We start from the raw sequence: 109,978 nt of genomic DNA on the forward strand, positions 1-109,978 counted from the left end.
GGCGAGATTCGGCGGCCGCGCCGCCAGGCCTTCCAGCGCCGACGCACCATCCGTGTAGGTCTCGACGCGATACCCCTCGGACTCGAGGGCGATCGACACCGATGTCAGAATGTTGCGGTCGTCATCGACAAGCGCGATTGTTGCCATTTCAAGCGGCTCCCTCATGAGCTGTCCCTTCTGTCTTAGAGAAGGGGCTTTTGCAGGACAAATTAGGTACAAAATGTGGCACAGGCTCCACCCGCTGTCGCGGACGGCTTGCCGGCGGCCCCATCGGAACCTCTACACGGGTTGGACGAACACTGTGTGCCAATCCTTTGGGCAACCACCGTGATTTTTTGCACATATAAACGATTTAAACAACTTTCAAAATTTTTAAATCGATTAATGATTTGATATCATTCGAGTTTTCTGGTTCTCACCGTCTCAGCCCCTAACGCGGGCTCGCCGGAAACGCGCCGGCAAAGTGCGGCGAATCCAGAAGAAGGGACCCTTGATGTCGGAAGTCGGCAAACGCAATTCTGCTTGCGCGATCGATCGTATCGGCCTGAAAACCACCGGCACGGTGCATTATAATTTTGGTGCGGCCGCCCTTTATGAGGCAGCGATCCGTCGTGGCGAGGCCCGGTTGACCGCCGGCGGCGCGCTGCTTGCCGAGACCGGCCAGCACACTGGCCGCTCGCCCAAGGACAAGTTTGTCGTCCGCGATGGCGCCACCGAGCCCCATGTCTGGTGGGACAACAACAAGGCGATTTCGGCGGGCCAGTTCGAAATGCTGCTCGCCGATTTCCTTGTCCACGCCGCGAATAGCGATCTCTATGTGCAGGACCTCGTCGGCGGCGCCGATGCCGAGCTGAAGCTGCCGACGCGGGTCATCACCGAATTCGCCTGGCACTCGCTGTTCATCCGCAATCTTTTGATCCGCCCGCAGGCCGCCGAGCTTGAGGATTTCGTGCCGGAGATGACGATCATCGACCTGCCGTCCTTCCGCGCCGATCCGGCCCGCCACGGCAGCCGCACCGAAACGGTGATTGCGGTCGATCTCACCCGCAAGATCGTGCTCATCGGCGGCACTTCCTATGCCGGCGAGATGAAGAAATCGGTGTTCACCATGCTCAACTATCTGCTGCCGGAAAAGGGCGTCATGCCGATGCACTGCTCGGCCAATGAGGGCCCGGCCGGCGACGCGGCGATCTTCTTCGGGCTTTCCGGGACGGGCAAGACGACGCTGTCGGCCGATCCGTCACGTACGCTCATCGGCGACGACGAGCACGGCTGGGGACCGCACGGCATCTTCAACTTCGAAGGCGGCTGCTACGCCAAGACGATCCGGCTGTCGGCCGAGGCCGAGCCGGAGATTTTCGCCACCACGCAGCGCTTCGGCACGGTGCTGGAAAATGTCGTGCTCAACGCCGACCGCGTGCCGGACTTCAACGACGGCCGGCTCACCGAAAACACGCGCTGCGCCTATCCGCTGGATTTCATCCCCAATGCCTCGAAGAGCGGACGGGCCAGCCACCCGAAAAACATCATCATGCTGACCGCCGATGCCTTCGGCATCATGCCGCCGATCGCACGGCTGACCCCGGCGCAGGCGATGTATCACTTCCTCTCCGGCTACACCGCCAAGGTGGCCGGCACCGAGAAGGGCGTTACCGAGCCGGAAGCGACCTTCTCGACCTGCTTCGGCGCCCCGTTCATGCCGCGCCACCCCAAGGAATACGGCAATCTGCTGCGCGAGCTGATCGCCCGCCACGGCGCCGATTGCTGGCTGGTCAACACCGGCTGGACCGGCGGCGCCTACGGCACCGGCAAGCGCATGCCGATCAAGGCGACGCGCGCCTTGCTGGCCGCAGCGCTTGACGGTTCGCTGAAGGCGTCCGGTTTCCGCACTGACGCCAATTTCGGCTTCGAGGTGCCGGTTGCTGTGCCTGGCGTCGAGAGCGCCATTCTCGACCCGCGTTCGACCTGGGCCGACAAGGCAGCCTATGACCGGCAGGCAGCGCGATTGGTCGGCATGTTCGCCGTCAACTTCGAGAAATTCGAGAGCCATGTCGATGCCGTCGTGCTCGGCGCAGCACCCCGCCTGCAGGAAGCTGCGGAATAGTCCAGGCATCTTCACCGAAGCATCCTTGAAAGGCGCGGTCTCGATCGGGCCTTTTCTTTTTTGGTCCGCCGCGCCATGACTGCGGCATGCCTATCGACGACATCATCATATCAGACGAAGCCGTAATCCATCCGGGCGACCTGCACGAGGATTTCATCCGCTCGTCGGGTCCCGGCGGCCAGAACGTCAACAAGGTGGCGACCGCCGTCCAATTGCGCTTCGACGCCGCCAATGCAGCTGGCCTGTCCGAACGCGTGCGCGCGCGCACGATCAAGCTCGCCGGCCAGCGCGCCACCAAGGACGGCGTCATCGTCATCGAGGCCGGCCGCTTCCGCACCCAGGAGCAGAACCGGGCCGATGCCCGGGCAAGGCTGACGGCGCTGGTCGCCAAGGCCGCGGAACCGCCGCCGCCGCCGCGCAAGAAGACCAGGCCGTCGAAAGGCTCGGTGGAGCGGCGGCTGCAAAGCAAGGCAGGGCGCGGCACGATCAAAAAGCTGCGCGGCCGGGTAGAGAACGACTAAGGACCGCGCCGACTGCGCATAAAGCGGCCTCCCCTGCCGCAGCCGCAAGGTTTCGCCATTGCCACAGAAAGGGAGGCCGACAACGGTGGCTTTCGGGTCGCCGTTTCTGATTGGCGGTGGCATGGTTTCAGTATCAACCGGAGGCGAAGTCATGCTCGTTCTGCCCAAAGGCGTCCGCCACTTGCCTGGTTATCTGTCCCGCGCGGCGCAGGAAGCGCTGGTCGAAGAGGTGAGGACAATTGTACAGCGGGCGCCGCTGTACGTGCCGGCGATGCCGCGGACCGGCAAGGAGATGAGCGTGCGCATGACCAATTGCGGCACGCTCGGCTGGGTCACCGACAAGGAGCTGGGCTATCGCTACCAGCCAACGCACCCACTCACCGGAGAGCCATGGCCGCCGATCCCGGACGCGCTGCTGCAATTGTGGCGGGAGGTCGCCGCCTATCCGAATCCGCCGGAGGCCTGCCTGGTCAATTTCTATACGCAGGACGCCAAAATGGGTCTGCACCAGGATCGCGACGAAGCCGATTTCTCGGCCCCAGTGGTCTCGGTGTCACTTGGCGACGATTGCCTGTTCCGGGTCGGCCAAGTGACGGGCAGGGGGGCCACACGCGACGGCGGTACCAAATCGTTCCGCCTGAAAAGCGGCGACGTCGTCGTGCTCGGCGGCGAAGGCCGGCTCTGCTTCCACGGCGTCGACCGCATCTATCCGTCGACCTCGGCGCTTCTGAAAAAAGGCGGCAGGATCAATCTCACGCTGCGGCGGGTGACCTTGCCTTGAAGAGGTGAGAGTGCATTCTTGCACTTACTGAACCACTGACCTTGCGAATGAAAAGTCCCTAACGGAATTTAAGGTTTCGGCCGCTAGTCTGCGCCAAAACGTCATCATTCCCGGTGTGGATACCATGCTCGAAATCGAATCCGAAGTGATTTGGCGCTACATTCGAAATGCCGCATGGCGCACGGTTTCGATCGCCCGCTCGGATGCATCGCTCTACCTGTTCATTGGCATCTACACTGCAACGGGGCTGGGGTTTCTGGCTTGGGTCGGCGCGCTCCATCGCACCGCATACCAGACCTACGTGCCGATATGGCTTATGGTTTTCGGTTTCGTGCTGCCGGCGGTATCGCTTCTCCTGGAAACCGGCTGGCTTTTGCATCGATTTGAGCGTCGGCGGAAATTTGCTGCGGGCAAGATGTTCTCAGCCGAGCGGATGGCGGTTCTCTTTTCCGGCATATGTCTGTTGATGGGCATCATGATTTTCCAAAGCACCTTCACCTCGGTCAAGAACGGCATGTCCGTCCTGTGGAAAGGTTTCCCCTATGATCGCGCCTTGGCGGATATCGATGCCTATCTGCATTTCGGCACTGATCCGTGGCGATGGCTCTACGTTATCGGCAAGCATGACTGGGTACGGGAAACCGTCGGATGGAACTACGACATGCTGTGGTTCATCATTTGCTACAGCATGCTGTTTTTCATGGTCACGTCACCACGCACCACGCATCTGAAGAGACGCTATGTGCTGTCCTTCATGGTGGTGTGGGTAGTCGTCGGAAACATCCTGGCCGGGCTGTTCATGTCGGCCGGACCGGCGTTCTACGGCTATGTCACCGGCGATGTGCCACGCTTCGGTGAACAGCTTTCGTTTCTTGCGCAAAGCCCGTCGGCGAGTTCCGCCGCCGTGTACCAGCAGTATCTGTGGACGCTCCAGACCGAGGGTGTGACTGGACTCGCGTCGGGAATATCGGCATTTCCAAGCGTTCATGTCGCCTTGATCACCCTGAATGCGGTGTATACCTGGGAGTACGACCAGCGGTTGGGCGCCATCGCATTTCTGTATGTCGCCTTCATAGTCGCGAGTTCGGTCTATCTTGGTTGGCACTATGCGATCGATGGTTATGCGGCGGTCGCGCTCACGATCGCCCTATGTGCGGCCGTCCGCAAGCTGGTACCCGACGGCGAAATCCTGATGCCAGGCCCGGCCCGGCAATCGGCGGCTGGCGGCAGCCGCCCGGAGGCGGTCGTCACAGTTTCCTGAGCGCCACTTCCTCGACCAGATGATTGGCGCCCTTGCGCAGGATGAGGTCGGCCCGCGCTCGTGTCGGCACGATGTTCTCGCGCAGGTTTTTCAGGTTGATGTTGGCCCACAAGCCTTCCGCAATGGCACGCGCGGCGTCTTCCGAAAGCTGCGAATAGCGGTGGAAGAAGGAGTCCGGATTGCGGAAGGCCGTCTCGCGCAGGCGCATGAAGCGGGCGATGTACCATTGGTGGATCAGCTTTTCGTCGGCGTCGATATAAATGGCGAAATCGAAGAAATCCGACAGGAACGGCACTATCTTGCCGTCCTTCGGCAATTTGCCGGGTTGCAGAACGTTGATGCCTTCGAAGATCAGAATGTCTGGCCGGTCGATGGTGACGAACTCGCCGGGAATGACGTCATAGGTCAAATGCGAATAGACGGGCGCGCGGACATTGCGCTGGGCCGACTTGATGCCCGACAGGAAACGCAGCAGCGCACCGACATCGTAGCTGTCGGGAAAGCCCTTGCGCTCCATCAGATTGTCGCGTCGCAACACCTTGTTGGGCAGCAGGAACCCGTCGGTAGTGATGAGATCGACCTTGGGGCTCGACGGCCAGCGCGCCAGAAGCTCCTTCAGCACGCGCGCCGTGGTCGATTTGCCGACCGCAACCGAACCGGCAATGCCGATGATGAACGGTGTCTTGACCACATCCAGCGCGTTGAAGAAGGCCTGGCGCTGGCGAAACAGCAACTGGCTGGCCTCGACATGCGCCGAAAGCAGCCGCGAGAGCGACAGATAGATGCGCTTGACTTCTTCCAGGTCGACCGGATCGTTCAGTGAGCGCAGACGGTTGATCTCGTCTTCGCCCAGCGTCATCGGCGTGTCGGCGCGGAAGTTCGACCATTGCTCGGCCGAGAAGAAACGATAGGGGGAATATTTCTCGGTCGGAGCGAGCTGGTCCATCGAGTTTCCTGCCCTCTAGAGCATGAGGCCGAAAAGTGTGAAGCGGTTTTCGGGCGACATCATGCTCCCTCTATCAATTTAGAGACGGATTCAGATTTAAGGCCTCGGCCCGAAATCATCCGGCTCTCGCGGTCAGCCTTTCGGCCGGGATGCCTTTTCAGTGACGCCCGAACGGCCGGTGCGGCCCTCAAGCTCCTTCAGCACCTCGCCCAGCGAAACGCCGGCCATGCCAAGCACGACGAGCCAATGATATATGAGATCGGCACTTTCGGAAACGAGGGCTTTCTCGTCGCCCTTGACGGCGGCAATGACGGTCTCGACTGCCTCTTCACCAAGCTTCTGCGCCGCCTTGTCGATGCCTTTGGCGAACAGTTTTGCCGTCCACGAGTCCGGGTCGCCGGAACGGGCGCGTTCGCCAATGATCGTTTCCAGATCGGACAGCGAAAATTCAGCCATGGCGCAGTCTACAGCCTTTGTGGAGTGGATTGAACCGGATAGTCCAGCCGCATCGGCAGCCCGGCCTCGGCCATATGCGCCTTGGCTTCCGTAATCGTGTAAGTGCCGAAATGGAAGATCGAGGCGGCGAGCACGGCGCCGGCATGGCCGTCGCGAATGCCCTCGACCAGATGATCGAGCGTGCCGACGCCGCCCGACGCGATCACCGGCGCGCGCACCGCATCCGCTATCGCGCGGGTCAGCGCAATGTCGTAACCGGCCTTGGTGCCGTCACGGTCCATCGAGGTCAAAAGAATCTCGCCGGCGCCGCGATCGACCATTTTTCGCGCAAACTCGACCGCATCGATGCCGGTCTTTTCACGGCCGCCATGGGTGAAGATCTCCCAGCGGTCGGCTTCATTGGGTGCCGACACCTTCTTGGCGTCGATGGCGACGACAATGCACTGGTTGCCGAACTTGTCGGCGGCTTCCGCGACGAAATCGGGGTTCTTCACCGCCGCAGTGTTGATCGACACCTTGTCGGCGCCGGCCAGCAACAGTTTGCGAATATCGGCCACCTGGCGCACGCCGCCGCCGACGGTCAGCGGCATGAAGCATTGTTCGGCGGTGCGGGCGACGACGTCGAAGATGGTTTCACGGTTGTCGGACGACGCGGTGATATCGAGAAAGCAAAGCTCGTCAGCGCCGGCCGCGTCATAGGCTTTGGCCGCCTCGACCGGATCACCGGCATCGATGAGGTCGACGAAATTGACCCCCTTGACGACGCGGCCGTTCTTGACGTCGAGGCAAGGGATGACTCGGGCCTTCAGCATCAGCCCTTCTCCATCGTCGCCAGCAACTCGCTGAGCAGTTCGCCGACCAGCGGCGGAACCTCGGCCTGCGCATCGAACGCCGGATCGTAGGCGGAAATGGTGATGCCGGAAATCGGCAGCAGGCCGGCCATGCCGCAGACAGCCTGGCGCAGCTGTTTCGGCTCCGGGCCGCCGGGCGTGGTGTAACGGTTGGCCTGCAGCGCCCCGGGGTCGTGCACGTCGAGATCGAGATGCAGGTGCACCCGCTTCGCATCCGGCGCCTTCAGCCTGCCGCACGCCGTGGCCCAGTCCGGGCATTCGGTGCGGATGACCGGCAACGTCTTCAACAGCTCCGTTTCGGCCGGATCGAGATCGCGCGCGTTGACCAGCACGCAGCGCGCCGGATCGATCGGCCTGAAGCCGGGGATGGCCGAGGCCATCGGCTTCCAGCACAGGCCGAGAACCGTGGCCAGCGCCATGCCATCGAGAAAGCCGAAGATGGACGTCTCCGGGGTGTTGAGATCGCCATGCTGGTCGGCCCAGATGATCGCATCGGCATCCTCGCCGGCAACCGCACCGGCCGATGTCAGGCAATTGCCGGCCAGCACGATGGGAAACCGGCCGCGGTCTATGGCGATGCGGACCTCGCCGGAGAGGGCACCGCACACGGCAAAGCCGGTGGCGATCTCGCGCTGCTGTTCGTCGCCAACCCTGCCGATATCGGTGACGACGACGTCATGCCCGGAGAGCCTCAGCGCGTCGACAAGCCCGCCGGCGATAAGTGCATCCGGGCCTCGGCCCATGCCGCCGTGATAGTGGCCACTGTCATAGGATGCCAGGATGATGGAGATTTTCACGGCCGGGTCTCCATCGCCTTGCCCTGCAGCACCGCAAGCGCCTCGGCCGGGTCGATACGCCCGTCATAGAGCGCGCGGCCGGAGATGGCGCCTTCCAGTTTCTTCGCGTCGGGCATGGTCATGCGCACGATGTCGGCGATCGAAGCCAGCCCGCCCGAGGCGATGACCGGGATCGAGACCGCGTCGGCGAGATCGATCGTGGCATCCCAGTTGATGCCGGTCAGAACGCCGTCTCGGTCGATGTCGGTGTAGATGATGGCGGCAACGCCGGCGCCTTCGAATTTCTGCGCCAGTTCGATGACGCCGAGGCTGGAAGCCTCGGCCCAGCCTTCGACCGCCACCTTGCCGCCCTTGGCGTCGATGCCCACGGCGATCTTTCCAGGAAATTCCTTGCAGGCTTCCCGGACCAGGTCGGGATCGCGCACCGCCACCGTGCCGAGGATGACGCGGGCCAGCCCGCGGTCGAGCCAGTCCTCGATCTGCGCCAGCGTGCGGATGCCGCCGCCGAGCTGCACCGGGTTTTTCGTCGCCTTGAGGATGGCGCCGACCGCCGCGCTGTTGACGCTCTGGCCCTTGAAGGCGCCGTTGAGGTCGACGACATGCAGCCATTCAAACCCTTGCTCTTCGAAGGCCTTGGCCTGGGCCGCAGGGTCGTCATTGTAGATGGTCGCGGTCGCCATATCGCCGTGCTTCAGCCGCACGCACTTGCCGTCCTTGAGGTCGATGGCCGGAAACAGGATCACCGTTCAGACCCCCTCCACAATGGCGAAATGCGAGGTCGAATAAGCGCGCCGGAATTTCAGCGCTGCCTGGTATTCGGGAGAATGGAAGCAAGCCAGCGCGACCTCGTAGCTTTCGAACTCGACGATCACATGGCGATTGCCGGATGGCCCTTCCGGGCTTGACGACTGACCGCCTCGCGTCAGGAATTTCGCGCCGTATTTGTCGAACGCCGCTTTGTTGGCGGCGATGTATTTCGGATAGTTTTCCGGATCGGTCACATCGACCATCGCCATCCAGTAGCCCTTCTTGCTCATCTCAAGGCCTCCAGCGCAGGAAGTTGGTGATCAGTGCCAGGCCGAGCGCCTGGCTCTTTTCCGGATGGAATTGCGTGCCGGCAAGGTTACCGCGCGCGACCGCCGCCGTTACCGGGCCGCCATAATCGGCGACGGCCAGCACTTCGTCCGGCCTTGTCGCGTCGAGATGGTAGGAATGAACGAAATAGGCGTGCAGACCCTTAGGCCCGGTCGCAATACCCGAAAACAGCGGGTGCTTGCGCTCCAGATCGATGGTGTTCCAGCCGATTTGCGGGATCTTCAGTGCCGGATCGGCGGGCGTGATCTCCTTGACGTCGCCGGCAATCCAGCCGAAGCCCTTGGTCACGGTCTTTTCCAGGCCGCGCTCCGACATCAGCTGCATGCCGACGCAGATGCCGAGGAACGGCCGCGCCTTGGCGATCGCTACCTCTTCCACCGCTTCCCACATGCCGGCGACGCCGCGCAGGCCCGCCGCGCAATCGGCATAGGCGCCGACGCCGGGCAAAACGATGCGGTCGGCGCTGCGCACACGCTCGGCATCGGCGGTCAGCTCGATGGCAGCCGCAATGCCGGCTTCATGCGCGGCGCGCTCGAAGGCCTTGGTGGCCGAGCGCAGATTGCCCGACCCGTAATCGATGATCGCGACCCGCATCTCAGGCTTTTCCCGGCGTATGGCTCAGGCCCAGCGTCAGCCCGGTCTGCGCCGGCCGGGCCAGGCTGGCGTCCGGCACGATGCGCGGCAGCGGCGCCGGCTCATCGGCAAGCGCCTCGGCGTCCAGTGACTGGCGAATGTCGGCATCGTCAGGATTGTCGGCTTCGACGACGCCCCATTCATGCCAGCCGCCGCGGCGCAGCGCTGCGAGCCGCAACCCTTGGCCTTCCAGCCCGATATAGAGCGACACCAGTAAAGACAGTGCGGAGCCGGCCCAGTCCAGTCCCAGCCATTGGCCGAGCACCGAGATGAGCCCCATGGCGACGAAGGCGAGCGCGGCCTCGATCCAAAGCCGGTGCCAAGCGAGCCACAGCGGCGCCACCAGGAAAGCCAGCCAGGAAAAACCGTCGCGGACAAAAATGGTTGCGTCGGCCGCCTCGGTGCGGCCTGGCGGTTCCATCACGACATAGATGGCCATCAGCCTACCCTTTCAGAGATCCCTTGGTGGAGGGAACCGCTTCCGGCTGGCGCGGGTCGCGCTCCAGTGCGAAACGCAGCGCGCGCGCCACCGCCTTGAAGCAGGTCTCGGCAATATGGTGGTTGTTGGCGCCATAATGGTTGGTGACATGCAGCGTGATGCCGGCATTCTGCGCCAGCGCCTGGAAGAATTCTCGCACCAGTTCGGTGTCGAACGTGCCGATCTTGGGCGACGAGAAGGCGACATTCCAGACCAGAAACGGACGGCCCGACACGTCGATCGCGGCCCGCGTCAGCGTCTCGTCCATGGCAAGGTCGACAGAGGCGTAGCGCATGATGCCGCGCCGCTCGCCCAGCGCCTTGGCCAGCGCCTGGCCGATCGCAATGCCGGTGTCCTCGACCGTGTGGTGGTCGTCAATGTGCAGGTCGCCCTTGGCCTTCACCGTGATGTCGATCAGCGAGTGGCGCGACAGCTGGTCCAGCATGTGGTCGAAGAAGCCGACGCCGCTCGACATGTCGGATTTTCCGGTGCCGTCGACATGGACCGAGACACTGATCTCGGTTTCCTTGGTCTTGCGGCTGACTTCGGCGGAACGGGACGCCATGACCTTGTCCTTGGCTGAGGGGTTCGAAACTCAAGACGGGGTTCCAAGCTGTCATTTGCTTGAAAACGAAAGCCTTCTAGCAGCATGATCCGGCGATTGCCAGTTGCGATGCGGACAGCCACCGGCCATGGCGGACGCCGTTTGCAATCACCCGCCCCATGCATACATATGGCCGATCGAAATCACTCGTACCGCGCGCCAATCGCCTTATCGGGATCGCGCGAATCGGAGCTAAAAATGTCGAATGAACTGAGCATGCACGCCACGACCATCGTGACGGTGCGCAAGGGCAACAAGGTGGTGATCGCCGGCGACGGCCAGGTCAGCCTTGGCCAGACCATCATGAAAGGCAACGCCAAAAAGGTGCGCCGCATCGGCAAAGGCGGCAATGTCATTGCGGGTTTCGCCGGCGCCACGGCGGATGCTTTCACCCTTCTGGAGCGGCTGGAAGCCAAGCTCGAACAATATCCCGACCAGTTGACGCGCGCCTGCGTCGAGCTCGCCAAGGACTGGCGCACCGACCGTTATCTGCGCCGGCTGGAAGCAATGATGCTGGTGGCCGACAAGTCGGTTTCGCTGGCGCTCACCGGCACCGGCGACGTGCTGGAGCCCGAATTCGGCGTCATGGCCATCGGTTCCGGCGGCAACTATGCGCTGGCCGCTGCCCGCGCGCTGATGGACAGCGACAAGGATGCCGAGGAGATCGCCCGCAAGGCGATGCAGATCGCCTCCGACATTTGCGTCTACACCAACAACAACTTCGTTGTCGAAACGCTCGATGCCGGCTAACCCGCCGGTGCTCTATGATTTTCGACCGGTTACCGAAAAAGACCTGCCGATGATCGCCGGCTGGCTGGCCGAGCCGCATGTCGCCGAATGGTGGGACGATCCGGAGACGGAAATCGCCGAAATCCGGGAGCACATTGACTCTATTTCTGTAGAGCCGCTGATCGTCGAGCTCGACGGCAGGCCGATCGCCTATCTGCAGAGCTACGATCCGCATCTGGAAGAGGACCATCCCTATGCCGACCAGCCGTTCGGCACGCTCGGCATCGACCTGTCGATCGGCGTGCCTGACCTGGTTGGCAAAGGTCATGGCTCGGCGATCGTCAGGCAATTCGTCGAGCAACTGTTCGAGGAAGGCGCGCCGCGCGTCATAATCGATCCGCATCCCGGCAATGGCCGTGCCATCCGCGCCTATGAAAAGGCCGGATTCCGCGTCATTGATCGCAGGCACTCTAGATATGGCGACGCCGTGCTGATGGCTGTCGATGGCAAAGAGAGCGACGTGGAAGAAGGGGAATGAGTTGATGGCGACACCGGGCACTGCCAAAAATTACTCGGCCTACGAAGACAGCTGGCGCATGGGGCTTCTGCTCGTGCTCGCTCTGCTCATCTTCCAGGCCGGTGCGCTTTACGGCATGGGCCGCACGCCGATCTGCACCTGCGGTTACGTCAAACTCTGGCACGGTGTGGTGAACAGTTCGGAGAATTCCCAGCATATTTCCGACTGGTACACCTTCTCGCACATCATCCACGGCTTCCTGTTCTACGCCTTGGCCTGGTTCCTGTTCCCGCGCTCGCCAATCGGTCTGCGCCTGGCTTTCGCCGTCGTCATCGAGGGCGGCTGGGAACTCCTGGAAAACAGCCCGTTCATCATCGAGCGCTACCGCGCCGGCACCATTTCGCTGGATTACTATGGCGATAGCATCATCAATTCGGTGTCCGACACGCTGGCCATGGTGCTGGGGTTTGTGATGGCCAGAAAGCTACCTATATGGGTGGTCGTCGGCCTCGCCCTCATCTTCGAACTGGGTGTCGGCTACCTCATCCGGGACAATCTGACGCTCAACGTGATCATGCTGCTGCATCCGTTCGAGTCCATCAAGCAGTGGCAAAGTGGAATTCAGTGATATGACCACCTTCTCTCCCCGTGAAATCGTTTCGGAACTCGACCGCTTCATCATCGGCCAGAAGGACGCCAAGCGCGCCGTGGCCATTGCCTTGCGCAACCGCTGGCGCCGCCAGCAGCTGGAAGGCCAGATGCGCGAAGAGGTGATGCCGAAGAACATCCTGATGATCGGCCCGACCGGCGTCGGCAAGACCGAGATCTCGCGCCGCCTGGCGCGGCTCGCCGGTGCGCCTTTCGTCAAGGTCGAGGCCACCAAGTTCACCGAAGTCGGCTATGTCGGCCGCGATGTCGAGCAGATCATCCGCGACCTGGTCGAGATCGCCATCGGCCTGGTGCGCGAGAAGATGCGCGAGGACGTGAAGGCGCGCGCGCACCTCAATGCCGAGGAGCGCGTGCTGGAAGCCCTGGTCGGCAAGACGGCGAGCCCGGCGACCCGCGATTCCTTCCGCAAGAAGCTGCGCGACGGCGAGCTCGATGACAAGGAGATCGAGATCGAGGTTGCCGACACCGGCACCGGCGGCATGCCCGGCTTCGAGATCCCCGGCATGCCGGGCGCTAATATCGGCGTGCTCAACATCAACGACATGCTGTCGAAGGCGATGGGTGGCAAGAAGACCAAGGCGCGCAAGACGACGGTCAAGGAGTCCTACGCGCTGTTGGTCAACGACGAGTCCGACAAGCTGCTCGACCAGGACGAGGTGGTGCGCCGGGCGCTCGACGCGACCGAAAATGACGGCATCGTCTTCCTCGACGAGATCGACAAGATCGCCTCGCGCGAAGGCGGCATGGGCGCCGGCGTCTCGCGCGAAGGCGTGCAGCGCGACCTGCTGCCGCTGATCGAAGGCACGACGGTGGCGACCAAATACGGACCGTTGAAGACCGACCACATACTGTTCATCGCCTCGGGCGCCTTCCATGTCTCGAAGCCCTCCGACCTGTTGCCGGAATTGCAGGGCCGCCTGCCGATCCGTGTCGAGTTGCGGGCGCTGGAGAAGGACGATTTCATTCGCATCCTAACCGAGACCGAGGCCAGCCTCATCAAGCAGTATATCGCGCTGATGAAGACCGAAGGCGTCGACCTCACCTTCACCGACGATGCCATCGATTCGCTGGCCGGCATCGCTGTCGACCTCAACGCTAGCGTCGAAAACATCGGAGCGAGACGCCTGCAGACGGTGATGGAGCGCGTGCTAGACGAGATCTCCTACGACGCGCCCGACCGCAACGGCACCAGCGTCGCCATCGATGCCGCCTATGTGGAAAAGCATGTCGGCGACCTCTCGCGAAACACAGATTTGTCGCGATTCATCCTTTAAACGAGGGCGCCGGTTCATCCGGCGCCGGCATTAGAGCGCCGCGCGTCCTTTGGACGCGCAAAGGTCGCTCTAACAGTATTGAATCGACGCATCGGACTTTCCAAAAATCGGTTTCGATTTTTGGGCCGATGCTTAGGCAACAGTTTCCGGCAAACATCATCGTGTGTGGCCGGATGGTATCATGCGGCCACCTTTCGTCTTGCCGGCTGCAAGGGCGCTCTCGACTCGACCGGGAGCTTTACCTAGTTTGCGCGGCAATTCTCTAGGCGGCGGCGCATGAAAAAACTGATCCTTGTCATTCTCGGCTTGACGCTGGCGGCGACGCTGTTCGCGGCTGACGCGGCGACATTGGTGCCGGCGGGCAACCGCAATGTCGTGCAGCCTGACATACCGGGCGCCTCCAGCCGCCGCACCCAGGCCACCAACACCACCTTCCAGGCCAAATACCGCAAGGTCTACGCTCTGTTGCAGAACGACGCCGAATTGCGCGCCAAGATCAGGAAGGCGGCTGCCGCTTACGGCATCAACCCCTTGCACATCGTCGGCGCCATCGTCGGCGAGCACACCTACAATGTCGATGCCTACGACCGGCTGCAGACCTACTACGTCAAGGCGATCTCCTACCTCTCCAGCAAGCTGTCCTTCGCCTATGACGGCGAGGACATCACCGATTTCGTGCAGCGGCCGGAATTCAAGAAGTGCACAATGTCGGACAGCTACGACCTGTGGGAATGCCGCGAGCAGGTGTGGAACCGCTCCTTCCGCGGCAAGACCGTCGGCGGCACCAGCTTTCCCAACGACCGCTTCGGCGCCACCTTCTTCCAGCCCTATTATGCCGGCCAGACCTTTGGCCTCGGCCAGCTCAACCCGCTGACCGCGCTGCAGATGAGCGATCTCGTGCACAAGGTGTCGGGGCTGCCCGAACTCGATGTCGGCGATCCCAATGGGGTCTACAAGACCATCATGGATCCGGATCTGACATTGCCCTATGTGGCGGCGACGATCAGAAAATCGATCGACGCCTACAAAAACATTGCCGGCTTTGACATCTCAGGCAATCCGGGGCTGACCGCCACGCTCTACAATGTCGGCAATCCCGAGCAGCGCGCCTATGCGCTGAAGGTTGAAAACGACAGACGTCGCGCAGCGGGTGAGGCGGTCAAACTGCCCGAGGAGAATTATTACGGCTGGCTGGTCAACGACAAGCTGGACGAGCTGAAGGCGCTGTTTTAGCGGGCTTAGCTCAGCCGTCTACCTCCCCCTTGGTGGGGAGGTCGGACCGCAGGTCCGGGTGGGGGCCGGTGCCGCACCCCCGCCCCGCTGCTTCGCAGCGACCCTCCCACAAGGGGAAGGGTAAAACTTACGCTGCCAGCAACGACTTCAGCTTCACATCCGGCGACCCCAACGCCTCCGGCGCCGGCCTAGCCCGCTTGGCGATCAGCATCTCGGCCAGCCTGATGTCGCGCGCCACGGCATTGCCCGTACCGAGGCCGCTCGCCGCCACCAGCCTGCCATCCTCGGCCAGATGAAACAGAATAAAAGCACCGTCGCCGAGATCGCGGCGGACCGTGCTTTTGCCCTCGTCCGAAAGGCCGGCGATCTGCAGCGACAAACCATACTGATCCGACCAGAACCATGGCACCGCGGCATGCGCTTCGCGGGCGCCCAACATGTTCTTCGCGGCCAGCGCACCCTGTTCCTGCGCATTGCGCCAGGCTTCCAGCCGCACCCGCCGGCCAGCATAGACAGCGAGCGGAAACGAGCAGCAATCGCCGGCGGCGAAGATGTCGGGATCGATTGTTTGGAGTTCGCCATTGACGGCGATGCCGTTATCGACGGTCAGGCCCGCTTCCGCGGCAAGCCCGGTCACCGGCACGGCGCCGATGCCGATGACGGTGAGATCGGCGACGATGTCCTGCCCATCGGCGAGCATGATGTGCACCTCAGCGCCGTCGTCGGCGATATCAGCGATGCCCTGACCGGTGAGCACGGTGACGCCTTCGGCCTCATGCGCCTGATGGATGATTTCAGCGATCTCCGCCGGCACGCCACGCATGAGGATGCGCGGCTGCGCCTCAATGACCGTGACGCTGGCCCCGAGCTTGCGCGCCGAAGCGGCGAGCTCCAGGCCGATAAAGCCACCACCAATGATGGCGATGCGGTTTGCCGGGCTGAGGTGGGCGCGAATGGCCAGCGCGTCGGCAAAGGTGCGGAGGTAGACGCAGCGCGACCCCAATCCCGGCATCGGCAGCTTGCGCGGTGTCGAGCCGGTCGCCAGCAGCAGCTTGTCGTAGGGCAGGGCCGAACCGTCCGACAGCCGCACCATATGCGCCGGGCGGTCGATCGCCACCGCTTGAACGGAATGGATATGCCGGATCGATTTCTCGGCCAGAATTTCGTCGCTGGCGATCGTCTTGATCTCGGCCGCGTCGCTCGTCATTGCGTCCTTGGATAGGGGCGGCCGCTCATAGGGCAGATGGGGTTCGTCACCCACCAGCGTCACCGGCCCGTCATAGCCCAGTTCGCGCAGAGCAAGGGCTGCCCGCCCGCCGCACTCGCCGGCGCCAATGATGACCATTCCCGCCTGCATGGTCCTACCCGATCTGGATCAGCACTTTGCCGGCCTCGACCTTTACCGGATAGGTGGCGAGATTGACGCAAACCGGCGCGCCGCGTGCCGCCCCCGTCTTGTAATTGAAGCGGCCATTGTGCTTGGGGCACTCGATGATGTCATCCATCACCAGCCCGTCGGCCAGATGCACCTTTTCGTGCGTGCACAGGCCATCGGTGGCGAAATAATCGTCGTCAGGGCTGCGATAGATGGCGAAGGTGCGGCCGCCATGGTCGAAGCGCATCACATCTTCTTCGTCGATGTCGCCGGCGGCGCAGGCCTCGATCCAGTCGCTCATGTGTTCCTCCCAAAAGCAATTCCAGGAAAAGTGCGTTGCGGTTTTCCGTTCGGAGTTGCGACAAAACAAAAGCTTAATCGCGCGATCATTCCGCCGCGGCGGCGACGGCGTCGTTGTGGAGTTCCTCGCGATAGGGCCGCGCCGTCGGCGGCAGTTCGCGCTTGAGGAAATAGTCCTCGTTGCGCAGCTGGCGCAAAAAGGCCGGGATCATCTCGCGGTAGCCGGCCAGGATCGACGGCGTCGGCGCCGGCAGATCGTGCTTGATCAGCGCATGCAGTTTAGGCAGTGCATGATAGGGCACCATCGGGAACATGTGGTGTTCGACGTGATAGTTCATGTTCCAGTAGATGAAGCGGCTGACCGGGTTCATGTAGACGGTGCGGCTGTTCAGCCGGTGGTCGATGACATTTTCCGCCAGCCCGCCATGCTGCAGCAGGCCAACCATGACATGATGCCAGGCGCCGTAGAGCCGGGGCAGCCCGACCAGCATCAGCGGCAGCCATGAACCGAAATAAAGCGCCAGCGCGATCGTCACGGCATAGATCGCCGTCCAGATGCGGGCGATGCGAATGGCCTTAGGCTGCTCCTGTTCGGGGATAAAAGTCTTTTCCGCCGCGCTGATATTGCCGGCGGCATTGCGCAGCATGTCCGACATCGCATGCCAGGCATCCAGCACGCCGATAAAGCCAAGCGCGACCCGGAACAGATCCGGCGGCCGCATGACGGAGATTTCCGGGTCGCGGCCGACGATGATGGTGTCGGTGTGGTGGCGGGTGTGGCTCCAGCGCCAGGTCACCGGATTGCGCATGATCATGAAGCAGGCGATCTGGTAAACCGCATCGTTCATCCACTGGGTGCGGAAGGCGGTGCCGTGGCCGCATTCGTGCCAGCGTGAGTCGGTGGAGGAGCCGTAGAGCACGCCATAGACGAAGAAGAACGGCACGCACCACCAGCTGCCCCAGAACCAGGCGCCGCCGGCGGCACTCACGATCAGCGCGGCCAGCCAGATCGCGGTGTCGCGGATCGCCGGCCCGTCGGAGCGCTGCATCAGCTCCTTCATCTGCTTGCGCGGAATATCGGTGTGATACCACTCGGCCGCCGCCAGCCCGGTCTCGACGGCGAGCTTGGAATCGCGGCCCATCAGGCTGTAGTCGCGCCGAAACGGTAGTGTGGATAGTGTCGCTTCCATAGGGGCTGCCTCCGTCGGCCACAGCATCCGTCAGGACGGATATGTCCATTACAGGCGCTTGTGTCCGAGCGCAAAATAGCGCCATGCGGTGATAGTCTCAATATCACAAAGATAGTTTCTATCATTTTCCATCAGAACGATGTAAGCAGTTGCAGGCACTCATGCGGGACAGTCATGGCAAAACGGCCAACCATCACCGATCTGGCGCGCATCTCCGGCGTTAGCGTCGCCACTGTCGACAGGGTGCTGAACAACCGGCTGCCGGTGCGCGAGGAAACCGCGCGCCGCGTCTATGAGGCGGCGACCGGCATCGGCTACCACGCCGCCGGGCTGATCAAGCGGCGCATGCGCCAGGAATTGCCGGAATACCGCCTCGGCTTTCTGCTGCTGCGGGGCAATGATGTTTTTTACGGCGATTTCGCGCGGGAGCTAGAAATGGCGGTCTCGCAATCGCAGCGCTTCCGCGGCGTCGCCACCATCGATTTCGCCAACTCGCTAGCCGCCGACGAGATCGCCGCCCAGATGCGCAAGCTGGCAGCGAAATCCAGAGCAATCGCCGTTGTCGGTCCGGACCATCCGACGCTGACGGCGGTCGTGGAGTCGCTGAAAGCGAGGGGGCAACCTGTCTTCTCGCTGCTGTCCGACTTTGCCGCTGGCATCCGTGAGGGATATGTCGGCCTCGACAATCGCAAGGTCGGTCGCACCGCGGCCTGGATGATCGCCAGGGCGGCAAAGAACCCCGGCAAGGTCGCCCTTTTCGTCGGCAGTCATCGCTTCCACGGTCATGAACTGCGCGAGATCGGATTTCGCTCCTTCTTCCGCGAACATGCGCCGGACTTCACGGTGATGGAAACGCTGGTCAATCTGGAAGCCAACCAGGTCACCCACGATGCGATGATCGATCTCCTGGTGCGGTATCCGGATCTTGCCGGCTGCTATGTCGCCGGCGGCGGCATGGAAGGCGCGGTCTCGGCGCTCCGCGCAGCGAAGCCCGCAAACATGCCGGTGGTCGTCTGCAACGAGATCAACGCCGAATCGCGCGCGGCACTCGCCGACAACATCCTGACCATGGTGATCTCGACGCCGCTCGCCGCCTTGTGCCGCGAGCTTGTCGACCTGATGGCGCATTCCATCGAGGCCGGCGCCGCCAACGCGCCGGGCCAGACCTTCCTGCCCTTCGACATCTATCTGCCGGAAAATATCTAACGCGTTGCCGCGCCGACCCGTTCGGCGCGGGCTCTCCGGCGATGATAGAATCTATCAGAGTCTGCCTTCAGACTCGGCCTGGGCCGCTGTCGGCCTTGATTCGACGTGAAATTGCGGCGCGGCGACCGAAAATCCGCTTTCCGACTTAGGAATCGCTCTTGACGTCTCGCGAAAAAATGGAATAAATATTTCATCAGATTGGTATTTTGGTTCTTTCGTTCCGGAACATCTGTTTCAAACTGGGAGCCTGGCGTTCCATCCCTTGGACAAAACGCCATACGGAACAGGAAGGCATCAGGGAGAGATTCCTCGGGCTATCGGGGATTCCGGGTAGATCGGTGCAGCCGGACACCAATGTGGAGGAGAAACACAATGAAGAAACTGATTTTGGGCGTCGCCTTTGCGGCGCTGATGAGTTCGTCCGCTTTTGCCGCCAAGGTCGGCGTGTCGATGGCCAAGTTCGACGACAACTTCCTCACCGTGCTGCGCAACGGCATGATCGAGCAGGCCAAGGGCATGAGCGGCGTGGAACTGCAGGTCGAGGACGCGCAGAACGACGTCGCCAAGCAGCTCGACCAGATCAAGAACTTCGCCGCCTCGGGCGTCGACGCCATTATCGTCAACCCGGTCGACACCTCGGCCACGCAGGCGATGTCGGACGCCGCCGCAGCCGCCAAGATCCCGTTGGTCTATGTCAACCGCCAGCCGGTCAATGTCGACACGCTGCCGGACAACCAGGCCTTCGTCGCGTCGAACGAGGCCGATTCCGGCACGCTCGAGACCAAGGAAGTCTGCCGCCTGTTCACCGAGGCCGGCAAGAAGGAAGCCAATGTCTATGTCATCATGGGCGAGCTTTCCAACCAGGCCGCCGTGCAGCGCACCAAGGACATCGAAGAGGTGATCGCCACGCCGGAGTGCAGCTTCATCAAGATCATCGACAAGCAGACTTCGAACTGGAACCGCGACGAAGCGCAGAACCTGATGACCAACTGGCTGTCGACCGGCAAGCCGTTCGACGGCGTCATCGCCAACAATGACGAAAGCGCCATCGGCGCCATCCAGGCGATGAAGGCCGCCAACATCGACATGAAGACGGTTGTCGTCGGTGGCGTCGACGCCACGCAGGACGCGCTTGCCGCCATGCAAGCGGGCGACCTCGATGCCACCGTGTTCCAGGACGCGGCCGGCCAGGGCGCTGGCGCGCTCGACGCGGCACTGAAGCTCGCCAAGGGCGAGAAGGTCGAGCACAAGGTCTACGTGCCCTTCCAGCTGGTTACGCCGGCCAACATCGACAAGTTCCTGAAGAAGAACTGAGCCGGCAACTCACGCGTAAGCAATTCCAGGAAAAAGTGTGAAGCGGTTTTCCGTCCGGAATTGCGACAAACAAACAAGAGAGCGGCGCAACCGCGCCGCTCCCGTTTCCCCCACCGCCCTGAGGGGCGGAAGGGCAAATGCGGCCTCACGGAGGACAAGGCATGTCACAGACATCTCATGGCGTCGGCGGGGTCAGCTATGACGCGAAGAGGCGGACATGGCCGGCCGAATTCAACGTCTTCCTGGCGCTGGTCATTCTGGTCGTCATCTTCGAAATGATCGGCCGCATCTTTCTTGGCGACAGCTTCCTGTTCAACACGCGCGACAACGTCGCCGGGATCTTCAATGAGGCCCGCCTGCAGATCATCATCCTGCAGGTGTCGATCGTCGGCATCATCGCCATCGGCGTCACGCAGGTGATCATTTGCGGCGGCATCGACTTGTCCTCGGGCTCGATCGTCGGCGCCACCGCCATGATCGCCATGAGTTTTGCCCAGGTGGCGACGGTCAACGGTAACCCCAACCCCAAGGCGATGTTCCTGGCGCAAGGCTGGACCGACCTGCCGGTCATCGTGCCGGTGCTGGTCGCCATCGGCTGCGGTCTGCTCGCCGGTCTCGTCAACGGCTCCTTGATTGCATACACGCGCATTCCGCCGTTCATCGCCACGCTCGGCATGATGGTGACCGCGCGCGGCATTGCCAAATGGTGGTCCAAGGGTCAGCCGATCTCGTTTCCGACCGAAAGTTTCGCTGGTATCGGCAAGGGCCTGATGCCGGTCATCATCTTCCTGTCGCTGGCGGTGCTGTTCCAGCTGATCATGACCTACACACGCTACGGCAAGCACTGCTACGCCATCGGCTCCAACGAAGATGCCGCGCGCATGTCGGGCATCAAGATCGCCAACCACAAGATCCTCGTCTATGTCATTGCCGGCATCCTCGCCGCGCTGGCCGCCGTCGTGCTATCCTCCAAGAACCTGACGGCACAGTCCGGCATGGGCGTCATGTACGAGCTCGACGCCATCGCCATGGCGGTCATCGGCGGCGTCTCTTTGTCGGGCGGCCGCGGCTCGATCGTCGGCACCGTGATCGGCTCACTGATCTTCGGCGTCATCATTTCCGGCTTCACCTTCCTGCGCCTCGACGCCTACTATCAGGAGATGGTCAAGGGCGTGATCATCGTCGGCGCGGTCGTTCTCGACCAATGGCGCCAGCGCATGCGGGCATTGAGGGCTTGACCATGCCAGATATCTCCACGACAGACATCGTCCTGAAGACCGAAAACCTGACCAAACGCTATGGCGGCGTCCATGCGCTGGAAGGCGCGAATTTCGAGCTGCGCAAGGGCGAGCATGTCGCCATCATGGGCGACAATGGCGCCGGCAAATCCACCTTCGTGCGCCAGATCACCGCCGTCGAGCAGCGCACCAGCGGCCAGATCTGGTTCGACGGCAGGGAAGTGAATTTCGCCGGGCCGATCGAAGCGCGCACGGCGGGCATCGAGACCGTGTTCCAGAATCTGGCGCTGGCCGACGATCTCGACGTGCCGTCGAACCTGTTCCTCGGCCGCGAAAAGGTGCTGTTCAATCTCGGGCCGTTCTCGATCCTCGACCGCAAATACATGCGCAAGGCGACCGAGGCGGCGCTGATCCGCACGGCAGTGAAAATCCCCAATCTCTCCAACACCATCCGCCACATGTCGGGCGGCCAGCGCCAGTGCGTTGCCATCGCTAGGACGGCGACCTTCGCCTCCAAGCTGATCATCATGGACGAGCCGACGGCAGCCCTTGGCGTGCAGGAGACCGCGCAGGTCGAAAACATCATCCGCACGCTGAAGGACAATGGCGAACCGCTGATCCTGATCAGCCACAACATGCGCCAGGTGTTCGACCTGTGCGACCGTATCGTCGTCTTCCGGCGCGGCCGCATCGTCGCCAACCTGCGCAAGGAAAACACCGACGGCAACGACATCGTCTCCTACATCACCGGCGCCAAGACCGGGGAGGCGGAACTCGCGGCCTGAACAGGATGGTCATCCTGTTTTCTGGCGTGCTCGAAAAATTATCTTGCCACCTTTCTCAAAAGGAAGGTGGAGACACAACTCTCTCGAACCCATCCCCCTAGAGGAAATACCCCATGACTGTTCGTTTCGCCCTCCTCGGTGCCGGCCGCATCGGCAAGGTCCATGCCCGCGCCGTCGGCTCCAACCCGCAGGCCAGACTGGTGGCCGTTGCCGACGCTTTTGAAAAGGCGGCGACCGAGTTGGCAACCGCCTATGGCGCCGAAGTGCGCACCATCGACGCGATCGAGAAGGCCAAGGACGTCGACGCCGTGGTCATCTGCACGCCGACCGACACCCATGCCGATCTGATCGAGCGTTTCGCCAAGGCCGGCAAGGCGATCTTCTGCGAGAAGCCGATCGACCTCGACGTCAAGCGTGTCGAGAAATGCCTGGCCGTGGTCGACAAGGCCAAGGCGACGCTGATGGTCGGTTTCAACCGCCGCTTCGATCCGCATTTCGCCGCCGTGCGCAAGGCGATCGACGACGGTGCCATCGGCACCGTCGAGATGGTCACCATCACCTCGCGCGATCCCGGTGCGCCGCCGATCGACTATATCAAGCGCTCCGGCGGCATCTTTCGCGACATGACCATCCACGATTTCGACATGGCGCGCTTCCTGCTCGGCGAAGAGGTGGTCGCGGTCAGCGCCCATGCCTCGGTTCTGGTCGACAAGAAGATCGGTGAGGCCGGCGATTTCGATTCGGTCAGCGTCATCCTCGAAACCGCGTCCGGCAAGCAGGCCGTCATCTCCAATTCGCGCCGCGCCACCTATGGCTACGACCAGCGCATCGAGGTGCATGGCTCCAAGGGCATGGTCGCCGCCGAAAACCAGCGGCCGGTGTCGATCGAAGTCGCCAACGAGAAGGGTTACACCCGCCCGCCGCTGCACGATTTCTTCATGACCCGCTATCTCGACGCCTACGCCATCGAGATCGCCGCCTTCATCACTGCTGCAACCTCGGGCAAGAAGGCATCGCCGAGCGGCGCCGACGGCCTCGTGGCGCTGAAGCTGGCCGATGCGGCGCTGAAATCGGCGACATCGGGCAAGACCGTCCGCCTCGACAAGTAAGAACCGAAACCAGGGCACAGGAGCAGAGCGATGAGCACATCAGCCGATCGCAATTCGAACACGCGCGCCATCGTCACCGGCGGCGCGCAAGGCATCGGCTTTGCCGTTGCCGCGGCCTTGGCCGACGAAGGCTGCAAGGCGCTGGCGCTGATCGGCCGTTCGCAGGAGAAGGGCGACAAGGTTGTCGCCCACTTCAAGAAGGCAGGCGTCGATGCGATCTTCATCAGCGCCGACGTCTCGAAAGTGGCGGACTGCAAGCGCGCCGTGGCCACCGCCGTCTCGCATTTCGACACCATCAACGCGCTGGTCAACGCCGCCGCCACGTCCGCGCGTGGTTCACTTGTCGAAACTTCGGAAGAGGTGTTCGACCAGATTTTCCACACCAATGTGCGTGGTCCCTTCTTCCTGATGCAGGGCGTGGTGGCGCATCTGCTGGACAAGAAGGCGCCGGGCTCGATCGTCAACGTGCTCTCTATGTCGGCGCATTGCGGCCAGTCGTTCCTTGCGCCCTATTCCTCGAGCAAGGGCGCGCTGGCGACGCTGACCAAGAACGTCGCCAACGCCTATCGTTTCAACCGCATCCGCTGCAACGCCGTGCTGCCGGGCTGGATGGACACCGAGGGCGAGGACATCGTGCAGAAGAAATGGCACGGTGCCTCCGACGACTGGCTGGCAAAGGCAGAGGCCGGCCAGCCGATGGGCCAACTGGTGAAGCCCGACCAACTGGCGCGGCTGATCAGCTACATGGCCAGCCCGCAATCCGGTGTCATGACCGGCTCGCTGGTTGACTACGACCAGAACGTCGCGGGGACCTCGCCGGAGTAGCCTCAAACCCTGTTGCAGCAACATCGCCATTCCCACATAGTCATGATAGTCATGATAGTCACTAGGGATGCGATGCTAACGTCATCCAAAGGCACCAGCTGGACGGTTGCCGGGGCAAAAGCCCGGCTCTCCGAGGTCATCGAGCGCGCGCAGTCCTCGCCGCAGACGATCACCAAGAACGGCAAACCAAGCGTGGTTGTCGTCTCGGCCGAGGAATGGCAGCGCAAGATCGCACGCAAGGGTACGCTTGCCGAGTTCCTGCTGGACTCGCCGCTGCGCGGCGCCGATCTCGACCTTGAACGTCAGCGCGACGAACCGCGTGACCTGCCGCGGTGAGACTGCTGCTCGACACGAATGTCCTGTCCGAGGTGACGAGGCCAGCGCCTGTCGCACGTGTCCTGGGCTGGCTGGACGAGCTTGATGAGGACCGCTCCTTCATCAGCGTAGTGTCGATCGCCGAGATCCGGCGCGGCGTCTCTCTGATGGATGAGGGCCGCAAACGCGAGGCGCTGGCCGAATGGCTCGCCCGGGACCTGCCCCAGCGCTTCGAACAGCGGGTTTTGCCGGTGGACGATGCGGTTGCCTTGGCCTGGGCGACCTGATGGGTTTGGCAAGCGCCGCGGTAGTGGTCTATCGTCGATGGACGGCCTGATCGCAGCCACTGCGATTGCGCACGAGCTCACCTTGGCAACGCGCAATACGAAAGATTTCGAAGGCTTGGGAATTGAACTTTTCGATCCCTGGACCGCATGAGCCGCTCGGCGTTGTACGCCTTGGCGATTGGCGAAAAGCGCCCGTCACTTCGTCATCCCAGGGTCTCCGCGACGGAGCTTCGCTCCTGCTCCGCCCAGGGATGACGAAATCGCGAGGATTCGGCCCATCCCGAATTGTCTCCGCATACCCCACGTGACAAGCGCCTCGGCATCGACTATATGACGCCTGATGATCAACCTGACCGCCACCTATTGGTACTTTAGCAGCTCGCTGGCGGCGGGAGGATTGCGCTCGATCTGAAGATTGCAGCAACAAGTCCGAACAGCCGCCAGACCTGGCGGCTTTTTTGTATCAGCCGGCAGGTCTCCCTAAAAACAGGAGCAGAAAGCCGTGTTGACCACCACAGACGATCTTCGGGTCAAGGAAATCCGAGAATTGAGCACGCCGGACGAGGTGATGCGGGAGATCCCGCGCACGCTGACGGCAACGCGCACCGTGAGCGCATCACGCAACGCCACCCATGCCATCTTGAACGGCACCGACGACCGGCTGCTTGTCATCGTCGGCCCGTGTTCGATCCACGACCCGGTCGCGGCCGTTGACTATGCCAGCCGGCTAGTGGCGCTGCGCGAGACCCTGTCCGACCGGTTGGAGATCGTCATGCGGGTCTATTTCGAAAAGCCGCGCACGACTGTCGGCTGGAAGGGCCTTATCAACGACCCCGATCTCGACGGCAGCTTCAACATCGACAAGGGGCTGCGGATGGCGCGCAACGTGCTGTCGGCGGTCAACAATCTCGGCCTGCCCTCGGCCACCGAATTTCTCGACATGACGACGCCGCAATACATTGCCGACCTCGTCGCCTGGGGCGCCATCGGCGCGCGCACCACCGAGAGCCAGATCCACCGCGAACTGGCTTCCGGCCTGTCCTGCCCGGTCGGCTTCAAGAACGGCACCGACGGCAATCTCAGGATCGCCGCCGAGGCGGTGAAATCCGCCGCCCAGCCGCATCATTTCATGGCGGTGACCAAGGGCGGACGCAGCGGCATTGCGACTACTACCGGCAATGAGGACTGCCACGTCATCCTGCGCGGCGGCGTTCAGCCGAATTACGATGCGGCGAGCGTCGAGGCGGCCTCGGTCGAACTTGCCCGCATCGGCGTCGCCCCCCGTCTGATGATCGACGTCAGCCACGCCAACTCGAGCAAGAAGCCGGAGAACCAGCCGAAGGTGGCGGCCGATGTCGCCGGTCAGGTCGCGGCGGGCGACGAACGCATCATCGGCCTCATGATCGAGAGCAATCTCGTTGCCGGCCGTCAGGATGTCGTGCCCGGCAAGCCGCTCGTCTATGGCCAGAGCATCACGGATGGCTGCATCGATTGGGCGACCACAGAGACGGTGCTGCACGGCCTCGCCGGCGCCGTAGAATGGCGCCGCTCAGCCCGCCGCGCCATGATGGAGAACCGGCCGGGCGCCGCCTGATACGAGGCGATGCGCGGAAAGGACGCTGCGGCTCCCCTTGCACCCCGGCCACCGGTCTGCTAGATACTGAACCATATGGTTCAGTATGCCGACTTGGACTCCTCGTTCGCCGCGCTCTCGGACGCCACCCGGCGTGGCGTTCTGGAGCAGCTCGGACGCGCAGATGCTTCGATCACCGAGCTTGCCGGAAAGTTCCACATGACCCTCACGGGCATGAAGAAGCACGTCGGCGTCCTGGAGCAGGCGGGGCTCGTCACCACGCAGAAGGTTGGCCGCGTGCGGACCTGCAAGCTCGGCCTGCGCGGACTGGAGGAAGAGGCGGCCTGGATCGAGCGGCACCGCCTGCTCTGGGACGCACGCTTCAACGAGTTGGACAAGGTTGTCGAGGAATTGAAACGGAAGGAGAAAGCCGATGCGCCAAAGAACCGAGAGTGAGCCCACGAACAACCGCACGACGGTCGAACGGACGTCCGAGCGCGAGCTGGTCGTCACGCGAACAGTCAACGGTCCGGCGCGCATCGTGTTCGAGGCGTGGACCAAGCCCGAGCTGTTCAAGCAGTGGTGGGTGCCGAAGTCGATGGGCATGTTCCTGCGTTCCTGCGAGATGGATGCTCGTACAGGAGGCACGTACCGCCTGGTGTTCGGCCACGACGCCTCGGACCTTCACGAATTCTTCGGCAGGTATATCGAAGTGACACCGCACTCACGCCTTGTCTGGACCAATGACGAAGGTGGTGACGGTGGACCCGTCACCACGCTGACCTTCGAGGAAAAGGGTGGCAAGACGCTGCTGGTCATGCACGAACTCTATCCCTCGAAGGAGGCTCTCGACGCGGCCGGTACCGGGGCGGCGGATGCGATGGGCGAGACGTTCGAGCAATTGGACGAGCTTCTCGTCGTCTTGGGCGAGAGCGTGAGGCGGTCATGACGTCAACGGTCTCGCGGGCGGGGTAGCTGCCGCCCTTGACGACGAAAAGACCGGGACAGTGATCCGCAAGCGCCGCGCCGAGGCGAAGAAAGGCGGCGTCATCGCTTGATCGGGATCACGCTGCCCTCAACCCTTCCCATGCCGTAAACACCGAGACCGCAAACAGCAGCAGTCCGGCCGCCCGGCCCGCAAAAGCGGTCGCCCGCGGATTGGCCACCAGCAGATTGCGGCTGCGGCCGGCGGTGATGGCGAGCCCGCCATAGATGGCGGCCTGCGTCAGCATCGTCAGCAAGCCCATGACCGTCGCCTGCATCCAGATCGGGCCGTAATCCGGCTTCAGGAACTGCGGATAGACGGCAAATATGAAGAGATAGGCCTTCGGGTTGATCAGGCAGGTCACCAGTCCCTGGCGAAAGGCCTTCCAGGCCGTACGGCTGCCGGCGGGCCCGTCGTGGCCGACGGTGATGGAACTGCGCATCAGCGAGATGCCGATGAAGGCCATGTAGGCGGCGCCGGCTATCAGCAGCGGCTTGTACAGGATCGGTACGAAATGCATCAGCAGGCCGACGCCGATGGCGCCGTTCAGCGTGTGCACGATGCCGCCGACCATGATGCCACCGGTGGCGGCGAGGCCCCGGTCGCGGCCGCCGGTGAGCGCATTGGCAAGCACGAACAGCATGTCCATCCCGGGTACGATGATGATGCCGGACAGCAGGATAAAGAACAGCCAGAGATTTTCCGCGTAGCTCATGTCAGTTGCCTGTCGCTTCCTGCTGGGGTGCCGTTGAGGAATTTGTTGATTTTCAACCCGATAGGCAGTCCAATAAATCATCCCAACTGACGGGGATGTGTCAGTAGCGTTCATCAGGGAGAGGAAATGCGCAAGGCGTCGCGGCTGTTCGAGATTATCCAGATCCTGCGGCTGGCGCGGCAGCCGGTGACGGCAGCCATGATCGCCGGGCAGCTGGAAGTCACGATGCGTTCGATCTATCGCGACATCGCCGCACTGCAGGCAATGCGCGTGCCGATCGAAGGCGGGCGCGGTATCGGCTACATATTGCGGCCCGGCTTCGACCTGCCGCCGCTGATGTTTTCGATCGAGGAGATGGAAGCGATCGTCCTGTCGCTCGCCCTGCTGGAGCGCACGGGAGACAGCGAACTCAAGCAGGCGGCCAAGCGCGTCAGCGCCAAGATCGCCGGCGCCGTGCCGCCGCCGTTGCGCCAGGCGTTCGACGCCAACGCGCTGCATGTCTGGGGGTTCGCAGCACCGGCAATCGGCACCATCGATCTGGCGCTTGTGCGCCGCGCCATCCGCGACGAGGAAAAGCTCGACCTGTCCTATCGCGACGAAATCGGCCGCGCCTCCGAGCGGCTGATCCGTCCAATCGCGCTGATCTACTATTCAGAAACCGCCAACATCGTCGCCTGGTGCGAATTGCGCCAGGCCATCCGCAATTTCCGCAGCGACCGCATCGCGGATTGCCGGGCGACCGGCCTGCGCTTCAAGGGCGAAGGCGATCGCCTGCGCCAGGTCTGGGTCAGTGGCTGGGAGGCGAACGCTGTCGCTGGCGGCTGAAGCGAGCGGGTTTACCGCACATCCACCCAGCGCTCTTCCTCGAACGACCTCGCCATCGCGTGCACGGTGCGCTCGATCTCCAGCCCTTCGGCAAATTCGATGACCCGTGCCGGCTTGCCGGCAAGCCGCGTCAGCAATTCGTGGCACTCGATGATCTTGAGGTCGTTGAAACCGAGCCCATGGCCCGGCGCCGGGAGGAAGGCGTCGTAAGGCTTGTGGTGCGGCGCCACCAGTATGGTGCGGTAGCCCTGTTCGGTCGGGCGATCGGCGGTGACATAGAGCTGGATTTCGTTCATCCGCTCCTGGTCGAACAGGATCGATCCCTTGGAGCCGAAAATCTGGATGGCGATGCGGCCCTTGCGGCCCCAGGCCGAGCGGTTGACCAGCAGCGTGCCGGCAATGCCGTTTTCCAGATGCATCAAAACGCTGGCGATGTCGTAGGTCTCCACCGCACGGCGGCCGCCGCTGGCCAGCTTGCGGTCGGCATAGGGCTTGGCCATGTCGCAGATGACTTTTGCGACGCGGCCGAACAGTGTCGAGACCAGCGACAGCGGATGCACGGCGAAATCGTCGAGCGCGCCATAGCCGGAAGCAGCCTCGTGCTTCCAGAAGAACAGCGCTTCCGGGTCGGCCATGAAGTCCTCGTCCATCTCGATGCGCAGATGGTTGACCTCGCCGATGATCTTTTCCTCGAGCAGCGCGCCGATGTGGCGGATGGCCGGGCTCTGTATGTAGTTGTAGCCAAGCGCTGCGACCTTGCCGGACTTCTTCGCCGCGGCCGCCATCGCCGCTGCTTCGGCAAAGCTCGGCGCCATCGGCTTCTCGCACCACAGATGCTTGCCGGCTTCGAGAATAGCGATGGCCATCTCCGGATGGAACTGATTGGGCGTGGTCAGCGAGACGATATCGACCTCGGGGTCGTTGACGACGGCACGCCAGTCGCCCGACGCCTTGGCGAAGCCGAACTCACCGGCCTTGCGCTTGGCCAGCTCCTCGTTGACCTCGCCGAGATGGACCAGCTTCGGCTTGGCGACATCGGGAAAGACGGCGCCGACGGCGCTCCACGCAATGGCGTGGCATTTGCCCATGAAACCCGTGCCGATAAGACCAACGCCGACCATTTCTTTCTCCCAATACCTGAAGCGATCGATGGATGAATTAGTCCATTTCTTCTCCGAATGGAATGTCTGCCTCATTTTTTATGGCCTTCTTGCGCAGGCTCGCTATGATGGGGCAGAGAGGACGTCACTTCAGTTAAAGAGAGCATGATGTCGTCCGAAAACCGCTGCACACTTTTCGGCATCATGCTCTAATGCATGTCGCCCAGAAGTGTGCCGCGGTTCTGGGACAACGGCATGCATCAAAACAAAGACTTAAAGCGCATCGCACGAATCCGTTTCACCGCGACGCGCTTTAAGTGAGCTTGGACGGGGCGACGATGGACGAACGGGTACCTCGCGACTTCGAGACGCTGCGCGCCACGATCCTCGATCGCCGTGAAACCTTGCCCAAGCGCATCGCCCAGATCGCCGCCTATGCGCTCGACAATCCCGATGACATCGCCTTCGGCACCGCCGCCAGCATCGCCGCTTCGGCGGGCGTGCAGCCGTCCACCTTGATCCGCTTTGCCCAGCAACTAGGCTTCGACGGCTTCACCAGCCTGCAGCAGGTGTTTCGCGAGCGGCTGCGCGAGCGCAATTCCTCTTATGACGAACGCCTGCAGGCGCTGCGCGCCAAGGCCGATGCGGGTGCTGGACACCGAGCCATCTTCGACGGCTTCGTCGCCGCCGCCAGCACTTCGCTCAACGATATTTCGCGAACGCTCGACGAGGCGCATCTGGAAGACGCGATCTCGCTGCTGGCCAAGGCCGAGACCATCTATGTCCTGGCCAAGCGGCGCTCCTACCCGGTGGCAAGCTATATCGCCTATGCCTTGGGCAAACTGAAGATCCGCAACCAGCTGATCGAATCCGCCGCCGGCCTCAATGCCGAAATGGTCGCCTTCGCCACCCCGGCGGACGCCGTCATCGCCATCAGCTTCTCGCCCTACGCACCGGCCACCATCGAGGAAGCCCGCACCATTTCCGAACAGGGCGTGCCGATCGTCGCCATCACCGACAGTTCGTTTTCGCCACTCGCCCAGTTCGCCAAGGTCTGGTTCGAGGTCGCCGAGGCCGATTTCGCCGGCTTCCGCTCGCTGTCGGCCACCATGGCGCTGGCCATGGCGCTCACCGTCGGCGTCGGCGAGAAGCGGCGCAGCACCGGAAAGAAGCGTAAGGCCTAGGCCGGCGCCCGGCGCTCGAATTCGCAGAGGAATGCTCATTCCATATTGACTATGGATTGGAATTATTATTTCATATTCCCGGCGCCACGCTGCCGCTCGCGCGTGTCCCCCAACTACGTTGCTCAAGACAACAAGACCGACGGGAGGTTCCAATGAGCGAAGCCGTGGACGCCAAACAGGCGACGCTCGATGTCATCACCATCGGTCGCGCTTCCGTCGACCTTTACGGCCAGCAGATCGGCTCGCGGCTGGAGGACATCGGCTCCTTTGCCAAATCGGTCGGCGGCTGCCCGGCCAATATCTCCGTCGGTACGGCCAGGCTCGGCCTGCGCTCGGCGCTGCTCACCCGCGTCGGTGACGAGCAGATGGGCCGCTTCATCCGCGAACAGCTCAGCCGCGAAGGCGTCAATGTCGACGGGCTGAAGACCGACAAGGAACGGCTGACGGCTCTGGTGCTGCTTTCGGTCGAGAGCGAAGGCGTCTCGCCGATGATCTTTTATCGCAGCGACTGCGCCGACATGGCGCTCGCCGAAGAAGACATCGATGAAGCCTTCATCGCCTCGGCCCGCTCGATCGTCGTCACCGGCACGCATTTTTCCCGGCCCAACAGCGACGCCGCCCAGCGCAAGGCGATCCGCATCATCAAGGCCAAGGGCGGCAAGGTGGTGTTCGACATCGACTACCGCCCCAACCTCTGGGGGCTCGCCGGCCATGCCGAAGGTTTTGAGCGCTATGTCAAATCCGACCGCGTCTCGGCCCAGCTGAAGACGGTGCTGCCCGATTGCGATCTCATCGTCGGCACCGAGGAAGAGATCATGATCGCCTCGGGCGCCGACGATTGCCTGAGTGCGTTGAAGACCATCCGCGCGCTGTCCAAGGCGACCATCGTCTTGAAGCGCGGCGCCATGGGTTGCATCGTCTATGACGGGCCGATCAGCGACGATCTGGAAGACGGTGTCGTCGGCAAGGGCTTTCCGATCGAGATCTATAATGTGCTGGGCGCGGGCGATGCCTTCATGTCCGGTTTCCTGCGCGGCTGGCTGGGTGGCGAAGACCACGCGACGGCGGCGACCTGGGCCAATGCCTGCGGCGCCTTCGCCGTGTCGCGGCTGCTCTGCGCGCCGGAATATCCGACCTTCGAGGAATTGCAGTTCTTCCTCAAGAACGGCAGCAAGCACTTAGCGTTGCGCAAGGACGAGGCGATCAACCACATCCATTGGGCGACGACCCGCCGCCGCGATATCCCCTCGATGATGGCGCTCGCCTGCGACCACCGTGTGCAGCTCGAGGACGTCGCGGCAAAGACCGGCGCCGATCCGGCGCGCATCCGCGATTTCAAGGTGCTGGCGGTCAAGGCCGCGGCGAAAGTCGCCGCCGGCCGCGACGGCTATGGCATGCTGATCGACGAGAAGCATGGCCGCGAAGCGATGTTCGAATTCGCCCGCCACCCCTTTGCCTGGCTCGGCCGTCCCGTCGAACTGCCGGGCTCGCGGCCGCTGCGCTTCGAGTTCTCGCAGGACATCGGCTCGCAACTGGTGGAATGGCCGGTCGACCACTGCATCAAATGCCTGTGCTTCTATCACCCCGACGATCCGGCAGCGCTCAAGGAAGAGCAGCAGCAGAAGCTGCGCTCGCTGTTCGAAGCCGCGCGGAAGGTCGGCCGGGAGCTTCTGGTCGAGATCATCGCCGGCAAGCACGGCAAGCTCGATGACACGACGATCCCGCGCGCCCTGGAAGAACTCTATGCGCTTGGCATCAAGCCGGACTGGTGGAAGCTCGAACCGCAGGCGTCGGCCGGCGCCTGGGCCAAGATCGAAGCGGTGATCCTGAAGCATGATCCGTGGTGCCGCGGCGTCGTGCTGCTGGGTCTCGAAGCGCCGCAGGACGAACTGGAAGCGGCCTTTGCCGCCACCGCCAAGGCGCCGATCGTCAAGGGCTTTGCCGTCGGCCGCACCATCTTCGTCCACGCCGCGGAACAATGGCTGGCCGGCAAGATGACGGATGACGAGGCTATCGCCGACATGGCCGCGCGCTTCGAACAGTTGACCGAAGCGTGGCTTGCCGCGCGTGGCCGTAAAGCAGCATAAAGGCGCGGCAAGAGGACTGCGGAGGAAAACACCATGAGCAAGACAATCCGCCTGACGATGGCGCAGGCGCTGACCCGCTTTCTGAGCAAGCAGATGACCGAGATCGACGGCAGAAGAGTGCCCATCTTCGGCGGTGTGTGGGCGATCTTCGGTCACGGCAATGTCGCCGGCATCGGCGAGGCGCTGTACCAGCTGCGCGACGAATTGCCGACCTTCCGCGCCCACAATGAGCAGGCGATGGCGCATGCGGCGATCGCCTATGGCAAGGCCAATTTCCGCCGCCGCTTCATGGCCGCGACCTCTTCGATCGGCCCCGGTGCGCTCAACATGGTGACGGCGGCGGCGCTCGCCCACGTAAACAGGTTGCCCGTCCTGTTTTTGCCGGGCGATGTCTTCGCCAACCGCATCCCCGATCCGGTGCTGCAGCAGGCCGAGGACTTTTCCGACGGCACCGCGACGGTCAATGACTGCTTCCGTCCGGTGTCGCGCTATTTCGACCGCATCACCCGTCCCGAGCAGATCATCCCGGCATTGGCGCGGACCATGCAGGTGCTGACCGATCCCGCGGAATGCGGCCCGGTGACGCTGTCGCTCTGCCAGGACGTGCAGGCCGAGGCCTATGACTATCCCGAGAGCTTTTTCGCCGAGCGTGTCTGGCACCAGCGCCGGCCGCGTCCGGACCGGCATGAATTGGCGGCGGCGGTCACCGCGCTGAAGGGTGCGAAAAAACCGCTGATCATCGCCGGCGGCGGCGTGCTGTATTCGCAGGCTTCGGATGAACTGGCGAAATTCGCCGAGAGCGCCGGCATTCCGGTCTGCGAGACGCAAGGCGGCAAATCCTCGCTGCCCGACACACATCCGGTCAACATGGCGGCAATCGGCGTCACCGGCACGTCCGCGGCCAACCGGCTGGCGGAAGAGGCCGATGTCGTGCTGGCGATCGGCACCCGCCTGCAGGATTTCACCACCGGCTCATGGGCGCTGTTCAAGAATTCCGGCAAGACCATCATCGGACTCAACGTGCAGCCTTTCGATGCCGGCAAGCATCGTGCGCTGCCGCTGGTCGCCGATGCGGCCGAAGGGCTCGCCGAACTCGGTGCTGCGCTGGGGAACTGGAAAGCACCGGCGACATGGACCGACAATGCGACCCAAGGCAAGAAGGCTTGGCAGGCCGAAGCCTCCAAGGTGACGGCGTCGACCAACGCCGCCTTCCCGTCGGACGCGCAGGTGATCGGCGCCGTGCAGCGCGCGCTGGGGTCCGGCGTGACCTTGCTGAACGCGTCGGGCGGCCTGCCGGGCGAGTTGCACAAGCTCTGGCAGGCAGGCGCGCCCGGCTCGTACCATGGCGAATATGGCTTCTCGACCATGGGCTACGAGATTGCCGGCGGGCTCGGCGCCAAGATGGCCAAGCCCGACCAGGAGGTCGTCGTCATGGTCGGGGACGGCTCCTACCTCATGATGAATTCCGAAATCGCCACGTCGGTGATGCTTGGCCTGAAGCTGACCATCGTGGTGCTCGACAACAGGGGTTATGGCTGCATCAACCGGCTGCAGATGGCCACCGGCGGCGCCAACTTCAACAACCTCCTGAAGGACGCGCGCCACGAGATCCTGCCCGACATCGACTTCGCCGCGCATGCGGCCAGCATGGGCGCTATTGCCGAGAAAGTGCCGTCGATCACCGGCCTGGAGACTGCGCTGCAAAAGTCGAAAACCAACGACCGCACCACCGTGCTGGTCATCGACACCGACCCGCTGATTTCCACCGATGCCGGCGGCCATTGGTGGGATGTCGCGGTGCCGGAAGTCTCCGCACGGCCGCAGGTCAACGCAGCCCGCAAGGCCTATGACGAAAAGCGGCAGATGCAGACAGTCGGCGATTGATGTACATGCACCCGCCCCTACCTCCCCTTGTGGAGGTCGGACCGAAGGTCCGGTGGGGGGCTCGCGCCGCACCCCACCCCGCTGCTTCGCACCTCCCCACAAGGGGGAGGGTGAACAAGAAACCGGAGCTAAAACTTGAAAGCCAAACTGGGCATGTCCCCCATTGCGTGGTGGAACGATGATCTTGCCGAACTCAGCGACGACGTCTCGCTGGAAGAGTGCCTGCGCCAGTCGCGCTCTGCCGGCTTCACCGGCATGGAAATGGGCCGGCGTTTCCCAAACGACCCCGAAATCATGCTGCCGATCCTGAAGCAGGCCGACGTGACGCTGTGCGGCGGCTGGTTCTCCGGCACGCTGGTCGATGAGGATATGGGCAAGAACAGGGATCGCATCCAGCCGATGATCGACCTGTTCAAGGCGGTGAATGCGCCTTGCATCGTCTATGGCGAGGTCGGCCGCTCGATCCAGGGTGATCGCTCCAGGCCTCTCGCCACCAAGCCGAAATTGTCGAACGACGAAATGAAGGCCTATGCCAGGCGCCTCACCGAGTTCGGCGAATGGTGCGCAGAGCAAGGCATGCCGCTGTCCTATCACCATCACATGGCGGCGGTGGTCGAGACCGAGCCGGAGCTCGATGCCTTCATGCGCCATTCCGGCGAAGGCATTCCGTTGCTGCTCGATGCAGGGCATCTCGCCTTTGCCGGTGGCGACGTGCTGCGCGCCATCGACAACCACCACAAGCGCATCAGCCATGTCCATGTGAAGGATGTGCGCATGGGCGTGATCGACGGGCTCGACCGCACGAAGCAGTCCTTTCTCGACGCCGTGGCGCTCGGTGCCTTCACGGTGCCTGGCGACGGTTCGCTCGATTTCGGCGCCATCGTGCAGCGCTTCGCCGACCATGGCTATGAAGGCTGGTTCGTCGTCGAGGCCGAGCAGGACCCGAAAAAGAACCCGCCGCTGAAGATGGCCCAAGTGGGTTACAAGGAGCTGATGCGGGTGATGACGGCGGCCGGCTACACGGTGGAAACGCAAGGCTTTCCCAATGCCTGAGGCGATCCGATGAAGGATTACGAGCACCCGTTCTTCCGGCCGCTGTGGCGGCGCGTTGCCGTCGTCGCCGTCTGCGTGATCTGGGCCGGAATAGAACTCGCCTCCGGCACCCCATTCTGGGGCATCATTGCGCTCGGCTTTGCCGCCTACGCCGTCTGGCAGTTCTTCTATCTTTACAAGCCGGTGGAGGAGAGCAAGGCTGCGCCTGATCGACCGAAGACCGGCGAAGCGAAGGCGGACGCCGAACCGAAGGAATGAAGCGGCCGTGGCTCGGAAGGGCTTGCGGGTCGGACACTGGACACCTGGCGTATCGCCTACGTCGGTGATTGGCCGGAACGTTCCTCGCTTCGTCATCCTAGGGTCTTCGCGACGGAGCTTCGCTCCTGCTTCGCCCTAGGATGACGAAGTTGAGAGGCCGACCTCGAAGACTTGCGATAGGAGACAAAACATGTCGAAACTGCTCGTCAAAGCCGACAAGGGCCATGGCCGCGTCGCGCATGTCACGCCCAACAGCGCCGGCTGGACCTATGTCGGCTTCGACCTGCACCGTTTGAAGCCCGGCGAAAACGCCTCGGGTAAGACGGGCGGTCGCGAAGTCTGCCTGGTGTTCGTCACCGGCAAGGGCACGGCCAAGGCCGGCGGCCGGGAACTTGGCCTGCTCGGCGAGCGCATGTCGCCCTTCGAGGGCAAGCCGTGGTCGGTCTATATTCCTGAGGGGTCGGATTGGTCGGTCACCGCCGACACCGATCTCGAGCTCGCGGTCTGCTCGGCGCCGGGCCTGGGCGGCGGCTTGCCCGTTCGCGTCATCGCACCCGACGACCTCGGCCAGGAGACTCGGGGCAAAGGCACCAACACGCGCTACGTCACCAACATATTGCCCGAGGGCAAGCCCGCCGACTCGCTGCTGGTGGTCGAGGTCATCACGCCCGGCGGCCACACATCGAGCTACCCGCCGCACAAGCACGACCAGGACAATCTGCCGGCCGAATCCTATCTTGAGGAAACCTACTACCACCGCCTCAACCCGCCGCAGGGTTTTGCCTTCCAGCGCGTCTACACCGACGCCGACAAGACCGGCGCCCGCGAGCTGGACGAAGCCATGGCGATCGAGGACGGCGATGTTGTGCTGGTGCCCAAGGGCTATCACCCCTGCGCCGCCTGCCACGGCTACGACCTCTATTATCTCAACGTCATGGCCGGGCCGAAGCGGACGTGGAAGTTCCACAACGCGCCCGAGCACGAATGGCTGATGAAGGCCTGATCGGCCTTCGCTTGCGGCGGAAGCTGTCGGTCCAGCAGGAAAAAATCGTCGGCTAAGGACCTGCGGGGTCGATTTGCCTTCGAAAACCCGCATAAGCTTCGTCAATCCGTCATGGAAATCACCTATGGCAGCGGGCTGACGAGGATTTTTTTCGATGCGCTACGCCATTTATTTCACCCCGAGGCAGGACGAACCGCTGGCGCGGATCGCCGCCAACTGGCTGGGTCGCGACCCCTTTGGCGCCGCCACCAGGCCGGTCGAGGCGGTGGGCGAGCTGTCGGCGGCCGAAGTCGCTTTTCACACCGCATCGGCGCGGCGCTACGGCTTTCATGCGACGCTGAAAGCGCCCTTCCGGTTGGCCGCCAACGAAACCGAAAGCTCGCTGCGCGCGGCGCTGGACGCCTTTGCCGAAGCAACGCCGACGGTCACCATCCCGCGCCTGGTCGTCAGCCAGATCGATGGTTTCTTCGCTTTGGTGCCGGAAGGCCCGCTGCCGCCGCTCAACCGTTTCGCCGACGATGTCGTGCTTAGCTTCGACCGTTTTCGCGCGCCGCTCACCGAGGCCGAGATCGAGCGGCGCAGCCCGGATTCGCTGAAGCCGGCCGAGTTCCGCAATCTCTGCCAGTGGGGCTATCCCTATGTGTTTGAGACCTTTCGCTTCCACATGACACTGTCCGGCCGGGCCGGGCCGCAGGAAAGCCAACGTCTGCGCGCGGCAATTGACAGCCTGTTCGCCGATGTGCTGCAGCAGCCGGTGCTGGTGGATGCGCTGACGCTGTTCGTCGAAACCGAACCGGGCGCTCCGTTCATGGTGCTTTCGCATCATGCGCTCGGCCGCCGCGCTGCCCGAAAAACCGCCTGACCGCAATTCGTCCGAGTAACCAGGGACCGCCTGAATGACCGCCGAAACTGTTCTCCACAACGCCCGCATCGTGCTTGCCGACGAGATCGTCGAAGGGTCGCTCGTGCTGCGCGACGGTTTTATCTCCGGCGTCGACGCCGGCACCGGCCACACCGGCGGGAGCATGGGCGGCGAGGACATGGGCGGCGACTACATCATTCCCGGCCTGGTCGAGCTGCACACCGACCATCTCGAAGGCCACTATGCGCCGCGCCCGAAAGTGCGCTGGAACCCGATCGCCGCCGTCCTTGCCCATGACGCGCAGGTGGCCACCGCCGGCATCACCACCGTCCTCGACGCGTTGCGTGTCGGCATGGACGAGGACGCGGATATTACCTCCGACGACATCCGCAAGCTCGCCGGCGCGATCGAGGACAGCGTCGCGAAAGACCGGTTGCGGGCCGACCATTTCCTGCACCTGCGCTGCGAGGTCTCGGCGCCGGATTGCTTGCGGGCTTTCGCCAATTTCGATGGCGACGAGCGGGTCAAGCTGGCCTCGCTGATGGACCATGCGCCGGGACAGCGTCAGTTCGTCAATCTCGAGACCTACGCCCATTACTATCAGCGCAAGCTGAAATTGACCGATCGCGACTTCCAATTGTTCTGCGAAAAGCGGATGTCGGAATCGGCGAAGAATTCGGGACCGAACCGGGTGGCGATATCAGCCGCCTGCAACGAGCGGGGCATTGTGCTGGCGAGCCATGACGACGCCACATCAGGCCATGTCGACGAGGCGATCGAGCAGGGCGTGCGCGTCGCGGAATTCCCGACCACGCTGGAAGCCGCCAAGGCCTCGAAGGATGCCGGGCTCGGCGTACTGATGGGCGCGCCCAACGTCATGCGCGGCTCCTCGCATTCGGGCAATGTCTCGGCCCGCACGCTGGCCGGCGACGGCCTGCTCGACATATTGTCGTCCGACTACATTCCCTTCAGCCTGATCCAGTCGGCCTTCTTCCTCGGCGACGTCGTCGAGGGCATTTCCCTGCCGCAGGCGGTTGCGATGGTGTCGAAGAATCCGGCCGAGGCGATCGGCCTCGACGACCGCGGCGTCATCGAACAGGGCCGCCGCGCCGATCTGGTGCGTGTGCGCGTCGACGACCATGTGCCGGTCGTGCGCACCGTCTGGCGCCAAGGGCGCCGGGTCGCCTGATGGTCTCGGCGTCGATCGAGCGCGAACTCAGCAGCGAGGCCTTTCCGCTCCGCAACGGCGTGTTTGTCGCCGTCGTCGGCCCGAGCGGCGCCGGCAAGGATACGGTAATCGGCTATGCCCGCACCTTGTTTGCCGACGAGACGAGGCTGGAGTTCGTCCGCCGGGTCATCACCAGGCCGAGCGACGCCGCAAGCGAGGATCACGACACGCTGGCCGACGCCGCCTTTGCCGAGGCCCAGGCCGACGGCGCTTTCGCCATTTCCTGGGAGGCGCACGGCCTGCGCTATGGCATCCCGGCCGATGTCGACTGGTCGATAGCCAATGGCCATGTCGCCGTGGCCAATGTCTCGCGCGCAGTCATCCCGGTGCTGCGGGAGCGCTATGCCAATCTGGCTGTCGTCGAGATCACCGCTTCGCCGGAAATCCTCGCCGAGCGTCTCGCCCAGCGCGGCCGCGAATCGCGCGGCGAAGTGCTGGCTCGGCTCGCCCGCAGCGCCAATATCGCTTTGTCCGGCTCCGGCGTCACCTCGATCGACAATGGCGGCCGGCGCGAAGCCGCCGGAGAACGCTTCGTCGAGGTGCTGCGCAAGGCGATGGCCTTCTCGGATATATCCGGCGTGATGTAGCGCTACTCCGCCGCGACAGTCTTCCGGCTGGCATCGAGCATCAGCCGCCTTGCGCGGAACACGCCCCATTGCTGGTCGACCAGCACGCCGATCAGGATCACGCCGCCCATTACCGCGAAGTTGAGCGAGGACGGGATGCCGAGCAGATTGACCAGGTTCTGCAACTCCTGCAGCAGCACGGTGCCCAGGATGACGCCAACCAGCGAGCCTTCGCCGCCGCGCAGCGAGAAGCCGCCGAGAACGGCGGCGGCAATGGCGTAGAGCTCGTAGAACTGGCCGTGGCTGGCCGGCGAGATCGAGCGCGTGTACATGGCGAAATAGATCGCCGACAGCGCCGTCAGAACGCCGCAGATGACATAGGCGGCCATCACGACGCGGCCGGTGCGGATGCCCGAATATTTAGCCGCCTCTTCGTTCTTGCCGATGGCATAGAGGTAGCGTCCGAACACCGAGCGGTGCAGCACCACCCACATGACGATCGAAATGACGATCAGTGCGATGAAGCTGTTGGGCACGCCATAGCTGCGGCCCGCGGTGAGGAATTCGAGCTCGGGAAAATTCTGGCCGAAGGCGAAGCCGGCGGTGCCGTCGGCGGTATAGAAACGGGCGACCCCCCGATAGATCAAAAGGCCGCACAGCGTCACCACGAAGGGCTGCAATTTCAGCCTTGTGATCAGCCAGCCATGCGCCAGCCCGATGATGCCGCCCAGCACCAGGATCAGCGGCAGCGCCACCGGCCATGGCATGTCGCGCACAGCGATGAAATCGATGAACAGCGTGCCGAGCAGCGCCACCAGCGATCCCACCGACAATTCGATGCCGCCGGTGATGATGACGAAGGCCTGGCCGATGGCGAGGATCCCGAACAGGCCGATCAGGTTCGAGGTGTTGGCGAGGTTGATCGGTAAAAGGAAGCGCGGGTTGATGGCGGTCACCACGGCGCCGACCACGAGGATCAGGATCAGCAGGCCGAGATCTTTTTTGCTCATCGTCTTCTCCCCAATGCGCCGGACCGGCAATCGCCTGAAGCCCGCTAGTTTGCCGGCTTGCCGACCGCCAGCAACAGCACGTTTTCCTGGCTGAATTGTTCCTTGTCGAGAATGCCCGAGATCTGGCCCTCATGCATGACGGCGATGCGGTCGGACACGCCGATCACCTCTTCCATGTCGCTGGAGATCATCAGCACGGCGACGCCGGCATCGGCCAAGGCTCGCATCAGCCCGTAAATCTCGGCCTTGGCGCCGATATCGATGCCGCGCGTCGGCTCATCGAGGATCATCACCTTCGGGTTCATCGCCAGCCATTTGCCTAGCACCACCTTCTGCTGGTTGCCGCCCGACAGCGTGCCGGTTCGCGTCTGCACCGACGGCGCCTTGATGCCGAGATTGCTCTTCTGCTTCTCGGCGGTGGCGGTCTCGGCGCTTGCCGACACCAGTCGACGCTTCGCATGCGCCGGCAGGTTGGGCAGCGAGATGTTCTGCGCGATCGACAGGTCAAGCAAAATGCCGGTCAGCTTGCGGTCTTCCGGAACCAGGAAAATGCCATGCGCGACCGCATCGGCCGCCGAACCCAGTACAAGCGGCTTGCCGTCGAGTTCGAGCCCACCGCCAAGCGTGCTGTCGATGCCGAAGAACACCCGCGCCAGTTCGGTGCGGCCGGAGCCGACAAGACCGGCAAGGCCGAGGATTTCACCGCGCCTGATGTCGAGGTCGACCGGCCGGGCAGGGTAGGCGGGGGTGCGGATGGCTTTGGCCGAGAGAGCCGTGGCGCCCGGCGCCCGCGCCGCCTCGGAGGCCTTCTCGCGCTCCTTCAGCATGCGGCCGATCATCAGCTTGACCATCTGGTCGTGGTTGATGGCGCTCTTCGGCAAGGTGCCGGCCAGCATGCCGTCGCGCAGCACCACGACGCGGTCGGCGACGCGCTCGACCTCATGCAGCCGGTGCGAAATGAAGATGACGCTGATGCCATCGGCCTTCAGCGCCTTGATGACGTCGAGCAGCTTGTCGGTTTCGGCAAGCGGCAGGCTCGATGTCGGCTCGTCGAGGATGACCAGCCGGGCCTTGATCGACAGCGCCTTGGCGATCTCGACCATCTGCTGCTGGGCAAGCGACAGCGAGGCAACCGGCGTATCGGCGGAAAAGTTGGCGCCGACACGCTTCAGCAGCGGCGCCACCATTTCGCGCAGCTTGGCGCGGTCGACCAATCTCAGCGGCCCGCCGCGCAACGGCTCGCGGCCGAAGAAGATATTGGCGGCAACATCGAGGTTTTCGAACAGATTGAGTTCCTGGTGGACGAAGGCGATGCCCGACCCCAGGCTGCCTTCGACGGTGAGCCCGTCATGCGCAACGCCGTCGACGGTGATGGCGCCGCTGTCCGGCCTGGTGACGCCGCCGAGGATCTTCATCAAGGTCGACTTGCCGGCGCCGTTTTCGCCGACCAGGCCGATCACCTCGCCCGGCCTGACTTCCATGGAAAAGCCGTCCAGCGCCACCACGCCCGGATAGGTCTTGCGCACGTTCTCGAGGCCGAGGAACGGGGTGGTTGCGACGATGGATGGGTCGGAATAATTCATCACGCCATATTTGATCAGGCTTGCCAGCAGCCGGTGGGCTACAGACTGACGGGCGTTGGCCGGCCCGTCAACACGATCGCCGGCTCAAGGCGAACCCTGAGCCGGCGCAACTGCTCGTGGTCTCAGTTTCCGGACATCGCCTTCAGATTGGCGGCATAGGTGTCGACATCGTCCTTACCGATGATCTTGGTCGGGATGATGATCAGGCCGCCTTCCGGAATGCCTGATTTGTCGCCCTTGAGATAGGCGGCCATCAGCTTCATGCCCTGATAGGCCCATTCGAAGGGCTGCTGCACGACGGTGGCCGCCACGGTGCCTTCCTTGACGCCGCCCAGCGTGATCGGATCGTCATCGAAGCCGACGACGGTGATCGAGCCGAGCTTGCCGGCGTCGCGCAGCGCTTCATAGATGCGCGGCGTGTTGTAGGAATAGAAGCCGACCATGCAGGTGATGTCGGGGCTGGCGACCAGCGCGTCCTCGACATTCTTCTTGGCGCGCGCCTGGTCGATGTCGTCGCCGCGCACGTCCACCAGTTCGATCTTGCTGCCGGCGAGGCCGTCCTTCATGCCCTGGATGCGTTCCTTGGCATTGTCGGCGCCGAGCAGGCCGACGAAGCCGAGGCACTTGCCGCCGTCCGGCATCGCTTTCTTGGCGATCTCGGCCGCCTGCTTGCCGGCGTCGACATTGGACGAGCCGATATAGGCGACGCGCTTGGTCTGCGGGGCATCGGAGTCGGTGGTGAACAGCGCCGTTTCCGACGCGATCTTGTTCAGGCCGTCGGTCGAGGTCTTGGGGTCGACGGCCGAGACCATGATGCCCTTGACGCCGGCGGTCACCAGATCGTCCATCAGCCGCTGCTGGATGGCGACCGAGGACTGCTCGGGATACTTGAGTTCGAGATTGTAGTCGGGCAATTCGGCCTGCGCCTTCTTGACGCCGGCTTCGGCGGCCTTCCAGAAATCGGAAGCGCCGTTGACGACGAAGGCAAGCGTCGGCTTGTCGTCGGCGCGCGCAATGGCTGTCGCGGTCAGGCCAAGCAGCAGGGCTGCGGTGGCCACGGATGCATGTCGTATCAAGGATTTCATGTTCAACCTCCCGTTTTGGCTCAGTCGTCGGACTGAACCGATCTGAATTCACTGACTTGCCGCTCGCGATTTGGACGCCCTCCTCCTCAGGGGTTCCCGGCGCTGAAGAATGGCGTCGTCGGTCGCGATCACGGACTTTAGAGACTCATCCCGTGCTCGTAAATAGTCTGATTTGTCTGACATATCACATGTCCGAGACCAGGCTTGCGGAGGCAAACCCCGCTCGCCATCGGGCCATTCACGTGCACTTCTCGCCGCACGGGGTCCCACCTGACCGGACACGGCGGATTGACGTTACAGCGTCGTTTTGTATTAGTAAACACTATTAGCAGAGGTCTCGCGCGGACACTCGGCGGTGGCCCTAGGTCTAGTTTGCCCGAACAGGTGCAGCACGGCTTCGCGCAAGCAGATGCCTTGCAGTCCTCAAATTTCACGCGGCCCGAAGCGGCATGGCGGCGAACTTCAAAGCTGCTAATAAAGATAAATGCCTTCGACTATTTCCATTGGTCGACGGCGCGACACCATCTTGTCGGTGTGGCAGGCTTGCGACTAGACAGGCTGGGGATTGGGACGCACTGCCATGAGCGAGACGAGGGATCCGGACGACACGGCGAAGCGGCGCAAGGCGCCGGCGAGAGCCGCCAAGGGCGGCCGCGTCACCATGACCGACATCGCCAGGGCAGCCGGTTGCTCGCAGGCGACCGTCTCTTTCGTGCTCAACGATTCGCCCGGCATCCGGCTGTCGCAGCAGACGCGCGAGCGGGTGATCGACGCCGCGCGTGCGCTCGGCTACGCAGCACCCGCCTTCTCGGCGCTGCGCAAACCTGTTGCCGCCTTCGATGGACTTGACGGTGTCATCGGTTTCGCTGTCGACCAGCTGGCGACAAGCCCGGAAGCCGTTGTCGCCATCGAGGGCGCGCGCCAGGCATCGTGGAACGCCGGCAATGTGTTGCTCGTGGCGCAGACCATGGGCGACGCCGTCATGGAGCCGCGCGCCATTGCGGCGCTCACCAGGCGCGGAATCTCGGCGCTGATCTACATGACCATCTTCACCCGCGAGATCACGGCGCCGGATTTCCTCTACGGCCTCGACATACCGGTCATCCTGCTCAACTGCTACACGGCCGATTATGCCTTCCCGGCCGTGGTGCCTTCCGAGATCGCCGGCGGCCAGAACTCGACCCGGCATCTGATCGGCCACGGCCACCGCCGCATCGCCATCATCACCGGCGAGCCGTGGATGCAGGCCGCGCAGGACCGGCTGAAAGGCTACCGCAGGGCGCTCGCCACCGCCGACATCCCGTTCGATCCCGAACTGGTGGTCGAGGGCGACTGGTCGGCGAGCGCCGGCTATGCCGCGACCGTGAAGCTTTTGGCGCTGAAAGAGCGCCCGACCGCCATCTTCTGCCAGAACGACCGCACGGCCATCGGCTGCTACGAAGCGCTGAAGGAGGCAGGCCTGCACATCCCGCAGGACATCTCCGTCGTCGGCTATGACGACGAGGAGATCGCCCGCCATCTGTTCCCGCCGCTGACGACATCGATCCTGCCGCACATGGCGATGGGCCAATGGGCGATCGAACAGCTCGAAGTGCCGCCGCCTGCCGGCCGCGGCCGCTATCCCATCACCAAGCTGGAATGCCCGCTGGTGCAGCGGGAGTCGGTGGCAGCTGTGGCTGGATAAAGTTGAACCAGCCCATCCCGATGCAAATCGGGATGGGTCTGTTTGGTGTTTGCGCCTCAGGGCAGGGTCTATCCGGGAACGTGCCGCGGTTAGAACCGCAAGACGACAAAGGAGCGCCTGCGATAGCAGCGCCGGCGCAACCGGCCATGCCGCCAGAACGTGCGGCAGTGCCGTCTCCAGACATGCCGCCTGTGGTGGCGACGACGGTGCCATCGCCGATGCGATATCTGCTCGACATCGCCCGGGCCTTCGTCGTCATCAAACGAATTGGCATCCTGCTTGTCGAGTTCATCGAGAATGCCGTTACCGACATTGGGAACCCCGGCCACGGCCTTGAGAGGCCGAACCGCGGTAGCAAGCGCCGCGGCCCCCGCAACGCCGAACAATGCTGTCAAGAATGATCGCCGATCCATCAAAACCTCCATCAGCAAGACAAGGCTAACATGACGAGCCTAACACAAAGCAGCTAGAGCGGGTGATACAAAAGGCCAGAGGCGAATCTTCGAGCCGGCCCAAACGGGTGACCGGACGGACGGCAGAGGTCAGATTAAGGCCGCAACCGGGCGGCGCGCTTCCTTCGGCTCGGCGACCAAGCCATGCGGAATGCCGCCGATGAAAGCGCACAGCCTGAGCGGTTCCGCCTTTCCGCGAAACGCTGAACCGCTCGGCAAAGCTCTCTCCCTAAGAATGCCCGCCACCTTGCGGCATTGGGGCTGGCTGAGAGACTGACGCCCCACGGCAGATGCGATGTTGCGGTACTCAGCGCCGCGCCAATATCCGGCAGAGCTCCTTCAGGTCCCGGTCGTAGGTGCCCTTGCCGCTGAGCACGCTGGCGCAGCGTTTTTTCATCTTGGCGATCTGGCCGGCCGACATGGCGCTGATGGCAACCACCGCCGGCCGCGCCGGCACCGCTGGCGTGTTGGGATCCCTGGGGCTGGTGGGCGCGGTCGGTGCGCCTATGCCGACGCCGACCCCGGCCGTCACCCCATTGCCCACCCCGACCCCGGCGCCGACCCCGACACCGCTGCCGACGGTTGCGCCGACGCCGACCCCGACGCCCGTGCCGACCGATACGCCGGCGCCGGCGGTAACGCCGCTGCCAACCGAGGCGCCGACACTGGCGGTGGTGCCGCTGGTGCCTCCGACCGTCGCTCCGGCATTGACGCCCTTGCTGCCGCCGACCGAGACGCCGACGCCAAGCCCGCCGCCACTGCCGCCGACCGAGACGCCCACCCCACCGCTGCCGCCGATGCCCACACTGAGCCCGCCCGCGCCAGCCGGAAAGCACAAAGCCACGGCAACAGCGCCACCGGCCAAGGCCTTTGTTAAACTTTTAAAGAAATCCATAATGACGCTCCCCGTGTTGGTTGCCTGTACGCAGGTTGAACAGCATCCGTTACCAATATGATTACGCGAGTGTAGCGTTTTTAGTTTCTGCGAGAATAGGTAGTATTGGAAATCGTTGTTATGGCTGCTTGCGGCGATCGGAATATATATTTTGGAATTGGCGGAAAAAATCGAGGATTTGCGGTTAGACTCGGAACCTTAGACAGGCAGGACGAGTGCTCGCATGCGGGAATTTACCGGGCGCATGCCTCAGGCCATCTTGCGAAGCCGCTTCCCTAGGCTGCGGTGGAGAATGGACCCTCGAGAATGGGCTCGTACTGGGGAAAGGGGACGATCCAAGAACCCGCGACGATCCACCGGTGTCGGGCGCGTTGAGCGTCACATCGTTCCCCTGCTCGCAGTCGACGGCGTCAGCGCTACCCTTGCGGAAATACCTTCGCCCCGTTTGGCGTTTCTGCCCTTTGGATCGGATGCCGATCGTCCGCTGGCGTTTCGATCTCTTCAACTTACGTCGAGTTTCGCAAATCCACTTTGCATCCCGGCTAACGTTCGAAGGGTTCGCCAAGCGAGGCGACACCGTTCAGCCTGAGCAAGCGGCGGTCCGCCGAGATGACACCGAGCACGACGATCGTAACGAGATAGGGAAGGCTGGAAAGCAGTTGCGATGGCAGGTCCAGACCGGTCGCCTGGGCGGCGAGGCTCATCAGCGAAACCGCGCCGAAGAGGCAGGCACCCAGGAAGATGCGGCCAGCGAGCCACGTACCAAAGACAACGAGTGCGATCGCGATCCAGCCACGTCCGGCAATCATGCCGTCCGCCCAAAGGGGCGTGTACACCGCCGCCGCATAGGCGCCGGCAAAACCCGCCATCATGCCACCAAAAGCTATGGCCGCGACACGGATAGCGATGACCGGATAGCCGATCGCGTGTGCTGCCTTGGGATTCTCGCCGATTGCCCTCACGACAAGGCCGACTCTCGTATAGGCAAACATCGCCCAGATCGCAAACGTCACGGCAAGGGAAAGCCATACGACGACGTCCTGGATAAACAGCCTGCCGACTACCGGGATTTCCGAGAGGCCGGGAAAGGCAAGTTTCGGGAGCCCCTTCACCGTCAAGCTCTCGTAGCTTTTGCCGAACAGCGCCGAAAGGCCTTGGCCGAGAATGCCGATCGCAAGGCCTGTCGCGACCTGGTTTGCCCGGAATCCGAGTGCCAGCACTGCAAAGACGAGGGACAGGACGGCGCTACCGAGGCCGGCGGCAACGAACCCCAGCAGGTGTCCACCGCCGTGGTAGACGACGATGAACGCGAGCACCGCGCCGAGGGCCATCAGGCCCTCTACGCCGAGGTTAAGAACACCGGCGCGCTCGACCACCAACTCGCCGAGTGCGGCAAGGAGAAAGGGGGTTGCCGCTGCGAGCATGCCCGAAATAATGAACTCGACGGCGTTCATGGCTGGCTCAGGTGATGGGGGCGGCGCCACTCGATGCGGTAGCGCACGAAGGCCACAGCGCCGAGATAGGCGAGCAGCAAGCTGCCTTGGAAGACGCGGACGGCGGCGATCGGCAGGTTTGCCGACACCATCGCATTGTCGCCGCCGATATAGAGGACAGCCATGAAGAGCGCGGAAAAGATGATGCCGACTGGATGCAAGCCGCCGAGATAGGCGACAATAATGGCCGCATAACCGTAGCCGGTCGAGATCGAGCGCTGCAACTGGCCGAGCGGACCCGCGACTTCCGCGGCGCCTGCCAGTCCCGCCGCCAAGCCACCGATCAGAAGCGATAGCCAAATCGCACGCCCTTCGCTGAAGCCGGCGTAACCGGCCGCGCGCGGGGCAAGGCCGCCGACCTTGAGCTTATACCCCATGAAGCTTCGCTGCATGAAAACCCAGGCCACCAGCGAGAGCGCAAGTGTGATGAGCAGCGAGACGTTGACTCGGGTACCGGTGATCAGGGTCGGCACCATCGCGTCGTTCTGAAACATGACGGATTGTGGGAAATTGAAGCCGGCCGGGTCCTTCCATGGGCCGAGCAGCAAGTAGTTGAGGACTTGCGCCGCAACGAGGCTCAGCATCAGAGAGACCAGGATCTCGTTCGCATTGAGCCTGACGCGCCAGAAGGCGGTGATAGATGCCCAAAGTGCACCGCCGAGGGCACCGAGAAGCAGCATCAGCGGCCAGATCCACTGCCCGGTCGCCTGCGGAAACCAGACGGGGATCGCCGAGGCGAAAATAGCGCCCAGGATAAACTGGCCCTCCGCGCCGATGTTGAACACTTTTGCGCGGAAACCGATCGCCAGCCCCTGAGCAATGAGGAGAAGAGGCCCCGCCTTCAGCAGCACCTCCGCGAACGATGCCCAGGAGAGGAACGGCTCGAGAAGCATCGCGTACAGGACGGCCGCCGGATCTCGGCCTATCAGCACATAAAGGCCCAGATTGAGGATGATCGCCATGCCAAGCGCGACAGCAGGGGCCAGCATGGCCGCGACGAGCGAGGCATGCTCCCGGCGGACGAGCGCGGGGAGGAACGTCGCGGCCCAAACGCTCATGCAGGAACCTTCTCTGGCGAGGCATGTGCTCCGATCATGTATCTGCCGATGTCTTCGGGGCGCGTGTCCCGCGTGACCAGAGGCGGACTCAGCATTCCATGATGCAGCACCTGGATGAAATCGCAGAGTTCGAAAAGTTCCTCGAGTTCCTCGGAAATTACGAGGATCGCCACTCCCAGGTTGCGCAACGCGATGAGCCGCCTTCTGATGGCGGATGCAGCGCCAATGTCTACACCCCAGGTTGGCTGCGCCACGAAAAGCAGTTTTGGCGACAGCATCATCTCGCGACCGACGATGAATTTCTGCAAGTTGCCGCCGGACAGCGAGCCCGCTTCGGCATCCGGGCCGGAGGCGCGGACGTCGTACCGACGGATGCATTCGCTGGTGAAAGCCGTCGCTCCGGCGCTGTTGATGAGGCCGCGCCTCACGAGATCGAAAGGATGGGCGGTAAGAACGGTGTTGAGCACGAGCGACATTTCAGGGACCGCGCCGCGTCCCAGCCGGTCTTCGGGCACGAAGGCGAAGCCAAATCTCCTGCGCGCGGCCGCATCGAGTGTGCCTACGTCGCGGCCCATCATGTAGATCCGGTCGCGTTGTTCCTTCAGCAGCATCGCTTCGCCCGAGATGAGTGCGGCAAGTTCGCCTTGGCCATTGCCCGATATTCCGGCTATGCCAAGGATCTCGCCTGATCGTACCGTGAGGCTGATGCCGGAGAGCGGCGTGGCAAAGGGGTCGTCCGGCGTGTAGTCCATGCCGATTATTTCCAGCCGCTTCTCCCCCTCGGGCATGGCCAACGCGGGCATCACCTCGGGCATGTCGCGGCCGATCATCATCCGGGCGAGGTCGTGCGCATCATAGTCCCGCGGGTCGACGGTGCCGATAACGCGCCCTCCACGCAAGACCGTCGCCTGGTCACAGATCGTGCGAATTTCCTCCAGTTTGTGCGAGATGAACAGGATGGACACGCCGCGGTCGCGAAGGCGCCTGAGCGTGTCGAACAGCTTCTTCACCGCCTGCGGCGGCAAGACCGAGGTCGGCTCGTCGAGAATGAGCAGCTTCGGGTCCGTCATCAGGCAGCGGATGATCTCCACCCGCTGCCGTTCGCCGACCGAGAGCGCGTGCACATCGGCGAGAGGATCTACTTCAAGGCCAAAATCCTGGCCGAGGCTGCGGATGCGCCCCGCCAGCTCCGCCTTGCCGCCGGGGACGACGAGCTGGATGTTCTCGACGACAGTCAGCGTCTCGAACAGCGAGAAATGCTGAAAGACCATGCCGATGCCCCTGCGCCGTGCCTCAGCCGGCGAGGCAAGGCGCAGAGGCTCTCCGTTCCAGACGACGGTGCCTTCGTCCGGCTGTTCAACGCCATAGATGAGCTTCATCAGCGTCGATTTGCCCGCCCCATTCTCCCCGAGAATCGCATGGATCGATTGGGGCGCCACGTCCAGATCGATGGCTTGGTTGGCCCGGATCTGGCCGTAGCTCTTCGAGATGCCGCGGAGCGACAGAAGGGGCGGGGTCATGACTTACTTCGGCAGTGGTGTGGTGACACCCTTGACGTGCCAGTCCATCGCGACGATCTCGGGATCCGCTATCGTCGCACCGGCGGCGGCGGCTTCGCTGCCGTCGGCCTTGGTGATTGGACCTGTGAAGGGCGAGAAGCTGCCGTCGGCGATCTTCGCCGCCACTTCCTTGATCTTCGTCATCGTGTCGGCTGGGATATCTGAGTTCCAGTCCACGACCTCCACCACCTTTTCGGCGACGCCGAGGAAGGTGTTGGCGCCCTTGAAGGTTCCGGCGAGATGGGCATCCACGGAAGCCTTGAAGAAGGGCGACCAGTCCGTCGCGATGCAGCCGAGATATTTCTTCGGCGCATATTTCTTCATCGACGAATTGAGGTTGAACGCATAGACGCCAGCCTCCTCGCAGGCCGAGATCACGGAGGGTGTGTCCTGCGCGTTCGAGAAGATCACGTCGCAGTTCTGTGCCATCAGCGCCTTGGCGGCTTCCTGTTCCTTGGCCGGGTCGAACCAGGAGTTCACCCAGACGACCGATACCTCGATATCGGGATTTACAGTCTGTGCGCCGAGCGTGAATGCGTTGATCGAGGTGATCAGCTCCGGAATGGCGAAGGCCGAGACGGAGCCGAGCTTGCCGGTCTTGGAAAGAGCCGCGGCGGCTATGCCGAGCAGGTAAGTGCCCTGGAAATACTTCGCCGCGAAGGGCGAGAAATTCGGCGCGGTCTGGAAGCCGGAGGCATGCAGCACGGTGACCCCAGGATCGCGGCGGGCGATCTGTAGTGCACCATTCTGGTAGCCGAATGAGCCGGCGATCAGGAACTTGTTACCGTCGGCGACGGTCTTGTTCATGATCCGGTCGGCGTCCGGCCCTTCGGCGATGTTCTCGATGACGGTGATCTTCACCTTGTCGCCGTACGCGGCCTTGACCGGCTCGAGCCCGGCGGCGAGCGCATGGCCCCAGCCGACATCGCCGACCGGCGACGGGAGCACGAGCGTGATACCGAGCGGCTCGTCGGCTGCAAAGGCGGGACGGCTGCCAAGCGCGCCGGCAAGCCCTGTCGCGGCAAGGCCCTTCATCAGAGTTCTGCGGGTCAGATAGTTCAGCATGTCAGTTCCCCTGTCTTTAAGTTGTTAGAATTCCACCGCGGCAAAAGCAGCTTCCGCGTCCGCAGCAAGCCGGGTCTCGTTCAGCCCGGTAAACGCACCCTTCTCCCAGACGATGCGGCCGTTGATCATGGTCATGTCGGTGGGCATGCCGATGCCGACCTTGGCGATCAGGCTCAATGGATCGTGGCGCGTGCCGACATAATCCATGCGGCGCGTGTCGATCGCGAAGAGGTCGGCGGCCATGCCGGGCGACAGTCGGCCGATGTCATTGCGGCCCAGAAGCGCGGCCCCGCCCGTTGTCGCATAGCCGAGGAAATCGACCGGCGCAGGCACGGGATGAGCGCGCGTCGAGGCCGCCAGGCATTGCAGCATGTAGGCGGAATGGATGCAGTGCATGAGGTTGGAATTGTCGTTCGAGGCAGCACCGTCGCAGCCGAGACCGACGCGCAGGCCAAAGGCGGACATGGCGGGAATATCAGTCACCTCTGCGCCCACCAGATAGACCGGCTCAGGGCAATGCGAGACACCGGTGCCGCTCGCCGCCATCAGCCGCAGTTCGTCATGCGTCAGCTCCCAGCAATGGGCATAGAAAGTGTCTCGGCCGGCAAATCCGAGGTCCTCGAGATAGTCCACCGTACGCATGCCATGGCGGGCCTCGATGATCGGGCTTTCGCCCTCGCCGACATGGGTGTGCATCCGCACCCCGCGATCACGCGCCAGCGAAACCGATTCCACGAAGGTCTCGCGGTAGCAGTTGACCGGCTGGCAGGGAGCGACCGCGACCTGACGCATGCTGAAGGGACCGGTGTCGTGATAAGTGTCGATGAGGCGTGCACAGTCGGCGATGAATTCGTCCGTGGTCTCCAGCATCTCGTCTGGAATGGTCGAGCCTTCCGATTTTGGCAGCGTGTTGCCGCCGCGGCCCGCGTGGAAACGCATGCCGAGAAGGTCGGCCGCTTCGAACTGCCGGTCGATGAGCCGTTTTCCGGCATGGCGTGGAAAATTGTACTGGTGGTCGAAGGCCGTCGTGCAACCGTGCTTTATCAACTCTGCCATCGCCGTGATCGAGGCGTGGTAGAAACAATCCTCGTTGAGCCGGGAGAAGATCGGATAGATCCGGTCGAGCCATTCGATGACCGACAGCTTCGTCCAGTCGAGTTCGGCACGGTTGCGCACAAAGCACTGAAAGAAGTGATGGTGCGTGTTGACGAGGCCGGGATAGACGAACCAGCCGTCGGCATCCTGCACGATAGTACCGGCCGGCAACTCGCTTCTGTGCAGGCCTTCCCCGATTGCCTCGATCTGCGGGCCATTCGTCAGCACATCGACATTGCGCCGGACGCTCGGACCCCTGCCCTCGTCGGTGATGACCGCTGCGCAATTCTTCAGGAGATAGCCGGTCACCTCACGCCTCGTCCGGTATGGGTCGCGGTTCGGGCTTCAACTCGTGCAGCCGGTGGATACCGGGCATTTCGATGAAATTATCGAGGCTGCGGAGCGCTCGCGACCAGAGCCGGATCGTGGGATACGGATCGAGGGAAACGCCGCCGTCGGGCGCGAGCGCGACATAGGGAAAGCAAGCAATGTCGGCAATCGTCGGCCGGTCGGATGCGAGAAACCGGTCGCCACGTATTTTTTGTTCGAAGAGGCCGGCTTCCAGTTCGCGTAGTGCCGCTATGCCATTGGCCTGCAGCGCACCGATGTCACCGGGGCGCAGCAGCATCTCATGCAGGCGCGCGCCGCCGAGGTTGGCGGTCAGCCTGTGCGAGAAGGAAAGCCATTGCTGGATGCGCGCCGTCTCCTCGGGGGCGCCGCTGCCGAGCCAGGCCGGTGCTGCCTTCGCGGCGAGATAGCCAAGCATGGCGGAAGATTCGGTCAGGATCAGGTCGCCGTCTTCAAGGATCGGGATGGAGCCTCCCGGATTAAGCGCCATAAGCTCGGGGCCACGATGCTCGGCGCCGGGATGGAAGTCGACCGGGCGGATTTCGAGCTTCACACCTGACAGCGTCGCCATCAGGCGCACCTTGTAGCAACTTGGGGAGAGGATGTAGTCGTAAAGCTTCATTGTGCCACCAATTGCGCGCCGTAGGTATAATTGTGGCGCTTCAGCCAGCGGCGATAGGCGATCGAGGTCAAGTCGGCGCGCGTCGGGATTTCCATGCCGGGATCGAGCGGCAGAAGACGCGGGATCTGGTTTTCGAGGATCGAGCGGTCCTGCAGGAAAATCGTCTGCTGGAAATGGATGAGGTCGGTCTGTGGCGTCTCGTCATCGAAAAGCGCCATCCACGGCCAGACGTCGCAGAGATCCTCGGCAAGCGGTTGGACGAATAGCGTAATGACATCCCATTCGCCCGGGCGCGGCGGGCAGGTCTTGTAGAGGACTGAGCAGGTCGGGGCCGGCACGCGGTACATGTATTCCGTCGTGATACCGCCGCTCGCGGATTTCGCCGCCTGCGGCTGGTAGAACTTCACCTGGGTCGCCCAGACCTCGTCCTCTTCCTCGCGGATCTCGACCTTGTAGTTTTCGACCTCGGTATGCGGCTCCGAGCCGAGGATGTCGGTATGGACGAAGGGGAAGTGTGCGATGTCGAGGAAGTTCTCGACGGCGCGGAGCGGCGAGCAGCGCACCCGCACCACGCCGACATCGACGAAGCGGCGCCCGGGCTGGTCTGCCTCGGGAATCGGGAAGACCGGTTTATTCGGTTCGCCGAGCGACGACCAGATATGGCCATAGCGCACCGAAACCGGCAGCACGCGCCCGTTTTCGCCTGTCACTTTCGCCGCGCCATTGGCGTCGAGCGCAACCTTGATCGGCTCGCCCATCAGGGTGGTCTCGCGCCCATAGCGGTCGAGCCGGCTGAAAAGCCCGACCGGATACCATTCGTCGCGCATCGCATCGTCGATCATGGCACAGCCCCTTTCGCCTCGATCCCTTCGGCCATGCGCCGAAGGCTCTCGGCGGCTCGCGAGGCGGCGATGCGCCCGGACGCATCGCAATCGGCTGGAACAAGGACGTGGATCAGCGTCTCGCCGGCTTCCTGCGGGATGGGCAGCAGGCGGATTGCCGGCGCGCCGGGCGCCTGCCAGACGCATCCTTCAACGGTGGCCTTCGTACCGGCAGCGACAAAGAGCGCCGAATGTCCGGCACGGGCCGTCAATGAACGGAGCGGCACGTAACCCTCAAAAAGGGGTGGGTTGCCATCAGGCTCTCCATCAGCGACCCAGATGATCCCGCCGGCCTCTTCGACCAACCGGGTCGCAACGCGAATCGTCTCCGGCGGCGTGAGGCTGGGATGGGCAGGAATGCGCAGGCACTGACCGGCCTGCGAATAGGTCCAGCCGTGATAGATGCAGGAGAGCGCCTCGCCGCGCACGAAGCCATGGGAGAGGCGCATGCCGCGATGCGGACAGCGATCGGCCGATGCCGCCAAGCGCCCCGATTGGCTTCGCCAGAGGGCAATGGGACCGGCGGGCGTCCGCGCCGGCATTACCTGTCCTGTTGGCAGATCCTGGGAAAGGGCGACCGGCACCCAGGTGTCCGTCTTGTCGGACAGCATGACCTTACTTTCCGTACTGATACCACTGTTTCCCGACCAGAGAGATGCCGGCGCAAGGAGTTGGCGAACCGCTCGATGCGGCTGACGTATGCATAATTATTTCGCAATTGCAATATTGGTTAAATTAGGTGCAAACGGACGGTAACCACACGCAAAGCTATATGTTTTTTTGCTCGACAGGCGCGCGGTCGATCGTCTCGACCCAGACCTCAATGGGCCCAAGCGAACATCCCATCTCCATCATGTCGATCAGTTCCGCCGCACCGACAATATCGAGTTCGATGCGATCGGTGCTTGCATGAGCGATGTGGTGCGCGAGACCGAGCTTGGCCGCATGGCGCATGATCCAGGGCAGGAAGGACGCGGGTTCGAGGTGGCCGCGAATGGTCATCCGCTCATGCAAGCGGTGTTGACTTTGCTTCATCACGAACGCGCGCCTTGGTGTCACGGTCAGCAGCATAGCGTCTGACTGAACGGGCGGAAGTGGTAATCGACGCGCCAATAACACCGAATATCGACTGATCGCCCGTGCCTAGACCCGGGCACTCATGCATGTCGCCCAGAAGTGCCGCGGTTCTGGGACAACGACATCCATTAAAACAAAGACTTCAAGCGGGTCGCATGGATCCGTTCAGCGTGACGCGCTTAAGGGTTATCTGAGCTATTGTAATACATGGGTAGATTGGCGCACCCGACAGGATTCGAACCTGTGACCTCTGCCTTCGGAGGGCAGCGCTCTATCCAGCTGAGCTACGGGTGCCTTCAGGGAACCTGAAAACGAACCAGCCGATAGGCCGGCCAGCCACGGCTTCTTAGCGGAAGCCGGCGCGGGCTTCAACGGGCAATTGGCGTGGCGATATTTTCGAAGCCACGTCGCGCGGCTCGGCAACTTCGCGTCCGCCTTGCAGCCTCAGCCCGGGACTCACCCCGCCACCTCCACCTTCGCCACCCGCCTGCGCACCCTGCGCGGCGCCCGCTTCGCCTTCTTCGCGCCGGTCAGTTCGTGCATCGCATCCAGCTGCATCTGCTGCATTTCGGCCAGCCGCGTCCATTGGCGCGAGATCAGATAGTCGAGCTTTTCGTGCAAATGGCGCACTTCCAGCTCGGCTTTCAGGTTCACCCGGTAGTCGTTGAACGAGCGCAGGCGGTCCTTGGCCTCCGTCCGTCTCTGGCTCATCATGATGATCGGCGCCTGGATGGCGGCGATACAGGAGAGCAGCAGGTTGAGCAGGATGAAGGGGTAGGGGTCGAAGGCGCTGCTCACGCCCGCGATCAAATTGATGCCGATCCACACCGCAAGCACGCTGCCGAACGAGATCAGGAACCACCAGCTGCCGCCGAAAGCCGCCATGTTGTCGGAGACGCGGTCGGCGAACGAGCGGTGCTCCTCGAACTCCTCTTCCGAGTTTTCCGAAATCGTGTCCTGCCTGGCGATCGATTCGACCACCTGGCGGTCGAGCTCGGAGAATTCGCCATGCTCCTGCTGCAGCAGCTCCTCCATGTAGCGCATGCGGTAGCGGCCGAGCTCCTCCCGGCTGATGCGGGCTCCGCGCGGCAGGTCCGGATGATCGGAGCGGATGCGGTCGGCCAGGCTCGGCCTGAGGTCGTCGATGCGCACCAGGTCACGCTTGCGGAATTTGCGGCCCGATATCGCCGACGGCTTTCGCTTCGGCTTCAGGCGGCCATGCGGTTCGGAGTCCGGCACATCGGGCGCTTCCAGCGCCTCGTCGGCAACCAGCTCGGCGTCATGATCGCCGATGGGCGGCGCCTCGAAATACTCGCCGCCGCTGTCGTTTTCATTGGCGGCCTGTTCGGATGGTTTTGGGCTCATGATGCCGGCTCCTGCTGTCGCGCCCACGATACGCCAAGGCGAGGCGGCATAGCCACCGCCTCGGTGACGATTGCGGGCTTGTGCAAGCGCTTGTGATGCAGGCGCCAAGCCTGCAACGGCGACGCCAGCCTCCACTCCGTCTCGGTTTGCGCTCTACGAGTACCCCCACCCTTAATCCCTCCCACAAGGGGAGGGAGACTTGGTAGGCGCTGATCTCCGCAAACCGTCTAGGTTCGCTGCCAAAAAGGATGGCATGCGGCAGCGTTCCCTCCCCTTTATGGAAGGGCTAGGGTGGGGGTCCTCTTCGGAAGAACCATATGCGATTGCCCTGCATCTTGGGGGGTAGAGGGTGGCTCGGCGAAGCCGGGACGGAGTGGGGGGACGCGATTGCCTGCCCCTCCACGAGAGATCGCGAGCGCGCCCATCGCCTTGGCGCCATGGTCATCGGCTGCTGGCCTCATCCTCGCCCTGTGGCCAACCTGCCGGCGCGCTTATATCCATGGGAGAGCTGCGCCATGATGCGCCTCGCCAAGCCGCCAGGGGCAATGGCCCCACAACAGGGGTCGCCGCCATGTACAAACATATTCTGATCGCCACCGATGGTTCGGAACTCGCCGGCAAGGGCGTTGCCCACGGGCTGACGCTGGCCAACAGCCTTGCGGCCACCGTCACCTTCGTCAATGTCTCCGAGCCGTTCCCAATCCTCGCCTGGGGCGGAGCTGTCGCCGGAGTCGCGGTCGGCGACGAACTGGTCAATTATGAGGAAAATGCCCGCCGCTATGCCGCCGACGTGCTGGACCGGTGCAAGGCCTCGGCCGACGAACTCGGCGTGCCGGCAAAGATCTTGCACGTCGAAAACAAGACGCCCGCCGAGGGCATCCTCGACGTCGCCCGCGCCGAGGCCTGTGACCTGATCGTCATGGCCTCGCATGGCCGCCGGGGTCTCGGCCGCCTGCTGCTAGGCAGCCAGACGGCCGAAGTGCTGTCGCTGACGGAAACGCCTGTGCTGGTGGTGCGGTAGCTGTTTATTGAGTTGGCAAGCCGGGTGGCGCTAGCCCAGGAAGCGACGATGCAGGCGGCGGCAGGCCGGGAAGCGGCGACGCTGCCGGCTGGTCTCCCGCAAACATCAGCCGCGTCTTGGTATCGGCCAGCATCGGCGAAAGACTGCGCTGGATCAGCGCTTCGACATGGTCGTTGCGCTGCCTAGCGCTGTCGGCGCCCATCACCACCACGATCAGATGCCGGCCGTCGGCATTGTAGGACGTGACGATATTGTAACCGGATGCCCTGATATAGCCGGTCTTGATGCCGTCGACGCCGCGCACCCGGCCGAGCATGTCGTTGTGGCCGCGCACCAGCCGGCCGCGGAACATGAAGTCGCTTTCGGAGAAATAGTGGAACTGCTGCGGGAAGCGGGCGCGCAGCGCCATGCCGAGCGTCGCCATGTCGCGCGCCGATGTGTGCTGGCCATCGTCGGGCAGGCCGGAGGCATTGCGGAAGACGGTGCTGCTCATGCCGATCTGGCGCGCCTTGGACGTCATCATGGCGGCGAACTGGTCCTCCGAGCCGCCGAGATATTCGCCCACCGCCACCGCCACGTCATTGGCCGACTTGACCACGATCGCCCGGATCGCCGAATCGACATCGATGCCCTCGCCGCGCTTGAAGCGCAATTTGGTCGGCGGCTGCCGGGCGGCATTGTCGGAGACCGGGATCTGCGTTTCCTTCGAGACGCGGCCGGACTCCAGCGCCTCGAACAGCAGGTACAGCGTCATCATCTTGGTCAGCGACGCCGGATAGCGTTGCGCCCTCGAACTGACTTCGAACAGCGTCTTGCCACTGCCGGCATCGATTACGATGGCGGCATATTTCTCCTGCGGCGCCGGCACCGCCAGCACGCTGTCGGGCGGTGCGGTGGTGCTGCAGCCGGCCACGAAGACGAGCAGCAGGAGGGCTGCGAGAAATTTTTGGACGAGGGAGCGGAAATGGAAGTTTGGCAAGGCAAGTCCGGCGTTGCTGAGAGGGCCGGAACCTAGCCTAACCCATTGTGTTCGTCCATTTGGTTAACGGCGGAGCTGCCGATGACGCTGCCAATCTCCCCCGCAAGGGGGGAGATCAGATGTCGCTTCGGCTTCGCCAATCATCGGCGCTGAAACGGCAACCTCGACATCCGCCCACCCGCCCGAAATCGCCTGCTTCCTGTCCTGTTTTGCCTGCGGGGTCGCGGTGCTGCTATAGAGGCGGCAATTGCTTGGGGGATTTGACAATGACCGGTGACATCGGCGCGGCTGCGCCATCTCTTATCAGGGCTTCGCTCAGCCGCACCGGCAAATGGGCCGGCAGCGTCGCTTTCATCGGCGGCGCGGCTTCCGACATCCTCAATCCGCTGGCGCCGTTCGCCGCCTATATCGCGCTGGTCGCTTCGGTTGCCGCCGCCATCATCGCCATTGCCATCGTTCTGCGGCTGGTGCTGGCCGCCAAAGCGCTGCCGGCGCTGATCTTTGCCACCAGCGCTGCCGCCGTCGCCGGCGGCGTCTATGGCCTGCAGCAGCAGACCAATTCGCAGAACGGTGTGATCGCCGGCCTGGTGCCGGCCATCGCCCAGTTGCAGCAGCAGATGGGCATCGTCTCGGCCAGGGTGGCCAGGATCGAGCAAACGGTAACCGAGACGAAGCTGGCGGTCGACCAGGTCAAGCAATCGACCGACGCGGTGGCGAAGAAGACCGAGGAAATTGCGTCGACCCAGCAGCAGCAGGCTGAGCAGGGCGCGCAGACGCAAAAGTCGGTAGAGGCGGTCAAGCAGACGACCGAAACGCTCGCTGCCGGCCAGCAGAAACAGGCCGAGCAGGCGGATAAGCTTCAGGCGACCACCGAGCAGATCGCCGCCTCGATCGACACCATCGCCAAGGGCTTTGCCGCATTGGCCGCGCAGGGCGGGACGATCGCCGAGCCGAAGCGGCCGGACGAATTCTATCACAATGCCCGCGTCTACGAGCTTTCCGGCGACATGCTGAATGCGCGGCGCTCCTATCTCGCTTTCGCCGGTTTCGACGTCGACGCCGTCGATCCCTACACACGCTTCGCCACCCTGCTGCGCGTGCAGGACGGCAAGGCCGGCGCCCGCGAAGTGTTCGGCGCCCTGGCCGACAAGGCCAAGGCGCTGTCGATCAAGCTGGTCCATATCCTGCAGTTCGATGATGCCCAACGTCTCGACAAGCTCAACGCCTTCATCGCGGCCAATCCGGATTTCGCACCGGCCTATTACCTGCTCGCGCAGGAGTTTTCCGAGGATCGCCTCGGCGTCCAGTCGCTGTCCGACAAGCGCAGCGAGGCCGAGGCGCTGACCAAGTTCGTCTCCTATGAAAAGGAAGGCGGGCTGCTCAAATATTTCGTCGACCAGACGCAGCTCGCCGACTGGCTCGATCGCAGCCGTACCCGCCTGACGGCGCTTGGCGACGTGCTCGACCCGCAGCGCTTTGCCCCGACGCTGACGCCGATGCGCTCCAATGCCGGCTGGACGATCTCCATCTCGCTGCCCGAGGCTGCGACCGGCATTTCCTGGCGCATGGGTGTGTCAGGTCCGTTCACCGACACCGGATTGATGGCGATGAACGACCAGCGCACCGGCAAGCCGATGCCCAATCCGAGCTTCGAATTGCCCGACAGCACCACGGCCACCACCATCGGGGTCAAGTATCTCGATCTCAGGGGCCGCGAGACCGGGCCGTTCAACATAAGTTTCGATCCGGACGCAGCGCTGCAACAGGGCAACAAACAGATCCTCGACCAGTTCTGGACGTCGTGGATCGCCTTCGACGCCAGCGGCAATCATGGCCTGGTCTATTTCTCCCAGATGCTGTCATTCCGCTGCGGCATCAAGGAGGTGCGCTACAGCCTGAACGGCACGGCGCTCGACAAGGAGATCAAGCTGCCGCCTTGCGACAAGAAGGACCCCTACGCCATTCCTTATGACTACCAGCCTTACTTCAAGGTCGCCGACAACGTGACATCGATGGCGGTGCAGGTCACCTACACCGACGGCACCAAGTCGCCGGTGCGCGAGTATAAGCGGCAGTAGGCGCCCACCCTCCCCCATGTGGGGAGGGTCGATCCGCGTAGCGGATCGGGGTGGGGGTCCTTGTAGGGCGCTACCCCCGCCCCGTCGAACAATCTCCGCTTCGCGTCGAGCGCTCGCCGACCCTCCCCACAAGGGGGAGGGTAAAAATCGCCCTGATGCAAAATGCCGGTCGCTGTGCTTGCGCATCCGTCACGGAGCGGGTTTGTTCGCTGCCATCAGAATCAGCAGGTGCGCGGATGGATACGGTCACGATCAAGGCAAAGGGCATTTCGGTCACGCTCGATCTCACTGTCGGCCATATCGCCGACATGACGGTCGACAGCGATGGCCGCCAGCTGAAGCCGCTGCACCGCGCGCCCTGGATCGATGCCGGCGAGACGCTGCCGCCGGACCTGCCTGAAGGCACGGTGCGGCTGTCTGGCGATTTCCTCTGCGCACCGTTTTCGGCCAGCGACATCGAGGCCGCACCGCTGCATGGCTGGCCGGCCAACAGCCCCTGGGATGTCACCGCCAGCGAAGCGACATCCGACGGCTGGCGGGCCGTCTTCCGGTTGCGCCGCACGGTGATGGGCGCGACGGTCGACAAGATCTTCACGCTCCGCAACAGTCATCCCTTCCTCTATCAGGAGCATGTCTTTTCCGGCGGTTCCGGCGCTGTCTCCGCCGCCCACCATCCGATGGCGGCGATGCGCGATGGCGGCCGGCTGGCCTTTTCGCCGAAGCGCTTTGCCGGGACACTGGACGCACCGCTGGAGCCCGATCCGGCCCGCGGCCGCTTCAAGCTTTCCTATCCCGCCCGCTCGACCGATCTGACGCGCTTTCCAGCCACTGGCGGCGGCACGCTCGATCTCACCGACTACCGCATGGAGGATGAGCGCGAGGATTTCATCACCCTGGTCGAAGCCGATCATGACGGTCCGGGCTGGACGGCGCTGGCGCGCCGGGCCGAACAGGATCTGGTGCTGGTGCTGAAGAACCCGGCGGAGCTTCCGGTCACCATGCTGTGGTTCAGCAATGGCGGCCGCGACTACGCGCCGTGGAGCAGCCGCCATCGCGGCGTGCTCGGCATCGAGGACGGCCGCGCCGCCATCGGCCATGCCGCATCGATCGACGACAATTGGCTGAAGCGCGAAGGGGTCGCGACCGCTTTTACCCTCGGCGGCGAAGTCTCCTTCCGCCATGTCATCGGCGCGCTGCCGCAGGCAAACGGCGAGCCGCCGCGCGCTATCGGGACAGCCTCAGGTCACATGCGTCTCACCGGAGCCGATGGTTCGACCCGCGATGTCAGGTTCGACAGCGATTTCCTGCGGATCGGCCAGCCCGGCTGATTTTCGAACGCTGGCCCTGCCCCTCACCTGCCTGCCGGCATCCTCGACACACGGCACATGGAGCTTGTCCGCCGCATCGCCGCGCCAACCAATCTGCTTGGCGCTGCGGCGGACGCATAGGGGGAGAAGTGTTACCCATCTATCGGCTGGACACCGGCAGGGCGACGAGGGGCGGCGCTGACGTGGCGGATGTCGTGAGATTGCCCAAATCGCGGTTTGAAATTTCCTCAAACTGCCGACAAGATGCAAAGCATAACTGGAAGCGCCCAATGTCCGAAATCGCCCATCTCGCCGCCACCATCTTCAAGCGCGCTGGCAAGGCGAAACGCTTCATCGTCGCCATTGCCGGCCCGCCCGGCGCCGGCAAGTCGACGCTCTCGGCCGGCCTGCATGATCTGTTGCCGGAGGGCGCGGCTGAAGTCGTGCCGATGGACGGCTTCCACTATGATGACATCGTGCTCGACCAGCGCGGCCTGCGGTCAAGAAAGGGCGCGCCGGAGACTTTCGACTTCGCCGGCTTCGAGACGCTGTTGAAGCGCATCCGTTCGGGCGAGCCAGACATCGCCATTCCGGTGTTCGACCGCAGCATGGAATTGTCGCGCGCCGCCGCCTCCATCGTTGCCGCCGAGACCAAGTTCATCCTGGTCGAAGGCAATTACCTCCTGCTGGACGAGGAGCCGTGGTCGCGGCTGGCGCCGCTGTTCGACTTCACCATCTTTGTCGATGTGCCGCGTGCCGAACTCGAGCGCCGCCTTCTGGTGCGCTGGCACGAGCATGGCCGCTCCGACGAAGACGCCCGCGCTTGGATCGCTTCCAACGACATGCCCAACATCGATCGCGTGCTCGGCCGTCGCAGGTCCGCCGACCTGGTTGTTGGCGATCCCGCATAGTTCGCTGGACTTCGGAACGGGAACCTTAAGACTTTCAGGTCGTTATCTCTCATCGGCAATCGTGCCGCCGTGAGGGAACCGTCAGATGGCAACCAAGGCAAAAACACCCGCCAAGAGCAAGACCGCTCAACCCAAAGCCAGGCAGGCAAAGGCCACGCAGGCGAAGGCAGGCGCCGGCCCGGCGATCGCCGAGCGGTCCAAGGACGCAAAGCCGGCTTTCGGCAAAGCGGCGCCAAAGAAGGTAGAACCGGTGGCGACGGCAAAGGTGACGGCGAAAACCGCCAAACCCAAGAAGCCGGCAAGCAGCGGCTCGGTGGCCGGCGGCGCGATGCGCACCGTCAAGGCGACCGCCAATGTCGCCGCTGGTGCGGTGGCGGCGACAGCCAGGGGCGCTGCGTCGCTCGCTGCGTCCGTCATCGGCAAGGGCGGCTCGAAAAGCAAGGCCAAGGCGAAATAGACCCGGCTGCTTCGGCTGGCCGAGGTCAATTCCTGGCGGGAATGGTCAGGCCGCGCTGCACCGCGGAGCGCGCCAGCCCGCGCTCCAGCCATGCCGCGACGGTGGGGAAGTCGTCGAAGCCGACGAGTTCGCGCGCCTCGTAGAAGCCGATCAGATTGCGCACCCAGCCCAGCATCGAAATGTCGGCGATGGTATAGTCGTCGTCCATGATCCAGGTTCGACCCTTCAGCCGCGTCTCCAGCACCCCGATCAGCCGCCGCGATTCATTGCGGTAGCGATCCAGCGGCCGCTTGTCGGCGATCTCGCGTCCGGCGAATTTGTTGAAAAACCCGACCTGTCCGAAAATCGGCCCGATCGCCGCCATCTGGAAGAACACCCATTGGATGGTCTCGTAGCGCCGCGCCGGATCGGCAGGGATCAGCTTGCCGGTCTTGTCGGTGAGGTAGAGCAGGATGGCGCCGGATTCGAACAGGCCGAATGGCCTGCCGCCCGGCCCGTCGGGGTCGATGATCGCAGGTATCTTGCCGTTCGGGTTCAGCGACAGGAATTCCGGCGTCCAGCTCTGGTCCTTGCCGATATCCACCAGATGCGCCTCGTAGGGGAGGCCGAGTTCTTCCAGCGCGATCGAGACTTTCACCCCATTCGGCGTCGTCGCGGAATAGAGCTGCAGGCGGTCGGGGTGGCTGGCCGGCCAGCGCTTGGTGATCGGAAAGGCGGACAGGTCGGTCATCGAAAGCTCCGGTCGGGAATTTGGCGCGGTATCGCGCCGTCTGGCGAGTTGCGAAGGATTATCCTCGGCTTCTTTGCCGATCAACCGGTCGAAGGTGCACACACCGTCTTCGCAGTCATTCAGGGCCAGTCGCTCAGGCCAGTCGCTTGCCGTCAGACCGCCTTGAACGCCACCACGGCATTGGTGCCGCCGAAGGCAAAACCGTTGCTGATCGCCGCGCGCACCTTGCGCTCGCGCGCCACATTCGGCGTGATGTCGAGATCGCAGTCGGGGTCGGCCTGCCGGAAATTGGCCGTCGGCGGCACGATGCCTTCGCGGATCGCCATCACGCAGGCGATCATTTCCAGGCCGCCCGAGGCGCCGAGGCAATGGGCATGCATCGACTTGGTCGACGACACCGACAGCTTATAGGCATGGTCGCCGAAGACGCGCTTGATTGCCGCCGTCTCGATCTGGTCGTTGGCCTTGGTGCCGGTGCCGTGGGCGTTGAGATAGTCGACGTCCTCGGGATTGAGCCCGGCGTCCGCCAGGCAGGCGCGCATCGCCGCCGTCGGTCCCTCGACAGTCGGCGCGACGATATCGGAAGCGTCGGCGGAAAGGCCGGCTCCGGCAAATTCGGCCAGAATGGTCGCGCCGCGCGCCATGGCGTGTTCATACGTTTCCAGCACCGCCATTCCAGCACCTTCGCCGAGCGACAGGCCTTGGCGATCGGCCGAGAACGGCCGGCAGGTATCGGGCGCCAGCACCCGCAGGGCCTCCCAGCCCTTCAGGATGCCCCAAAGCAGCGGCGCGTCGGTGCCGCCGGCGACCATGACATCGGCGCGGCCGAGCCGGATCTGGTCGACCGCCGAGGCAAAGGCGTGATTGGACGAGGAGCAGGCCGAAGTGACGCCGAACACCGGCCCGCGCAGGCCGAGATTCATGCTGACATGGCCGGATGCCGCACTCGGCATCACTTTCGGCACGGTGAAGATGCCGGCCCGGTTCTTGCCGTCGACCAGGATGGCGCGATAGTTCTCCTCGATCGCCTCCCAGCCGCAGACGCCGACGCCGACAACCGCGCCCATCCGGTAGGTGGTTGCTTCAGTCGATGTCAGGCCGGCATGCTGCATGGCTTCGCGCGCGGCAATCGTCGCCAAAAGGCTGAAGCGGTCCATCGACACGGTCTGCTTGTGGCTGATGCCATGGTCGGGCAGCGTCTTGATTTCGCAGCCGACCCTGACCTTCAAATCATGCAAACTGGGATTGCTGATTTGACCGATGGCCGATCGGCCGGCCCGCATTTCGTTCCAGATTGCAGGCGCATTGGCGCCGAGCCCGCATATGCCGCCGATGCCGGTAATGACGACGCGCTTTTGCATTCAGCTCAGGCTTTTTTCGCAATCAGCGCGCGAACAGCCTCAACCATATCGCCGACATTCTTGAGATTGCTCCAGGCATCGACCGTGTTCATCTCGATCTCGATGCCGTACTGCTCCTCGAGATCGAAGATGATCTCGGTCAGTTCCAGGGAATGGATGCCAAGCGCGGTCAATTCCGTATTGGTGGTGATCTCTTCGCCACCGGGCTCCGCATGTGCCCTGATCTTGGCGATGATTTCCGTTGCCAGCTCGTCAGCCATTCGATTCCTTCCCCAATTTTATAACGTCGCGGTGCCGATTGGTTGGCGCCCCTGTTGCCTGGACTGAAATCGCCGTCGCCTTCAAAAACCCGCCAGGCGCAGCATGACCGTTCCAAAGAGGCTCCCTCTATAGAAACGGAAACGCTGTCAAGCAACAAGCTATATCAACAAGCACCATATCGACAAAGCGCCGGGAGTGCTTAACGTTAGCGCCGTGGATACGTTGCAGCATGTCTTGATCCCAGCTCTTCCGGCCCAGCGCGCGGCCGGGGCGGCCCGGCTTGCGTGCGGCGTCAGGGATGGACGCACCCGGCTTTTGCGCCTCTATCAGGACGGCTCGGCCAAAATCCGCATGCCGGCCGTTGCGGCCGATCCGCTCGAAGCCGTGCTCATCAACACCGCCGGCGGTCTGACCGGCGGCGATCGGCTCGGCTGGGAAATCGATGTCGGGCCAGGTGCCTCCGCCTCGATAACCACCCAGGCCTGCGAAAAGATCTATCGTGCCGCTAGCGACCGCGCCGAAGTTCGGGTGAAGCTCAGCGTCGGCGCGGGCGGGCGTATCGCCTGGCTGCCCCAGGAAACCATCGTCTTCGACCGCTCGGCCTTTGCCCGCACGCTCGAGGTCGAGCTTGCCGCAGGCGCCGAGGCATTGCTGCTTGAAGCCACCATATTCGGCCGCCTCGCCATGGGCGAAGAGGCCGCGCACGGCCATTTCCACGACCGTTGGCGTGTCCGCCAGGATGGTGCGCTCGTTCATGCCGAGGATTTCCGCATCGGGCCGGCTATCGCGGCGGCACTTGGCCGCCCGGCGGTCGCCGGCGGCGCCATTGCCGCTGCGACGCTGCTGATGGTCTCGCCGCAGGCCGAAGCCTTGCTCGATCCGGCCCGCGACATCGTCGGCGCCGACGGCGATGCCAGCGCCTGGAGCGTCAAAAAATCTGGCAAGCTTCTTGCGAGGCTGTTTGCCGAGGACGGCTATCAGCTGCGCAAGCGGCTGGTTCCGCTCGTCGAACTGCTCAACGGGCGGGCGGGTCTGCCCAAATTATGGTCACTCTGAGCCAAATACAGGCCAAATCCAGGAAAGCGCATGAACCTGACGCCGCGTGAAAAGGACAAGCTGCTCATCGCCATGGCGGCGATCGTGGCGCGCAAGCGGCTGGAACGCGGCGTCAAGCTCAATCACCCCGAAGCGATCGCGCTGATCACCGATTTCGTCGTCGAGGGCGCCCGCGACGGCCGCCCGGTCGCCGAACTGATGGAGGCCGGCGCCCATGTCATCACCCGCGCGCAGGTGATGGAAGGCATCGCCGAGATGATCCACGACGTGCAGGTCGAGGCGACCTTTCCCGACGGCACCAAGCTGGTGACCGTTCACGAACCGATCAGGTGAGGAGAAAACGATGCTGGAGCTGCGACCGAATTGCGAATGCTGCGACAAGGACCTGCCGCCGGAAGCGGCGGACGCGCTGATCTGCACCTTTGAATGCACCTTCTGCGCTGACTGCGCTGAACATGTGCTGGGCGGCGCCTGCCCGAACTGCGGCGGCAATTTTTCCGCACGCCCGATCCGCCCAGTGGAGAAACTGGTGAAATATCCGGCCTCGACCCAACGCGTGCTCAAGGCCGAGGGCTGCGGCCCGCGCAAGGCTGCGTGATTGTTTTCGTGACTTCGAAGGGAAGACCGATGATCTCTGCTTCAACCAAACGCACCACGCTTGCAGCGATCCTGCTGCTGGCGGCGGCGATGCCCGCCTATGCCCATGTCGGCATCGGCACGACCTCGTCCTTCGCGGCGGGCTTCGCGCATCCGCTGTCCGGCCTCGACCATATGACCGTCATGGTAGCCGTCGGCCTGTGGGCGGCGCTCAAGGGCGGCAAGGCAATCTGGGCCTGGCCGCTGGCCTTTGTCGGCGTCATGCTGGTCGGCGGCGCGCTCGGCATGCTCCACGTGCCGGTGCCTTTCGTCGAACCGGGCATCCTTGCCTCCGTCGTCGCGCTTGGCTTGCTGGTGGCGTTGGCGGTCGATCTGCCGGTCTCGGCCGGAGTCGCCATCATCGGCCTGTTCGCGCTGTTCCATGGCCATGCCCACGGCACCGAAGTGCCGGAAAATGCCGGTGGACTTGACTATATGGCCGGCTTTGCCGTTGCCACCGCACTTCTCCATGCCATGGGCATCGCTGCCGGCCTTGGCCTCGGCATGCGCTTTCGCGGGCTTGCCCGCGCCGCTGGCGCCGCTTGTGCTGCAGTCGCCGTCGGCCTGGTCTTCGGCGTTTTGTGAGGCTAACGATGATTCCCGGCGAAATCATCACGGCAAGCGGCGACATCGAGCTCAACAAGGGGCTGCCGACGGTGACGCTGAAGGTGGCCAACAGCGGCGACCGGCCGATCCAGGTCGGCAGCCACTACCATTTCTTCGAGACCAATGAGGGGTTGAAATTCGATCGCGACAAAGCGCGCGGCAGGCGTCTGGACATTGCCGCCGGCACCGCGATGCGCTTCGAACCGGGACAAGAGCGGGACGTCACGCTGGTGCCGTTCGGAGGAAAACGCGAGGTCTACGGTTTTCAGCAGAAGATCATGGGCAGGCTGTGAGATCGACGGGGTCGGGCGCCCTGAGGTCAGTTCGACGGCCTGGCCGCCGCGTAGATGACGATTCTTGCCGAGCCGTCGAATTCCACCGCAAGGACGTCTTCCGTAAGCACGCGCCGCGAATCGATGGCGTTGAACAGCAAGGCGTTGGCGTCGATCTCCTTGCGCAGTTCCGCAATGTCGTCCTGATGCTGTTCGACCTTGCTCTCGACCGCCGGCGGCGGGCCGCCTTCGCTGCGCGCCGCGTCGGTGAGGAAGACGATATCCACAGTATCGAGCTTGGACGTCTTGCGCACGGCGCCGATGTTCTCACGCGTCCGCTCGATCGCGGTGATGATCTTGTTGGTCTGTGGTTCCGTCCGCGCCTCCTCCTGCCGGACATCGGAGCCGACGATCCTGTTGACGGTGTCGGCCCGGTTGACGGCGTCAGCGCTTTCAAGACCTTGCGCGGCTTGCGGGCCGAAAGCTGCGAGAAATGTGCAGGCAGCAAGGCTCTGGAGCCATCTGGTGTCGGCAAAGACAGGCATTGCTCGCTCCTGGTGGACTTTTCTGTGCAACGCCGTTCGGCGCCAAAGGAACGAAACGCCTCCTGTCGGGCGAAGGTTCCCTGTGGGCTGGCGGGCCGGGTGCCGGCCCGCCAAGCGCTTCTTTCAGCTTGCCTTCTTGGTGACAAGGGTCAGCGCGCCATCGGTGGTCATGCTGGCGGCGACCACCTGTGCCGAGGTGAGCCCCTTGGCTTCGAGCGCCGACTTGATCTGCGGCGTCGCGTCGATCGAAGAGCGCAGTTTCTGCAGCCCGGCATCGCCACGCTGGGCGATCACCTGATTGACCTGCGTCTGGGTGGCCTTGGGCAATTCGCTGATATCGACGATGTTGACCTTCTGGATCGCCGGCGCCGCCGGCTGAGCGCTGGGCGCCGCCGGCTTCGGTTGCGGCGTGGGCTGCTGCTGGGCGCCGGCTACGGTTGCGGAGGCCAGCGTGGCGGCGGCTGCAAGAACGATGATTTTGCGCATGTATTTTCCTTTCATCGATTTGGCCAAGGGTTTGGCAAACGGGCGGTTTGGGGTGGCACGGCCACCTCAACGGCCAAATGGGATCAGAAGGTGTCGCCGAGCGGGTCATTGCATGACCATTGGATGGCGACGATGTGGAGTTCGGCTGCGGCCGGACTCTCGTTTGGGGACCATTGACTGATGGCTAGAATTACCCGCGCCGCCTACGCGCAGATGTATGGCCCGGCGGTCGGCGACAGAGTGCGCCTGGCCGATACCGAGCTGTTTATCGAGGTCGAAAAGGACCTCACCGTCCATGGCGAGGAGGTGAAATTCGGCGGCGGCAAGGTCATCCGCGACGGCATGGGCCAGAGCCAGGTGTCGCGCGCCGGCGGCGCGGTCGACACGGTCATCACCAACGCGCTGGTGGTCGATGCCACGGCCGGCATCTTCAAGGCCGATATAGGTCTCAGGGACGGCCGCATCGCGGCGATCGGCAAGGCCGGCAATCCCGACACGCAGGACGGTGTCACCATCATCATCGGCCCCGGTACCGAGATCATCGCCGGCGAGGGCAAGATCCTGACCGCCGGCGGCTTCGACGCGCACATCCACTTCATCTGCCCGCAGCAGATCGACGAAGCGCTGATGTCGGGCATCACCACCATGCTCGGCGGCGGCACCGGCCCGGCGCATGGCACGCTGGCCACCACCTGCACACCGGGACCCTGGCACATGGCGCGCATGATCCAGTCCTTCGACGCTTTCCCGATGAACATCGGCCTGTCCGGCAAGGGCAATGCCTCGCTGCCGGCGGCGCTCGAGGAAATGGTGCTGGGCGGCGCCTGCTCGCTGAAGCTGCACGAGGACTGGGGCACGACGCCGGCGGCCATCGACTGCTGCCTGTCGGTTGCCGACGATTACGACGTGCAGGTGATGATCCACACCGACACGCTGAACGAATCCGGCTTCGTCGAGAACACCGTCGCCGCCATCAAGGGCCGCACCATCCACGCCTTCCACACCGAGGGTGCCGGCGGCGGCCATGCGCCTGACATCATCAAGGTTTGCGGCCTGCCCAACGTCATCCCGTCCTCGACCAACCCGACCCGGCCCTACACCGTCAACACGCTGGCCGAGCATCTCGACATGCTGATGGTCTGCCATCATCTGTCGCCGTCGATCCCCGAAGACATCGCCTTTGCCGAAAGCCGCATCCGCAAGGAGACCATCGCGGCGGAAGACATTCTGCATGACATCGGCGCCTTCTCGATCATCTCGTCGGACTCGCAGGCAATGGGCCGCGTCGGCGAGGTGGCGATCCGCACCTGGCAGACCGCCGACAAGATGAAGCGCCAGCGCGGGTCATTGCCGCAGGAGACCGGCAACAACGACAATTTCCGCGTCCGCCGCTACATCGCCAAATACACCATCAACCCGGCAATCGCGCATGGCCTGTCCAGGGACATCGGTTCGATCGCGGTCGGCAAGCGCGCCGATCTGGTGCTGTGGAACCCAGCCTTCTTCGGCGTCAAACCGGACATGGTGCTGATCGGCGGCATGATAGCCGCAGCCCCGATGGGCGACCCAAACGCCTCTATCCCGACTCCGCAGCCGATGCACTACCGCCCGATGTTCGGCGCCTATGGCAAGGCCAGGACCAACTCGTCGGTGACCTTCGTTTCGAAGGCGGCGCTGGAGTCCGGCCTGCATGGCAGGCTCGGCGTCGACAAGCAGTTCGTGGCGGTGGAAAATACCCGCGGCGGCATCGGCAAGCACTCGATGATCCTCAACGACGCCACGCCGCATATCGAGGTCGATCCCGAAACCTATGAGGTTCGCGCCGATGGCGAACTCTTGACTTGCGAGCCGGCAACCGTGCTGCCGATGGCGCAGCGGTATTTCCTGTTTTGAGGCGAGGGGCGATTTGATCGACCCGGCAAATTCCATTGCGAGCCGGTCGGTCCCACCGCAATATGCGGCTCAAAGAAACCGCGTAGCAGGTCATGGTCACCGAAATAGCCTCCGCCCACGACATCTTCCCGCATATCCGCATCGTCATGGGCATGGTGATCGGACTTGGCGTCGCTCGCCTGCTGTCGGGGGTGGCGCGAATCGTCCAGCATCCCGGCCAGTACAGGCTCTATCCCGTGCACCTCGGCTGGGTCGCCTCCATGCTGTTGCTGCTGGTGCATTTCTGGTGGTGGGAGTTCGGCCTCTACACCATAGAGGTCTGGACTTTCGGCAAGTACCTGTTCCTGATCTTCTACGCCATCACGCTGTTCCTGCTGTGCGCGCTGCTGTTTCCGGATTCGATGCTCGACTACACCAGCTACGAGGATTTCTTCTATTCACGCCGTGGCTGGTTCTTCGGCCTGCTGGCGACGACCTATCTGCTCGACGTCGTCGACACGCTGCTGAAGGGTCCCGAGCATTTCGCCCGCTACGGCAATGAATATCTGTTCCGAACGCCGGTTTTCGTGGTGTTGTGCATCGCCGCCATACTGGTGCGTGACCGCCGCTTCCACATCGCATTCGTCGCCGGCACGCTGATCTATCAGATATCGTTCATCCTGCGGCTCTTCGACACCATCGTCTGAACAGTGGCTATGGTTTAGGGTCGCAGGAAAGAGGGTTCAACCATGTACAAGGCCATCGGATCGCGTGGATCCCGCGTCAGCCGCGTTCTGTGGATGCTCGAGGAACTCGGGCAGCCCTATGAATTCGTCGAGGTCAAATTGCGTTCGCCCGAAGCCTATGCGCTCAACCCGTCGGGCAAGGTGCCGATCCTGATCGATGGCGAACTGACGGTGACTGATTCGGCGGCAATCTGCGTCTATCTCGCCGACAAGCACGCCGACAAAGGCATGGGCGCCAATCCAGGTGTGGCCGGACGCGCCGAAATGGATTCCTGGATGCATTTTGCCCAGTCCGAGTTCGAAGCGCCGCTGTGGAACAAGCTGCGCCACCGCTTCCTGTTGCCGAAGGACGTGCGGGTCGATGTCGGCCCCGCCGCCGCCTACGATTTCGCCTCGGAGGCCAAGGCGCTCGACGGCCGGCTGGGGGATCGGGAGTTTGCGCTGGGCGACCGGTTTTCCGCCGTCGACGTGCTGTTGGGCGACATGGGCGGCTGGGCCCGCGCCGGAAAATTTCCGATCGAATCCGAGCGCGTCAACGCGTATTTCGACCGCGTCCTGGCGCGGCCTGCCCGTGCGAGAGCCCAGGCTAACGGTGGAGCCATGCGATGAAACTCAACCTGAACACCGACTTCACCAAGTTCCCCCGGGCCGTCTCGGTGGTGCCTGCCGGCACTGCCGGAACTACGCCGCCATCCGGCCGTGCCGTCCTGCCCCATGACGAGCGTCATTTGCGCCGCCGCGCCATTGAGCTTGCCGACGGCAGCAAGGTGCTGGTCGATCTGCCCGAGCCCGTGACCTTGAACGATGGCGACCGGCTGGTGCTGGAGGATGGCGGCCAGGTCGAGATCACCGCGGCACCCGAAGAGGTCTATGATATCCGCGCCCGCGATGCGGTGCATCTGACGGAGCTTGCCTGGCATATCGGCAACCGCCATCTGGCGGCAGCGATCGAGCCCGGCCGCATCCTGATCCTGCGCGACCATGTCATCAAGGCTATGCTGGAAGGGCTGGGCGCCACGGTCCGCGAAGTCTCCGAACCGTTCAAGCCGGTGCGCGGCGCCTATTCCGCCCAAGGTGCGCATGGTCACGATCATGGCCATGCGCATGCGCACGCCGAAGCGCATTCCCATGATGGACGTTCCCACGCACACAGCGAGTCGCATTCGCACAGCCATTCCCATGACGGGCACCATCACGATCATGACTGACCAGCCATCCGGCATCGCTTTGCTGCGGCTCATGGCGTGGCTGTCGCCGGCCTTTCCGGTCGGCGGCTTTGCCTACAGCCATGGCCTCGAACGCGCCGGGCAAGACGGGCTGGTTGCCGATACCGCCAGCCTCGCCTTCTGGCTGGAGACGCTGGTCGAGATGGGCTCGGGCTGGAACGACGCCGTGCTCTTCACGGAAGCCTGGCGCCGCGCCCGCGACGGCGGCGATCTCCATGAAATTGCCGATCTCGCCGAAGCGCTGGCCGGCTCGCGTGAGCGTCACACCGAAACCATGCTGCAAGGCGCCGCCTTCCTGAAAGCGGCAGCGGCTTGGGCGAATCCGGTGTTGGGCCGCCTGCCGGCCGAATGCGCCTACTGTGTCGCCGTCGGCGCCGTTGCCGGCGGCAACGGCATCGCGCTTCAGGACGCGATGTCGGCCTTCCTGCAGGCCTTCTTCTCCAACCTCGTTCAGGCGGCGATCCGACTCGGAATCGTCGGCCAGACGGACGCCATGGCCTTGCTCGCCGGCTTCGAGCCGTTGGCGCTGTCGACGGCCGCGCGCGCCGCCGGCTCGACATTGGACGATCTCGGCGGCTGCGCCTTCATCTCCGACATCATGGCGATGAAGCACGAGACGCAGTATTCCAGGCTGTTCCGCTCATGATCGTCCTCGCCTTCGCCCTCTCGGCCGTCCTGCTGCTGATCACCGCGCTGCATGTCTATTGGGGCCTTGGCGGCATCTGGCCGGGCAGGGACGGCGTCTCCTGCGCCCACGCCGTCGTCGGATTTCGCGGCGTCGACGAGATGCCGACGCCGTTTGCCTGTTTCGCCGTTGCCGCGTGCCTGTGCCTGGCGACACTGTGGCCGCTGGCGCTGACCGGGGTCTTCGCCACCCCCTTTCCAAGGGAAGGCCTTGCCGCCACAGCGCTGCTCATAGGGCTGGTCTTTCTCGGCCGCGGCATTGCCGGCTTCACGCCGTGGTGGCGCCGTCTGGCGCCGGAACAGCCTTTTGCGCGGCTCGATATCAGCTTCTATTCGCCGCTCTGCCTGTTGATCGGGCTCAGCTTCGCCATCCTCGCCATCACGGAGTTTTTCGGCATGACGGATTTTTCGCTATGACTCAGGCCAACGGTCCCCTGCGCATCGGCATCGGCGGTCCCGTCGGCTCCGGCAAGACGACGCTAACCGAAAAGCTCTGCAAGGCGCTGCGCGACGATTTCTCCATCGCCGTCGTCACCAACGACATCTACACCAAGGAAGACGCCATGATGCTGGCTCGCCTGCAGGCGCTGCCTGAGGACCGCATCGTCGGCGTGGAGACCGGCGGCTGCCCGCACACCGCCATCCGTGAGGACGCCTCGATCAATTTGCAGGCGATCGCCGGGCTGAACAAAAAGTTTCCCGATCTCGACATCGTCTTCATCGAATCCGGCGGCGACAACCTCGCCGCCACCTTCTCGCCGGATCTTGCGGATCTGACCCTCTATGTCATCTCGGTCTGCCAGGGCGAGGAAATCCCCAGGAAGGGCGGGCCGGCGATCACCCGCTCCGATTTCCTCGTCATCAACAAGAGCGATCTGGCGCCCTATGTGAACGTCAACCTCGATGTCATGGAGAGCGACGCCGCCCGCATGCGCGGCAAGCGCCCGTTCGGCTTCACCGACCTGTCGCGCGGCAAGGGCCTGCAGGAAGTCATCGACTTCATCGTCGAGCATGGCGGGCTGCAGTCGGCTCGCTCGGCCGCCTGACCCAGTATTTACCGGTTGCTGGTCGGCTCTTCGCGCGGCATTCTCTCGAAAACGGAGGTTTCAGATGAGCATCGCCCGCCTGCAGAAGGAAACGCTGACCAACCTGCCCTATTATGAGGAGCGCGTCGATCTTGCCGCTGCCTTCCGCTGGACGGCGCGGCTCAATATGCATGAGGCGGTGGCCAATCACTTCTCGCTGTCGGTCGATGAGGACGGCACCAAATTCCTGATGAACCCCAACCAGGTGCATTTCTCGCGCATCAAGGCGAGCGACCTTTTGCTGATCGACGCCAACGATCCCGACACGCTGACCGGCCCGAATGCGCCTGACCCGACCGCATGGGGCCTGCACGGCGCCATCCATCGCAACGTGCCGCATGCGCGCTGCGCCATGCATGTGCATTCCATCCACGCCACCGTGCTGGCATCGCTGGCCGACTCGACCCTGCCGCCGATCGATCAGAACTCGGCCATGTTCTTCAACCGCCACGTCGTCGATGCCCATTATGGCGGGCTGGCGTTCGAGGAAGAAGGTGAGCGCTGCTCGCAACTGCTCATTGACCCGAAAGTCAAAGTGATGGTGATGGGCAATCACGGCGTCATGGTCATCGGCGACACCGTCGCCGACGCCTTCAACCGCATGTTCTATTTCGAGCGCGCCGCCGAAACCTACATCAAGGCGCTGTGGACCGGCCGGCCGCTGCGCACGCTCTCCGACGCCATTGCCGAAAAGGCCGCCAGCGAGATGGACGACTATCCCGGCCAGGCGGAGCGTCATCTCGCCGAACTGAAGGCGATCCTCGACGAGGAGGAGCCGGTGTACCGGAGCTAAGCGACCATCCGTGCTTCTCCCGTTTACGCTACGCACTCACCTTCTGTGATTTGTTATGACTGATCGGCGTAAGGTTGATTGCCAGGTGGTTCCCCCAATCCGTCGCTGCTTCGCAGCGCCACCTTTCCCCCTCCGGAGGGAAAGGAAGGGAGCCTTTCTGGACGAGCGTTTGACGGCAAAAAGCTTGGCGCCTTTCCTCTACCCCGTCGATCGGGGGGTCCGAAGGACGGGCGAGACCCGTGGCTCGCCCCGGCAGGGTGGCTCGGCGAAGCCGAGACGGGGGTCGACCAGCGCAACATTAGACAATGCATGGCCAAGCTGAAGGGAGGATGAGGGGCAGCGCCGACGTTCATAGGCTCACTCAGAGTCCCAACTGAGCCCGCAACTCTTCCGCACTGTTGATCACGACAGCGCCCTTCGGTCCTGCCATCGGCGCTTCCGGCCAGAAGATCGTCCGCATCCCCGCGGCCAGGCCTGATGTGGCGCCGGTAACGCTGTCGTCGACGGCCACCGCGTCTGAAGGATCGACGCCGGCCAGCCACGCGGCGCGCAGGAACGGTTCGGGATGCGGCTTGCCTTCGCGCACGTCGTTTCGGCTGATCGTGCGCATGCCGGGATAGATCAGGCCGACGGCGCTCAGATTTGCATCGACGATCACCCGGTCGGAATTGGACACCACCGCCTGCTGCACGCCGAGCGCGCGCAATTCGTTGAACACTTCGATCGCGCCGGGGCGCGGCTTCAGCGTCTCGGCCATCGGCATGTAGTGATCGTATTTGCGCACGATCCAGTCGTCGAAGGGCAGGTCGAGGCCGAACTCGCTGCGCAGCATCTCGTAGACCGGTGCGGCGGCGACGCCCAGCACCCGCTCATGCAGGTCGGCCGGCGGCGTGATACCGACGCTGCGCAGCGCCGCCACCAAGGCCGCCTCATGCAGCGGCTCGCTGTCGACCAGCGTGCCGTCCATATCCCAGAAAACCGCTTTCGGCGTCATGCGAGGCTCCTTTTCCGATCCCCTTAAAGCGTTTGTATCAGGAGATAAACCGCCGAGCCCGTCCGCTGGCGATTTTCGCTTGGTTGGTTGCCGCGCGGCGGCCGGATCGAAGCAGCAAGCAATTGCCCTGCCGATAGACAATTGCGCGCCGACACATTCCCTGCAAGACTATGACGCTTCGCCCAAGGGCGCGCAAAGGGGCAGGGCTGGAGGCACATTTTGAATTCGCGGCAAGATGGCGGCAGCAGCAGGCTGGACGAGGCAGCGCGCGCCGGCTGGCTTTACTATGTTGCCGGCAACACCCAGGACCAGATCGCCGCCACGCTCGGCATTTCCCGGCAGACGGCGCAGCGGCTGGTGTCGCTGGCGGTGTCGGAGGGGCTGATCAAGGTGCGGGTCGACCACCCGATCGCCAATTGCCTTGATCTCGCAGCTAGACTGAAGTCACGCTTCGCGCTCGACCTCGTCGAAGTGGTGCCGAGCGATCCAACCTCATCCTCGACCACGATCGGCATTGCCGAGGCGGCTGCGGCCGAGATCGAGCGGCGGCTGCGGTCACCGACGCCCATCGTCTTGGCCATCGGCACCGGCCGCACGCTGAAGGCGGCGATCGAGCAATTGCCGCCGATGGAATGCTCGCAGCACAAGGTTGTGTCCTTGACCGGCAACATCTCGCCCGACGGTTCGGCCGCCTTCTACAACGTCATCTTCACCATGGCCGACCGGGTCAAGGCGCGCTCGTTCCCGATGCCGCTGCCGGTCATCGCCTCGTCGCCGGAAGAGCGCGAGATGCTGCTTGCCCAGCCGATGATCCAACCGACGCTGGCGCTGGCCGCGGAAGCCGACGTGACCTTTGTCGGCATCGGCGATCTCGGCCCGAAGGCGCCGCTCTACGAGGACGGTTTTATCTCGGAAAGCGAGTTGAAGGCGTTGCAAAAGGCTGGCGGCGTCGCCGAGATCGTCGGCTGGGTGTTCGATCGGGAAGGCCGCATGATCGAGGGCATCACCAACGACCGGGTATCGTCGGCAGCCTTGCCGTCACGCGAAAAGTCGCTGGTCATTGCGCTCGCCATGGGCGAGCGTAAGTTGCCGGGCATCCTGGCCGCTGTGAACCGCCGGCTGGTCAATGGCCTCATCACCGACGAGCGGACCGCCACGGCTTTGCTCGACGGTTCCTGATAGATTAAGCGGCCCATCGATAAAATCCAACACGTTTATTTGCAGCGCCCGGACGGGTCGTTGCCGTCGAGAAAACCCATGTCGCGCTGCAAATGCGGCGACAGCTCCCGGACGTCGACGTAGCCGCGCCGGCGGTGCACAAGCAGGGAAAATTCATGCACCAGCAGGGAAAACCAGCTCTGCGCCGGGGTCGAATGGAGCTTTTGCTGTACCGTGGTCATGATCTTCAGCCTCCGCTATGCTTGAACTTGATTGATCGTTGACACCAGATATCGGCCTGATTGCCTCTTGCCGCCAATCAAACGTCGATCACGACCCATAAGGAGGGCTTATGCCCGATCTCAAGGCACCACAGCTCGCCCAGTTGCCGCCGCTGCAGGCCATCAGGGTGTTCGAAGCCGTCGCGCGGCATCTCTCCTTCACCAAGGCCGCGCAGGAACTCGGCATGACGCAGGCCGCCGCCAGCTACCAGATCAAGCTTCTGGAAGAGCGCATCGGTTCGCCGCTGTTCCTGCGCCAGCCGCGCCAGATCGTGCTGACCGAACCCGGCCAGCGCCTGGCGCCCGCCGTCAGCGAGGCGTTCAGCCTGCTCTCAAGCGCCTATTCCGCCGCGCGTGGGGGCGCCGATGGTGTGCTGTGCGTCTCGACGCTGCTGACCTTTGCCTCGAACTGGCTGGCGCAGCACCTCGGCTCCTTCCAGGTCGCGCATCCGTCGCTGGCGGTGCGCGTCGATACCTCGAACAGGGTGATCGATTTTGCCCGCGAGGACATGGACATCGCTATCCGCTCCGGCAGCGGCAAGTGGCCTGGAGTGGAGACCCATCTTTTGTTCAAGGCCGATTTCACCCCGGTGCTGAGCCCGGCACTCGCTGCCACCATAGGTGGCGTCCACGAACCCGCCGACCTGTTCAAGCTGCCCATTCTCGATCCCGGCGACATCTGGTGGCGGGAATGGTTCGCCCTTGCCGGCGTCCCGGCGGACGAACTTGCCAGGCGCACCGGCACCAGCATGGGCGCGCAGGCCTATGAGGCGAACGCGGCCATCGCCGGCCATGGTGTGGCAATCCTGACCACCGCATTGTTCAAGACCGAGCTCGCCGCCGGCCGCCTGATCCAGCCCTTCGACCTGGTCGGCGACGACGGCCACGCCTATTGGCTGGTCTACCCGACGGCGCGTCGCAACGTGCCGAAGATAAAAGCCTTCCGGGACTGGATCCTGGCCGAGATCGCCTGCGCCTGAGGGCGAGCGATTCGCGGATTGATTTCCGAGATGCAAAGCGAGCCATGGATCCGCGACGAATGCTCGCTTTCGCGGACAAACAGCTGCGATCGGGCCACCCGGTTAACCAAGCTTGACAAAAACGCTGTCGATATCACTCGCCCGGCATAGGCTTGTGCTTGTGACGACCCAATTGAGCAGGATCAATCGTCTGCAGATTGAAACAGGGTCGATCAGCCGGCTGATGAAAGTCTATCGAGTCCAAGAAATCGAAAACAACACCGTGCGCACGACGCAGGTGATCGAAGCATTTACGCCGTTTCAAGCTGCCGTGAAGGCAATCGGCCGGGAAGTTAGGCTGCGCAAGGACGAGCCCAGCTGGATCCAGGTGACGGAAGTGCTGACCAGAGCCAAGCAAACACGCGACGGCAGGGTTTTCGAATATTCCGTCGGAAGCTACCCGTCCCACGGCTGACGGGCTGGGCCCTATCGCTCCCTTGGCGCCATGATTGGGTTGCGATGGGTCGGCATCAACCCGCTCTCACATCCCCGTGCAAACAGCTTCCCAAATCCATTCAATATCCTCTACGCGCGCAACGTCGCGCACCTGCCCCGTGTGCTGCGCTGCAGCATCGAATCCGGCTTGACATAATTAACGCCAAGTGAGTAATTGCCCATTACCAAGGCAAATGCTCATCTTGGTTCATGGGAGGAATTTGATGAAACTGCGCACGCTCACTTTGGGCCTGTTGTCGGCCAGCGCCTTCGCTTTCGCCGCGCATGCCGAATCCATCACCATCGCCACCGTCAACAATGGCGACATGGTCCGCATGCAGAAGCTGACCGACGACTTCACCAAGGCTAACCCCGACGTCACGCTCAACTGGGTCACGCTCGAAGAGAACGTGCTGCGCGAGCGCGTCACCACCGACATTGCCACCAAGGGCGGCCAGTATGACGTTATGACCATCGGCACCTACGAGGTTCCGATCTGGGCCAAGCAGAACTGGCTGTTGCCGCTCGACAAGCTCGGCGACGACTATGACGCCAAGGACATCATCCCGGCCATCGCCGGCGGCCTGTCGGTCGACGGCAAGCTCTATGCCGCGCCCTTCTACGGCGAAAGCTCCTTCGTCATGTACCGCAAGGACTTGATCGAGAAGGCCGGGCTGAAGATGCCCGACGCCCCGACCTGGGACTTCATCAAGCAGGCCGCCGACAAGATGACCGACCGCGCCAATGGCGTGAACGGCGTTTGCCTGCGCGGCAAGGCCGGCTGGGGCGAGAACATGGCCTTCCTCACCGCCATGTCGAACTCCTTCGGCGCCCGCTGGTTCGACGAGAACTGGAAGCCGCAATTCGACCAGCCGGAATGGAAGAACACGCTGCAGTTCTATGTCGACCTGATGAAGGCCGACGGTCCCGAGGGCGCCTCGTCCAACGGCTTCAACGAAAACCTGGCGCTGTTCCAGCAGGGCAAGTGCGGCATGTGGATCGACGCCACCGTCGCCGCCTCCTTCGTCTCCGACCCGAAGAACTCGACCGTCGCGGACAAGGTCGGCTACGCACTGGCCCCCGACAATGGTCTGGGCAAGCGCGGCAACTGGCTGTGGGCCTGGTCGCTGGCCATCCCGGCCGGCACGCAGAAGGGAGACGCCGCACAGAAGTTCGTCTCCTGGGCGACCAGCAAGCACTACGCAGAACTGGTTGCTTCGAAGGAAGGCTGGGCCAACGTTCCTCCGGGCACGCGCTCCTCGCTCTACGCCAATGCCGAGTATCAGAAGGCGGCTCCGTTCGCCAAGATGACGCTGGACTCGATCAATGCCGCCGACCCGACGCATCCGACCGTCAAGCCGGTGCCCTATGTCGGTGTGCAGTTCGTCGCCATTCCTGAGTTCCAGGGCCTCGGCACAACCGTTGGCCAGCTGTTCTCGGCGGCGCTCGCCGGCCAGACCAGCGTAGACGACGCGCTCAAGCAGGCGCAGGACGCCGCCACCGCGACCATGACCGAAGGCGGTTATATCAAGTAAGGCTCCTCCCGGTGCCGAATGCCGGCCGCCTCCTTGGCCGGCAACGGCCGCCCGAATCCCAGTTCGGGCGGGCCCTTTCACACACCTGAAAATTTGGCTGACCTTGAAGGGTGACCGTCATGGCTACTCAGCAGACCCGTTCGCTTGCCCGCTTTATGTTGGCGCCATCCGTGGTGCTGCTGTTCGTCTGGATGATCGTGCCGCTGGCACTCACGATCTGGTTCTCCTTCCAGCAGTACAATCCGCTCAATCCGATCCGCGACGGGTTTGTCTGGTTCTCGAATTACTCGCTGTTCTATTCCAACCCGGCATTCCTGCAGTCGATCCTCAACACGCTGGTCCTGGTGGGCAGCGTGCTGCTGATCACCGTCATCGGCGGCATCATGCTGGCGCTGTTGATCGATCAGCCGATGTGGGGACAGGGGATCGTCCGCATCCTCGTCATCTCTCCGTTCTTCGTCATGCCGCCGGTGGCTGCACTTGTCTGGAAGAACATGATCATGCACCCGCAATACGGCGTCTTTGCCGACATTGCGCGCTTCTTCGGGGCTCAACCGATCGACTGGTTCGGGCAGCATCCGATGCTTGCCATCATCATCATCGTCGCCTGGCAATGGCTGCCCTTCGCAACGCTGATCCTGCTGACCGCATTGCAGTCGCTCGACGGCGAGCAGAAGGAAGCCGCCGAGATGGACGGCGCCGGCTTCGTCAGCCGCTTCATCTATCTGACGCTGCCGCACATGTCGCGCGCCATCACCGTCGTCATCCTGATCCAGACCATCTTCCTGCTGTCGGTCTATGCCGAAATCCTGGTCACCACCAATGGCGGACCCGGCTATGCCTCCACCAACCTGCCCTTCCTCGTCTACCAGAAGGCATTGCTGGAGTTCAAAATCGGCCAGGCATCGGCCGGCGGTGTCATCGCCGTCATTCTCGCCAACATCGTCGCCTTCTTCGCCATGCGCGCGGTCGGCAAGAACCTGGACAAGTAAGGGAGGATACGATGGCACGTGCAGTCACCACCCAACACAAGGTCATTGCGACAGGCGCCGCCTGGATCGTCGCGCTGCTGATCTTCTTCCCGATCCTCTACACGATCATCACCTCGTTCAAGTCGGAGCAGGAGGCCATCCAGGGCTTCGCGCTGATCCCGTCGGGGACGTTCGAGAGCTATACCGAGGTCCAGGCGCAGAGCGGCTACTTCAAGTTCTTCTTCAACTCGGTGCTGCTCTCGGTCGGCTCGACCATCCTGGCCCTGATAGTCGCGGTTCCGGCCGCCTGGTCGATGGCCTTCTCGCCGGGCAAGTGGACCAAGGACATCCTGATGTGGATGCTCTCGACCAAGATGATGCCGGCGGTTGCCGTGCTGTTCCCGATCTACCTCATCTTCCGCGATGCCGGACTGCTCGACAGCCGCATCGGCCTGATGATCATGCTGATGCTGATCAACCTGCCGATCGTGATCTGGATGCTCTACACCTACTTCCGCGAAATCCCCGGCGAAATCCTGGAGGCGGCACGCATGGACGGCGCCACCTTGTGGGGCGAGATCGTCTATGTGCTGACCCCCATGGCCGTGCCGGGCATCGCATCGACCATGCTGCTCAACATCATCCTGGCGTGGAACGAAGCGTTCTGGACCATCCGCCTGACCACCACCGAGGCAGCGCCGCTGACGGCCTTCATCAGTTCGTTCTCGAGCCCGCAAGGCCTGTTCTGGGCCAAGCTTTCGGCGGCCTCGACGCTGGCCATCGCCCCCATCCTGATCATGGGCTGGTTCAGCCAGAAGCAGCTGGTGCGCGGCCTGACATTCGGCGCGGTAAAATAACGGACGTTGCCTGAAGCAATCCGGCCAAATAACCCCTCGGGGAGGAAACCATGGGAAACATCACGCTCAAGAACGTCTCCAAGCATTTCGGATCGACGGTCATCATTCCAGGCCTCGACCTGGTCATCGAGAATGGCGAGTTCGTCGTCTTCGTCGGGCCGTCGGGTTGCGGCAAGTCCACGCTGCTGCGCCTCATCGCCGGGCTCGAGGACACCAGCGGGGGCACCATCAACATCGATGGCCGTGACGTCACCGGCGAGGCGCCGGCCAAGCGCAAGCTGGCCATGGTATTCCAGTCCTATGCGCTCTATCCGCATATGACGGTGGCCAAGAACATCGGCTTCCCGCTGAAGATGGCGGGCGAGGATGTGGCGACGATCGACAAGAAGGTGAAGGACGCAGCCCGGGTCCTCAACCTCACCAACTATCTCGAACGCCGGCCCGGCCAGCTCTCCGGCGGCCAGCGGCAACGCGTCGCCATCGGCCGCGCCATCGTGCGCCAGCCCTCGGCATTCCTGTTCGACGAGCCGCTGTCCAACCTCGATGCCGCACTGCGCGGCACCATGCGGCTCGAAATCAGCGAGCTGCACCATCAGCTCAAGACGACGATGGTCTACGTCACCCACGACCAGATCGAAGCCATGACCATGGCCGACAAGATCGTCGTGCTCAACGCCGGCAACATCGAACAGGTCGGCTCGCCGATGGAACTCTACAAGTCGCCGAAGAACCTGTTTGTCGCCGGCTTCATCGGTTCGCCGAAAATGAACCTGATCGAAGGTGCGCCGGCGGCCAAATACAACGCCAAGACCATCGGCATTCGTCCTGAGCATATGGGGATATCGACCACAGCGGGTGACTGGAAAGCCCTTGTCGGCGTCGCCGAGCATCTGGGCTCCGACACCTTCCTGCATGTCCAGGCCGACGGCGTCGGTCCGCTGACGGTACGCGCCGATGGCGAACTGGCAGTACGCCACGGCGACACCATCTATTTGACGCCCGACAAGGTCCGCATGCATCGCTTCGGCCCCGACGGAAAGGCGCTGACGCAGTGAGACTGAAAGGCAAATCGGCGCTGATCACCGGATCCGCGCGCGGCATCGGCAGGGCTTTTGCCGAAGCCTATACGCGCGAGGGTGCCACGGTGGCCATTGCCGATATCAATCTGGCGGCTGCCGAAAAGACGGCCGCCGAGATTGGCGCCAACTCCTATCCGGTCAGGCTCGACGTCAGCGACCTTGCTTCGATCCATGCGGCGGTCAAGGCGGTCGAAACAAAGACCGGCGGCCTCGACATACTGATCAACAACGCTGCCTTGTTCGACCTGGCGCCGATCGTCGAGATCACCAAAGCAAGCTACGACAAATTGTTCTCCGTCAACGTCGCCGGCACCTTGTTCATGCTGCAGGCAGCGGCGCGTTCGATGATCGCAAGGGGCAAGGGCGGCAAGATCATCAACATCGCCAGCCAGGCAGGACGCCGCGGCGAGCCGCTGGTCGCCGTCTATTGCGCCACCAAGGCCGCGGTGATTTCGCTGACCCAGTCCGCCGGGCTCGATCTGATCAAGCACCGCATCAACGTCAATGGCATCGCGCCCGGCGTCGTCGACAGCGATATGTGGGATGAGGTCGATGCGCTGTTCGCCAAATATGAGAACCGGCCGAAGGGCGAGAAGAAGCGGCTGGTCGGCGAGGGCGTGCCCTATGGCCGCATGGGCAAGCCGGAGGACCTGACCGGCATGGCGGTGTTCCTGGCCAGCGACGACGCCGAATACATCGTCGCCCAGACCTACAATGTCGATGGCGGCCAATGGATGAGTTGATGGGCCGGGATCACGAAGGCCGCAGCCCGGCCAAAAGGTAGAAAAATGACCGTGAAACTCTCCTCCTCGATCCTCTCGGAACTCCCAGCCAAGGTCGCCGGTCCGAAATACGACCGCGCTGCGCTCAAACCCGGTATCGTGCATTTCGGCGTCGGCAATTTCCATCGCTCGCATCAGGCGGTCTATCTCGACGATCTCTTCAACGCAGGGATCGGTCATGACTGGGCTCTGGTCGGCGCCGGGGTCTTCGAGGGCGAAAAGCTCGGCCGTTCCAAGCTGCAGGAGCAGGACTGGCTGACGACAGTGGTCGAGCAGGATTCCGATCATATGAGCGCCCGCGTCACCGGCGTCATGATCGACTTCCTGACGCCCGGCGATGCGGATGCGATCATCGACCAGCTCGCCGATCCGGCGATCAAGATCGTCTCGCTGACCATCACCGAAGGCGGGTATTTCATCGATCCGGCCTCGGGCAAGTTCAACCCGACCCATCCTGATATCGTCGCCGACGCACAGGCCGGCACGACGCCGAAGACGGTGTTCGGCCTCATCCTGGCCGGGCTGATGCGCCGCCGCGCCGACGGCATCGTGCCGTTCACCGTCATGTCCTGCGACAACATCCCTCACAACGGCCATGTCACCTCGGATGGCGTCATCGGCCTCGCCCGCCTGATCGATGAGGATCTGGCAAACTGGGTCAGCGACAATGTCGCCTTTCCCAACGGCATGGTCGACCGCATCACCCCGGCCACCTCGGATCGCGAGCGCGGCATTCTCGCCTCGGAGTTCGGCCTCGAGGACAACTGGCCGGTGTTCTGCGAGCCGTTCAAGCAATGGGTGCTGGAAGACCGTTTCACCGACGGCCGCCCGCCGCTGGAAAAGGTCGGTGTGCAATTCGTGAGGGATGTCGCGCCCTATGAGCTGATGAAGATCCGCATCCTCAATGGCGGTCATGCCACGATCGCTTATCCCGCAGGGTTGATGGACATCCATTTCGTCCATGAGGCGATGCAGGAGCAGCTGGTGCGCGGCTTCCTCGCCAAGCTCGAGCATGACGAGATCATCCCGACCGTGCCGCCGGTGCCGGACACCGTGCTGGAGGATTATTATCAGCTCATCGAGCACCGCTTTTCCAACCCCAAGATCGGCGACACCATCCGCCGGCTTTGCCTCGACGGTTCCAACCGGCAGCCGAAATTCATCATCCCGACCATTGCCGACCGGCTGAAGGCCGGCAAAGGCGTCGCGGGTCTGGCGCTCGAGTCGGCGCTGTGGTGCCGCTACTGTTTCGGCACCACAGACAGCGGCGCGGTCATCGAGGCCAACGACCCGAGCTGGGACCGGCTGCAGGCAAGCGCGAAGGCGGCGAAGGACAAGCCCGGTGCCTGGCTTGCGATGGAGGATATATATGGCCACGTCGGCCGCTCGGCGCCGTTCGCCGAGGCCTTTGCCCATGCGCTCAACGTCTTGTGGGCGAATGGCACGCGCGCGACGCTGACGCGCTACATCTCCGGCAAGCTCTGACGCCAGCCGCAATGACGCCCGAACTGGTCATCTTCGACTGTGACGGCGTGCTGGTCGACAGCGAGGCGCTGTCGGTTTCGGCTCTGCTCGGCATGATCTCTGCCGCCGGGGGCTCGGTCAGCGAAGATACCGCCTACGAGCATTTCCTAGGCAAGAGCATGAAGAGCGTGCGCGAGATACTTCTTCGCGATTTCACCATCGACATCACCGACGTGCATCTTACCGACATGCGCGTCGAACTGATGCGCAAATTCCGCGAGGAGCTGAAGCCGATTCCCGGCATCAGCGACATCCTGCCGAGGCTGGGCGTGCCCTGCTGCGTCGCTTCCTCCGGCACGCTCGACCGCATTCGCTATGCGCTCGACGTTACCGGCCTGCTCGGCCTGCTCGAGCCCCATCTGTTCAGCGCTGCCATGGTCGCGCGCGGCAAGCCGGCGCCGGATCTTTTTCTCCATGCCGCCGCCGCCATGGGCGCGCATCCCGGTAATTGCATCGTAATCGAGGACAGCCCTGCCGGCATCGCGGCGGCGCGTGCGGCCGGCATGCGCGTCTTTGCTTTCACCGGCGGTTCGCACGCCGGCAACCCGGCCTTGAAAGCGCGGCTTGCGTCGAGTGAACCGGACTTTATATTCGCGGACATGCTGCAATTGCCCGATCTGATTGCAGGCTAGAGCATGATGCCGAAAAGTGTGAAGCGGTTTTCGGACGGCATCATGCTCTACTTCTTTGATTTAGAGACGGATTCAGATTTCAGGTCGAACAGACCTGAAATCATCCGGCTCTAGGAAGCGAGAGTAAAAGCATCTTGACGAAAAGCTTCGTTTGCGCGGTCGATGTCGGCACCGGGAGCGCCCGTGCGGGCATTCTCGACATGTCAGGCACCTTGCTCGGCCGCGCCGAGCATCCGATCGTCATGAACCAGCCGAAGGCCGATCACGCCGAGCACAATTCGCAGGATATCTGGTCGGCTGTGTGCATTGCCGTCCGTGCCGCGCGCGAAAAGGCCGGTGTGTTAGCCGACGATATTGTCGGCATGTCGTTCGACGCCACCTGCTCGCTGGTGGTGCTGGACAGGAATGCCGGCCAGCTCAGCGTCTCGGTGACGGGCGAACGGCGCTGGGACACCATCGTCTGGCTCGACCATCGCGCCATCGCCGAGGCGGATGAATGCACCGATAGCGGCCACGCCGTACTCGACTATATCGGTGGCGTCATGTCGCCGGAAATGGCGACGCCGAAGCTGATGTGGCTGAAGCGCAATCTGCCGGGAACTTGGCATGAAGCCGGCTACCTGTTCGACCTCACCGATTTCCTGACCTGGAAGGCGACCGGGTCGCTGGCGCGCTCGCAATGCACGCTGACCGCCAAATGGACCTATCTGGCGCATGAGGACACCGGCTGGCGCCGTGACTTCTTCGACAGGGTCGGGCTTGGCGATCTGTTCGAACACGGCAACCTGCCGGAGAAGGCAAGTGCTGTCGGCGCCGACATCGGCACGCTCACCCCTGAGGCGGCGGCGGAGTTGGGCTTGAGCGAAAACTGTCGGGTCGGCGCCGGCGTCATCGATGCCTATGCCGGCGCGCTTGGCGTGCTCGGCGGCTTTGCTGGCGACGAGCAGAATATCGGCCGCCATCTGGCATTGATCGCCGGCACCTCGTCCTGCGTCATGGCGATGTCGCCCGACCCGCAGCCTTTCGCCGGCGTCTGGGGTCCATACTATGGCGCCGCACTGCCAAAGCTCTGGCTGTCGGAAGGCGGCCAGTCGGCTACCGGGGCTTTGCTCGACCACATCATCCGCTGGCATGGCGCCGGCGGCGAGCCGGATGCGGCCATGCATGCCAAGATCGCCAGGCGCGTCGCTGAACTGCGCAGCACCGAAGGCGACAAGCTGGCGGCGAGGTTGCATGTACTGCCGGATTTCCACGGCAACCGCTCGCCGCTTGCCGACCCGCATGCCGTCGGCGTGGTCAGCGGGCTGACGCTGGATTCCTCCTTCGACAGTCTGTGCAAGCTGTATTGGCGCACCGCCGTCGGCATCGCACTCGGCGTGCGCCATGTGCTGGAGGCGCTGAACGAGAACGGCTATCTCATCGACACGCTGCATGTCACCGGCGGCCACACCAAGAACCCGTTGCTGATGGAGCTTTATGCCGACGCGACCGGCTGCGCGGTGATCGAGCCGCTGGCCGACGAAGCCGTTCTGCTCGGCACCGGCATGGTCGCCGCCACCGCGGCCGGTCTGTTCCCGGACCTGAATGCCGCTTGCGTCGCCATGCAGCAAGGCGGCAGGGCGCGCACCTCGAACCCGGCCGCGTCAGGCCGCTTCGACCGCGACTACAAGATTTTCCTCGAAATGCACCGCCAGCGGCAGGAGCTCGACGCGATCGGCTAGAGCAATTCCAGGAAAGTGTGAAACGGTTTTCCGTCCGGAATTGCGTACCAAATCTAGGCCTCCTCTCGCCGGCGCAAGGATGCGCCGGTCGCCGCGTCGAACAGATGCACGCTCTCCTCCTCGAATGTGTAGCGCACAGGCGCGCGCAACGCCGGGCATTCGCGGGCCGATACCAATGCGCCGACCTCCTTGCCGCCGCAGGCGAACGTCACCAGCGCGTCATTGCCGTGGAACTCGATGAGGTCGGCGGTGCCTTGCAGAAGATTGATGCTCTGAGCGCCGGCGGTCTTCAGGTCCGGCGGTCGGATTCCAAGCACGGCGAGCTGGACGCCGCGCAGATCGAAGCCCGAGCCTTCTATGAAGAAGGTCGAGCCGCCGCCTGTCAGCGTCCAGCGTTCGTCCTTCCGCCCGACGGCCACGTCGATGAAATTCATGTTCGGCGTACCGATGAAGCCGGCGACGAACAGATTGCCCGGCTGGCGATAGATCTCGGCCGGCGAGCCGATCTGTTCGATGACGCCATCCCTGAGCAGCACGATCCGGTCGGCCAGCGTCATCGCTTCGAGCTGGTCGTGGGTGACATAGACGGTAGTGGTCTTCAGCGACTGGTGCAGGCGGGCGATTTCGACCCGCATATGGTTGCGAAGTTTGGCGTCGAGATTCGACAGCGGCTCGTCGAACAGGAACACTTTCGGCGTCTTGATCATGGCGCGCGCAATCGCCACGCGCTGCTGCTGTCCGCCGGAAAGCTCGGTCGGTTTGCGGGCGAGATAAGGCTCGAGGCCCAGCGTCTCTGCCACCGCTTGGACCCGCTTCTTTATCTCGGCCGCCGAAACCTTCTGCCGCTTGAGTCCGAAGGCGATGTTGTCGAAGATCGTCATATGCGGGTAGAGCGCATAGTTCTGGAACACCATGGCGATGCCGCGCTCGCCGGGCTCGAGATCGTTGACCACTCTGCCGCCGATCGACACTTCGCCGCCGCTGATATCCTCCAGCCCGGCCAGCATCCTGAGCAAGGTCGACTTGCCGCAGCCGGATGGGCCTAGGAACACGACGAACTCATGCTCCTCGATCGAGAGATTGAGATCGCGGATGACGGTGGTAGCCCCATACGCCTTGTCGACATGGGAGCAAACGATCGCGGACATGGTCAGCCCTTCTCGCCGGTAAGCAGGATTTGCAGCTTGACGTCTTGCGGCTTGCCTTGCGCCGCCCGCTCGAAGGCCTTGATGCTGTCGGAGAAATCATAAGTGCCGGTGATCAGCGGCTTGAGGTCGACCTTCCCCGAGGCGATCAGCTGCAGCGCGCGGTCGAAGATGTTGGCGTAACGGAACACCGTCTCGATGCGCACTTCCTTGGAGATCGCCGCCGGAACGTTGAGGCTGACCGGTTCGACCGGCAGTCCGACCAGCACCACCGCGCCGCCCGGCCGCACGACATCGAACAGGTCGGCGAATGCCTTCGGGCTGCCGCTCGCCTCGAACACGATATCCGCGCCCCAATTGTCGGTCGCGGCGGAGACTGCGTCGACCAGCGATTGCTCACCTATATTGACCGGCACGATGCCGGGATATTGTGCGGCAATCTCGAGCTTGGGTGCGGAAAAATCGGAGATCAGCACCTTCGAGCAGCCGCCGGCCAGCGCCGCCAGCGCGATCATGATGCCGATCGGGCCGCAGCCGACGACGACGGCGACGTCGCCAGGCACGATGCGGGCGCGGCTCGCCGCCTGCATGCCGATAGCAAAGGGTTCGACCATCGCGCCTTCGGCGAAGGTGACATTGTCCGGCAGTCTGTAGGTGAAGGCGGCCGGGTGCACGGCATAGGGCGCCAGCACGCCATGCACAGGCGGCGTCGCCCAGAAGGAGACGTCAGGGTCGACATTGTAGATGCCGAGCCTGGTCGCGCGCGACGACAGGTTCGGCACGCCCGGCTCCATGCAGACGCGGTCGCCGACCTTCAGCGTGCCGACATTGGCGCCGATCTCGACGATCGTTCCCGCGGCTTCGTGGCCGAGCACCATCGGGGCCCGCACGACATAGCTGCCGATCGCGCCATGGGTGTAATAGTGCACGTCGCTGCCGCAGACGCCGACCGTGTGGATGGCGATCTTGACATCGCCCGGTCCGACGTCGAGCGGCAGCGCGATCTCGCGCAGCGACAGTTCGCCTTTTTTCTCAAGCACCAGTGCCCGCATAGGTAAGTCCTCGCATCAAGTCTTTTTTTGCCGGAAAACGGAATTCAGGAAGCCGCTGAGCACGCCGAGGAACAGCAGCGGCGGTAGCGACAACAGCACGACCGAGGCGTTGAGGATTCCCCACGGCACGTTCATGCCTTGCTGTGAAAGTTCGGAAGCGACGATCGGCAATGTCTTGGCGTTGGAACTGGACAGCATCAGCGCGATCAGGAATTCGTTCCACACCAGCACGAAGCTGAAGGCGACGGCGCCGATCAGCGAGCGCGCCGCTACCGGCAGCGCAATGCGCCAGAACACCGAGTAAGCGCCGTAGCCGTCGACGAAAGCGGCTTCCTCGATTTCCTTCGGCACGGCCTGGAAGGCGGGAATGGCGAGCCACATGATCACCGAGATGGTGAGCAGCGAATAGGTGACGATCAGCGCCGGCAAGGTGTCGTAGAGCCCGATCTGCAGCCAGATCACCATCAGCGGAATGGCGACTGCCACCGGGGGCAGGAAGCGCAGCGACAACACGAAGAACTGGATGTCGCCAGCGAAGCGATTGGGATAGCGCGCCACCGCATAGGCTGCCGGAAGGCCGAGCATGACGCCGATCAGCACGGCGACGCCGCAGGAAATGACCGAGTTGTAGAGACCGGTCATGACGCTGTCGCGGCCGATGATGTAGCTGATATTGTCGAAGGTCGGGGTAAACACCAGGCGCGGCACGCGGGTGATGATGTCGACATTGTTCTTCAGCGAATTGACCGCCGTCCAGGCGAGCGGAAACACCGCCATGAAGCCGGCGAAGGCCAGGATGATCTTGCCGATGAGGCGGCCCGGTCTCATGCGATACGGCCTCATGCCTGCACCCGCTTCCACAGCATGGTGAAGGTGATGACAGTCGCGATCATCATCAGCACCGCCATGGCCGAGGCATAGGACACCTTGCCGGATTCGATGAAGCCTTGCGAGAAGGCGTACATGTCGAGCGTCTCGGTCGCCACGCCCGGCCCGCCGCGCGTCATCACATAAATCAGGTCGAAGGAGCGCAGCGATTCGATCATCTTTACGAACATCAGGCTGATCAGCGGCGCCTTCAGCATAGGCAAGGTCACATAGGCATGGATCTGCCAGCGTTTGGCGTGGTCGAGCCGCGCCGCTTCGATCGGCTGCGGCGGCAAGGTCTCCAGAAGCTTCAGCACGATGACCGCGAAGAACAGTCCCCACTGCCAGACATCGACCGAGGCGACGGCAAACAGGGCCGTCGACGGCTTCGACAGCGGGTCGAAGATCAGCCCGCCGGTGATCAGCCTGTAGGGATAGGTGGCGATGCCGTAGAGCGGATGATAGGCAAACTTCCACACGAAGGCCGCCGAGACACGCGGCAACAGCACCGGGATGATGAACAGCAGGCAGTAGATGTTGCGCAGCCGCGGCGACGCTACTTCGAACATCAGCACGCCGAGCCCGATCGCCACCATCATCGTCGCCACCACGGTGACGATTTCCCACTTCACCGAAACCCAGACCGCGTTGAGGAAACGCCGGTCGGCGAACAGGTCGATGAAGTTCGACAGCCAGACCCAGGAATAGTCCGACGAGCTCAGCTCGCGGTTCTGCAGCGCAATGACGACGGCGTAGAGCGTCGGCACCATCGACAGCACCAGAAGAATGGCGAGCGTCGGAACCAGAAACGTCACGGGCAGGGAAGAGCGTCGGCGCATTGCCTATCCTCGGGCTGTGCCTTTTTGGAGAGACCCGCGGCGCACAGGTCCCGGCATCCGGTCGAATGCCGTGGACCGCGCGCCGCGGGCGGGAGGATTACTTCTTCTTCACCAGCTCGTTGGCGTAGGCCTCGAGTTCGTCGAGGCCGCCCTTGACGTCGGTGCGCGTGCCGGTGACCAGCTCTTCCAGGATGATGCCCCAGCGGTCGCCGAGATCCGGCCAGCGCGGATCCTGCCAGAAGTTCACCGCCGTCACCTTGCCGGTATCGGCAAGCGCCTGGCCGAGATCGGCGCCATAGATGTCGGCGAACTCCTTGCTGGACAGCACGCTGGTGCGGTTGAGCTCGCCGAATTGGTGCGCGTCGAGCCGGCGCTTCTCGTTCTCCTTCGACGTCGCCCAGGCGATGAACAGGCCGGCGCATTGCTTCGCGGCGTCATCGGCATTGGCCTTGGCGGCGATGGCGAGGCCGTGGCCGTAGCCGCCGCCGGTCAGTGGCGAGGGCGGCGGCAGGAAGCCGATCTTGCCGACCACTTGCGAGGTCTTCGGGTCGACCGCCATGCCCGACAGCGGCGTCGATTCGACCAAGATGGCAACCTGGCCCGACAGGAAGGCGCCGGTCGATTCATCCCAGCTGCCGGTCTGCGTGCCGGGCGCTGAATCCTTGAACAGTTTAAGATAGGTCTCGGTCGCTTTGACCGCGGCCTCGGAGTTGAAAGCCGGCTTGTCACCGTCGAACCATTTTCCGCCATAGGCCTTGAAGAACGGCATCCAGCGCCAGACATTGGCGCCCGAGCCACGCGCGCCGCGCAGCGCGATGCCGTACATGCCCTTGTCGGGATCGGTCAGCTTCGGCACGTCGGCGATCAACTCGTCCAGCGTCTTCGGCGGCTGGATGCCGGCGGCTTCCAGAATGTCCTTGCGGTAGACCATAAGGTCGCCGCCGCCGGTCAGCGGCGCGAACCACACCTTGCCGTCATAGGTGGCGACCTTCTGCCGGCCCGGGTCGAAATCGGCGTAGTCGTAGTCAGCCGGGTAATAGTCGGTGAGCGGCACGATCCATTTCGACGAGGCGAACAGCGCGACATTGGCTTCGTCGACATAGTAGACGTTGTAGTTGCCGACCGTGGACGCATCGGCGCGCGACTTTGCCCGGCGGTCGTTCTCGTTGAGATAGTCGATCTGGAAGCTGGCGCCGGCCAGTTTCTGGAACTCGTCCTTGGACGCCTCCAGCAGCGTCAGCCCGTCACGCGGTTGCGCCAGCACCTTGACCGGTGCCGAGCAGACCGGCGCCGCCAGCGCCATGGTCGAGAGGGTCGTGGTAAGCATGAAAGCTGCGCTTATGCTCGCAGCGAGCCGAATTGGTTTCATTGATTTTCTCCTCCAGGAACAGTCGCAGGAAGCGGAAGTCTTCGGTTGCGCGATCCTCGCCATCGCCCGAGCGACAAGCCACCCATCGCCAAAATGAGGAGTTGCTAAAGGCCGCGCTAGAAGCCCCGTTGCAGCAGACCTGTACTTTTATGCATTGTGCGCTGCAAAATCCGGCTCGCCTGCACGGCCTCTGTCACATGAGTACCGATGGAGTGAGGAAGGCCGGTTTTCAGGCGCGCATCGTCATCCGCTGCTTCGACAGCTTGCGGTAGGATGACGGCGTCATCCGGTGCTTGCGCAGGAAGGCGCGGTTGAAGTTGGAGATGTTCATGTAGCCGACCTGGAAGCAGATGTCGGTGATCGGAATATCGGTGTCCGCCAGCAGCTTGCAGGCTTGCCAGAGCCGGAGCTTGGCGATGTGGTCGCTGAAACTGTTGCCGGTGTTTTTCTGGAAGAAGCGCGAAAACGTGCTTTCGCTCATCCCCGCCAGCTCCGCCGCCTCCGGCAGCTTCAGGTCCTCGGCGAAGTGCTGGAAGAGATAGGTCAGCGTGCGCTGGATGATGTCCAGCGAGGTTGCGTCGAGCGCGGGTGAGAAATCCGGCGAGGACAAAAGCTCGTATTCGTCTGTCCTGGCCAGCAGATCGACCAGTTCGAGGAAGAGGCAAAACCGGACGAGCCCGTGCACGGTGCCCATCCTTTCCATCAGCGCAGCGCCGTCGAGCGCGGCGCGGCCATGGAAGACGATGCCGCGCAGCGATCGCTCCAGGAACGGTTCTAGTTCGCGCAGCTCCGGCAGCAGTCCCGCCGAGCCGCGCAGCCGCTGCGGATCGAATTGCAGCACGATGTCGCGTCCTTCGATCAGCTCGCCGGGTTGCACCGATGTCACCCAGTCATGCGGCAGCCCGCCGCCGACGATGCTCAGGTAGCCCGGCCCGAATTCGCCGATGTGATCGCCGACCAGCGCGACCCCGGAAGACTTCCTCAGGAGATGGATCTCGTATTCCGGATGAAAATTCCAGACATTGCGCTCCCAGGGATAGTCGTCGAGCCGCCACAGGAAACTGTCGCTCGCCTCGGTGACGATGTGCTCGAAAGCGGGCACCGTGCGAGGGATCGCGGCCGTGTTCTTTCTGCGCCTGAATGCCATCGTCTGCTCTCCGGGGCGTATGAGGAAGCGACTGGTTTCGGGTAATCCGTAGCAGTCTGTCGCCCGCAAGTGAACGATGTCTGCCTCAGCGATTTCAACGCCGGCTCTCGATGATCTCGATGAAGCGGGCGAACAGCCCGGCCTGGGATTTGATGCCGAGTTTGCGGTGGATGTTGCGGCGATGAACCTTCACCGTTCCCGGCACGATGCGCATGGCTCTCGCGATCGACTCGGTGGAATGCCCCTGCAGCACCAGATCGACGACATGCTTTTCGCGCGGGGTCAGCGACAGGCTTTCCCAAATGTGGGCGCGGTCGAACTCGTTGACGGCGGCGATCGTCTCGCCCTGCTCCGCTTCGTCCTGCTCCTCGGCCGCAAGTGCGGGCCAGCGCAACCGGGCGAAGTTGATGACCGCCGGCGCCATGTCGCGCAGCAGCCTGGCATCGGCGGTGCCGAAGGGACCCGAGGCGTGCAATCGCATCAGCGACAGCACCAGCGCATCCTTGCCGGGCAGCGGCACGAAGAAGCCGACCTCCTCGGCGAGCCTTGTCTGACTGTAGTAGGTGCGAAAATACTCGCTGGCATAGAAGCGGTCGGGCGCCAGTTCGCGCATGCGCCAGAACCCCTCCTTGCGCTCCACCGCCGCGTGATGAAACGGGTCGAGCAGGTAAGGCCCTTCCTGATAAAGCGTGACGAAGACATGGCTCTCGTCAGGCGAGAAGGTTTCGAACAGCAACGGCGGCCGCGAAGCGCCGCGGTAACCGAAGATCACGCAGTGGTCGAAGCCGACATGCTGGCTCAACCAGCCGACCATTGCCTTGCCGAACAGGTCGCCGCTCGTCTCCCGTGTCGCCGCGACAAGGGCTGCGAGCCGGCTGTATTCGTCGCTGCGGGACGCACTCAATCTATACCCCCTTAAACGAGAAAATAGATCAGATATACCACCAGCGAGGTATATACTAGGCGCCATTGGCTCTGGTAGCGTCCTGGAATAGCCCTGTTGCTGGAGCCAGCACTTTGACCGCAGTGCCCGACATCGAGTTTCGCGGCGTCACCAAGCGCTATGGCGCTGTGACCGCCGTCAGCGGCATCGATCTCGCTGTGCCGCCCTCCGCCTTTGTCGCCCTTCTCGGACCGTCCGGCTGCGGCAAGACCACATGCCTGCGCATGATCGGCGGCTTCGAGCAGCCGAGCGAAGGCCAGGTGTTCATCCGTGGCCGGGACATGGCCGGAACGCCGCCCTATCGTCGGCCGGTCAACATGGTGTTCCAGCAATACGCGCTGTTTCCGCATCTCGATGTCGAAGCCAATGTGTCCTACGGGCTGCGCCAGGCACGGCCGCGCCTGTCGTCGCAGGAAATCGGCCGGCGCGCCGGCGAGGCGCTCGAAATGGTGCGGCTCGCCGGCTATGGCCGCCGCAAGATCCACGAACTCTCCGGCGGCCAGCAGCAGCGCGTCGCGCTGGCGCGCGCACTGGTCAACAAGCCGGCGGTGCTGTTGCTCGATGAGCCGCTGGCGGCCCTCGACAAGAAACTGCGCACCGACATGCAGATCGAATTGCAGAACCTGCAGCGCGAGATCGGCATCACCTTCGTGCTGGTCACCCACGACCAGGAGGAAGCGCTGTCGATGAGCGATTTCGTCTGCGTCATGAATGGCGGCCGTATCGTCCAGCTCGGCCAGCCGAGCGAGATCTATGACGAGCCGGCCGACCCGTTCGTCGCCGACTTCGTCGGAAAGACCAATCTGTTGAGCGGCAAGGTTGCCGGGCATACAGGCGATCTTGTCAATGTGGCGCTGGCGGACGGAACCGTCATTGCCGCGCGCAAACGAACCGCCTTGCAGCAGGGCGAGACCGTTTCTGTCAGCCTGCGTCCTGAATCGCTAAGCCTCGGCGCCACCAAAGGCAGCCCTTTCAAGGGCATCGTGCGCAACCGGATCTTCTTGGGCTCGACGGCGGAATACGCCGTCGAGGTGCAGGGCATCGGAACGCTGCTGGCCAAGGCCGACCATGTGATCGGCCACGGCAATCTCTTCAAGCCGGGTGAACCCGTCGCCATCGGCTTTGCCTCCGGGACGCCGCTGGCGTTTCCGGAGACCAAGAACAACGGGACCAACCAGAGGGTAGCAAAAAATGTCGAAATCATATCGTGACGGACTGCCGATAAGCCCTGAGAACTTCGTCGACCAGCTGATGCGCCTGAAGCGCGGCTCGATCGGCCGCCGCGACTTCCTCGGCCTCACCGGCCTTGGCATCGCGACCGCGGTGATGGCGCGCGAGCTCGGCATCATGCCGACGCCGGCCTTCGCCGCCGAAAACCTCGGCGACCGCATGTCGATCGCCACCTGGCCGAACTATCACGACCCGCAGACCTTCGAGAATTTCAAGAAGGACACCGGCGTCGCCGTCGAGGTCAACGTCTTCGGCTCCAATGAGGAGATGCTTGCCAAGCTGCAGGCCGGCGCCTCGGGCTGGAGCCTGTTCGTGCCGACCAACTACACGATCTCGACCTACAAGAAACTCGGCATCATCGATCCGCTCGACATGGCCAAGCTGCCGAATTTCGACGGCTCCCAGGAGGACCCGCGCTTCACCTCGGAAGGCACGATCGACGGCACGACCTACGCGGTGCCGAAGAACTGGGGCACCACGGGCTTTGCCGTCAACACCAAGAAGCTGGCCAAGCCGATGACCAGCTGGAAGGAATTCTGGGACGTCGCCATGGCTGAGGGTGATGGCCGCACCATGGTGCATGATTACCAGCTGACCACCATCGGCAACGCGCTAAAATATTACGGCTATTCCTTCAACTCGCTGAAGCAGGACGAACTCGCCAAGGCCGAGGAACTGCTGCTCAAGGTCAAGCCGCATCTGTTCGCGGTCTCTTCGGACTACCAGCCGGGCATGCGGGCGGGCGACGCCTGGATGACCATGTGCTGGACGAATGATGGCGCACAGCTGCATCGCGATATTCCAGAGATCGCCTATGTCTTGGGCAAGGAGGGCGGCGAAATCTGGACCGATTTCTACGCCATCCCGAAGGACGCGCCGAACAAGCCGGCCGGCTATGCCTTGCTCAATTATCTGATGACCCCGGAGGTTGCTGTGAAGGAGCATCTGGCCAACGGCGCGCCGTCGACCGACGCACGCGTCAACAAGCTGCTGCCCAAGGAAGTGCTGGACAATCCGATCCTCTATCCGGCGGCCGACCTGTTGACACCGCTGGAATTCGGTGCGGCGGCGACGTTGACCGATCCCGGCCGCGCCGAGCTGATGGCGCGCTTCAAGTCGGCTTGAGGCCGGCCTGACGCAAACGGAAACCGGTGGGCCTATGTCCGCCGGCATCGGGGCGGTTTCCATGCACGGCAACAGATTTCGGTATAACATCCTGACAGCGCTGCTGCTCGCTCCGGCTACAGCGTGGCTGGTGGTGTTTCTGGTGTTGCCGTTCGTCGCCATTGCCGTGTTCAGCGTCGGCGAGCGGGCGCCGGAGGGCGGCTACCAGGCCGCCTTCACGCTGGCGCAATATGCCAACCTCCCGGCGCGGGCGACTGCCTTCTGGAACACGATGATGCTGGCGCCGGTGGGCGCGCTTGCCTGCCTGCTCGTCGCCTACCCCGTCGCCTACTACCTTGCCCTGAAGGCGCCGCAACGCTGGCGGCTGATCCTGCTTGCGCTCGTCGTCATTCCGTTCTGGACCAGCCTTTTGATGCGTACCTATGCCTGGATGTACATTCTGGGCGGACGCGGCATTCCCGCGCTGCTGGCCTTTGTCGGTATCGAGGATGTCAGGCTGATCAACACGCCGGGCGCCGTGCTGCTCGGCATCGTCTATGGCTATCTGCCGCTGATGATCCTGCCGATCTATGTCAGTCTCGAGCGGCTCGACCGAAGGCTGCTGGAAGCCTCCGCCGATCTCGGCGCGACCCCGCTCTCAACCTTTCTGGGGGTGACGCTGAAGCTGTCGCTGCCGGGCGTCATGACCGGCTTCTCACTGGTCATGATCCTGCTGCTTGGCGAATACCTGATCCCGACGCTGCTTGGCGGCGGCAAGGTGTTCTTCATAGGCAATGCGCTGGTCGACCTGTTCCTGCAGTCGCGCAACTGGCCGTTCGGATCGGCCATCGCCATCACGCTGGTGGCGGTTTCGGTGGTGGTGCTGATCGCGGCAAACCGTATCTCGACACGGGTGTCGGGCGCCCGCAGGGTGGATCTGATCTGATGCGCGCCTTCGTCACCGCCGTCTTCGCCTTTCTCTATCTGCCGATCGCGCTGGTCGTGCTGTTTTCCTTCAACGCCGGCCGCCATGCCAGCGAGTTCACCGGCTTTTCGGTGCAGTGGTACGGCACGGCGCTGTCGAACCCGTTCCTGGTCGAGGCGTTGAAGAACAGCCTGTTCATCGCCACCACCAGCGCCCTTCTGGCGGCGGTGTGCGGCACGGCGGCGGCACTCGGCCTGGCGCGGGTGGGGCTCAGAACCCGCGCCGTCTTCGACGCGCTGATGGGTGCCGCGATCGTCGTTCCCGGCGTCGTCATCGGCATCTCGACGCTCGTCGCGCTGGTCCAGTTGTTTGGCGTGCTCAACCCGTTCCTCGCCTCGATCTGGCCAAACGACCAGCCGCCACGCCTGTCGCTCGGCTATGGATCGATCATCGCCGCGCATGGCCTGTTTTCGATGGCGCTGGTAACGATGATTGTCGGCACGCGTCTCGCCAGCCTCGACCGCAACCTGGTCGAGGCCTCGAGCGATCTCTACGCCACGCCGCTGACGACGTTTCGCTCGATCGTGCTGCCGCAGATCATGCCGGCGATGATCGCCGGCTTCCTGCTCGCCTTCACCTTCTCCTTCGACGATTTCATCGTCGCCTTCTTCGTCGCCGGCGCGCAGACGACGCTGCCGATCTATGTCTTCGCCTCGATCCGGCGCGGCGTGACGCCGGAAATCAACGCCATCGCCACCATCGTGCTCGTCGCCTCGGTTCTTCTGGTGGTGCTTGCCCAATGGCAACTGCGCCAGCGCCAGCCGTCAAACTGAACAAGCCATCCAGCTGAAAGACAAATTCATGATCCTTAGAGACCGCATCGCCGTGGTGACGGGCGCCGGTTCCGGCATCGGCCGCGCCGGCGCCATGATCATGGCCAGGGAAGGCGCTGTGGTGGTCATCGCCGACTGGGATAAGGCCAGCGGCGAGACGACAGCGGCGGACATCCGGGCAGTGGGCGGGCAGGCCGAGGCGATTGTCACCGACGTCTCTGACGACGCGGCGGTCGGACAGCTCATCACCGGCACGCTCGGCAAGTATGGCCGCATCGACATCCTGCACAATCACGCCGGCATCCAGGTCGGCGGCACGCTGACCGAGGTCGAGGTCGATGGCATGGATGCGTCCTGGCGCATCAATGTACGGGCGCAGTTCCTGTCCGCGCGGCTGGCCATGCCGGCGATGGTCGCGCAAGGCGGCGGCGTCATCCTCAACACGGCCTCGAATTCCGGCGTGTTCTACGACCGCGAGATGATCGCCTACGCGACGTCGAAACATGCGGTGGTGGCGATGACCAGGCAGATGTCGCTCGACTATGCCCGGCACAATGTGCGCGTCAACGCGCTCTGCCCGGGCTGGGTCGACACGCCTTTCAACGAGCCGTTCATCGCCCAGATGGGCGGGCGCGAGGCGATCGAAACCTATGTCCGCACCAGGATTCCGATGGGGCGCTGGGCGAGCGCCGAAGAGATCGCCGAAGCGATCCTGTTCCTCGTCTCCGACCGCTCATCCTTCATGACCGGCCAGGCGCTGGTGATCGACGGCGGCGAAAGCATCGGTTGATCCAAGGGCGGTCGGTAGGAATGGTTCCCGCCTCTGGCTCAATCGCCGGCTGCCCGTCGTCCCTTGCCTTCATGTCGCATTTCGTCCAATAGAACGACGCAAACGCCGCGAAACCGAAGGTTTTGCCGTTTGGAAGTGCGGCTTCCGGCCTCGTTGCCGACGCGCCGCAACCGGAAAGAGCAGGACAATGTCTGCGATCGAAGCCGGCGCTCGTGCGCCGGAAAATCTTTGGCGTCAGGAAATCAGGGCGACGCTGGCGCTGGCCTGGCCGATGGTGCTCACCAATCTCGGCCAGACCGCGATGACCGCCACAGACGTCATGATGATGGGTCGTCTGGGCGCCGATACGCTGGCCAGCGGCGCGCTCGGCGCCAACCTCTATTTCATGCCGCTGATCTTCGGCCTCGGCCTGATGCTGGCGACCTCGCCGATGATCGCCACCGAGCTTGGCCGCCGGCGCTATTCGGTGCGCGATTTGCGCCGCACCGTGCGCCAAGGCCTGTGGCTGGCGATCCTGATCTCGATCCCGATCTGGGTCGTGTTGTGGCATGGCGAGGCCATTCTGCTTGCCATGGGCCAAGAGCCGGCATTGGCGCATCAGGCCGGCATCTATCTGCGCTGGTTGGAATGGGCGGTGCTGCCTTTCTACGGCTATATCGTGCTGCGTTCCTTCATCTCGGCGCTGGAGCGGCCGGGCTGGGCGCTGATCATCGTCTTCGTCGCCGTCGCCTGCAACGCCTTCTTCAACTGGGTGTTCATGTTCGGCAATCTCGGCGTCACCTCGATGGGCATTGCCGGTTCGGGGCTGGCGACCACGCTGTCGAGCACGCTGATGTTCTGCGGCCTGGCAGCCGTGGTGATGCTGGAGAAGAAGTTCCGCCGCTACCGCCTGTTCGGCCGCTTTTGGCGCTCCGACTGGCCGCGTTTCAAGGGTCTGCTGCGGCTCGGCATGCCGATCGCCGGCATCCTCGCCTTCGAGGTGACGATCTTCAACGCGGCAGCCCTGCTGATGGGCCTGATCGATGCGGACTCGCTGGCCGCGCACGCCATCGCAATCCAGATCGCCTCGATCTCCTTCATGGTGCCGCTCGGCCTCAACCAGGCCGTCACCGTGCGCGTCGGGCTGGCCCATGGCGCAGGCAATCCGGCAGGCGTTTCGCGCGCCGGCTGGACCGCCTTCGTCATCGGCGTCTCGTCCATGGCGCTGATGGCGCTGGTGATGGTGCTGTGGCCGCATCTGTTGATCAGCGCCTTCATCGACATGACCGATCCGGCGAACGCCAGGGTGATCGCGCTGGCCGTGTCGTTCCTGGCCTTTGCCGCGCTGTTTCAGATCTTCGACGGCGCGCAGGCCGTTGCCGCCGGCATGCTGCGCGGCCTGCACGACACCAAGCTGCCGATGATCTATGCCGCCATCGGCTATTGGGGCATCGGCCTGCCGCTCGGCGTGCTGCTCGCCTTCCATTTCGGCCTGCACGGCGTGGGCATCTGGATCGGCCTGGCGTCGGGTCTGGCCGTGGTGGCGGTGCTGCTGCTCGCGCGCTGGCTGCGGCGGGACCGCATCGCACCGCCGCTCGTCTTCAGGCATTGACGGCGAACCAAGCGGTCCGCCAACTGCCCGAAGCAGTCACTGCAGAGCAGATGTCTGGTATCGCTTTGGGCCGAAAGCTGCCGGTCGGCTTGCGACGCGCAGGTTAAATAGCGGACCATGCGAAAACGCCCCTGGCAGAGTACTTCAACGGCGGAACTCCTGAAATTGCGTCAGTCGCAATCGAGGTCTTCCCATTGTTGGAAATGGAGACCAAGGTGGCCACATGGAGCACTTAAATACGCAAACATTTGTGCTCGTGTCGACATTGATCATGGTCGGCCAAAACCTCGATCACCCGGCATTCGCCGACTCTACCATGGCGGCAGCCTTCAACCATCAGCTCGAGCTCGGCCTGCAAGGCTTTCAAGCTGCGGATACGCTGCGCAACGTCGGCGAGCCGTGCTTGGGCAATGGCGTCAGCCGTTGCACAAGGCTGTAAAGGGTTATCCTGCAAATCAAGTAGAGTGCGGATCGCTTCGATATCGAAGCCCAGTTCGCGGGAATGGCGAATAAACGCTAACCGGCGCAAGTCGCCACCTTCATATTGACGGCGGTTGCCGTCACTTCGCGCTGGCGCGGCAAGCAACCCTATCTGCTCGTAATAGCGAATGGTCGGTACTTTCACGCCGCTTTGGCGGGCGGCTTCGCCAATGGTCACCCCATTCAGCATATTTCGCTTGCTCCTCTAGTCGCTAGAGGATGTAGCGTCGCAGTCAAACGATACAAGAGGAATGTTATGACCGCGCTTCAAGCACAAACCCGTTATCGCGTCGAAGGCATGGATTGTGCCGGTTGCGCCACCAAAATCGATAAGGCGGTACGTCGCATCCCTGGCGTCGAAGATGTCAGCGTGTCCGTCACCGCCGGCACCATGACGGTCAGGCACACGCCCGAGAGTGACCTCGCCGAACTTGAAAAGAAGGTGACTGGCCTCGGCTACACGGTTGCCGAACTCAAGGTAAAGGGAAAGGTCGGGCTGGACGGGGCAGAGCACCATCACAATGACCACGACGATGCGGGCGACTACCATGCGGGCCATGCTCACGCCAGCCACGATCAGGTCAGCGAAAGTCAAGATGACCGCGAGGAGGGAATAGAGGGCCTTCACGGGCACGACCGCGCGCCAACCTCGGGGCCGTGGTGGAAGAGTCCCAAGGGTCGCCTGACGATCGCCAGCGGCGCGGCGCTGGTCCTTGCGTTTGCCATTCACTATGTGTGGCCGGCGTCCGGGGTGTGGGTCTTTATCGCGGCCATGCTGGTTGGCCTGGTGCCTATCGCCAAACGGGCCGTCATGGCCGCCGTCGCAGGCATTCCCTTCACCATCGAAATGCTCATGACCATAGCGGCCGTCGGTGCGGTCATTATCGGCGCCGGCCAGGAAGCTGCCACTGTGGTCTTCCTGTTCCTTGTCGGTGAGCTTCTCGAGGGCGTTGCCGCCGGAAAGGCGCGCTCGAGCATTCAAGCGCTGACCACGCTGGTCCCGAAAACGGCCTTCATTGAAAAGGGCGGCAAGACGCGCGAGGTGCCGGCCGAAAGCCTTGAAGTAGGCGCCATGATCATGGTGCGGCCGGGTGACCGGATTCCCGCCGATGGCGAGATCACCGAGGGTGAGAGCGCGATCGACGAATCCCCGGTGTCAGGCGAGAGCGTGCCGGTGCGCAAATGCGTCGGCGACAAGGTTTTCGCCGGCACCATCAATGGCGACGCTGTTTTGCGCATCAAGGTCACCGCCGTTGCCTCCGATAACACCATCGCGCGCGTCGTCAAGCTGGTCGAGGAAGCCCAGGAGAGCAAGGCGCCAACTGAGCGGTTCGTCGACCGCTTCTCGCGCTGGTACACGCCTGCTGTGGTCGGCGTGGCCGCGATGGTGGCCGTGGTTCCACCTCTCGTTTTCGGCGGCAACTGGAACGAATGGATCTACAAAGGCCTCGCCCTGTTGCTCATCGGCTGCCCCTGTGCCCTGGTCATCTCGGTCCCGGCGGCAATCGCCGCGTCGCTCTCGGCTGGCGCCAAGCGCGGCCTACTGATGAAGGGCGGGGCGGTCCTCGAGGCTCTCGGCAAGGTCACCGCCGTGGCGCTTGACAAGACCGGCACGCTCACGCTGGGCAAGCCCCAGGTCACCGACGTGGTTTCTTTCGGAAAATCGGAGGCCGAAGTGCTGCGTCTTGCTGCCGCCTTGGAGACCGGCTCAAGCCATCCGCTTGCCATCGCCGTCCTCGCAAAGGCGTCTGCAGACAAGGTTCAGGCTCCGGCCGCGTCCAAAGCGCAGGCTCTAGGTGGCAAGGGGGTCAAGGCGAACGTGGAAGGCACCGAAGTTTTCCTTGCATCGCCACAGGCGGCCGAGGATACGGCGAAGCTCACTGAGGTTCAAAAGTCTCAAATCGCCGCGCTCAATGACGAAGGCAAAACCGTTTCGGTCGTCCTCGTCGACAACAAGGTGGCGGGCGCCATTGCAATGCGTGATGAACCGCGCCCGGACGCTTTCGCTGGTCTCAAGGCGCTGACGGATTCCGGCATTAAGACCATCATGCTGACGGGCGACAACAAGCGGACAGCTGCCGCGATCGGCAAGCAACTCGGCATCGAGGTCCGCGCCGCGCTACTGCCAGAAGACAAGCAGCGTATTGTCGGAGAGCTGAAGGGAGACGGCCTCATTGTGGCCAAGGTCGGCGATGGCATCAATGACGCGCCAGCCCTTGCGGCCGCCGATGTTGGTATTGCGATGGGCGGCGGCACTGACGTGGCTCTCGAAACCGCTGATGCAGCGGTGCTGCATGGCCGTGTCGGCGACGTTGCCGCGATGATTGCGCTGTCGAAGGCGACCATGGCCAACATCAAACAGAACATAGCCATGGCCCTCGGCCTCAAGGCCGTCTTCCTCGTGACCACGGTCTTGGGAATCACCGGCCTGTGGCCGGCGATCATGGCCGATACCGGCGCGACCGTGCTGGTGACGGCCAATGCCATGCGCCTCCTGCGCTGGAAAGGGGCAGCATGACGGCGGTGCCGCACCATGTGCTAGACTTGCGAAATGGCTGGTGCACACCGGCTTCGCCGCACCAGCCATATCGCTGAAGATCAAGCAGGCCTGGGCCGGGACGGCCCGTACAGGCGACGCGATCGAGGGGTGCTGTTACAAATGATTGCGCTCAGCTCCCGTCGGACGACATCGCGCCGAGCAATCTGCGAATATCGCCGAACCTGGCGATCGAGCCGAACACCAGTGCCGCCACCGCGACGAAGAACACCGACACCGAAGCCATGGTCGGCGTGTAGCCATAGCGCAGCGCGTTGAAGATCTTGATGGGCAGCGTCTCGGTGGTGAAGCCGATCGTCATGTAGGCGACGATGTATTCGTTGAGCGACAAGACGAAGGCGAAGGCGTAGCCCGAGACGAGGTAGGGCAGGATCAACGGCAGCACCACGGTTTTCAGCACTGTGCGGTCGTCGGCGCCCATGGTGGCGGCGGCCTCTACCAGCGAGCGGTCGATCGAGGCAAAGCCCAGCGACAGCGTCACCAGCGGCAGCGTCACGAAGAAGATGGCGTGGCTGATGATGGCGGTGAAGAACTGGCCGAACAGCCCGACCGTCGCCCAGAAGGAGAGGAAGCCGAGCGCTGTGATGACCGGCGGCAGGATGAAGGGGGCAAGCCCCAGCACCTGAAAGATGTTTGCCCAGGGCGCGATGCGCCGCCACAGGAACCAGGCCAGCGGCAGCGCCACCGCCACGGCAATCGCCGCCGAGCAGACGGCCAGCGTCACCGAATGGATCAGCGCCAGGCGCCATTCCGGATCGGTGAAGATCTGGGCGTACCAGGCGAGCGAGAAGCCGACCGGCGGGAAGGAGAGCTCCTGCCGCGAATTCACCGACACGCCGGCGACGACGATCAGCGGCGCCGCCAGGAACAAAGCGACGATGGTGAAATAGACACGGCGCAGCAAGGTCGCGGTCATAGGGCGTTCTCCCGGCGTCCGACGAGCAGCGTCAGTCCGACCAGCGCCAGCGAGATCAGCACCAGGAACACCGCCATTGCGGCCGCGAACGGCATGTTGGACTGGTAGATCGCCTGGTCGGTGATCAACACCGACAGCGTCCAGTGCTGCGGCCGTCCCAGAATCTGCGGTAGCAGATAGGAGCCGAGCGCAAAGACGAAGACCATGATCAGCGTCGCCACGATGGTGTTGCGCAGCGCCGGCGCGACGACGTTGAAGAAGGCCCGGATAGGCGAGGCGCCGAGCGTGCGCGCGGCCTCTAACAGAGTCGGATCGAGGCGGACCAAAGCGGGGTAAAGCACCAGGATCGTATAGGGCAGCGCCTGGTAGACCATGCCGGTCAGCACCGCGCCAAAGGTCGGCAGCAGCGCCACCGGCTTGTCCATCAGCCCGATCGCCACGAACAGATTGGTGATGCCCGCCGTGCGCGAAAACAGCGTCGACCAGGCAAAGCCGATAATGACTTCCGACAGCGACAGCACCGACAACAGGCCGACCAGCCATAGCGTCTGCACGCGGCGCGGCCGGCGGGTCAGGAGGTAGGTGAAGGGGAAGGCGATGGCCACGCAGCAGACGGCGACCAGCACCGCCAGCATCAGTGAAAAGCCGAGCACGCCGCCGAAGAATACCGACAGGAAGCGGGCGTAATTGTCGAACACGAAATCCGGCGTGTAGAAACCGGACGGATTGCGCTTGAAGAAGCTCACCGCGATCATCGTCGAGAACGGCACGACGAAGAAGACGATCAGCATCAGCGCCGGAAAGAACAGCGGCGTGTAGTCGGCTAGCGACTTCGGAGCCTCGCGTCTCATGCGCCGAGCACCACGCAGCTGCCGGGCGGCAGCGTTACGCCGACCTGGGCGCCGACCGGCACGTCATGCCGTTCGCGCGGCGTGGTCACGGCAATGATGCTGGTGCCGCCGACGTCGACGAAGGTCTCGATGGTGCCGCCGAGATCGCGAACGAAGCTCACCTCTCCGGTAATGGCCGAGCCGCCGGGGCTGCCCAGATGCACGTCCTCCGGGCGGACCGAAACAGACGCTTTGGTCTGACCCGCCGGCATGGCAAGACCTGGAATGGCTGTGCCCAGAATGGTGGTACGCCCGGTGCTGTCGATCTCGGCCGGCAGCAGATTGGTGATGCCGATGAAGTCGGCGACGAAGGCGTCGGCCGGCTTGCGGTAGATCTCGATCGGCGGCGCCGCCTGCAGGATTCTGCCGTGGCCCATGACGACGACCAGGTCGGCCATGGTCATGGCTTCGCGCTGGTCGTGGGTGACGACGATGGTGGTGATGCCCAACCGCTGCTGCAACTGGCGCAGTTCCACCTGCATGGCCTCGCGCAATTTGGCGTCGAGCGCCGACAGCGGCTCGTCGAGCAGGAACAGTTTCGGCGACAGCGCCAAGGCCCGCGCAATTGCCACGCGCTGGCGCTGACCGCCCGACAGTTTGGCCACCGGACGGTCGGCAAAGCCGGTCAGATGGATGAGGCCCAGCAACTCGTCGACGCGTTTCTTCTGCTCCTCCTTCGAGGCGCCGCGAATGCGCAGCGCATAGGCGATGTTGTCGCCGACGGAGAGATGCGGAAACAGCGCCAGCGACTGGAACACCATGCCGAGATTGCGCTTGTGCGTCGGCAAAGGCGTGATGTCCTCGCCGTCGAGCACGATGGCGCCGCTGGTCGGCTCCTCAAGTCCGGCAATCATGCGCAGCAGCGTGGTCTTGCCGCAGCCCGACGGGCCGAGCAGACACACGAACGTGCCATGCGGCACGTTGAGCTGGACATTGTCGACGGCGGCGAAGTTGCCGAATTTTTTGGTGACGGCGTTGATGTCTAGTCCGGACATGCTCATCCCTTGGAGGGTTTGCTAAGGGGCCGCCGGACTATCCCGGCGGCCGCTGTGGTTCAGACGGATCGAACGGCTCAGCCGACGATCAGCTCGGTCCACTTCTGGTTGATCCAGTCGGCCTTCGACGTATAGAGGTCGTAGCGCGGGATGATCGGGTCGATATCCGACGACACCGCGGCGAACTCTTCCGGCTTGAGGTCGAGCACCTCTTTCTTCAGCGTCGGCGTGGTGCCGACCTTGCGCGACATCAGGCCCTGCATCGACGGCTGGCTCATATAGTCGATGAAGGCATGCGCCTCGTCGACCTTGGTCGAGGCGCGCGACAGCACCCAATTGCCGGAATCCTGGATGCCGCCTTCCTTCGGGAAGGTCGAGCGGACATGGAAGCCGTCGGCGACCGCGAGGCCGGTGACGTCGTGATAATACTGGCCCATCGGGATCTCGCCCGACTTCAGCGCCTGCTCGAACTGCGCCTCGTCGCGATACCACAGCCGGACATTCGGCTTGAGCTCGGCGAGCTTTTCGAACGCCTTGTTCAGTCCGTCCTCGGTGTCGAGCGCATTGGTGCCGCCCATGAAGGTCTTGGCTGTCACTTCGAGCAGGAACGAGTTCGAGGCAAGCGCCAGGAGGCCAAGCTTGTCCTCATTGGCCTTGTCCCACAGCGTCTCCCATGAGGTCGGCGCATCCTTGTAGACATCGGTGTTGGAGACCAGC

Annotated in this window: 116 protein-coding genes, 1 tRNA gene and 1 pseudogene (2 of these 118 only partly in view); 68 read left to right on the plus strand and 50 right to left on the minus strand. The window is 63.4% G+C overall.

The features are described from left to right. A protein-coding gene (locus AC3CCE_RS13725) for a response regulator transcription factor (RefSeq protein WP_010912942.1) crosses the window boundary here: on the minus strand, positions 1-147 show its beginning. Its footprint begins 555 nt before the window's first position; 147 of the gene's 702 nt are visible here — the first part of the coding sequence; the start codon lies at positions 145-147; its stop codon lies beyond the left edge, outside the window. Between the two features lie 346 nt (positions 148-493). Between AC3CCE_RS13725 and AC3CCE_RS13730 the strand changes: the two genes are divergently transcribed. The 4 genes from AC3CCE_RS13730 (at position 494) to AC3CCE_RS13745 (ending at position 4,667) form a co-directional block, all read left to right on the plus strand. Beyond that, positions 494-2,104 carry a phosphoenolpyruvate carboxykinase gene (locus AC3CCE_RS13730; protein WP_352510643.1) on the plus strand — a complete coding sequence of 537 codons (1,611 nt, stop codon included), beginning with the start codon at positions 494-496 and terminating at the stop codon, positions 2,102-2,104. Between the two features lie 86 nt (positions 2,105-2,190). Beyond that, complete coding sequence (gene arfB, locus AC3CCE_RS13735) at positions 2,191-2,625, plus strand: alternative ribosome rescue aminoacyl-tRNA hydrolase ArfB (protein WP_023672309.1); 435 nt, start codon at positions 2,191-2,193, stop codon at positions 2,623-2,625. Between the two features lie 151 nt (positions 2,626-2,776). Further along, a complete protein-coding gene (locus AC3CCE_RS13740; protein WP_023703765.1) occupies positions 2,777-3,406 on the plus strand; it encodes an alpha-ketoglutarate-dependent dioxygenase AlkB family protein in 630 nt (209 codons plus the stop codon). Between the two features lie 124 nt (positions 3,407-3,530). Then, positions 3,531-4,667, plus strand: coding sequence for a phosphatase PAP2 family protein (locus AC3CCE_RS13745; protein ID WP_352510642.1), 1,137 nt, complete (start codon positions 3,531-3,533; stop codon positions 4,665-4,667). Here the strand turns inward: AC3CCE_RS13745 and coaA are convergent. The 9 genes from coaA to hisB all read right to left on the minus strand — a co-directional run bounded on the left by coaA (position 4,654) and on the right by hisB (position 10,488). Then, positions 4,654-5,613 carry a type I pantothenate kinase gene (gene coaA, locus AC3CCE_RS13750; RefSeq protein ID WP_023672313.1) on the minus strand — a complete coding sequence of 320 codons (960 nt, stop codon included), beginning with the start codon at positions 5,611-5,613 and terminating at the stop codon, positions 4,654-4,656. The two genes, AC3CCE_RS13745 and coaA, sit on opposite strands and share 14 nt — an antisense overlap. 132 nt (positions 5,614-5,745) lie before the next feature. Then, complete coding sequence (locus AC3CCE_RS13755; protein WP_023681408.1) at positions 5,746-6,069, minus strand: phosphoribosyl-ATP diphosphatase; 324 nt, start codon at positions 6,067-6,069, stop codon at positions 5,746-5,748. A gap of 8 nt (positions 6,070-6,077) precedes the next feature. Continuing rightward, a complete protein-coding gene (gene hisF, locus AC3CCE_RS13760) occupies positions 6,078-6,884 on the minus strand; it encodes an imidazole glycerol phosphate synthase subunit HisF (protein WP_023687423.1) in 807 nt (268 codons plus the stop codon). Continuing rightward, positions 6,881-7,717, minus strand: coding sequence for an arginase family protein (locus AC3CCE_RS13765; RefSeq protein WP_352625055.1), 837 nt, complete (start codon positions 7,715-7,717; stop codon positions 6,881-6,883). Before AC3CCE_RS13765 ends, hisF begins: the two co-directional genes overlap by 4 nt. Continuing rightward, positions 7,714-8,460, minus strand: coding sequence for a 1-(5-phosphoribosyl)-5-[(5-phosphoribosylamino)methylideneamino]imidazole-4-carboxamide isomerase (gene hisA, locus AC3CCE_RS13770; RefSeq protein ID WP_023672317.1), 747 nt, complete (start codon positions 8,458-8,460; stop codon positions 7,714-7,716). The genes AC3CCE_RS13765 and hisA overlap by 4 nt, the downstream gene beginning before the upstream one ends. A gap of 3 nt (positions 8,461-8,463) precedes the next feature. Continuing rightward, entirely contained in the window at positions 8,464-8,754 is a 291-nt protein-coding gene (locus tag AC3CCE_RS13775) for a DUF1330 domain-containing protein (RefSeq protein ID WP_023672318.1), read from the minus strand. A 1-nt stretch (position 8,755) separates the two neighbouring features. Continuing rightward, positions 8,756-9,406 (minus strand): imidazole glycerol phosphate synthase subunit HisH, encoded by a 651-nt coding sequence (gene hisH / locus AC3CCE_RS13780; protein WP_023681413.1) that lies wholly within the window; start codon positions 9,404-9,406, stop codon positions 8,756-8,758. A 1-nt stretch (position 9,407) separates the two neighbouring features. Continuing rightward, entirely contained in the window at positions 9,408-9,884 is a 477-nt protein-coding gene (locus tag AC3CCE_RS13785) for a DUF2628 domain-containing protein (RefSeq protein WP_023739747.1), read from the minus strand. A 4-nt stretch (positions 9,885-9,888) separates the two neighbouring features. Further along, positions 9,889-10,488 (minus strand): imidazoleglycerol-phosphate dehydratase HisB, encoded by a 600-nt coding sequence (gene hisB, locus AC3CCE_RS13790; protein ID WP_023672321.1) that lies wholly within the window; start codon positions 10,486-10,488, stop codon positions 9,889-9,891. A gap of 237 nt (positions 10,489-10,725) precedes the next feature. On the opposite strand from hisB, the gene hslV reads away from it, so the two are divergent. The 5 genes from hslV to AC3CCE_RS13815 all read left to right on the plus strand — a co-directional run bounded on the left by hslV (position 10,726) and on the right by AC3CCE_RS13815 (position 14,949). Next, positions 10,726-11,277, plus strand: a complete 552-nt coding sequence (gene hslV, locus AC3CCE_RS13795; protein ID WP_023672322.1) for an ATP-dependent protease subunit HslV — start codon at positions 10,726-10,728, stop codon at positions 11,275-11,277. Next, positions 11,267-11,794: a GNAT family N-acetyltransferase gene (locus AC3CCE_RS13800; protein ID WP_023727852.1), complete on the plus strand. Its 528-nt coding sequence runs from the start codon at positions 11,267-11,269 to the stop codon at positions 11,792-11,794. Before hslV ends, AC3CCE_RS13800 begins: the two co-directional genes overlap by 11 nt. 4 nt (positions 11,795-11,798) lie before the next feature. After that, positions 11,799-12,401 (plus strand): DUF2585 domain-containing protein, encoded by a 603-nt coding sequence (locus AC3CCE_RS13805; protein WP_023672324.1) that lies wholly within the window; start codon positions 11,799-11,801, stop codon positions 12,399-12,401. Position 12,402: 1 nt separating this feature from the next. After that, positions 12,403-13,716 carry an ATP-dependent protease ATPase subunit HslU gene (hslU, locus tag AC3CCE_RS13810; RefSeq protein ID WP_023672325.1) on the plus strand — a complete coding sequence of 438 codons (1,314 nt, stop codon included), beginning with the start codon at positions 12,403-12,405 and terminating at the stop codon, positions 13,714-13,716. A 276-nt stretch (positions 13,717-13,992) separates the two neighbouring features. Continuing rightward, on the plus strand, positions 13,993-14,949 hold the full coding sequence (locus tag AC3CCE_RS13815) for a DUF1402 family protein (RefSeq protein ID WP_352443589.1): 957 nt from the start codon (positions 13,993-13,995) through the stop codon (positions 14,947-14,949). 127 nt (positions 14,950-15,076) lie between these two features. Here the strand turns inward: AC3CCE_RS13815 and AC3CCE_RS13820 are convergent, their stop codons facing one another. From AC3CCE_RS13820 to AC3CCE_RS13830, 3 genes are all read right to left on the minus strand, one after another. Then, positions 15,077-16,294, minus strand: a complete 1,218-nt coding sequence (locus AC3CCE_RS13820; protein ID WP_352625050.1) for an NAD(P)/FAD-dependent oxidoreductase — start codon at positions 16,292-16,294, stop codon at positions 15,077-15,079. Positions 16,295-16,310: 16 nt separating this feature from the next. Further along, a complete protein-coding gene (locus tag AC3CCE_RS13825) occupies positions 16,311-16,625 on the minus strand; it encodes a MocE family 2Fe-2S type ferredoxin (protein WP_023672328.1) in 315 nt (104 codons plus the stop codon). 85 nt (positions 16,626-16,710) lie between these two features. After that, positions 16,711-17,814 (minus strand): fatty acid desaturase family protein, encoded by a 1,104-nt coding sequence (locus tag AC3CCE_RS13830; RefSeq protein WP_352625048.1) that lies wholly within the window; start codon positions 17,812-17,814, stop codon positions 16,711-16,713. Between the two features lie 174 nt (positions 17,815-17,988). Here AC3CCE_RS13830 and AC3CCE_RS13835 point away from each other — a divergent pair, with 174 nt between their 5' ends. From AC3CCE_RS13835 to AC3CCE_RS13885, 11 genes and pseudogenes are all read left to right on the plus strand, one after another. Then, positions 17,989-19,020 (plus strand): LacI family DNA-binding transcriptional regulator, encoded by a 1,032-nt coding sequence (locus AC3CCE_RS13835; RefSeq protein ID WP_023828813.1) that lies wholly within the window; start codon positions 17,989-17,991, stop codon positions 19,018-19,020. 372 nt (positions 19,021-19,392) lie between these two features. Then, positions 19,393-20,334, plus strand: a complete 942-nt coding sequence (locus tag AC3CCE_RS13840; RefSeq protein WP_023684065.1) for a sugar ABC transporter substrate-binding protein — start codon at positions 19,393-19,395, stop codon at positions 20,332-20,334. A gap of 161 nt (positions 20,335-20,495) precedes the next feature. Next, positions 20,496-21,572, plus strand: coding sequence for an ABC transporter permease (locus AC3CCE_RS13845; RefSeq protein ID WP_023687413.1), 1,077 nt, complete (start codon positions 20,496-20,498; stop codon positions 21,570-21,572). 2 nt (positions 21,573-21,574) lie between these two features. Beyond that, positions 21,575-22,357, plus strand: a complete 783-nt coding sequence (locus tag AC3CCE_RS13850; RefSeq protein WP_027049093.1) for an ATP-binding cassette domain-containing protein — start codon at positions 21,575-21,577, stop codon at positions 22,355-22,357. Between the two features lie 113 nt (positions 22,358-22,470). Continuing rightward, on the plus strand, positions 22,471-23,466 hold the full coding sequence (iolG, locus tag AC3CCE_RS13855) for an inositol 2-dehydrogenase (RefSeq protein ID WP_023821749.1): 996 nt from the start codon (positions 22,471-22,473) through the stop codon (positions 23,464-23,466). Between the two features lie 30 nt (positions 23,467-23,496). After that, the gene (locus AC3CCE_RS13860) at positions 23,497-24,291 is read left to right on the plus strand and encodes an SDR family oxidoreductase (protein WP_023821750.1); all 795 of its coding nucleotides are present in this window, start codon (positions 23,497-23,499) and stop codon (positions 24,289-24,291) included. Between the two features lie 72 nt (positions 24,292-24,363). Then, complete coding sequence (locus tag AC3CCE_RS13865; RefSeq protein WP_023821751.1) at positions 24,364-24,627, plus strand: type II toxin-antitoxin system Phd/YefM family antitoxin; 264 nt, start codon at positions 24,364-24,366, stop codon at positions 24,625-24,627. Further along, positions 24,624-25,044 (plus strand): annotated as a pseudogene (locus AC3CCE_RS13870) (PIN domain-containing protein). The gene AC3CCE_RS13865 and the pseudogene AC3CCE_RS13870 overlap by 4 nt, the downstream one beginning before the upstream one ends. Before the next feature lie 351 nt (positions 25,045-25,395). Further along, complete coding sequence (locus tag AC3CCE_RS13875) at positions 25,396-26,487, plus strand: 3-deoxy-7-phosphoheptulonate synthase (RefSeq protein ID WP_023687409.1); 1,092 nt, start codon at positions 25,396-25,398, stop codon at positions 26,485-26,487. 75 nt (positions 26,488-26,562) lie between these two features. Beyond that, positions 26,563-26,922 carry an ArsR/SmtB family transcription factor gene (locus tag AC3CCE_RS13880; protein ID WP_023687408.1) on the plus strand — a complete coding sequence of 120 codons (360 nt, stop codon included), beginning with the start codon at positions 26,563-26,565 and terminating at the stop codon, positions 26,920-26,922. Continuing rightward, entirely contained in the window at positions 26,900-27,415 is a 516-nt protein-coding gene (locus tag AC3CCE_RS13885; RefSeq protein ID WP_352625044.1) for an SRPBCC domain-containing protein, read from the plus strand. The genes AC3CCE_RS13880 and AC3CCE_RS13885 overlap by 23 nt, the downstream gene beginning before the upstream one ends. Before the next feature lie 115 nt (positions 27,416-27,530). Here AC3CCE_RS13885 and AC3CCE_RS13890 read toward each other — a convergent pair whose 3' ends face one another. Then, on the minus strand, positions 27,531-28,166 hold the full coding sequence (locus tag AC3CCE_RS13890; protein WP_023672340.1) for a LysE family translocator: 636 nt from the start codon (positions 28,164-28,166) through the stop codon (positions 27,531-27,533). Between the two features lie 126 nt (positions 28,167-28,292). On the opposite strand from AC3CCE_RS13890, the gene AC3CCE_RS13895 reads away from it, so the two are divergent. Beyond that, positions 28,293-28,991 carry a helix-turn-helix transcriptional regulator gene (locus AC3CCE_RS13895; protein ID WP_023687404.1) on the plus strand — a complete coding sequence of 233 codons (699 nt, stop codon included), beginning with the start codon at positions 28,293-28,295 and terminating at the stop codon, positions 28,989-28,991. A gap of 11 nt (positions 28,992-29,002) precedes the next feature. On the opposite strand, the gene AC3CCE_RS13900 is transcribed toward AC3CCE_RS13895, so the two are convergent. Beyond that, the gene (locus AC3CCE_RS13900) at positions 29,003-30,112 is read right to left on the minus strand and encodes a Gfo/Idh/MocA family protein (protein ID WP_352625041.1); all 1,110 of its coding nucleotides are present in this window, start codon (positions 30,110-30,112) and stop codon (positions 29,003-29,005) included. Between the two features lie 317 nt (positions 30,113-30,429). Here AC3CCE_RS13900 and AC3CCE_RS13905 point away from each other — a divergent pair, with 317 nt between their 5' ends. From AC3CCE_RS13905 to phnN, 9 genes are all read left to right on the plus strand, one after another. Beyond that, positions 30,430-31,275, plus strand: a complete 846-nt coding sequence (locus AC3CCE_RS13905) for a MurR/RpiR family transcriptional regulator (protein ID WP_352463458.1) — start codon at positions 30,430-30,432, stop codon at positions 31,273-31,275. 152 nt (positions 31,276-31,427) lie between these two features. Continuing rightward, on the plus strand, positions 31,428-33,362 hold the full coding sequence (locus AC3CCE_RS13910; protein WP_352625039.1) for a bifunctional 5-dehydro-2-deoxygluconokinase/5-dehydro-2-deoxyphosphogluconate aldolase: 1,935 nt from the start codon (positions 31,428-31,430) through the stop codon (positions 33,360-33,362). A gap of 33 nt (positions 33,363-33,395) precedes the next feature. Beyond that, on the plus strand, positions 33,396-35,246 hold the full coding sequence (iolD, locus tag AC3CCE_RS13915; protein ID WP_352625037.1) for a 3D-(3,5/4)-trihydroxycyclohexane-1,2-dione acylhydrolase (decyclizing): 1,851 nt from the start codon (positions 33,396-33,398) through the stop codon (positions 35,244-35,246). Positions 35,247-35,381: 135 nt separating this feature from the next. Beyond that, the gene (iolE, locus tag AC3CCE_RS13920) at positions 35,382-36,299 is read left to right on the plus strand and encodes a myo-inosose-2 dehydratase (RefSeq protein WP_352625035.1); all 918 of its coding nucleotides are present in this window, start codon (positions 35,382-35,384) and stop codon (positions 36,297-36,299) included. 9 nt (positions 36,300-36,308) lie between these two features. Beyond that, positions 36,309-36,557: a DUF3329 domain-containing protein gene (locus AC3CCE_RS13925; protein WP_352625034.1), complete on the plus strand. Its 249-nt coding sequence runs from the start codon at positions 36,309-36,311 to the stop codon at positions 36,555-36,557. A gap of 190 nt (positions 36,558-36,747) precedes the next feature. After that, positions 36,748-37,560, plus strand: a complete 813-nt coding sequence (gene iolB / locus AC3CCE_RS13930; protein WP_352510636.1) for a 5-deoxy-glucuronate isomerase — start codon at positions 36,748-36,750, stop codon at positions 37,558-37,560. Between the two features lie 154 nt (positions 37,561-37,714). Then, entirely contained in the window at positions 37,715-38,422 is a 708-nt protein-coding gene (locus tag AC3CCE_RS13935) for a DUF1045 domain-containing protein (RefSeq protein WP_023741265.1), read from the plus strand. A 34-nt stretch (positions 38,423-38,456) separates the two neighbouring features. Continuing rightward, positions 38,457-39,611, plus strand: coding sequence for an alpha-D-ribose 1-methylphosphonate 5-triphosphate diphosphatase (locus tag AC3CCE_RS13940; RefSeq protein WP_352510634.1), 1,155 nt, complete (start codon positions 38,457-38,459; stop codon positions 39,609-39,611). After that, on the plus strand, positions 39,608-40,237 hold the full coding sequence (gene phnN / locus AC3CCE_RS13945) for a phosphonate metabolism protein/1,5-bisphosphokinase (PRPP-forming) PhnN (RefSeq protein WP_352510745.1): 630 nt from the start codon (positions 39,608-39,610) through the stop codon (positions 40,235-40,237). The genes AC3CCE_RS13940 and phnN overlap by 4 nt, the downstream gene beginning before the upstream one ends. 2 nt (positions 40,238-40,239) lie before the next feature. Here phnN and AC3CCE_RS13950 read toward each other — a convergent pair whose 3' ends face one another. From AC3CCE_RS13950 to AC3CCE_RS13960, 3 genes are all read right to left on the minus strand, one after another. Beyond that, positions 40,240-41,226, minus strand: a complete 987-nt coding sequence (locus AC3CCE_RS13950; protein ID WP_023684050.1) for an ABC transporter permease — start codon at positions 41,224-41,226, stop codon at positions 40,240-40,242. Positions 41,227-41,270: 44 nt separating this feature from the next. Continuing rightward, positions 41,271-42,809: a sugar ABC transporter ATP-binding protein gene (locus AC3CCE_RS13955; RefSeq protein ID WP_023672351.1), complete on the minus strand. Its 1,539-nt coding sequence runs from the start codon at positions 42,807-42,809 to the stop codon at positions 41,271-41,273. A gap of 122 nt (positions 42,810-42,931) precedes the next feature. Continuing rightward, positions 42,932-43,894: a sugar-binding protein gene (locus AC3CCE_RS13960; RefSeq protein ID WP_023672352.1), complete on the minus strand. Its 963-nt coding sequence runs from the start codon at positions 43,892-43,894 to the stop codon at positions 42,932-42,934. 580 nt (positions 43,895-44,474) lie between these two features. On the opposite strand from AC3CCE_RS13960, the gene AC3CCE_RS13965 reads away from it, so the two are divergent. Both AC3CCE_RS13965 and AC3CCE_RS13970 read left to right on the plus strand, forming a co-directional pair. Further along, the gene (locus AC3CCE_RS13965) at positions 44,475-45,578 is read left to right on the plus strand and encodes a LacI family DNA-binding transcriptional regulator (protein WP_352625030.1); all 1,104 of its coding nucleotides are present in this window, start codon (positions 44,475-44,477) and stop codon (positions 45,576-45,578) included. Between the two features lie 218 nt (positions 45,579-45,796). Beyond that, positions 45,797-45,979, plus strand: a complete 183-nt coding sequence (locus AC3CCE_RS13970; protein WP_196813864.1) for a hypothetical protein — start codon at positions 45,797-45,799, stop codon at positions 45,977-45,979. A gap of 358 nt (positions 45,980-46,337) precedes the next feature. Here the strand turns inward: AC3CCE_RS13970 and AC3CCE_RS13975 are convergent, their stop codons facing one another. The 12 genes from AC3CCE_RS13975 to AC3CCE_RS14030 all read right to left on the minus strand — a co-directional run bounded on the left by AC3CCE_RS13975 (position 46,338) and on the right by AC3CCE_RS14030 (position 57,488). Next, on the minus strand, positions 46,338-46,925 hold the full coding sequence (locus AC3CCE_RS13975; protein WP_352625028.1) for a hypothetical protein: 588 nt from the start codon (positions 46,923-46,925) through the stop codon (positions 46,338-46,340). A 542-nt stretch (positions 46,926-47,467) separates the two neighbouring features. Beyond that, positions 47,468-48,379, minus strand: coding sequence for an ABC transporter permease (locus tag AC3CCE_RS13980; RefSeq protein ID WP_352625026.1), 912 nt, complete (start codon positions 48,377-48,379; stop codon positions 47,468-47,470). After that, entirely contained in the window at positions 48,376-49,476 is a 1,101-nt protein-coding gene (locus tag AC3CCE_RS13985; protein WP_023744943.1) for an ABC transporter permease, read from the minus strand. The genes AC3CCE_RS13980 and AC3CCE_RS13985 overlap by 4 nt, the downstream gene beginning before the upstream one ends. Continuing rightward, a complete protein-coding gene (locus AC3CCE_RS13990) occupies positions 49,473-50,996 on the minus strand; it encodes an ABC transporter ATP-binding protein (protein ID WP_352625024.1) in 1,524 nt (507 codons plus the stop codon). Before AC3CCE_RS13990 ends, AC3CCE_RS13985 begins: the two co-directional genes overlap by 4 nt. A gap of 3 nt (positions 50,997-50,999) precedes the next feature. Then, complete coding sequence (locus tag AC3CCE_RS13995; RefSeq protein ID WP_352510744.1) at positions 51,000-52,097, minus strand: BMP family ABC transporter substrate-binding protein; 1,098 nt, start codon at positions 52,095-52,097, stop codon at positions 51,000-51,002. Between the two features lie 27 nt (positions 52,098-52,124). After that, a complete protein-coding gene (locus AC3CCE_RS14000) occupies positions 52,125-53,504 on the minus strand; it encodes an amidohydrolase (RefSeq protein ID WP_352625022.1) in 1,380 nt (459 codons plus the stop codon). A 1-nt stretch (position 53,505) separates the two neighbouring features. Next, on the minus strand, positions 53,506-54,165 hold the full coding sequence (locus tag AC3CCE_RS14005; RefSeq protein ID WP_352625020.1) for a glutathione S-transferase family protein: 660 nt from the start codon (positions 54,163-54,165) through the stop codon (positions 53,506-53,508). Next, positions 54,162-55,007 carry an aromatic ring-hydroxylating dioxygenase subunit alpha gene (locus AC3CCE_RS14010; protein ID WP_352625018.1) on the minus strand — a complete coding sequence of 282 codons (846 nt, stop codon included), beginning with the start codon at positions 55,005-55,007 and terminating at the stop codon, positions 54,162-54,164. Before AC3CCE_RS14010 ends, AC3CCE_RS14005 begins: the two co-directional genes overlap by 4 nt. After that, on the minus strand, positions 55,004-55,657 hold the full coding sequence (locus tag AC3CCE_RS14015) for a Rieske 2Fe-2S domain-containing protein (RefSeq protein WP_352625016.1): 654 nt from the start codon (positions 55,655-55,657) through the stop codon (positions 55,004-55,006). Before AC3CCE_RS14015 ends, AC3CCE_RS14010 begins: the two co-directional genes overlap by 4 nt. A 157-nt stretch (positions 55,658-55,814) precedes the next feature. Continuing rightward, positions 55,815-56,117: an acylphosphatase gene (locus AC3CCE_RS14020; protein ID WP_488377148.1), complete on the minus strand. Its 303-nt coding sequence runs from the start codon at positions 56,115-56,117 to the stop codon at positions 55,815-55,817. Positions 56,118-56,340: 223 nt separating this feature from the next. Continuing rightward, a tRNA-Arg gene (locus AC3CCE_RS14025) sits at positions 56,341-56,417 on the minus strand. A 162-nt stretch (positions 56,418-56,579) separates the two neighbouring features. After that, positions 56,580-57,488, minus strand: a complete 909-nt coding sequence (locus AC3CCE_RS14030; protein WP_023723419.1) for a DUF1003 domain-containing protein — start codon at positions 57,486-57,488, stop codon at positions 56,580-56,582. A gap of 571 nt (positions 57,489-58,059) precedes the next feature. Here AC3CCE_RS14030 and AC3CCE_RS14035 point away from each other — a divergent pair. After that, on the plus strand, positions 58,060-58,509 hold the full coding sequence (locus tag AC3CCE_RS14035; RefSeq protein ID WP_023695863.1) for a universal stress protein: 450 nt from the start codon (positions 58,060-58,062) through the stop codon (positions 58,507-58,509). A gap of 4 nt (positions 58,510-58,513) precedes the next feature. Here AC3CCE_RS14035 and AC3CCE_RS14040 read toward each other — a convergent pair whose 3' ends face one another. Continuing rightward, positions 58,514-59,488, minus strand: a complete 975-nt coding sequence (locus AC3CCE_RS14040) for a D-alanyl-D-alanine carboxypeptidase family protein (protein ID WP_023695864.1) — start codon at positions 59,486-59,488, stop codon at positions 58,514-58,516. A gap of 266 nt (positions 59,489-59,754) precedes the next feature. Between AC3CCE_RS14040 and AC3CCE_RS14045 the strand changes: the two genes are divergently transcribed. The 4 genes from AC3CCE_RS14045 to AC3CCE_RS14060 all read left to right on the plus strand — a co-directional run bounded on the left by AC3CCE_RS14045 (position 59,755) and on the right by AC3CCE_RS14060 (position 64,241). Further along, positions 59,755-61,566: a methyl-accepting chemotaxis protein gene (locus tag AC3CCE_RS14045; RefSeq protein ID WP_352595103.1), complete on the plus strand. Its 1,812-nt coding sequence runs from the start codon at positions 59,755-59,757 to the stop codon at positions 61,564-61,566. Positions 61,567-61,802: 236 nt separating this feature from the next. Then, positions 61,803-62,894: a hypothetical protein gene (locus AC3CCE_RS14050; protein ID WP_352625013.1), complete on the plus strand. Its 1,092-nt coding sequence runs from the start codon at positions 61,803-61,805 to the stop codon at positions 62,892-62,894. Positions 62,895-63,163: 269 nt separating this feature from the next. Next, positions 63,164-63,784, plus strand: coding sequence for a nucleoside triphosphate hydrolase (locus AC3CCE_RS14055; protein ID WP_023671222.1), 621 nt, complete (start codon positions 63,164-63,166; stop codon positions 63,782-63,784). Positions 63,785-63,869: 85 nt separating this feature from the next. Continuing rightward, entirely contained in the window at positions 63,870-64,241 is a 372-nt protein-coding gene (locus AC3CCE_RS14060) for a hypothetical protein (protein ID WP_023683605.1), read from the plus strand. Positions 64,242-64,266: 25 nt separating this feature from the next. Here AC3CCE_RS14060 and AC3CCE_RS14065 read toward each other — a convergent pair whose 3' ends face one another. From AC3CCE_RS14065 to AC3CCE_RS14075, 3 genes are all read right to left on the minus strand, one after another. Next, entirely contained in the window at positions 64,267-64,971 is a 705-nt protein-coding gene (locus AC3CCE_RS14065; protein ID WP_352625011.1) for a glutathione S-transferase family protein, read from the minus strand. 152 nt (positions 64,972-65,123) lie between these two features. Continuing rightward, complete coding sequence (locus tag AC3CCE_RS14070; protein WP_352625009.1) at positions 65,124-66,332, minus strand: beta-ketoacyl-[acyl-carrier-protein] synthase family protein; 1,209 nt, start codon at positions 66,330-66,332, stop codon at positions 65,124-65,126. A 5-nt stretch (positions 66,333-66,337) separates the two neighbouring features. Next, positions 66,338-66,592 (minus strand): acyl carrier protein, encoded by a 255-nt coding sequence (locus tag AC3CCE_RS14075; protein ID WP_023671226.1) that lies wholly within the window; start codon positions 66,590-66,592, stop codon positions 66,338-66,340. A gap of 235 nt (positions 66,593-66,827) precedes the next feature. Here AC3CCE_RS14075 and AC3CCE_RS14080 point away from each other — a divergent pair, with 235 nt between their 5' ends. From AC3CCE_RS14080 to AC3CCE_RS14100, 5 genes are read left to right on the plus strand one after another with little or no spacing between them, the layout of a single operon-like run. Beyond that, positions 66,828-67,649: an urease accessory protein UreD gene (locus AC3CCE_RS14080; RefSeq protein ID WP_081726189.1), complete on the plus strand. Its 822-nt coding sequence runs from the start codon at positions 66,828-66,830 to the stop codon at positions 67,647-67,649. Positions 67,650-67,679: 30 nt separating this feature from the next. Further along, positions 67,680-67,982: an urease subunit gamma gene (locus AC3CCE_RS14085; RefSeq protein ID WP_023671228.1), complete on the plus strand. Its 303-nt coding sequence runs from the start codon at positions 67,680-67,682 to the stop codon at positions 67,980-67,982. Positions 67,983-67,992: 10 nt separating this feature from the next. Next, entirely contained in the window at positions 67,993-68,247 is a 255-nt protein-coding gene (locus AC3CCE_RS14090) for a DUF1272 domain-containing protein (RefSeq protein WP_352625008.1), read from the plus strand. A gap of 29 nt (positions 68,248-68,276) precedes the next feature. Then, positions 68,277-68,870, plus strand: a complete 594-nt coding sequence (locus tag AC3CCE_RS14095) for a HupE/UreJ family protein (RefSeq protein ID WP_023689154.1) — start codon at positions 68,277-68,279, stop codon at positions 68,868-68,870. A gap of 8 nt (positions 68,871-68,878) precedes the next feature. Then, the gene (locus AC3CCE_RS14100) at positions 68,879-69,184 is read left to right on the plus strand and encodes an urease subunit beta (RefSeq protein WP_023729012.1); all 306 of its coding nucleotides are present in this window, start codon (positions 68,879-68,881) and stop codon (positions 69,182-69,184) included. A gap of 26 nt (positions 69,185-69,210) precedes the next feature. Here the strand turns inward: AC3CCE_RS14100 and AC3CCE_RS14105 are convergent, their stop codons facing one another. Then, on the minus strand, positions 69,211-69,708 hold the full coding sequence (locus AC3CCE_RS14105) for a hypothetical protein (RefSeq protein WP_023689155.1): 498 nt from the start codon (positions 69,706-69,708) through the stop codon (positions 69,211-69,213). Between the two features lie 123 nt (positions 69,709-69,831). Beyond that, the gene (locus AC3CCE_RS14110) at positions 69,832-70,194 is read right to left on the minus strand and encodes a hypothetical protein (protein ID WP_023671233.1); all 363 of its coding nucleotides are present in this window, start codon (positions 70,192-70,194) and stop codon (positions 69,832-69,834) included. A gap of 180 nt (positions 70,195-70,374) precedes the next feature. On the opposite strand from AC3CCE_RS14110, the gene ureC reads away from it, so the two are divergent. The 8 genes from ureC to AC3CCE_RS14150 all read left to right on the plus strand — a co-directional run bounded on the left by ureC (position 70,375) and on the right by AC3CCE_RS14150 (position 76,600). After that, positions 70,375-72,087 carry an urease subunit alpha gene (ureC, locus tag AC3CCE_RS14115; protein WP_488377149.1) on the plus strand — a complete coding sequence of 571 codons (1,713 nt, stop codon included), beginning with the start codon at positions 70,375-70,377 and terminating at the stop codon, positions 72,085-72,087. Positions 72,088-72,179: 92 nt separating this feature from the next. After that, positions 72,180-72,773, plus strand: coding sequence for a hypothetical protein (locus tag AC3CCE_RS14120; RefSeq protein WP_023683601.1), 594 nt, complete (start codon positions 72,180-72,182; stop codon positions 72,771-72,773). 42 nt (positions 72,774-72,815) lie between these two features. Next, a complete protein-coding gene (locus AC3CCE_RS14125) occupies positions 72,816-73,421 on the plus strand; it encodes a glutathione S-transferase family protein (protein ID WP_023683600.1) in 606 nt (201 codons plus the stop codon). After that, entirely contained in the window at positions 73,418-74,020 is a 603-nt protein-coding gene (ureE, locus tag AC3CCE_RS14130) for an urease accessory protein UreE (protein ID WP_023683599.1), read from the plus strand. Before AC3CCE_RS14125 ends, ureE begins: the two co-directional genes overlap by 4 nt. Continuing rightward, positions 74,013-74,684 carry an urease accessory protein UreF gene (locus AC3CCE_RS14135; protein WP_023683598.1) on the plus strand — a complete coding sequence of 224 codons (672 nt, stop codon included), beginning with the start codon at positions 74,013-74,015 and terminating at the stop codon, positions 74,682-74,684. Before ureE ends, AC3CCE_RS14135 begins: the two co-directional genes overlap by 8 nt. Then, positions 74,681-75,139: a DUF3995 domain-containing protein gene (locus tag AC3CCE_RS14140; RefSeq protein WP_352625004.1), complete on the plus strand. Its 459-nt coding sequence runs from the start codon at positions 74,681-74,683 to the stop codon at positions 75,137-75,139. The genes AC3CCE_RS14135 and AC3CCE_RS14140 overlap by 4 nt, the downstream gene beginning before the upstream one ends. Beyond that, positions 75,136-75,768, plus strand: a complete 633-nt coding sequence (gene ureG, locus AC3CCE_RS14145) for an urease accessory protein UreG (RefSeq protein ID WP_023695873.1) — start codon at positions 75,136-75,138, stop codon at positions 75,766-75,768. Before AC3CCE_RS14140 ends, ureG begins: the two co-directional genes overlap by 4 nt. Positions 75,769-75,832: 64 nt before the next feature. Continuing rightward, positions 75,833-76,600, plus strand: coding sequence for a class II aldolase and adducin N-terminal domain-containing protein (locus tag AC3CCE_RS14150; RefSeq protein ID WP_023752505.1), 768 nt, complete (start codon positions 75,833-75,835; stop codon positions 76,598-76,600). A 361-nt stretch (positions 76,601-76,961) separates the two neighbouring features. On the opposite strand, the gene AC3CCE_RS14155 is transcribed toward AC3CCE_RS14150, so the two are convergent. Continuing rightward, on the minus strand, positions 76,962-77,594 hold the full coding sequence (locus AC3CCE_RS14155) for an HAD family hydrolase (RefSeq protein WP_023671242.1): 633 nt from the start codon (positions 77,592-77,594) through the stop codon (positions 76,962-76,964). 219 nt (positions 77,595-77,813) lie between these two features. Between AC3CCE_RS14155 and AC3CCE_RS14160 the strand changes: the two genes are divergently transcribed. Further along, positions 77,814-78,773 carry a sugar-binding transcriptional regulator gene (locus tag AC3CCE_RS14160; RefSeq protein WP_023671243.1) on the plus strand — a complete coding sequence of 320 codons (960 nt, stop codon included), beginning with the start codon at positions 77,814-77,816 and terminating at the stop codon, positions 78,771-78,773. Positions 78,774-78,808: 35 nt separating this feature from the next. Here the strand turns inward: AC3CCE_RS14160 and AC3CCE_RS14165 are convergent, their stop codons facing one another. Beyond that, the gene (locus tag AC3CCE_RS14165) at positions 78,809-78,994 is read right to left on the minus strand and encodes a hypothetical protein (RefSeq protein ID WP_023671244.1); all 186 of its coding nucleotides are present in this window, start codon (positions 78,992-78,994) and stop codon (positions 78,809-78,811) included. Positions 78,995-79,104: 110 nt separating this feature from the next. Here AC3CCE_RS14165 and AC3CCE_RS14170 point away from each other — a divergent pair, with 110 nt between their 5' ends. The 10 genes from AC3CCE_RS14170 (at position 79,105) to AC3CCE_RS14215 (ending at position 89,588) form a co-directional block, all read left to right on the plus strand. Then, the gene (locus AC3CCE_RS14170; protein WP_023671245.1) at positions 79,105-80,013 is read left to right on the plus strand and encodes a LysR substrate-binding domain-containing protein; all 909 of its coding nucleotides are present in this window, start codon (positions 79,105-79,107) and stop codon (positions 80,011-80,013) included. A gap of 112 nt (positions 80,014-80,125) precedes the next feature. After that, entirely contained in the window at positions 80,126-80,467 is a 342-nt protein-coding gene (locus tag AC3CCE_RS14175; protein ID WP_352625001.1) for a hypothetical protein, read from the plus strand. Between the two features lie 244 nt (positions 80,468-80,711). Then, the gene (locus AC3CCE_RS14180) at positions 80,712-82,022 is read left to right on the plus strand and encodes an ABC transporter substrate-binding protein (RefSeq protein WP_023671248.1); all 1,311 of its coding nucleotides are present in this window, start codon (positions 80,712-80,714) and stop codon (positions 82,020-82,022) included. A 119-nt stretch (positions 82,023-82,141) separates the two neighbouring features. Further along, entirely contained in the window at positions 82,142-83,014 is an 873-nt protein-coding gene (locus AC3CCE_RS14185; RefSeq protein WP_023671249.1) for a carbohydrate ABC transporter permease, read from the plus strand. Between the two features lie 11 nt (positions 83,015-83,025). Continuing rightward, the gene (locus AC3CCE_RS14190; RefSeq protein ID WP_023671250.1) at positions 83,026-83,850 is read left to right on the plus strand and encodes a carbohydrate ABC transporter permease; all 825 of its coding nucleotides are present in this window, start codon (positions 83,026-83,028) and stop codon (positions 83,848-83,850) included. 50 nt (positions 83,851-83,900) lie between these two features. Continuing rightward, the gene (locus AC3CCE_RS14195) at positions 83,901-84,905 is read left to right on the plus strand and encodes an ABC transporter ATP-binding protein (RefSeq protein ID WP_023689168.1); all 1,005 of its coding nucleotides are present in this window, start codon (positions 83,901-83,903) and stop codon (positions 84,903-84,905) included. Next, positions 84,902-85,672 carry an L-iditol 2-dehydrogenase gene (locus AC3CCE_RS14200; protein WP_352624998.1) on the plus strand — a complete coding sequence of 257 codons (771 nt, stop codon included), beginning with the start codon at positions 84,902-84,904 and terminating at the stop codon, positions 85,670-85,672. Before AC3CCE_RS14195 ends, AC3CCE_RS14200 begins: the two co-directional genes overlap by 4 nt. Before the next feature lie 45 nt (positions 85,673-85,717). After that, a complete protein-coding gene (locus tag AC3CCE_RS14205) occupies positions 85,718-87,196 on the plus strand; it encodes a mannitol dehydrogenase family protein (RefSeq protein WP_352624996.1) in 1,479 nt (492 codons plus the stop codon). A gap of 11 nt (positions 87,197-87,207) precedes the next feature. Beyond that, positions 87,208-87,867 (plus strand): HAD family hydrolase, encoded by a 660-nt coding sequence (locus tag AC3CCE_RS14210; protein ID WP_023729776.1) that lies wholly within the window; start codon positions 87,208-87,210, stop codon positions 87,865-87,867. A 134-nt stretch (positions 87,868-88,001) separates the two neighbouring features. Then, positions 88,002-89,588 carry an FGGY-family carbohydrate kinase gene (locus AC3CCE_RS14215; protein WP_352624994.1) on the plus strand — a complete coding sequence of 529 codons (1,587 nt, stop codon included), beginning with the start codon at positions 88,002-88,004 and terminating at the stop codon, positions 89,586-89,588. A 53-nt stretch (positions 89,589-89,641) separates the two neighbouring features. On the opposite strand, the gene AC3CCE_RS14220 is transcribed toward AC3CCE_RS14215, so the two are convergent. The 7 genes from AC3CCE_RS14220 to AC3CCE_RS14250 all read right to left on the minus strand — a co-directional run bounded on the left by AC3CCE_RS14220 (position 89,642) and on the right by AC3CCE_RS14250 (position 96,911). Further along, positions 89,642-90,736, minus strand: a complete 1,095-nt coding sequence (locus AC3CCE_RS14220; protein WP_352624992.1) for an ABC transporter ATP-binding protein — start codon at positions 90,734-90,736, stop codon at positions 89,642-89,644. Between the two features lie 2 nt (positions 90,737-90,738). After that, on the minus strand, positions 90,739-91,785 hold the full coding sequence (locus AC3CCE_RS14225) for an NAD(P)-dependent alcohol dehydrogenase (protein ID WP_023819727.1): 1,047 nt from the start codon (positions 91,783-91,785) through the stop codon (positions 90,739-90,741). A gap of 15 nt (positions 91,786-91,800) precedes the next feature. Then, positions 91,801-92,613 carry a carbohydrate ABC transporter permease gene (locus AC3CCE_RS14230; RefSeq protein ID WP_023671259.1) on the minus strand — a complete coding sequence of 271 codons (813 nt, stop codon included), beginning with the start codon at positions 92,611-92,613 and terminating at the stop codon, positions 91,801-91,803. An 11-nt stretch (positions 92,614-92,624) separates the two neighbouring features. Further along, complete coding sequence (locus AC3CCE_RS14235; protein ID WP_352460776.1) at positions 92,625-93,491, minus strand: carbohydrate ABC transporter permease; 867 nt, start codon at positions 93,489-93,491, stop codon at positions 92,625-92,627. 97 nt (positions 93,492-93,588) lie between these two features. Further along, entirely contained in the window at positions 93,589-94,860 is a 1,272-nt protein-coding gene (locus tag AC3CCE_RS14240; RefSeq protein WP_023693095.1) for an ABC transporter substrate-binding protein, read from the minus strand. Positions 94,861-95,089: 229 nt separating this feature from the next. Then, positions 95,090-96,007, minus strand: a complete 918-nt coding sequence (locus tag AC3CCE_RS14245) for an AraC family transcriptional regulator (protein WP_352520607.1) — start codon at positions 96,005-96,007, stop codon at positions 95,090-95,092. A gap of 94 nt (positions 96,008-96,101) precedes the next feature. After that, positions 96,102-96,911, minus strand: a complete 810-nt coding sequence (locus AC3CCE_RS14250; protein ID WP_352626438.1) for a helix-turn-helix transcriptional regulator — start codon at positions 96,909-96,911, stop codon at positions 96,102-96,104. Positions 96,912-97,024: 113 nt separating this feature from the next. Here AC3CCE_RS14250 and AC3CCE_RS14255 point away from each other — a divergent pair, with 113 nt between their 5' ends. From AC3CCE_RS14255 to AC3CCE_RS14280, 6 genes are all read left to right on the plus strand, one after another. Then, positions 97,025-98,161 carry an ABC transporter ATP-binding protein gene (locus tag AC3CCE_RS14255; RefSeq protein ID WP_352626436.1) on the plus strand — a complete coding sequence of 379 codons (1,137 nt, stop codon included), beginning with the start codon at positions 97,025-97,027 and terminating at the stop codon, positions 98,159-98,161. Beyond that, positions 98,142-99,305 (plus strand): ABC transporter substrate-binding protein, encoded by a 1,164-nt coding sequence (locus AC3CCE_RS14260; protein WP_023683578.1) that lies wholly within the window; start codon positions 98,142-98,144, stop codon positions 99,303-99,305. Before AC3CCE_RS14255 ends, AC3CCE_RS14260 begins: the two co-directional genes overlap by 20 nt. Before the next feature lie 61 nt (positions 99,306-99,366). After that, the gene (locus tag AC3CCE_RS14265; RefSeq protein WP_023693099.1) at positions 99,367-100,230 is read left to right on the plus strand and encodes an ABC transporter permease; all 864 of its coding nucleotides are present in this window, start codon (positions 99,367-99,369) and stop codon (positions 100,228-100,230) included. Then, the gene (locus AC3CCE_RS14270; RefSeq protein ID WP_352626433.1) at positions 100,230-101,042 is read left to right on the plus strand and encodes an ABC transporter permease; all 813 of its coding nucleotides are present in this window, start codon (positions 100,230-100,232) and stop codon (positions 101,040-101,042) included. The genes AC3CCE_RS14265 and AC3CCE_RS14270 overlap by 1 nt, the downstream gene beginning before the upstream one ends. A gap of 28 nt (positions 101,043-101,070) precedes the next feature. Continuing rightward, on the plus strand, positions 101,071-101,832 hold the full coding sequence (locus AC3CCE_RS14275; RefSeq protein WP_352626431.1) for an SDR family NAD(P)-dependent oxidoreductase: 762 nt from the start codon (positions 101,071-101,073) through the stop codon (positions 101,830-101,832). A 187-nt stretch (positions 101,833-102,019) separates the two neighbouring features. Then, positions 102,020-103,423, plus strand: a complete 1,404-nt coding sequence (locus AC3CCE_RS14280) for an MATE family efflux transporter (protein WP_352626429.1) — start codon at positions 102,020-102,022, stop codon at positions 103,421-103,423. Positions 103,424-103,655: 232 nt separating this feature from the next. Here the strand turns inward: AC3CCE_RS14280 and AC3CCE_RS14285 are convergent, their stop codons facing one another. Beyond that, on the minus strand, positions 103,656-104,090 hold the full coding sequence (locus AC3CCE_RS14285) for a MerR family transcriptional regulator (protein ID WP_155921645.1): 435 nt from the start codon (positions 104,088-104,090) through the stop codon (positions 103,656-103,658). Positions 104,091-104,159: 69 nt separating this feature from the next. Here AC3CCE_RS14285 and AC3CCE_RS14290 point away from each other — a divergent pair, with 69 nt between their 5' ends. Next, positions 104,160-106,421 (plus strand): heavy metal translocating P-type ATPase, encoded by a 2,262-nt coding sequence (locus AC3CCE_RS14290; protein WP_352626427.1) that lies wholly within the window; start codon positions 104,160-104,162, stop codon positions 106,419-106,421. Positions 106,422-106,572: 151 nt separating this feature from the next. On the opposite strand, the gene AC3CCE_RS14295 is transcribed toward AC3CCE_RS14290, so the two are convergent. The 4 genes from AC3CCE_RS14295 to AC3CCE_RS14310 form a co-directional block, all read right to left on the minus strand. After that, positions 106,573-107,376, minus strand: coding sequence for an ABC transporter permease (locus tag AC3CCE_RS14295; RefSeq protein ID WP_023671272.1), 804 nt, complete (start codon positions 107,374-107,376; stop codon positions 106,573-106,575). Then, positions 107,373-108,227 (minus strand): ABC transporter permease, encoded by an 855-nt coding sequence (locus tag AC3CCE_RS14300; RefSeq protein ID WP_023695891.1) that lies wholly within the window; start codon positions 108,225-108,227, stop codon positions 107,373-107,375. Before AC3CCE_RS14300 ends, AC3CCE_RS14295 begins: the two co-directional genes overlap by 4 nt. Continuing rightward, entirely contained in the window at positions 108,224-109,261 is a 1,038-nt protein-coding gene (locus AC3CCE_RS14305; RefSeq protein ID WP_352626425.1) for an ABC transporter ATP-binding protein, read from the minus strand. The genes AC3CCE_RS14300 and AC3CCE_RS14305 overlap by 4 nt, the downstream gene beginning before the upstream one ends. A 77-nt stretch (positions 109,262-109,338) precedes the next feature. Further along, positions 109,339-109,978, minus strand: partial view of an ABC transporter substrate-binding protein gene (locus AC3CCE_RS14310; RefSeq protein ID WP_023671275.1) — the 3' portion only. The gene runs 449 nt beyond the window's last position; the window shows 640 of its 1,089 coding nt (coding positions 450-1,089); its start codon lies beyond the right edge, outside the window — the gene reads right to left on this strand; the stop codon is at positions 109,339-109,341.

This window comes from Mesorhizobium sp. P160187 (assembly GCF_057766425.1).

What these genes read in the sequence shown, in the direction of transcription:
- AC3CCE_RS13730 (WP_352510643.1), top strand. Translation starts at nt 494, where the DNA reads ATGTCGGAAGTCGGCAAACGCAATTCTGCTTGCGCGATCGATCGTATC.
- arfB (WP_023672309.1), top strand. Translation starts at nt 2,191, where the DNA reads ATGCCTATCGACGACATCATCATATCAGACGAAGCCGTAATCCATCCG.
- AC3CCE_RS13740 (WP_023703765.1), top strand. Translation starts at nt 2,777, where the DNA reads ATGCTCGTTCTGCCCAAAGGCGTCCGCCACTTGCCTGGTTATCTGTCC.
- AC3CCE_RS13745 (WP_352510642.1), top strand. Translation starts at nt 3,531, where the DNA reads ATGCTCGAAATCGAATCCGAAGTGATTTGGCGCTACATTCGAAATGCC.
- coaA (WP_023672313.1), bottom strand. Translation starts at nt 5,613, where the DNA reads ATGGACCAGCTCGCTCCGACCGAGAAATATTCCCCCTATCGTTTCTTC.
- AC3CCE_RS13755 (WP_023681408.1), bottom strand. Translation starts at nt 6,069, where the DNA reads ATGGCTGAATTTTCGCTGTCCGATCTGGAAACGATCATTGGCGAACGC.
- AC3CCE_RS13775 (WP_023672318.1), bottom strand. Translation starts at nt 8,754, where the DNA reads ATGAGCAAGAAGGGCTACTGGATGGCGATGGTCGATGTGACCGATCCG.
- hisH (WP_023681413.1), bottom strand. Translation starts at nt 9,406, where the DNA reads ATGCGGGTCGCGATCATCGATTACGGGTCGGGCAATCTGCGCTCGGCC.
- AC3CCE_RS13785 (WP_023739747.1), bottom strand. Translation starts at nt 9,884, where the DNA reads ATGGCCATCTATGTCGTGATGGAACCGCCAGGCCGCACCGAGGCGGCC.
- hisB (WP_023672321.1), bottom strand. Translation starts at nt 10,488, where the DNA reads ATGGCGTCCCGTTCCGCCGAAGTCAGCCGCAAGACCAAGGAAACCGAG.
- hslV (WP_023672322.1), top strand. Translation starts at nt 10,726, where the DNA reads ATGTCGAATGAACTGAGCATGCACGCCACGACCATCGTGACGGTGCGC.
- AC3CCE_RS13800 (WP_023727852.1), top strand. Translation starts at nt 11,267, where the DNA reads ATGCCGGCTAACCCGCCGGTGCTCTATGATTTTCGACCGGTTACCGAA.
- AC3CCE_RS13805 (WP_023672324.1), top strand. Translation starts at nt 11,799, where the DNA reads ATGGCGACACCGGGCACTGCCAAAAATTACTCGGCCTACGAAGACAGC.
- hslU (WP_023672325.1), top strand. Translation starts at nt 12,403, where the DNA reads ATGACCACCTTCTCTCCCCGTGAAATCGTTTCGGAACTCGACCGCTTC.
- AC3CCE_RS13815 (WP_352443589.1), top strand. Translation starts at nt 13,993, where the DNA reads ATGAAAAAACTGATCCTTGTCATTCTCGGCTTGACGCTGGCGGCGACG.
- AC3CCE_RS13820 (WP_352625050.1), bottom strand. Translation starts at nt 16,294, where the DNA reads ATGGTCATCATTGGCGCCGGCGAGTGCGGCGGGCGGGCAGCCCTTGCT.
- AC3CCE_RS13825 (WP_023672328.1), bottom strand. Translation starts at nt 16,625, where the DNA reads ATGAGCGACTGGATCGAGGCCTGCGCCGCCGGCGACATCGACGAAGAA.
- AC3CCE_RS13830 (WP_352625048.1), bottom strand. Translation starts at nt 17,814, where the DNA reads ATGGAAGCGACACTATCCACACTACCGTTTCGGCGCGACTACAGCCTG.
- AC3CCE_RS13835 (WP_023828813.1), top strand. Translation starts at nt 17,989, where the DNA reads ATGGCAAAACGGCCAACCATCACCGATCTGGCGCGCATCTCCGGCGTT.
- AC3CCE_RS13840 (WP_023684065.1), top strand. Translation starts at nt 19,393, where the DNA reads ATGAAGAAACTGATTTTGGGCGTCGCCTTTGCGGCGCTGATGAGTTCG.
- AC3CCE_RS13845 (WP_023687413.1), top strand. Translation starts at nt 20,496, where the DNA reads ATGTCACAGACATCTCATGGCGTCGGCGGGGTCAGCTATGACGCGAAG.
- AC3CCE_RS13850 (WP_027049093.1), top strand. Translation starts at nt 21,575, where the DNA reads ATGCCAGATATCTCCACGACAGACATCGTCCTGAAGACCGAAAACCTG.
- iolG (WP_023821749.1), top strand. Translation starts at nt 22,471, where the DNA reads ATGACTGTTCGTTTCGCCCTCCTCGGTGCCGGCCGCATCGGCAAGGTC.
- AC3CCE_RS13860 (WP_023821750.1), top strand. Translation starts at nt 23,497, where the DNA reads ATGAGCACATCAGCCGATCGCAATTCGAACACGCGCGCCATCGTCACC.
- AC3CCE_RS13865 (WP_023821751.1), top strand. Translation starts at nt 24,364, where the DNA reads ATGCTAACGTCATCCAAAGGCACCAGCTGGACGGTTGCCGGGGCAAAA.
- AC3CCE_RS13880 (WP_023687408.1), top strand. Translation starts at nt 26,563, where the DNA reads ATGGTTCAGTATGCCGACTTGGACTCCTCGTTCGCCGCGCTCTCGGAC.
- AC3CCE_RS13885 (WP_352625044.1), top strand. Translation starts at nt 26,900, where the DNA reads ATGCGCCAAAGAACCGAGAGTGAGCCCACGAACAACCGCACGACGGTC.
- AC3CCE_RS13890 (WP_023672340.1), bottom strand. Translation starts at nt 28,166, where the DNA reads ATGAGCTACGCGGAAAATCTCTGGCTGTTCTTTATCCTGCTGTCCGGC.
- AC3CCE_RS13895 (WP_023687404.1), top strand. Translation starts at nt 28,293, where the DNA reads ATGCGCAAGGCGTCGCGGCTGTTCGAGATTATCCAGATCCTGCGGCTG.
- AC3CCE_RS13900 (WP_352625041.1), bottom strand. Translation starts at nt 30,112, where the DNA reads ATGGTCGGCGTTGGTCTTATCGGCACGGGTTTCATGGGCAAATGCCAC.
- AC3CCE_RS13905 (WP_352463458.1), top strand. Translation starts at nt 30,430, where the DNA reads ATGGACGAACGGGTACCTCGCGACTTCGAGACGCTGCGCGCCACGATC.
- AC3CCE_RS13910 (WP_352625039.1), top strand. Translation starts at nt 31,428, where the DNA reads ATGAGCGAAGCCGTGGACGCCAAACAGGCGACGCTCGATGTCATCACC.
- iolD (WP_352625037.1), top strand. Translation starts at nt 33,396, where the DNA reads ATGAGCAAGACAATCCGCCTGACGATGGCGCAGGCGCTGACCCGCTTT.
- AC3CCE_RS13925 (WP_352625034.1), top strand. Translation starts at nt 36,309, where the DNA reads ATGAAGGATTACGAGCACCCGTTCTTCCGGCCGCTGTGGCGGCGCGTT.
- iolB (WP_352510636.1), top strand. Translation starts at nt 36,748, where the DNA reads ATGTCGAAACTGCTCGTCAAAGCCGACAAGGGCCATGGCCGCGTCGCG.
- AC3CCE_RS13935 (WP_023741265.1), top strand. Translation starts at nt 37,715, where the DNA reads ATGCGCTACGCCATTTATTTCACCCCGAGGCAGGACGAACCGCTGGCG.
- AC3CCE_RS13940 (WP_352510634.1), top strand. Translation starts at nt 38,457, where the DNA reads ATGACCGCCGAAACTGTTCTCCACAACGCCCGCATCGTGCTTGCCGAC.
- AC3CCE_RS13950 (WP_023684050.1), bottom strand. Translation starts at nt 41,226, where the DNA reads ATGAGCAAAAAAGATCTCGGCCTGCTGATCCTGATCCTCGTGGTCGGC.
- AC3CCE_RS13955 (WP_023672351.1), bottom strand. Translation starts at nt 42,809, where the DNA reads ATGAATTATTCCGACCCATCCATCGTCGCAACCACCCCGTTCCTCGGC.
- AC3CCE_RS13960 (WP_023672352.1), bottom strand. Translation starts at nt 43,894, where the DNA reads ATGAAATCCTTGATACGACATGCATCCGTGGCCACCGCAGCCCTGCTG.
- AC3CCE_RS13965 (WP_352625030.1), top strand. Translation starts at nt 44,475, where the DNA reads ATGAGCGAGACGAGGGATCCGGACGACACGGCGAAGCGGCGCAAGGCG.
- AC3CCE_RS13970 (WP_196813864.1), top strand. Translation starts at nt 45,797, where the DNA reads ATGCGATATCTGCTCGACATCGCCCGGGCCTTCGTCGTCATCAAACGA.
- AC3CCE_RS13975 (WP_352625028.1), bottom strand. Translation starts at nt 46,925, where the DNA reads ATGGATTTCTTTAAAAGTTTAACAAAGGCCTTGGCCGGTGGCGCTGTT.
- AC3CCE_RS13980 (WP_352625026.1), bottom strand. Translation starts at nt 48,379, where the DNA reads ATGAACGCCGTCGAGTTCATTATTTCGGGCATGCTCGCAGCGGCAACC.
- AC3CCE_RS13985 (WP_023744943.1), bottom strand. Translation starts at nt 49,476, where the DNA reads ATGAGCGTTTGGGCCGCGACGTTCCTCCCCGCGCTCGTCCGCCGGGAG.
- AC3CCE_RS13990 (WP_352625024.1), bottom strand. Translation starts at nt 50,996, where the DNA reads ATGACCCCGCCCCTTCTGTCGCTCCGCGGCATCTCGAAGAGCTACGGC.
- AC3CCE_RS14005 (WP_352625020.1), bottom strand. Translation starts at nt 54,165, where the DNA reads ATGAAGCTTTACGACTACATCCTCTCCCCAAGTTGCTACAAGGTGCGC.
- AC3CCE_RS14010 (WP_352625018.1), bottom strand. Translation starts at nt 55,007, where the DNA reads ATGATCGACGATGCGATGCGCGACGAATGGTATCCGGTCGGGCTTTTC.
- AC3CCE_RS14015 (WP_352625016.1), bottom strand. Translation starts at nt 55,657, where the DNA reads ATGCTGTCCGACAAGACGGACACCTGGGTGCCGGTCGCCCTTTCCCAG.
- AC3CCE_RS14020 (WP_488377148.1), bottom strand. Translation starts at nt 56,117, where the DNA reads ATGCTGCTGACCGTGACACCAAGGCGCGCGTTCGTGATGAAGCAAAGT.
- AC3CCE_RS14030 (WP_023723419.1), bottom strand. Translation starts at nt 57,488, where the DNA reads ATGAGCCCAAAACCATCCGAACAGGCCGCCAATGAAAACGACAGCGGC.
- AC3CCE_RS14035 (WP_023695863.1), top strand. Translation starts at nt 58,060, where the DNA reads ATGTACAAACATATTCTGATCGCCACCGATGGTTCGGAACTCGCCGGC.
- AC3CCE_RS14045 (WP_352595103.1), top strand. Translation starts at nt 59,755, where the DNA reads ATGACCGGTGACATCGGCGCGGCTGCGCCATCTCTTATCAGGGCTTCG.
- AC3CCE_RS14050 (WP_352625013.1), top strand. Translation starts at nt 61,803, where the DNA reads ATGGATACGGTCACGATCAAGGCAAAGGGCATTTCGGTCACGCTCGAT.
- AC3CCE_RS14055 (WP_023671222.1), top strand. Translation starts at nt 63,164, where the DNA reads ATGTCCGAAATCGCCCATCTCGCCGCCACCATCTTCAAGCGCGCTGGC.
- AC3CCE_RS14060 (WP_023683605.1), top strand. Translation starts at nt 63,870, where the DNA reads ATGGCAACCAAGGCAAAAACACCCGCCAAGAGCAAGACCGCTCAACCC.
- AC3CCE_RS14065 (WP_352625011.1), bottom strand. Translation starts at nt 64,971, where the DNA reads ATGACCGACCTGTCCGCCTTTCCGATCACCAAGCGCTGGCCGGCCAGC.
- AC3CCE_RS14070 (WP_352625009.1), bottom strand. Translation starts at nt 66,332, where the DNA reads ATGCAAAAGCGCGTCGTCATTACCGGCATCGGCGGCATATGCGGGCTC.
- AC3CCE_RS14075 (WP_023671226.1), bottom strand. Translation starts at nt 66,592, where the DNA reads ATGGCTGACGAGCTGGCAACGGAAATCATCGCCAAGATCAGGGCACAT.
- AC3CCE_RS14085 (WP_023671228.1), top strand. Translation starts at nt 67,680, where the DNA reads ATGAACCTGACGCCGCGTGAAAAGGACAAGCTGCTCATCGCCATGGCG.
- AC3CCE_RS14090 (WP_352625008.1), top strand. Translation starts at nt 67,993, where the DNA reads ATGCTGGAGCTGCGACCGAATTGCGAATGCTGCGACAAGGACCTGCCG.
- AC3CCE_RS14095 (WP_023689154.1), top strand. Translation starts at nt 68,277, where the DNA reads ATGATCTCTGCTTCAACCAAACGCACCACGCTTGCAGCGATCCTGCTG.
- AC3CCE_RS14100 (WP_023729012.1), top strand. Translation starts at nt 68,879, where the DNA reads ATGATTCCCGGCGAAATCATCACGGCAAGCGGCGACATCGAGCTCAAC.
- AC3CCE_RS14105 (WP_023689155.1), bottom strand. Translation starts at nt 69,708, where the DNA reads ATGCCTGTCTTTGCCGACACCAGATGGCTCCAGAGCCTTGCTGCCTGC.
- AC3CCE_RS14110 (WP_023671233.1), bottom strand. Translation starts at nt 70,194, where the DNA reads ATGCGCAAAATCATCGTTCTTGCAGCCGCCGCCACGCTGGCCTCCGCA.
- ureC (WP_488377149.1), top strand. Translation starts at nt 70,375, where the DNA reads ATGGCTAGAATTACCCGCGCCGCCTACGCGCAGATGTATGGCCCGGCG.
- AC3CCE_RS14120 (WP_023683601.1), top strand. Translation starts at nt 72,180, where the DNA reads ATGGTCACCGAAATAGCCTCCGCCCACGACATCTTCCCGCATATCCGC.
- AC3CCE_RS14125 (WP_023683600.1), top strand. Translation starts at nt 72,816, where the DNA reads ATGTACAAGGCCATCGGATCGCGTGGATCCCGCGTCAGCCGCGTTCTG.
- ureE (WP_023683599.1), top strand. Translation starts at nt 73,418, where the DNA reads ATGAAACTCAACCTGAACACCGACTTCACCAAGTTCCCCCGGGCCGTC.
- AC3CCE_RS14135 (WP_023683598.1), top strand. Translation starts at nt 74,013, where the DNA reads ATGACTGACCAGCCATCCGGCATCGCTTTGCTGCGGCTCATGGCGTGG.
- AC3CCE_RS14140 (WP_352625004.1), top strand. Translation starts at nt 74,681, where the DNA reads ATGATCGTCCTCGCCTTCGCCCTCTCGGCCGTCCTGCTGCTGATCACC.
- ureG (WP_023695873.1), top strand. Translation starts at nt 75,136, where the DNA reads ATGACTCAGGCCAACGGTCCCCTGCGCATCGGCATCGGCGGTCCCGTC.
- AC3CCE_RS14150 (WP_023752505.1), top strand. Translation starts at nt 75,833, where the DNA reads ATGAGCATCGCCCGCCTGCAGAAGGAAACGCTGACCAACCTGCCCTAT.
- AC3CCE_RS14155 (WP_023671242.1), bottom strand. Translation starts at nt 77,594, where the DNA reads ATGACGCCGAAAGCGGTTTTCTGGGATATGGACGGCACGCTGGTCGAC.
- AC3CCE_RS14165 (WP_023671244.1), bottom strand. Translation starts at nt 78,994, where the DNA reads ATGACCACGGTACAGCAAAAGCTCCATTCGACCCCGGCGCAGAGCTGG.
- AC3CCE_RS14170 (WP_023671245.1), top strand. Translation starts at nt 79,105, where the DNA reads ATGCCCGATCTCAAGGCACCACAGCTCGCCCAGTTGCCGCCGCTGCAG.
- AC3CCE_RS14180 (WP_023671248.1), top strand. Translation starts at nt 80,712, where the DNA reads ATGAAACTGCGCACGCTCACTTTGGGCCTGTTGTCGGCCAGCGCCTTC.
- AC3CCE_RS14185 (WP_023671249.1), top strand. Translation starts at nt 82,142, where the DNA reads ATGGCTACTCAGCAGACCCGTTCGCTTGCCCGCTTTATGTTGGCGCCA.
- AC3CCE_RS14190 (WP_023671250.1), top strand. Translation starts at nt 83,026, where the DNA reads ATGGCACGTGCAGTCACCACCCAACACAAGGTCATTGCGACAGGCGCC.
- AC3CCE_RS14195 (WP_023689168.1), top strand. Translation starts at nt 83,901, where the DNA reads ATGGGAAACATCACGCTCAAGAACGTCTCCAAGCATTTCGGATCGACG.
- AC3CCE_RS14205 (WP_352624996.1), top strand. Translation starts at nt 85,718, where the DNA reads ATGACCGTGAAACTCTCCTCCTCGATCCTCTCGGAACTCCCAGCCAAG.
- AC3CCE_RS14210 (WP_023729776.1), top strand. Translation starts at nt 87,208, where the DNA reads ATGACGCCCGAACTGGTCATCTTCGACTGTGACGGCGTGCTGGTCGAC.
- AC3CCE_RS14220 (WP_352624992.1), bottom strand. Translation starts at nt 90,736, where the DNA reads ATGTCCGCGATCGTTTGCTCCCATGTCGACAAGGCGTATGGGGCTACC.
- AC3CCE_RS14225 (WP_023819727.1), bottom strand. Translation starts at nt 91,785, where the DNA reads ATGCGGGCACTGGTGCTTGAGAAAAAAGGCGAACTGTCGCTGCGCGAG.
- AC3CCE_RS14230 (WP_023671259.1), bottom strand. Translation starts at nt 92,613, where the DNA reads ATGAGACCGGGCCGCCTCATCGGCAAGATCATCCTGGCCTTCGCCGGC.
- AC3CCE_RS14235 (WP_352460776.1), bottom strand. Translation starts at nt 93,491, where the DNA reads ATGCGCCGACGCTCTTCCCTGCCCGTGACGTTTCTGGTTCCGACGCTC.
- AC3CCE_RS14240 (WP_023693095.1), bottom strand. Translation starts at nt 94,860, where the DNA reads ATGAAACCAATTCGGCTCGCTGCGAGCATAAGCGCAGCTTTCATGCTT.
- AC3CCE_RS14245 (WP_352520607.1), bottom strand. Translation starts at nt 96,007, where the DNA reads ATGGCATTCAGGCGCAGAAAGAACACGGCCGCGATCCCTCGCACGGTG.
- AC3CCE_RS14260 (WP_023683578.1), top strand. Translation starts at nt 98,142, where the DNA reads ATGTCGAAATCATATCGTGACGGACTGCCGATAAGCCCTGAGAACTTC.
- AC3CCE_RS14265 (WP_023693099.1), top strand. Translation starts at nt 99,367, where the DNA reads ATGCACGGCAACAGATTTCGGTATAACATCCTGACAGCGCTGCTGCTC.
- AC3CCE_RS14270 (WP_352626433.1), top strand. Translation starts at nt 100,230, where the DNA reads ATGCGCGCCTTCGTCACCGCCGTCTTCGCCTTTCTCTATCTGCCGATC.
- AC3CCE_RS14275 (WP_352626431.1), top strand. Translation starts at nt 101,071, where the DNA reads ATGATCCTTAGAGACCGCATCGCCGTGGTGACGGGCGCCGGTTCCGGC.
- AC3CCE_RS14280 (WP_352626429.1), top strand. Translation starts at nt 102,020, where the DNA reads ATGTCTGCGATCGAAGCCGGCGCTCGTGCGCCGGAAAATCTTTGGCGT.
- AC3CCE_RS14290 (WP_352626427.1), top strand. Translation starts at nt 104,160, where the DNA reads ATGACCGCGCTTCAAGCACAAACCCGTTATCGCGTCGAAGGCATGGAT.
- AC3CCE_RS14295 (WP_023671272.1), bottom strand. Translation starts at nt 107,376, where the DNA reads ATGACCGCGACCTTGCTGCGCCGTGTCTATTTCACCATCGTCGCTTTG.
- AC3CCE_RS14300 (WP_023695891.1), bottom strand. Translation starts at nt 108,227, where the DNA reads ATGAGACGCGAGGCTCCGAAGTCGCTAGCCGACTACACGCCGCTGTTC.
- AC3CCE_RS14305 (WP_352626425.1), bottom strand. Translation starts at nt 109,261, where the DNA reads ATGTCCGGACTAGACATCAACGCCGTCACCAAAAAATTCGGCAACTTC.